The sequence below is a fragment of the Metapseudomonas boanensis genome (genome assembly GCF_018704125.1).
In the GTDB taxonomy this organism is placed as follows: domain Bacteria; phylum Pseudomonadota; class Gammaproteobacteria; order Pseudomonadales; family Pseudomonadaceae; genus Metapseudomonas; species Metapseudomonas boanensis.
Window position 1 is genome coordinate 114,083 of the sequence record NZ_JAGTIS010000003.1, and the last position, 112,119, is coordinate 226,201.

At 62.7% G+C, this 112,119-nt stretch carries 107 protein-coding genes, 2 tRNA genes and 2 pseudogenes (2 of these 111 only partly in view); 56 read left to right on the forward strand and 55 right to left on the reverse strand.

What is annotated here, in order from left to right:
* On the forward strand, positions 1-193 hold the final stretch of the coding sequence (locus J7302_RS08030; RefSeq protein ID WP_251701959.1) for a LasR-specific antiactivator QslA. 386 nt of this gene lie to the left of the window's left edge; only the last 193 of its 579 coding nucleotides appear in the window; its start codon lies beyond the left edge, outside the window; the stop codon is at positions 191-193.
* Positions 194-244: 51 nt separating this feature from the next.
* Here J7302_RS08030 and J7302_RS08035 read toward each other — a convergent pair whose 3' ends face one another.
* The 6 genes from J7302_RS08035 to lysA form a co-directional block, all read right to left on the reverse strand.
* Entirely contained in the window at positions 245-1,996 is a 1,752-nt protein-coding gene (locus tag J7302_RS08035; RefSeq protein ID WP_215372739.1) for a SulP family inorganic anion transporter, read from the reverse strand.
* Between the two features lie 42 nt (positions 1,997-2,038).
* Complete coding sequence (locus tag J7302_RS08040) at positions 2,039-2,902, reverse strand: MBL fold metallo-hydrolase (protein WP_215372740.1); 864 nt, start codon at positions 2,900-2,902, stop codon at positions 2,039-2,041.
* A 441-nt stretch (positions 2,903-3,343) separates the two neighbouring features.
* Positions 3,344-3,766, reverse strand: a complete 423-nt coding sequence (locus J7302_RS08045) for a hypothetical protein (RefSeq protein WP_215373001.1) — start codon at positions 3,764-3,766, stop codon at positions 3,344-3,346.
* A gap of 159 nt (positions 3,767-3,925) precedes the next feature.
* Positions 3,926-4,330, reverse strand: a complete 405-nt coding sequence (locus tag J7302_RS08050; protein WP_215372741.1) for a VOC family protein — start codon at positions 4,328-4,330, stop codon at positions 3,926-3,928.
* Between the two features lie 82 nt (positions 4,331-4,412).
* Positions 4,413-5,519: a cell division protein ZapE gene (gene zapE, locus J7302_RS08055; RefSeq protein ID WP_215372742.1), complete on the reverse strand. Its 1,107-nt coding sequence runs from the start codon at positions 5,517-5,519 to the stop codon at positions 4,413-4,415.
* A gap of 213 nt (positions 5,520-5,732) precedes the next feature.
* Positions 5,733-6,971, reverse strand: a complete 1,239-nt coding sequence (gene lysA, locus J7302_RS08060; RefSeq protein WP_215372743.1) for a diaminopimelate decarboxylase — start codon at positions 6,969-6,971, stop codon at positions 5,733-5,735.
* A gap of 117 nt (positions 6,972-7,088) precedes the next feature.
* Here lysA and J7302_RS08065 point away from each other — a divergent pair, with 117 nt between their 5' ends.
* The 4 genes from J7302_RS08065 to J7302_RS08080 all read left to right on the forward strand — a co-directional run bounded on the left by J7302_RS08065 (position 7,089) and on the right by J7302_RS08080 (position 12,110).
* On the forward strand, positions 7,089-8,015 hold the full coding sequence (locus tag J7302_RS08065; RefSeq protein WP_215372744.1) for a LysR family transcriptional regulator: 927 nt from the start codon (positions 7,089-7,091) through the stop codon (positions 8,013-8,015).
* Positions 8,016-8,104: 89 nt separating this feature from the next.
* Positions 8,105-9,601: a MocR-like pyridoxine biosynthesis transcription factor PdxR gene (gene pdxR / locus J7302_RS08070; protein WP_215372745.1), complete on the forward strand. Its 1,497-nt coding sequence runs from the start codon at positions 8,105-8,107 to the stop codon at positions 9,599-9,601.
* Between the two features lie 117 nt (positions 9,602-9,718).
* Positions 9,719-10,792 (forward strand): sugar phosphate isomerase/epimerase family protein, encoded by a 1,074-nt coding sequence (locus tag J7302_RS08075; RefSeq protein WP_215372746.1) that lies wholly within the window; start codon positions 9,719-9,721, stop codon positions 10,790-10,792.
* 52 nt (positions 10,793-10,844) lie between these two features.
* A complete protein-coding gene (locus tag J7302_RS08080) occupies positions 10,845-12,110 on the forward strand; it encodes an MFS transporter (RefSeq protein ID WP_215372747.1) in 1,266 nt (421 codons plus the stop codon).
* A 187-nt stretch (positions 12,111-12,297) separates the two neighbouring features.
* Here J7302_RS08080 and pbpG read toward each other — a convergent pair whose 3' ends face one another.
* The 4 genes from pbpG to J7302_RS08100 form a co-directional block, all read right to left on the reverse strand.
* Complete coding sequence (gene pbpG, locus J7302_RS08085) at positions 12,298-13,245, reverse strand: D-alanyl-D-alanine endopeptidase (protein WP_215372748.1); 948 nt, start codon at positions 13,243-13,245, stop codon at positions 12,298-12,300.
* A gap of 262 nt (positions 13,246-13,507) precedes the next feature.
* Positions 13,508-13,897, reverse strand: coding sequence for a DUF488 domain-containing protein (locus J7302_RS08090; protein WP_215372749.1), 390 nt, complete (start codon positions 13,895-13,897; stop codon positions 13,508-13,510).
* A gap of 14 nt (positions 13,898-13,911) precedes the next feature.
* A complete protein-coding gene (locus tag J7302_RS08095; RefSeq protein WP_215372750.1) occupies positions 13,912-14,352 on the reverse strand; it encodes an acyl-CoA thioesterase in 441 nt (146 codons plus the stop codon).
* A gap of 175 nt (positions 14,353-14,527) precedes the next feature.
* Complete coding sequence (locus J7302_RS08100) at positions 14,528-15,007, reverse strand: nuclear transport factor 2 family protein (RefSeq protein WP_215372751.1); 480 nt, start codon at positions 15,005-15,007, stop codon at positions 14,528-14,530.
* A 184-nt stretch (positions 15,008-15,191) separates the two neighbouring features.
* Between J7302_RS08100 and J7302_RS08105 the strand changes: the two genes are divergently transcribed.
* Genes J7302_RS08105 through J7302_RS08125 form a run of 5 tightly spaced genes read left to right on the forward strand, consistent with a single transcriptional unit; the run spans position 15,192 to position 18,808 of the window.
* Entirely contained in the window at positions 15,192-15,617 is a 426-nt protein-coding gene (locus J7302_RS08105) for a nuclear transport factor 2 family protein (protein WP_215372752.1), read from the forward strand.
* A complete protein-coding gene (locus J7302_RS08110; protein ID WP_215372753.1) occupies positions 15,614-16,471 on the forward strand; it encodes an SDR family NAD(P)-dependent oxidoreductase in 858 nt (285 codons plus the stop codon). The genes J7302_RS08105 and J7302_RS08110 overlap by 4 nt, the downstream gene beginning before the upstream one ends.
* Positions 16,468-17,265 (forward strand): SDR family oxidoreductase, encoded by a 798-nt coding sequence (locus J7302_RS08115; RefSeq protein ID WP_215372754.1) that lies wholly within the window; start codon positions 16,468-16,470, stop codon positions 17,263-17,265. The genes J7302_RS08110 and J7302_RS08115 overlap by 4 nt, the downstream gene beginning before the upstream one ends.
* On the forward strand, positions 17,262-18,017 hold the full coding sequence (locus J7302_RS08120; protein WP_215372755.1) for an SDR family NAD(P)-dependent oxidoreductase: 756 nt from the start codon (positions 17,262-17,264) through the stop codon (positions 18,015-18,017). Before J7302_RS08115 ends, J7302_RS08120 begins: the two co-directional genes overlap by 4 nt.
* 14 nt (positions 18,018-18,031) lie before the next feature.
* Positions 18,032-18,808, forward strand: coding sequence for an SDR family NAD(P)-dependent oxidoreductase (locus tag J7302_RS08125; protein ID WP_215372756.1), 777 nt, complete (start codon positions 18,032-18,034; stop codon positions 18,806-18,808).
* Positions 18,809-18,894: 86 nt separating this feature from the next.
* Here J7302_RS08125 and J7302_RS08130 read toward each other — a convergent pair whose 3' ends face one another.
* The 7 genes from J7302_RS08130 to J7302_RS08160 all read right to left on the reverse strand — a co-directional run bounded on the left by J7302_RS08130 (position 18,895) and on the right by J7302_RS08160 (position 24,484).
* A complete protein-coding gene (locus J7302_RS08130) occupies positions 18,895-19,782 on the reverse strand; it encodes a SphA family protein (RefSeq protein ID WP_215372757.1) in 888 nt (295 codons plus the stop codon).
* 74 nt (positions 19,783-19,856) lie between these two features.
* The gene (locus tag J7302_RS08135; RefSeq protein ID WP_215372758.1) at positions 19,857-20,918 is read right to left on the reverse strand and encodes an NADH:ubiquinone reductase (Na(+)-transporting) subunit F; all 1,062 of its coding nucleotides are present in this window, start codon (positions 20,916-20,918) and stop codon (positions 19,857-19,859) included.
* A gap of 10 nt (positions 20,919-20,928) precedes the next feature.
* Positions 20,929-21,288, reverse strand: coding sequence for a phenol hydroxylase subunit P4 (locus J7302_RS08140; RefSeq protein ID WP_215372759.1), 360 nt, complete (start codon positions 21,286-21,288; stop codon positions 20,929-20,931).
* A 58-nt stretch (positions 21,289-21,346) separates the two neighbouring features.
* Entirely contained in the window at positions 21,347-22,873 is a 1,527-nt protein-coding gene (locus J7302_RS08145) for an aromatic/alkene/methane monooxygenase hydroxylase/oxygenase subunit alpha (RefSeq protein ID WP_215372760.1), read from the reverse strand.
* 35 nt (positions 22,874-22,908) lie between these two features.
* On the reverse strand, positions 22,909-23,178 hold the full coding sequence (locus J7302_RS08150) for an MmoB/DmpM family protein (RefSeq protein ID WP_077524328.1): 270 nt from the start codon (positions 23,176-23,178) through the stop codon (positions 22,909-22,911).
* A complete protein-coding gene (locus J7302_RS08155) occupies positions 23,175-24,170 on the reverse strand; it encodes an aromatic/alkene monooxygenase hydroxylase subunit beta (protein ID WP_215372761.1) in 996 nt (331 codons plus the stop codon). Before J7302_RS08155 ends, J7302_RS08150 begins: the two co-directional genes overlap by 4 nt.
* Positions 24,171-24,226: 56 nt before the next feature.
* Positions 24,227-24,484, reverse strand: a complete 258-nt coding sequence (locus J7302_RS08160; protein WP_215372762.1) for a phenol hydroxylase subunit — start codon at positions 24,482-24,484, stop codon at positions 24,227-24,229.
* A 368-nt stretch (positions 24,485-24,852) separates the two neighbouring features.
* Here J7302_RS08160 and J7302_RS08165 point away from each other — a divergent pair, with 368 nt between their 5' ends.
* Positions 24,853-26,538, forward strand: a complete 1,686-nt coding sequence (locus J7302_RS08165; protein WP_215372763.1) for a sigma-54-dependent Fis family transcriptional regulator — start codon at positions 24,853-24,855, stop codon at positions 26,536-26,538.
* A 234-nt stretch (positions 26,539-26,772) separates the two neighbouring features.
* Here J7302_RS08165 and J7302_RS08170 read toward each other — a convergent pair whose 3' ends face one another.
* The 4 genes from J7302_RS08170 to J7302_RS08185 all read right to left on the reverse strand — a co-directional run bounded on the left by J7302_RS08170 (position 26,773) and on the right by J7302_RS08185 (position 31,334).
* The gene (locus J7302_RS08170) at positions 26,773-27,678 is read right to left on the reverse strand and encodes an NAD-dependent epimerase/dehydratase family protein (RefSeq protein WP_215372764.1); all 906 of its coding nucleotides are present in this window, start codon (positions 27,676-27,678) and stop codon (positions 26,773-26,775) included.
* 77 nt (positions 27,679-27,755) lie between these two features.
* On the reverse strand, positions 27,756-28,634 hold the full coding sequence (locus J7302_RS08175; RefSeq protein WP_215372765.1) for an SDR family NAD(P)-dependent oxidoreductase: 879 nt from the start codon (positions 28,632-28,634) through the stop codon (positions 27,756-27,758).
* A gap of 37 nt (positions 28,635-28,671) precedes the next feature.
* Entirely contained in the window at positions 28,672-29,508 is an 837-nt protein-coding gene (locus tag J7302_RS08180) for an SDR family NAD(P)-dependent oxidoreductase (RefSeq protein ID WP_215372766.1), read from the reverse strand.
* A gap of 68 nt (positions 29,509-29,576) precedes the next feature.
* Complete coding sequence (locus J7302_RS08185; protein WP_215372767.1) at positions 29,577-31,334, reverse strand: FAD-binding protein; 1,758 nt, start codon at positions 31,332-31,334, stop codon at positions 29,577-29,579.
* 295 nt (positions 31,335-31,629) lie between these two features.
* On the opposite strand from J7302_RS08185, the gene J7302_RS08190 reads away from it, so the two are divergent.
* The 4 genes from J7302_RS08190 (at position 31,630) to J7302_RS26800 (ending at position 36,127) form a co-directional block, all read left to right on the forward strand.
* Entirely contained in the window at positions 31,630-33,231 is a 1,602-nt protein-coding gene (locus J7302_RS08190) for a DUF1302 domain-containing protein (protein ID WP_251701946.1), read from the forward strand.
* A gap of 29 nt (positions 33,232-33,260) precedes the next feature.
* A complete protein-coding gene (locus tag J7302_RS08195) occupies positions 33,261-34,631 on the forward strand; it encodes a DUF1329 domain-containing protein (RefSeq protein ID WP_215373004.1) in 1,371 nt (456 codons plus the stop codon).
* A gap of 115 nt (positions 34,632-34,746) precedes the next feature.
* Positions 34,747-35,736, forward strand: a complete 990-nt coding sequence (surE, locus tag J7302_RS08200) for a 5'/3'-nucleotidase SurE (protein WP_215373006.1) — start codon at positions 34,747-34,749, stop codon at positions 35,734-35,736.
* A gap of 265 nt (positions 35,737-36,001) precedes the next feature.
* A complete protein-coding gene (locus J7302_RS26800) occupies positions 36,002-36,127 on the forward strand; it encodes a hypothetical protein (protein ID WP_285899533.1) in 126 nt (41 codons plus the stop codon).
* 154 nt (positions 36,128-36,281) lie between these two features.
* Here the strand turns inward: J7302_RS26800 and J7302_RS08210 are convergent, their stop codons facing one another.
* The 5 genes from J7302_RS08210 to J7302_RS08230 form a co-directional block, all read right to left on the reverse strand.
* Positions 36,282-37,493, reverse strand: coding sequence for an NADH:flavin oxidoreductase (locus J7302_RS08210; protein ID WP_215372769.1), 1,212 nt, complete (start codon positions 37,491-37,493; stop codon positions 36,282-36,284).
* Positions 37,490-38,596, reverse strand: a complete 1,107-nt coding sequence (ribB, locus tag J7302_RS08215) for a 3,4-dihydroxy-2-butanone-4-phosphate synthase (protein WP_215372770.1) — start codon at positions 38,594-38,596, stop codon at positions 37,490-37,492. The genes J7302_RS08210 and ribB overlap by 4 nt, the downstream gene beginning before the upstream one ends.
* A gap of 10 nt (positions 38,597-38,606) precedes the next feature.
* Positions 38,607-39,533 (reverse strand): alpha/beta hydrolase, encoded by a 927-nt coding sequence (locus tag J7302_RS08220; protein ID WP_215372771.1) that lies wholly within the window; start codon positions 39,531-39,533, stop codon positions 38,607-38,609.
* A complete protein-coding gene (locus J7302_RS08225) occupies positions 39,523-40,359 on the reverse strand; it encodes an SDR family NAD(P)-dependent oxidoreductase (protein WP_215372772.1) in 837 nt (278 codons plus the stop codon). Before J7302_RS08225 ends, J7302_RS08220 begins: the two co-directional genes overlap by 11 nt.
* An 89-nt stretch (positions 40,360-40,448) precedes the next feature.
* Positions 40,449-41,423: an NADP-dependent oxidoreductase gene (locus tag J7302_RS08230; RefSeq protein ID WP_215372773.1), complete on the reverse strand. Its 975-nt coding sequence runs from the start codon at positions 41,421-41,423 to the stop codon at positions 40,449-40,451.
* 271 nt (positions 41,424-41,694) lie between these two features.
* Here J7302_RS08230 and J7302_RS08235 point away from each other — a divergent pair, with 271 nt between their 5' ends.
* From J7302_RS08235 to J7302_RS08270, 8 genes are all read left to right on the forward strand, one after another.
* On the forward strand, positions 41,695-42,741 hold the full coding sequence (locus J7302_RS08235; protein ID WP_215372774.1) for a Rieske 2Fe-2S domain-containing protein: 1,047 nt from the start codon (positions 41,695-41,697) through the stop codon (positions 42,739-42,741).
* A 113-nt stretch (positions 42,742-42,854) separates the two neighbouring features.
* Entirely contained in the window at positions 42,855-43,985 is a 1,131-nt protein-coding gene (locus tag J7302_RS08240; protein WP_215372775.1) for a helix-turn-helix transcriptional regulator, read from the forward strand.
* Positions 43,986-44,245: 260 nt separating this feature from the next.
* Positions 44,246-44,791 carry an ADP compounds hydrolase NudE gene (gene nudE, locus J7302_RS08245; RefSeq protein WP_215372776.1) on the forward strand — a complete coding sequence of 182 codons (546 nt, stop codon included), beginning with the start codon at positions 44,246-44,248 and terminating at the stop codon, positions 44,789-44,791.
* Between the two features lie 83 nt (positions 44,792-44,874).
* Entirely contained in the window at positions 44,875-45,048 is a 174-nt protein-coding gene (locus tag J7302_RS08250) for a hypothetical protein (RefSeq protein WP_215372777.1), read from the forward strand.
* A gap of 267 nt (positions 45,049-45,315) precedes the next feature.
* Positions 45,316-46,731 carry a cytochrome c oxidase accessory protein CcoG gene (ccoG, locus tag J7302_RS08255; RefSeq protein WP_215372778.1) on the forward strand — a complete coding sequence of 472 codons (1,416 nt, stop codon included), beginning with the start codon at positions 45,316-45,318 and terminating at the stop codon, positions 46,729-46,731.
* A gap of 80 nt (positions 46,732-46,811) precedes the next feature.
* Complete coding sequence (mapR, locus tag J7302_RS08260) at positions 46,812-48,233, forward strand: GntR family transcriptional regulator MpaR (RefSeq protein WP_215372779.1); 1,422 nt, start codon at positions 46,812-46,814, stop codon at positions 48,231-48,233.
* 308 nt (positions 48,234-48,541) lie between these two features.
* Entirely contained in the window at positions 48,542-48,739 is a 198-nt protein-coding gene (locus J7302_RS08265; RefSeq protein WP_215372780.1) for a hypothetical protein, read from the forward strand.
* 155 nt (positions 48,740-48,894) lie between these two features.
* The gene (locus J7302_RS08270) at positions 48,895-50,367 is read left to right on the forward strand and encodes an inorganic phosphate transporter (protein ID WP_215372781.1); all 1,473 of its coding nucleotides are present in this window, start codon (positions 48,895-48,897) and stop codon (positions 50,365-50,367) included.
* Between the two features lie 198 nt (positions 50,368-50,565).
* Here J7302_RS08270 and J7302_RS08275 read toward each other — a convergent pair whose 3' ends face one another.
* Positions 50,566-52,059, reverse strand: coding sequence for a helicase HerA-like domain-containing protein (locus tag J7302_RS08275; protein WP_215372782.1), 1,494 nt, complete (start codon positions 52,057-52,059; stop codon positions 50,566-50,568).
* A gap of 127 nt (positions 52,060-52,186) precedes the next feature.
* Here J7302_RS08275 and J7302_RS08280 point away from each other — a divergent pair, with 127 nt between their 5' ends.
* Positions 52,187-54,064, forward strand: a complete 1,878-nt coding sequence (locus J7302_RS08280; protein ID WP_215372783.1) for a methyl-accepting chemotaxis protein — start codon at positions 52,187-52,189, stop codon at positions 54,062-54,064.
* 226 nt (positions 54,065-54,290) lie between these two features.
* Here J7302_RS08280 and J7302_RS08285 read toward each other — a convergent pair whose 3' ends face one another.
* The 3 genes from J7302_RS08285 to purU are packed head-to-tail and all read right to left on the reverse strand — an operon-like array spanning position 54,291 to position 55,823.
* Positions 54,291-54,485, reverse strand: coding sequence for a hypothetical protein (locus J7302_RS08285; protein ID WP_215372784.1), 195 nt, complete (start codon positions 54,483-54,485; stop codon positions 54,291-54,293).
* 12 nt (positions 54,486-54,497) lie between these two features.
* A complete protein-coding gene (locus J7302_RS08290; protein WP_215372785.1) occupies positions 54,498-54,923 on the reverse strand; it encodes a CBS domain-containing protein in 426 nt (141 codons plus the stop codon).
* 48 nt (positions 54,924-54,971) lie between these two features.
* Positions 54,972-55,823, reverse strand: coding sequence for a formyltetrahydrofolate deformylase (gene purU / locus J7302_RS08295; protein WP_215372786.1), 852 nt, complete (start codon positions 55,821-55,823; stop codon positions 54,972-54,974).
* A 334-nt stretch (positions 55,824-56,157) separates the two neighbouring features.
* Here purU and mvaT point away from each other — a divergent pair, with 334 nt between their 5' ends.
* Positions 56,158-56,538: a histone-like nucleoid-structuring protein MvaT gene (gene mvaT, locus J7302_RS08300; protein ID WP_215372787.1), complete on the forward strand. Its 381-nt coding sequence runs from the start codon at positions 56,158-56,160 to the stop codon at positions 56,536-56,538.
* 82 nt (positions 56,539-56,620) lie between these two features.
* On the opposite strand, the gene sbcB is transcribed toward mvaT, so the two are convergent.
* A complete protein-coding gene (gene sbcB / locus J7302_RS08305; protein ID WP_215372788.1) occupies positions 56,621-58,051 on the reverse strand; it encodes an exodeoxyribonuclease I in 1,431 nt (476 codons plus the stop codon).
* Between the two features lie 295 nt (positions 58,052-58,346).
* Between sbcB and J7302_RS08310 the strand changes: the two genes are divergently transcribed.
* From J7302_RS08310 to J7302_RS08335, 6 genes are read left to right on the forward strand one after another with little or no spacing between them, the layout of a single operon-like run.
* Entirely contained in the window at positions 58,347-59,087 is a 741-nt protein-coding gene (locus J7302_RS08310) for an RDD family protein (RefSeq protein ID WP_215372789.1), read from the forward strand.
* Positions 59,084-60,064 (forward strand): stage II sporulation protein M, encoded by a 981-nt coding sequence (locus J7302_RS08315; RefSeq protein WP_215372790.1) that lies wholly within the window; start codon positions 59,084-59,086, stop codon positions 60,062-60,064. Before J7302_RS08310 ends, J7302_RS08315 begins: the two co-directional genes overlap by 4 nt.
* Complete coding sequence (locus tag J7302_RS08320; RefSeq protein ID WP_215372791.1) at positions 60,051-61,634, forward strand: DUF4129 domain-containing protein; 1,584 nt, start codon at positions 60,051-60,053, stop codon at positions 61,632-61,634. Before J7302_RS08315 ends, J7302_RS08320 begins: the two co-directional genes overlap by 14 nt.
* Positions 61,631-62,878: a DUF4350 domain-containing protein gene (locus tag J7302_RS08325; protein ID WP_215372792.1), complete on the forward strand. Its 1,248-nt coding sequence runs from the start codon at positions 61,631-61,633 to the stop codon at positions 62,876-62,878. Before J7302_RS08320 ends, J7302_RS08325 begins: the two co-directional genes overlap by 4 nt.
* Positions 62,875-63,903 (forward strand): AAA family ATPase, encoded by a 1,029-nt coding sequence (locus J7302_RS08330; protein ID WP_215372793.1) that lies wholly within the window; start codon positions 62,875-62,877, stop codon positions 63,901-63,903. Before J7302_RS08325 ends, J7302_RS08330 begins: the two co-directional genes overlap by 4 nt.
* On the forward strand, positions 63,900-65,231 hold the full coding sequence (locus J7302_RS08335; protein ID WP_215372794.1) for a DUF58 domain-containing protein: 1,332 nt from the start codon (positions 63,900-63,902) through the stop codon (positions 65,229-65,231). Before J7302_RS08330 ends, J7302_RS08335 begins: the two co-directional genes overlap by 4 nt.
* A 130-nt stretch (positions 65,232-65,361) precedes the next feature.
* Here the strand turns inward: J7302_RS08335 and J7302_RS08340 are convergent, their stop codons facing one another.
* From J7302_RS08340 to J7302_RS08350, 3 genes are all read right to left on the reverse strand, one after another.
* A complete protein-coding gene (locus J7302_RS08340) occupies positions 65,362-65,721 on the reverse strand; it encodes a PilZ domain-containing protein (RefSeq protein WP_215372795.1) in 360 nt (119 codons plus the stop codon).
* Positions 65,722-65,782: 61 nt separating this feature from the next.
* Complete coding sequence (locus J7302_RS08345; protein ID WP_215372796.1) at positions 65,783-66,205, reverse strand: DUF4124 domain-containing protein; 423 nt, start codon at positions 66,203-66,205, stop codon at positions 65,783-65,785.
* Between the two features lie 83 nt (positions 66,206-66,288).
* Positions 66,289-66,663 (reverse strand): tetratricopeptide repeat protein, encoded by a 375-nt coding sequence (locus J7302_RS08350; protein ID WP_215372797.1) that lies wholly within the window; start codon positions 66,661-66,663, stop codon positions 66,289-66,291.
* Positions 66,664-67,269: 606 nt separating this feature from the next.
* Between J7302_RS08350 and pyk the strand changes: the two genes are divergently transcribed.
* The gene (gene pyk / locus J7302_RS08355; protein WP_215372798.1) at positions 67,270-68,721 is read left to right on the forward strand and encodes a pyruvate kinase; all 1,452 of its coding nucleotides are present in this window, start codon (positions 67,270-67,272) and stop codon (positions 68,719-68,721) included.
* A gap of 330 nt (positions 68,722-69,051) precedes the next feature.
* Here pyk and J7302_RS08360 read toward each other — a convergent pair.
* A pseudogene (locus J7302_RS08360) lies at positions 69,052-69,204 on the reverse strand (transposase); the annotation flags it as partial.
* Between the two features lie 177 nt (positions 69,205-69,381).
* Positions 69,382-69,966 (reverse strand): YajG family lipoprotein, encoded by a 585-nt coding sequence (locus J7302_RS08365; protein ID WP_215372799.1) that lies wholly within the window; start codon positions 69,964-69,966, stop codon positions 69,382-69,384.
* A gap of 175 nt (positions 69,967-70,141) precedes the next feature.
* Between J7302_RS08365 and J7302_RS08370 the strand changes: the two genes are divergently transcribed.
* Positions 70,142-70,375, forward strand: a complete 234-nt coding sequence (locus J7302_RS08370; protein WP_215372800.1) for a hypothetical protein — start codon at positions 70,142-70,144, stop codon at positions 70,373-70,375.
* Positions 70,376-70,720: 345 nt separating this feature from the next.
* On the forward strand, positions 70,721-72,238 hold the full coding sequence (gene mqo / locus J7302_RS08375) for a malate dehydrogenase (quinone) (RefSeq protein ID WP_215372801.1): 1,518 nt from the start codon (positions 70,721-70,723) through the stop codon (positions 72,236-72,238).
* A 144-nt stretch (positions 72,239-72,382) separates the two neighbouring features.
* Here mqo and J7302_RS08380 read toward each other — a convergent pair whose 3' ends face one another.
* A complete protein-coding gene (locus J7302_RS08380; RefSeq protein ID WP_215372802.1) occupies positions 72,383-72,670 on the reverse strand; it encodes a PA4642 family protein in 288 nt (95 codons plus the stop codon).
* Between the two features lie 65 nt (positions 72,671-72,735).
* Positions 72,736-73,188: a hypothetical protein gene (locus J7302_RS08385; protein ID WP_215373008.1), complete on the reverse strand. Its 453-nt coding sequence runs from the start codon at positions 73,186-73,188 to the stop codon at positions 72,736-72,738.
* A 162-nt stretch (positions 73,189-73,350) separates the two neighbouring features.
* Between J7302_RS08385 and dauA the strand changes: the two genes are divergently transcribed.
* Positions 73,351-75,105 (forward strand): C4-dicarboxylic acid transporter DauA, encoded by a 1,755-nt coding sequence (gene dauA / locus J7302_RS08390; protein ID WP_215372803.1) that lies wholly within the window; start codon positions 73,351-73,353, stop codon positions 75,103-75,105.
* Here the strand turns inward: dauA and J7302_RS08395 are convergent.
* Entirely contained in the window at positions 75,072-75,545 is a 474-nt protein-coding gene (locus tag J7302_RS08395) for a WbuC family cupin fold metalloprotein (RefSeq protein WP_215372804.1), read from the reverse strand. The genes dauA and J7302_RS08395 overlap by 34 nt on opposite strands.
* A gap of 3 nt (positions 75,546-75,548) precedes the next feature.
* Entirely contained in the window at positions 75,549-76,106 is a 558-nt protein-coding gene (locus tag J7302_RS08400; RefSeq protein ID WP_215372805.1) for a hypoxanthine-guanine phosphoribosyltransferase, read from the reverse strand.
* Positions 76,107-76,381: 275 nt separating this feature from the next.
* Here J7302_RS08400 and upp point away from each other — a divergent pair, with 275 nt between their 5' ends.
* Both upp and J7302_RS08410 read left to right on the forward strand, forming a co-directional pair.
* Positions 76,382-77,020, forward strand: coding sequence for a uracil phosphoribosyltransferase (gene upp / locus J7302_RS08405; protein ID WP_215372806.1), 639 nt, complete (start codon positions 76,382-76,384; stop codon positions 77,018-77,020).
* Positions 77,021-77,023: 3 nt separating this feature from the next.
* The gene (locus tag J7302_RS08410; RefSeq protein ID WP_215372807.1) at positions 77,024-78,301 is read left to right on the forward strand and encodes a uracil-xanthine permease family protein; all 1,278 of its coding nucleotides are present in this window, start codon (positions 77,024-77,026) and stop codon (positions 78,299-78,301) included.
* 99 nt (positions 78,302-78,400) lie between these two features.
* On the opposite strand, the gene J7302_RS08415 is transcribed toward J7302_RS08410, so the two are convergent.
* The 3 genes from J7302_RS08415 to J7302_RS08425 form a co-directional block, all read right to left on the reverse strand.
* The gene (locus tag J7302_RS08415; RefSeq protein ID WP_215372808.1) at positions 78,401-79,765 is read right to left on the reverse strand and encodes a spinster family MFS transporter; all 1,365 of its coding nucleotides are present in this window, start codon (positions 79,763-79,765) and stop codon (positions 78,401-78,403) included.
* A gap of 145 nt (positions 79,766-79,910) precedes the next feature.
* Complete coding sequence (gene hemH / locus J7302_RS08420) at positions 79,911-80,936, reverse strand: ferrochelatase (RefSeq protein ID WP_215372809.1); 1,026 nt, start codon at positions 80,934-80,936, stop codon at positions 79,911-79,913.
* Positions 80,936-81,844: a TIGR01777 family oxidoreductase gene (locus J7302_RS08425; protein ID WP_215372810.1), complete on the reverse strand. Its 909-nt coding sequence runs from the start codon at positions 81,842-81,844 to the stop codon at positions 80,936-80,938. Before J7302_RS08425 ends, hemH begins: the two co-directional genes overlap by 1 nt.
* Positions 81,845-82,041: 197 nt before the next feature.
* Between J7302_RS08425 and J7302_RS08430 the strand changes: the two genes are divergently transcribed.
* The 5 genes from J7302_RS08430 to phrB all read left to right on the forward strand — a co-directional run bounded on the left by J7302_RS08430 (position 82,042) and on the right by phrB (position 86,713).
* Complete coding sequence (locus tag J7302_RS08430; RefSeq protein WP_215372811.1) at positions 82,042-83,025, forward strand: NAD(P)/FAD-dependent oxidoreductase; 984 nt, start codon at positions 82,042-82,044, stop codon at positions 83,023-83,025.
* Between the two features lie 49 nt (positions 83,026-83,074).
* Entirely contained in the window at positions 83,075-83,227 is a 153-nt protein-coding gene (locus J7302_RS08435; protein WP_394359079.1) for a TIGR02450 family Trp-rich protein, read from the forward strand.
* 132 nt (positions 83,228-83,359) lie between these two features.
* The gene (locus J7302_RS08440; protein ID WP_215372812.1) at positions 83,360-84,328 is read left to right on the forward strand and encodes a YbgA family protein; all 969 of its coding nucleotides are present in this window, start codon (positions 83,360-83,362) and stop codon (positions 84,326-84,328) included.
* Between the two features lie 2 nt (positions 84,329-84,330).
* A complete protein-coding gene (locus J7302_RS08445) occupies positions 84,331-85,278 on the forward strand; it encodes a MerR family transcriptional regulator (RefSeq protein WP_215372813.1) in 948 nt (315 codons plus the stop codon).
* Between the two features lie 10 nt (positions 85,279-85,288).
* Entirely contained in the window at positions 85,289-86,713 is a 1,425-nt protein-coding gene (phrB, locus tag J7302_RS08450) for a deoxyribodipyrimidine photo-lyase (protein WP_215372814.1), read from the forward strand.
* Positions 86,714-86,913: 200 nt separating this feature from the next.
* Here the strand turns inward: phrB and J7302_RS08455 are convergent, their stop codons facing one another.
* The 6 genes from J7302_RS08455 to hemA form a co-directional block, all read right to left on the reverse strand.
* Positions 86,914-87,435 carry an acyloxyacyl hydrolase gene (locus J7302_RS08455; protein WP_215372815.1) on the reverse strand — a complete coding sequence of 174 codons (522 nt, stop codon included), beginning with the start codon at positions 87,433-87,435 and terminating at the stop codon, positions 86,914-86,916.
* Between the two features lie 102 nt (positions 87,436-87,537).
* A complete protein-coding gene (murI, locus tag J7302_RS08460) occupies positions 87,538-88,332 on the reverse strand; it encodes a glutamate racemase (protein WP_215372816.1) in 795 nt (264 codons plus the stop codon).
* Positions 88,325-89,080 carry a molybdopterin-synthase adenylyltransferase MoeB gene (locus J7302_RS08465; protein ID WP_215372817.1) on the reverse strand — a complete coding sequence of 252 codons (756 nt, stop codon included), beginning with the start codon at positions 89,078-89,080 and terminating at the stop codon, positions 88,325-88,327. Before J7302_RS08465 ends, murI begins: the two co-directional genes overlap by 8 nt.
* Positions 89,074-89,904 (reverse strand): peptide chain release factor N(5)-glutamine methyltransferase, encoded by an 831-nt coding sequence (gene prmC / locus J7302_RS08470; RefSeq protein ID WP_215372818.1) that lies wholly within the window; start codon positions 89,902-89,904, stop codon positions 89,074-89,076. The genes J7302_RS08465 and prmC overlap by 7 nt, the downstream gene beginning before the upstream one ends.
* 2 nt (positions 89,905-89,906) lie before the next feature.
* Entirely contained in the window at positions 89,907-90,989 is a 1,083-nt protein-coding gene (gene prfA, locus J7302_RS08475) for a peptide chain release factor 1 (RefSeq protein ID WP_215372819.1), read from the reverse strand.
* On the reverse strand, positions 90,986-92,260 hold the full coding sequence (gene hemA, locus J7302_RS08480; protein ID WP_215372820.1) for a glutamyl-tRNA reductase: 1,275 nt from the start codon (positions 92,258-92,260) through the stop codon (positions 90,986-90,988). Before hemA ends, prfA begins: the two co-directional genes overlap by 4 nt.
* Before the next feature lie 185 nt (positions 92,261-92,445).
* On the opposite strand from hemA, the gene J7302_RS08485 reads away from it, so the two are divergent.
* The 9 genes from J7302_RS08485 to ychF all read left to right on the forward strand — a co-directional run bounded on the left by J7302_RS08485 (position 92,446) and on the right by ychF (position 99,456).
* Positions 92,446-94,176 carry a tetratricopeptide repeat protein gene (locus J7302_RS08485; protein ID WP_215372821.1) on the forward strand — a complete coding sequence of 577 codons (1,731 nt, stop codon included), beginning with the start codon at positions 92,446-92,448 and terminating at the stop codon, positions 94,174-94,176.
* 3 nt (positions 94,177-94,179) lie between these two features.
* Positions 94,180-94,797 (forward strand): lipoprotein insertase outer membrane protein LolB, encoded by a 618-nt coding sequence (gene lolB / locus J7302_RS08490; protein ID WP_215372822.1) that lies wholly within the window; start codon positions 94,180-94,182, stop codon positions 94,795-94,797.
* Between the two features lies 1 nt (position 94,798).
* The gene (ispE, locus tag J7302_RS08495) at positions 94,799-95,656 is read left to right on the forward strand and encodes a 4-(cytidine 5'-diphospho)-2-C-methyl-D-erythritol kinase (protein ID WP_215372823.1); all 858 of its coding nucleotides are present in this window, start codon (positions 94,799-94,801) and stop codon (positions 95,654-95,656) included.
* Between the two features lie 26 nt (positions 95,657-95,682).
* A tRNA-Gln gene (locus J7302_RS08500) sits at positions 95,683-95,757 on the forward strand.
* Positions 95,758-95,814: 57 nt separating this feature from the next.
* Positions 95,815-95,889: transfer RNA gene (locus tag J7302_RS08505), tRNA-Gln, on the forward strand.
* A gap of 87 nt (positions 95,890-95,976) precedes the next feature.
* Positions 95,977-96,918, forward strand: coding sequence for a ribose-phosphate pyrophosphokinase (locus J7302_RS08510; protein WP_028629917.1), 942 nt, complete (start codon positions 95,977-95,979; stop codon positions 96,916-96,918).
* Between the two features lie 122 nt (positions 96,919-97,040).
* Positions 97,041-97,643, forward strand: coding sequence for a 50S ribosomal protein L25/general stress protein Ctc (locus J7302_RS08515; protein ID WP_215372824.1), 603 nt, complete (start codon positions 97,041-97,043; stop codon positions 97,641-97,643).
* A 101-nt stretch (positions 97,644-97,744) separates the two neighbouring features.
* Positions 97,745-98,329 carry an aminoacyl-tRNA hydrolase gene (pth, locus tag J7302_RS08520; protein WP_215372825.1) on the forward strand — a complete coding sequence of 195 codons (585 nt, stop codon included), beginning with the start codon at positions 97,745-97,747 and terminating at the stop codon, positions 98,327-98,329.
* Between the two features lie 26 nt (positions 98,330-98,355).
* Positions 98,356-99,456: a redox-regulated ATPase YchF gene (gene ychF, locus J7302_RS08525; RefSeq protein WP_215372826.1), complete on the forward strand. Its 1,101-nt coding sequence runs from the start codon at positions 98,356-98,358 to the stop codon at positions 99,454-99,456.
* 56 nt (positions 99,457-99,512) lie between these two features.
* Here ychF and J7302_RS08530 read toward each other — a convergent pair whose 3' ends face one another.
* Together J7302_RS08530 and J7302_RS08535 are read right to left on the reverse strand one after the other, a co-directional pair.
* A complete protein-coding gene (locus tag J7302_RS08530) occupies positions 99,513-100,340 on the reverse strand; it encodes a mechanosensitive ion channel family protein (RefSeq protein ID WP_215372827.1) in 828 nt (275 codons plus the stop codon).
* 122 nt (positions 100,341-100,462) lie between these two features.
* Positions 100,463-100,942, reverse strand: coding sequence for a YajQ family cyclic di-GMP-binding protein (locus J7302_RS08535; protein WP_215372828.1), 480 nt, complete (start codon positions 100,940-100,942; stop codon positions 100,463-100,465).
* Between the two features lie 218 nt (positions 100,943-101,160).
* Here J7302_RS08535 and J7302_RS08540 point away from each other — a divergent pair.
* The 4 genes and pseudogenes from J7302_RS08540 to J7302_RS08555 form a co-directional block, all read left to right on the forward strand.
* Positions 101,161-102,129, forward strand: a pseudogene (locus J7302_RS08540) (response regulator); the annotation flags it as partial.
* Entirely contained in the window at positions 102,126-103,037 is a 912-nt protein-coding gene (locus J7302_RS08545; protein WP_215372830.1) for a putative 2-dehydropantoate 2-reductase, read from the forward strand. The pseudogene J7302_RS08540 and the gene J7302_RS08545, both read left to right, overlap by 4 nt.
* A gap of 43 nt (positions 103,038-103,080) precedes the next feature.
* On the forward strand, positions 103,081-105,099 hold the full coding sequence (locus tag J7302_RS08550; RefSeq protein WP_251701950.1) for a sensor histidine kinase: 2,019 nt from the start codon (positions 103,081-103,083) through the stop codon (positions 105,097-105,099).
* 1 nt (position 105,100) lies between these two features.
* The gene (locus J7302_RS08555; protein WP_215372831.1) at positions 105,101-105,676 is read left to right on the forward strand and encodes a cob(I)yrinic acid a,c-diamide adenosyltransferase; all 576 of its coding nucleotides are present in this window, start codon (positions 105,101-105,103) and stop codon (positions 105,674-105,676) included.
* Between the two features lie 213 nt (positions 105,677-105,889).
* On the opposite strand, the gene J7302_RS08560 is transcribed toward J7302_RS08555, so the two are convergent.
* The 4 genes from J7302_RS08560 to secA all read right to left on the reverse strand — a co-directional run bounded on the left by J7302_RS08560 (position 105,890) and on the right by secA (position 111,660).
* Positions 105,890-106,837 carry a Nudix family hydrolase gene (locus J7302_RS08560; RefSeq protein WP_215372832.1) on the reverse strand — a complete coding sequence of 316 codons (948 nt, stop codon included), beginning with the start codon at positions 106,835-106,837 and terminating at the stop codon, positions 105,890-105,892.
* The gene (locus J7302_RS08565; protein ID WP_215372833.1) at positions 106,834-107,472 is read right to left on the reverse strand and encodes a glutathione S-transferase family protein; all 639 of its coding nucleotides are present in this window, start codon (positions 107,470-107,472) and stop codon (positions 106,834-106,836) included. The genes J7302_RS08560 and J7302_RS08565 overlap by 4 nt, the downstream gene beginning before the upstream one ends.
* A 114-nt stretch (positions 107,473-107,586) precedes the next feature.
* Positions 107,587-108,804, reverse strand: coding sequence for a bifunctional glutamate N-acetyltransferase/amino-acid acetyltransferase ArgJ (gene argJ, locus J7302_RS08570; RefSeq protein ID WP_215372834.1), 1,218 nt, complete (start codon positions 108,802-108,804; stop codon positions 107,587-107,589).
* Between the two features lie 120 nt (positions 108,805-108,924).
* Complete coding sequence (secA, locus tag J7302_RS08575; RefSeq protein WP_215372835.1) at positions 108,925-111,660, reverse strand: preprotein translocase subunit SecA; 2,736 nt, start codon at positions 111,658-111,660, stop codon at positions 108,925-108,927.
* A gap of 292 nt (positions 111,661-111,952) precedes the next feature.
* Here secA and J7302_RS08580 point away from each other — a divergent pair, with 292 nt between their 5' ends.
* Positions 111,953-112,119, forward strand: the 5' end (the start) of a protein-coding gene (locus tag J7302_RS08580) for a DUF721 domain-containing protein (RefSeq protein WP_215372836.1). Its footprint extends 289 nt past the window's final position; only the first 167 of its 456 coding nucleotides appear in the window; it begins with the start codon at positions 111,953-111,955; the stop codon falls past the right edge of the window.

Consider the following 112,119-nt stretch of genomic DNA (forward strand, 5'->3'; position numbering starts at 1 on the left):
GCGAGGCATGAGCGCTGCCGAGACATGCCTGAAGCAGGCAAAGTCCTCGCCCTGGGCAAGCTTCATGTATCTGCGCGACCGAGTTCCGGCGGGCCGACCGCGCAATGCATTCGAAGCAGGCTTCCTGATCCGGATGTACCAACGCATGCAGCGGTTGGAAGGGCTTCTTCGGAGCACCGGAAAAGATCGCTGAGGGCGATGCCCGGCAGGTCTGATGAACTCAGACCTGCCGGGCTTGATGGCGTCACTGGCGGGCCTGCAACGCCCCCTGCAAGGTCCTTGTGGCAATCGCCGGGTCCAGGGTGCGCAAGGCGTCGAACTGGCTGACAAACACTTGCCCACCAAAGCGCTCCAGGAAATCGGAGCGCCTTAGCTGGTCCATCACCGGGCCCTTCACCTCAGACAGATGCAGCTGCACCCCCGCGGCATCCAGCCGTTCGACGATGGCGTACAGCGAGTCCAGCGCGCTGGCGTCGATCAGGTTGACGCCAGAACACATCAGCACCAGGTGACGCACCTGCGGCCGCGTGGCGACCAGCTCCCCGACACGCTCCTCGAGATAGCGGGCATTGGGGAAATAAAGGCTTTCATCGACCCGCAGCGAGAGCACGCTCGGGCTCTCCACCACTTCGAAGCGGGCGACGTTGCGGAAATGCTCGCTCCCCGGCAACTGACCGACAACGGCCATGTGCGGACGGCTGGTACGCCAGAGGAAAAGCAGCAACGAAATCCCGACGCCGAGCAGGATGCCTGCCTCCACGCCGATCAGCAGCACGCCCGCCATCGTAGCCGCCTGGGCCGCGCCATCCTGGCGAGAATAGCGCCAGGTATGGCGCAGCGACTTGAAATCGACCAGGCTCAACACCGCAACGATGATGGTCGCCGCCAGCACAGCCTGTGGCAGGTTGTGCAGCAGCGGGGTGAACAGCAGCACGCTGAGCGCGATACCGGCGGCAGTAAATACGCCTGCCATGGGAGTTTGCGCACCGGCATCGAAGTTGACCACCGAGCGGGCGAAGCCGCCAGTGACCGGGAACCCGCCACTGAAGGCTGCAGCGAGATTCCCCGCACCCAGGCCCATCAATTCGTTGTCCGGATCGATGCGCTGGCGACGCTTTGCCGCCAGTGTCTGCGCAACGGATACGGACTCGACAAACCCCACCAGGCTGATCAATAACGCCGCCGGCAGCAGCTGCAGGGCCAGATCGAGGTCCAACGTAGGCAATGCGAGCCCCAGTAGCCCCCGGGGAACAGTGCCCACCACCTTGACCCCGCCTTCCTCCAGACCGAATACCGTGACCGTGGCAATCGACGCGATGATCGCCAGCACCGGCCCGGCCTTGGCCAGGTTGCCGGCAAGACATGCGCTGACGCCACGGTGCTCGAGCAATGGTCTTAGCCGACTCCGGGCCCACCACAACCAGAGCAGGCTGCAGGTCCCAATCGCCAGCGTGGTCAGATGGACTCCCGGCAGGTTGTGCACCAGCGCCGGCAGCAATTCCAGCAGGGTATCGCCGGAGGCGGAGATGCCAAGGATGTGCTTGAGCTGCCCCACGGCGATCAGGATGCCGGAGGCACTGATGAAGCCGGAGATCACCGGATGGCTGAGAAAGTTGGCGATAAAGCCCAGCCGCAGCAGAGCCATCCCCGCCAGGATCAACCCGGACAGCGCCGCCAACAGCATGGCCGCACCGATGTACCCGGGACTACCTGCCGGGAACAGTGAATCGAGCGCGGCAGCAGTCATCAACGACACCACTGCCACCGGCCCCACCGCCAAAGTCCGGCTGGAGCCGAATAGCGCGTAGGCGATCAATGGCAAAATGCTGGCATACAGGCCGGTCACCGGCGGGAGCCCTGCCAGCATGGCGTAGGCCAGGCTCTGTGGTACCAGCATCAGGGTAACGATCAACGCCGCCAGTCCGTCCTGCGCAGCGATTGCACGGTCGTAACGACGGCCCCAGTCCAGGCTGGGGAACCAGCGGCGCAGCTTCATTGGGTCGATCTCGCAACAATGGCGATCGGCAAGGCCAGCACTTCAGAGCACATCGAGCGGGATCTTCAGGTAACGGACGCCGTTATCCTCGGCAGGCGGTAACTGTCCCGCCCGCATGTTCACCTGAACCGAAGGCAGGATCAGCGCCGGCATGTCGAGGGTGGCATCACGGGCGTTTCTCATCGCCACGAAGGCGTCCTCGCTGACGCCCTGGTGCGCATGGACATTGTGCTCACGCTGCTCGGCCACCGTGGTTTCGAAGCGATAGTCATCGCGCCCTGGGGCCTTGTAGTCATGGCACATGAACAGGCGTGTATCGTCCGGCAACTCGAACAACCGATGGATAGAGTGGAACATCGCCCGCGCATCGCCGCCGGGGAAATCGCAGCGGGCCGTGCCATAGTCCGGCATGAATAGCGTGTCACCGACGAAGGCTGCATCACCGATGACGTAGGTCATGCACGCCGGGGTGTGGCCGGGCGTATGGATGGCACGTGATTCGACGGTGCCAACCTGGAAGCGGTCGCCATCCTTGAACAGCCGATCGAACTGCCGACCGTCGGTGGCGAACTCGGTGCCGGCGTTGAACAGCTTGCCGAAGGTGTCCTGGACCACCGTGATCAGCTCGCCGATGGCCAGCTGGCCTCCTAGTTCGCGCTGGAGATAGGGCGCAGCGGAAAGGTGGTCGGCGTGGACGTGGGTTTCCAGCAGCCAGTCGACGGTCAGGCGCTGCTCACGCACATAGGCGACCAGGCGATTCGCACTCTCGAACGAGGTCCGCCCCGCAGCCGGGTCGTAATCGAGCACCGAATCGATGATGGCACAGCGTTGGGTCGCTGGGTCGCTGACGACATAGCTGTAGGTGCTGGTGGCAGGATCGAAGAAAGCTTCGACGCGCGGTTGCATGGTAGAACTCCTCTTGAGCGATACCCCTAGGGGTATATGCGGAGAAGATCGTACTAAATTTTTTGATCTATGCTTAGCACGTTTTTACATATTACTGAGCCCGCTGTGACTGCTCTTGGATTGAGCAAACTAAGCTCTTGATAATTAAAGCATCGGCGAGGAATACCGCCCGACAGAACGCCAGGAGCGGGCACCAGAGACCAGGGAGAGGCGGCACAGCCGTCTCGGACCTTCCGCCATCCGGGGCGAAGGACTGGACGACGCCGTACCACGTATGCCAAGCGGCAAAGAAGCTGCCCCCAGAAGTCGCTGGCGAACAGCGTGCTCAGCTCAACCGGCCGTACGTCAGCGTCTGGGACTCTAGCCCGGTAGCATGGGTTGAGCGCAGCGATACCTATCAATCGCGACGATGAGCATCGCTGCACTCAACCTGCGAACGCGTCAATCGAAGGCTTCGTCATCACGAATGAGGACACAGGCGCGGCCGTTGTCGTCCTCATGGCAGTCGTACAGGTAGTACATCTCGACGGTCCCGCTCGCGGTCATCACCGCCACGTAGTCGCCGGGTTCGGGCAGGAAGAACGCCTTGGACGCGGGTTGGGCCTCGCACTCGATCAGCGCGCTGAAGAACAACGCCGGGTCGCTGTCGTCGAAGTAGTCGTCGCGTTGCTGCTCGCTCCAGTCCGCCGGGGCCTGGAAAGGGCCGGTGAACAGCACTCGGGCATCGCCCAGGTCTTCTTCCTCGGCGTCCGGATCATTGTCGTCTGGACGGTAGAAAGTGCAGTCCAGGGCATCGGCATGGCCGAGGACGGCTTGCCGGGCAGCAAGGCGCTTATCCGGGTCGAGCCCTGCGGCCTGGCAGATCTGGACCCAGTTTTCGTCTTGGCGTGGGGGCACGGGGTGTTCCTTGTGGGGAGGCAGGGTGCCTAGTGTCCGGCAGGCGCGCCCAGGGCGCAATCGGTCGCTGGTTCCGGCGAGTCGCCTGCGGATGGCAAAAGAAGAATGCCAGGCGGGTCGCCCCGGTCAATCATGCTCGCCGCCGCACCACATGCCTTCCAGTTTGAGGCCATCGGGGTCGAGGAAGTACACGGCGTAGTAGTCCTCGTAGTACTCCCCGGCGGGGTCGACGATGGTCACGCCGTTCTGCTCGAGGAATATCTGCAGGGCATCTACGTCCTTGCGGCTGCGTAGGAAGAATGCGTAGTGATGGAAGCCGACGTCGCCGATGCGGTATTTGTGCTTTCTGCCCTTGGCATCGGCAGCGAAGATCCAGAAGCGGGTCTTTGCAGTCTTCCAGCCGATGGCGTTCTCGTACTCGTTGGAAATCTCCAGGCCGAGGAACTCGAACAGCCGGCCGTAGAACTCTTTGGAGCGCTGGAAATCGCTGACGGAGATCACGAGGTGGTCGGTGTCCAGAACCCTGCTCATGGGGGGACTCCTGCTGCGTGGGTGTTCAGCAGGTATAGACCCTGGCTGGGGTGATTGTGCTACTGCGGTGCCCCGCTCGGCATCAGAACCGCTGCATCTGCATCTCCTGCAGGCGGCTCAAGGTGCGGCGGAAGGGAAAGCCCAGGTAGCCCTCGGTATAAAGCTCATCCAGCGGCACAGCTGCTTCCAGGTAGAGCGGTACGCGGCGGTCGTAGCACTCATCCACCAGGGCGATGAAACGGCGCACGCTGTCGTCGTGGACCGACAGCCCAGGCAATTGCCGGTCACCGGCTACCACGCGCTCCACGCCATCCTCGGTGCCGCGGGCGATGCGCGCCTCGCGCTGCTGGCCGCTAAGGTTGGGCACCTCGCTCAGCAGCAGTGCCGGGAAGCGGTCGCACAGGGCGATGAAATCGAGAGCGGCAAGCGGCTGCTCGCAGAGATCAGCAAAGCGGAGCCAGGCCGCTGCCTCGCAGCGACGCACGACTGGAACAGGACGACGACCGAGCTCGATGGGCTCGGTGGAAACGCCCTGCCCGGCCGCCAGGCGTTCGAACGCCTCATGCAACGCGCTGGGCTGGTCAGGTTGCGCCACCCAGTAACGCGGATGGGCAACCCCCGGGTGCTGGCGATGGTCCTGCCCCCCGTCCACGTCCACCACCTGCATGTGCCGCTCGATGGCGGCGATGGCCGGGAGGAAGCGCTCACGGTTGAAGCCATCGGCATAGAGCTGCTGCGGTGGCTGGTTGGAGGTAGCAACCAGCACCACGCCTTCCTCGAACATCAGTTGCAGGAGGCGACCAAGGAGCATGGCGTCGCCGATATCGCTGACGAAAAGCTCGTCGAAGCACAGCACCCGCACCTGCTCGCCCAACTCGCGGGCCAGAGCGTGTAGCGGGTCGGGCGTACCGGTGAGCTGGAACAGCCGCTGGTGCACCCAGCGCATGAAGTGATGGAAATGTTGACGCCGAGACGGCACCCGCAGGCTCTGGTGGAAGCGGTCCATCAACCAGGTCTTGCCGCGCCCTACCGGGCCCCAGAGATAAACGCCGGTCACTGGCCCGGAACAGTGAAGAGCCTCATGGCAGGCATGCAGCCATTGAACGGCATTGTGCTGGGCGGTGTCCGACTGGAAGCCGCCTTGCTCGAGGGCTTGCTGATAGGCAGCGAGGGGGGAGTCGTAATTCATGGCGCGGCATTGTGCGGGTTGGGTCAGAGGAAGCAAGGGGGCCGGTTACTGTGGGAGCGAGGGAGCGCCTAACTCTTGCTCGCGAATGGGACCTTTTCGCGAGCAAGCTCGCTCCTACAAGACCGTCGATTGCTCGCAACCGCTAACGCAGACATAGCCCATTCATTCGCTCCCACAAGGTGGAAATCCAGCGGCTGGATTTCCACCCGGGGCTTAGAACTGCTCCAGCGCCAGCAGGTCGGCCAGGGGCTGGCGGCGGCGGATCAGTCGGGCTTCGTCGCCATCGACCAACACTTCCGGCAGCAGCGGACGGCTGTTGTAGTTGGACGACATGGATGCGCCATAGGCCCCGGTGTCGTGGATCAGCAGTAGGTCACCGACCTGGGCCGCCGGCAGTGCGCGCGGGGCCACCAGGCCGCCGTCGTGCTGGGTGAAGACGTCGCCGGATTCGCACAGCGGGCCAGCCACGACGGTTGGGCGCTGCGGGGCGGTGACCGGGTTGCCGGCATCGTCCAGCAGGGTCATGTCGTGGAAGCTGCCGTACATGGACGGACGCATCAGGTCGTTGAAGCCGGCATCCACCATGATGAAGTGGTTGTTGCCGACATCCTTGGTCGCACGCACCTCACTCAGCAGGCAGCCGGACTCGGCCACCAGGAAGCGTCCGGGCTCGATCTCCAGGCGCACCGGGTGGCGCAGCAGCCCTTCGATTTCGCGGCGGGCCTGGTTCCACAGGTCGGCATAGCGCTTGATATCGACCGAGGCATCCCCCTCGCGATAAGGGATCGACAGGCCACCGCCCGCGGAGATCGCCTCCAGGTCGCAGCCAAGATCACGCACCGCGCCGACCATGGCGCCGCACACCTGTTCCAGGTGGCTGTAGTCCACCCCGGAGCCGATGTGCATGTGCAGGCCCACCAGAACCAGGCCGTAGTCGCGGATCACCGCCAGGGCAGCGTCCAGCTGGCTGTGCCAGATACCGTGCTTGCTGTTCTCGCCGCCGGTGTTGGTCTTCTGGCTGTGGCCATGGCCGAAGCCGGGGTTGATGCGCAGCCATACGCGATGGCCGGGGCTTTGCTGGCCGAGCTGGGTGAGCATGTCGATGGAGCCGACGTTGACTTCGATGCCCAGCTCAACAGCGCGCTTGAGGGTCGCGCGGTCAAGCAGGTCGCAAGTCAGCACCACACCGGCCGGCTCGCCCTTGGGCGAATAGCCCGCAAGCAGTGCACGCTCGATCTCGCCGAGGGACACTGCATCCACCTGCACGCCCTCTTCACGCATCAGACGCAGGATGCTCAGGTTGGAGCAGGCCTTCTGGGCGAAGCGGATCACGTCGAAACCTTGCAGCTGGGCGATGCGCTCGCGAATCACCTGGGCGTCGTAGCACCACAGCGGGGTGCCGTGTTCACGGGCGAGGCTGGCAAGGGTCGAAGCGGGGATATTCGGGCGCATGGAGGACTCCTGATTCAGATGCCGCCATGATGGCAAGCCGACTTGATTCAGAAAAATACCAATTTATTCATACTCGATTCATTATTGATATGGCATAGACCCACTCTGGAGATAGCCGTGGAGCTTTCCATTCGCCATATTGAGGTGTTTCGCGCAGTGATGACCGCTGGCAGCGTCACCGGTGCCGCGCGCCTGCTGCTCACCTCGCAGCCCACGGTCAGCCGTGAACTGGGGCGTTTCGAGCACCTGCTGGGGTTTCGCCTGTTCGACCGCGAGGGTGGTCGCCTCACGCCTACCGCCCAGGGCCTGCAATTGTTCGATGAGGTGCAACGCTCCTACGCCGGGCTGGAACGCATCGTCGGCGCGGCCCAGGCGATTCGCCAGTACGAGCAGGGGCAGCTGTCCATCACCGGTTTGCCGGTGTTCGCCCAGACCTTGCTGCCGGGCTTCTGCCAGGCGCTACTGGCCCGTCATTCCGGCGTCCGGCTGAGCATCAGCGCCCAGGAGTCGCCCCTGCTGGAAGAATCCCTGAGTGGCCAGCGCCATGACCTTGGCTTGTCGGAGACCGACCTGCTGCCACGTGGCACCCGTGGCAGCACACTGCTGGCCGCCGATATGGTCTGCGTACTGCCCGAGGGGCACAGGCTGCTGGGCAAGACGGAACTGGCATTGGAGGACTTCCATGGCGAGCCGTTCATCAGCCTCTCCGGGCTGGACATCTACCGGCAGAGCCTGGATGCACACTTCCTCACCGCCGGCATCGAGCGCCGCCTGGTCGTGGAAACCAGCACCGCCGCTTCCGTCTGCGCCATGGTGCGCCAGGGCCTGGGCCTGGCCATCGTCAACCCGTTGAGCGCGCTGGATGAGGCCGGTCGGGGCCTGCAGATGCGCCGGCTGCGCACCTCGATTCCATTCCGCGTGCAGTTGATCCGCCCGGAGCACCGGCCCTCCTCCGCGCTGGTGGATACCGCAGAGCAAGTGCTTCATGAGCAGGCGCAGGGCATCCTCCAGACGCTGGAAACACGGCTCGGCCGGACCGGCTGAAGCACGCCACCTTCCGAGGCCCGGTTGGCGCACAATAGGCGGCCGGGCCGACGCCCAGACAGAGTTCGACATATTGAGGCAGGTACAGAATGAAATCCCCCGGTGGCATCCTGCTGACAGGTATCGAGCTGGACCGCGCCAGCGCTGTTCCCCTCTACCGTCAACTCTACCTGCAAGTGCGCAAGCAGATCCTCGCTGGGCGCTTGCCGGGCGGCACGCGTCTACCCTCCACCCGCACCCTGTGCAAGGACCTGGAGCTGTCGCGCATCACCATCCTCAACGCCTTCGACCAGTTGACCGCCGAAGGCTTCCTGGCGCCACGCACCGGCGCCGGCACCTATGTCGGCGATGAATGGGAGCGCCGTGACGCTGCCGCCGACGCCCCGCGCAAGCCGCCGCGCCTATCGAGCCTGAGCCAGTCCGTGCACTCGCTGCGCAGCGAGCATTTCAGCGGCGTGTCCTACGCCACTTGGGCGCCCGAGTGCCCGACTTCCTTCCTGCCCAGCCACCCGGCCTACGATGCCTTTCCGCTGCCCGTCTGGAAGCGCCTGATGAACCGTCACCTGCGCCAGCCGACCAAGGCGCTGCTTGGCTACGGCGAGCTGAAGGGATTGCAGCGCCTGCGCGAGGCGATCGTCGAATACGTGTTCGACGCCCGCGGCATCGAGTGCAGCGTGGATCAGGTAGTGATCGCCTCCGGCGCCCAGCAGGCCTTCAACCTGCTCGGCATGCTGCTGCTCGACCCGCAGGACGGCGTGTGGATGGAAGACCCCGGCCACATCGCCGCGCGCATCGCCTTCCAGGCCCAGGGCTGCCGCCTGGTACCGCTGCGCATCGACGACCAGGGCCTGGACGTGCAGCAGGGCCTGCGTGAATGCCCTGACGCTCGCCTGGCCTTCACCACACCCTCGCGCCAGCATCCGCTGGGCATCACCATGAGCTACGCCCGCCGGCAGGAGCTGATCGAGTGGGCCGGCCGTGGTCACGGCTGGATAGTCGAAGACGACTGCGACAGCGAATTCCGCTACGTCGGCCGGCCGCTGCCGGCACTGTTCGCCATGGACCAGTGGCAGAAGGTCATCTACGTCGGCACCTTCAGCAAGGTGCTCTACCCGTCCCTGCGGCTGGGCTATGTGATCCTCCCTGAGGCGCTGGTCGAACCTTTCTGCGCCATCCGCGCGGTGATGGATCGCAGCCCCTCCACCCTGCACCAGGCGACCACCGCCGACTTCATGATCGAAGGCCACTTCCTCGGCCACATCCGCCGCATGCGCGCGCTCTACCAGGCCCGCCAGGCTCGCCTGCTGGAACAACTGCAGCGCCGCCTGGACGGCTTCATGAAGGTCAACCCGGTGGAGGCCGGCCTGCACCTGATCGGCTGGCTGGATGACAACCTGGACGACGACGCACTCGCCCAGGGCCTGGCCCGACAGGAGATCTACACCTATGGCCTCGGCGACTACTGCCTCAAGCGCTACCTGCCACCAGGGCTGTTGATCGGTTTTGCCGGCACCCCCGAGAACCAGGCCGGCGAGAAGGTCGAGGCTCTGGCACGGGCCCTGGAAAAGCTCGGGCACCGCCTTTAGCCAACGGCGCCCAAAGTGGTCATAACAACTAAAAAATAATGGCTATATCGATAGCGCCATTCCGGAGAGATAAAGGCAGCGCCGGCCAATCCGGCACCTTTTTCAGGAATGACAAGAATGAACGCTATCCAAGCCCGCTTTGCGACCCTGCTGAGCCATAACGCCAGCAGCGAAGCCCCGCCACCGCTGCTGACGCCCCCCCTGGCCAGTCGACTCCTCGAACGCCTCGACGGCCTGCGCCTGTTCGCCCATGGCTACCCGCTGCTGACCAACCTCACCCAGGGTCGGGTCAAGCCTGAAGACATGCTGGACTTCGCCTACCGCCACGAATTGCAGGGCCTGAGCCTGCACCTCCTGGACGGCGAAGAGAACAGCCTGTCGCAGATGGCGCCGACCCAGCTCCAGGCCTTCGCAGACAAGGCCAGCACCCTGGGCCTGGACGTCCACCTGGAGATCAGCAGCACCCGCCGTGAGGACGTCGACCAGGTCGTCGCCATCGCCCGGGCCATCGGCACTCGCAACATCCGCGTCTACTCGCGCTACGAAGGCCACCTGTCGCGGGTCATGGCGCTGATCGAGGCCGACCTCCAGTACCTCAGCCAGTTGGCTGACCAGCACGACCTGTACTTCGACTTCGAACAGCACGAGGAACTCAAGAGTTTCGAGATCGCCCAATTGCTGCGCCAGATCGGCAACCCGCGGCTTAACGCGCTGTTTGACTTCGGCAACATGATCAATGCCTGCGAGCAGCCGCTGCCGGCCCTGCAAGCCCTGGCCCCATACATCCGCCAGGTGCACCTCAAGGGCGTGCGCATCGTTCCCGAGCAGAACGGTTTCGGTCACTACGGCGTGTTGCACGGCAGCCTTGAAGACGACCTGCCCGGCGCGCGGATGCTCTTCGAGCTGCTGATGCTCGGCGAGCAGGCGCCGCAGGTGATCGCCTTCATTCTGGAGCAGGAAAACCACTACATCGCCCCGTCGTTTCGCCAGTCGGACGAAGCCGAAGATCCCTTCATCCCCTACCGGGAGATGAGCGAAACCGGGCTGCCGCCAGGCTACACCGCCGACCGCATGATGGCCGACGAACACCGCTGGGCGAACAACCAGATCCGTCATGTGCGCGGGCTGCTCACCGAGCTGCGCGTGCTGGCCGAACTCATCCTGGCCGAAGCCGGCCAAACCCGCGCCTGACCCGCTCTTGGCGGCAGGCGGCATCTCAACCTGGAAACTGTGGAGAACAACAATGACAGCACAGGCTAAGGCCAAGTGGCTCCGCTTCCTGGTCCTCGTCCTTGGCGGCGGGACCATCTACAAGCTGGCTAACCTCAAAGACGCCTTCTACGTGCCCATGCAGGAATACATGGGCCTGACGCATACCGAGATCGGTACCCTGCTCAGCGCCAACGCCATCATCGCCACCGCACTGTTCGTGGTCGGCGGCTTCCTGGCGGACCGCTTCGACACCCGCAAGTTGATTCCACTGGGCCTGATCGGCACCGGCGCCCTTGGCCTGTATCTGGCTACCTTTCCCGGCTACAGCCAGCTGCTGATCGTCTTCAGCCTGTTCGCCATCTGCGCCGATTGCATCTACTGGCCTGCGCTGCTCAAGGCCATTCGCAACCTGGGCGACGATAACGAGCAAGGGCGGATGTTTGGCTTCCTCGAAGGCGGCCGTGGCGTAGTCGATACCCTGGTGGCCTTCTCCGCCTTGGGTGTGTTCGTCGCCATGGGCTCCGGCGAGGCCGGCCTGAAGTCGGCCATCCTGTTCTACTCGGCGATCGACATCGGCGCCGGCCTGCTCACCCTGTTCCTGCTCAAGGAAACCAAGAAAGGCGCAGCCAGCACTGAAACGATCGGCCTCGCCGGCCTGCTGGAAGCCGTGCGCGTGCCGGGCATCTGGCTGGTGAGCCTCAACGTGTTCATGGTCTACATCGTCTACTGCGGCCTGACCTACTTCATCCCGTACCTGAAGGACATGTACCACTTGCCGGTAGCCCTGGTGGGTGCCTACGGGATCATCAACCAGTACTTCCTCAAGGTTCTGGGCGGCCCGGCCGGCGGTTTCATGGCGGACAAGGCCCTCAAGAGCCCGAGCCGCTACCTGAAGTGGGCGTTCCTGGCGCTGCTGCCGCTGATGGCGGTGATCCTGACGATTCCCAAAGGCGAGAGCTTCATCTTCGCCGGCATGGCCGCCACCCTGTCGTTCGCGCTGATCATCTTCACCATGCGTGGCGTGTTCTGGGCGCCCATGAGCGAAGTGGGGATTCCCTCGCGCATCACCGGCTCGGCCTTCGGCATCGGCTGCCTGATCGGCTATGCCCCGGGCATGTTCGCCTACGTGATCTACGGCGCCATCCTCGACCACTTCCCGGGCGAGCAGGGCTACACCTATGTGTTCAGCCTGATGAGCGTGCTGGCGGTGATCGGCTTCATGGTTTCCAGCTTGCTGCACCGGGCGGTGCAGAAGCGTGCAGACAGCCTGCCGGGCGAGGCCGTACCGCAAGCATGATGCGGATCATCGGTCCAAGTGCGTGAAATGAAGAAGCCAGCCGTAACGGCTGGCTTCTTTCCTTTGTGGTTTCCCTGTGGGGGCGAATTCATTCGCCAAGCAGACCGTAGGTCTGCCCTCCAGAGTCCAAGCAGCGTCAGACATCCCTCATCCCCGCCCAAGGGGAAAGGGCGTCAAAGGCTCGCCATTACTGCTTGACGTTGGCCTGGACGGTCCGCAGGTCCTGGCCCTGGTCCTTCTGCTTGCGATAGGACACGGCCGATGCAGGCGCCGCGCCACTCTTGCCGGTTTCCATCCAACGGCGCATGCGGGTCGCATCAGCCATATGGGTATACCTGCCGTAGGCATCCAGCAACACCAGCGCCATCTGCCGCTGGTCCATACGGGTGAGCATCACCAGGCAATGGCCAGCCGCATTCGTGAAGCCGGTCTTGGTCATCTGGATGCTCCAGTCCGGCTTGCGCACCAGACCGTTGGTATTGCGAAAACCGAGGGTGTAGCGCGGCTTGACGAAGGTGACCGTCTTGCTCTCGGTGGTACTGAGCTGGGTCATCAGCGGGTAATTACGGGTTTCCTTCAGCAGAACCACCAGGTCGTTGGCCGTCGATACGTTCAGCGGCGACAGGCCAGTGGGCTCGACATAACGGGTGTTCTTCATGCCCAGCGCCCGGGCCTTTGCGTTCATGGCAGCGATGAACGCCGAGTAGCCACCCGGGTAGTTGTGGGCAAGGGTGGAGGTAGCGCGGTTCTCGGACGACATCAGGGCGATATGCAGAAGTTCGCGACGGCTGAGCTGGCTGCCCAGGCGTACTCGCGAGTAGATGCCGCGCATTTCCCTGTTGTCGCGGATGGTCACGGTCAGCACCTCGTCCAGAGGCTGTTTCGCCGACAGGACCACCACGGCGACCATCAATTTGGTCACCGAAGCAATGGGCATCACCCGGTTTGCATTGCGCGCATAGACCACCTGGCCGCTGCTGAGGTCTACCAAGGCGGCACTGCGTGAGGACAGCTGCAGTTTCGCCGGGTCACGGACCGGCTGGGTTGGCTCTGCGGCCTGGCCCGGGACACCTGCCAACAGGAACAGGCACGAACCCAGCGTGAACAATCTGGCGATCGAACTTCGAATTTTCACGATTCACCCAAAGAAAAAGGGAAAAAAAGGACACCGCCGAATGAGACAAGTATAGGAACGAAGGTACAGAAAACCCTGCGCCTTCGGTCGGCGGGGCGCGATTTTGCGCTAATGGCTGTAGGACTTCCAGACGCGAACGACATGAAAGTTCAAGCGAAGGCCAGACGGAGCGGCCTTCGCGCATCAACCAGGACTTTTTCCGTGCGGGAGGGGACGAGCAGGGTCGCCGACGAAACCCCGCAGAGACCAGACGAGCGGTGGCTCAATCGCGCATCACGGCGCCGCGTTCGGCCAGCAATTCGCGCAGGAGGGAGCGGTGGCAGCGCTTCTCGTCTTCACAGTAACAACCCACGGCGAAGTGAGTGCCATGGGACAGTGCCGCCAGCAAATCGAGTACTCGAGATGTATCAGCAGCGGACATTTCAGCGCGGTAGTGCCTGGCAAAGCGCGCCCAGTCCTCTTCACTGGTGGCGGACTTGCCCTCGGCCATCAGTTCGGCGCTGGGCGCCAGTTGGGGCAGCCAGGTGTCGTAGTAATCGCGGCTGGCGAATTCGGCCTTGGGGACGCCACGCGGGGGTCTGCGTACCGTGCCGATGCGCAAGCCCTCATCAGCGCCTCGTGGCGACCCGAGCTGAACGATACTGATGCTCATGTCGGCCCTCTCCCTCATCGGCTGCTACTGGGCAGCTCGCGAAAATCGTCGGTCCGGTCCAGAGCCTGGAGCGCCTCCAGCAGCTTGGCGGTGGGCTTGACCAGTTTGCGCTGCTCCAGGTCGAACCAGCCAACCGTGGATGTCACCCGCGCAGCCAGGATGCCTTGGCGGAAAAACTCGTTGCGCAGCAGCATCCGACTGCCATCCGGCGAGAGGCCGGCGGCACTCATGGTGATATCCAGGTCGTCTAGCAGGTGGCACTCGCGGAAGTACTCGAGTTCGTCCTTCATCACCACCGGGCCGAGGCGCAGACGGCGGAATTCGGACATGGGGAATCCGCAATCGGCGAAATACATCATGCGGACGTCGGCTGATTTGTCCAGGTAGGCGGTATTGCGCATATGGGAGTTGAAGTCCATGTCACCCCAGCCGGCGGTAAGGGTCTTCTGGTACATGAGCGGTCTCCGGAACAGTGCAGGAAAGTGAGGCATTCACTGTAGGACCGCTATGCCCACTGAGACACTGACGCAACTGCCAACCTTGCTAGCGATCGCGCCATGTCCCTTGCCCATTGGCCGCCAGCAAGCCTGCGCAGGCCGCGACGTGCCGGGTGGATCAGCAGGCCTGAACTCAGCCTGGCACGCCGAACCAGCTGGAGATCAGCTTGAACTGCTGCGGAATCGGCGCGGTCACCGTCTCGAACACGCGCCGATAGCCGGTCGCGATAATCTGCCAGGCGCCGTCACGCTTGACGTATTCGTCCTGGTAGAGGGCCGTGCCATGCACCATCCAGCTGTTTTCGACATCGATCACGTGATCCTCCAGGTACCAGGTGCCGCGGGCCCGGTCGGGCGCGACCAGTTCGATCTCCGGATGGTGGCCGTGGTGCTTGGACAACAGCGTGGGCCGGTCCATCAGCTCGCGCAGGCCGGCGACGAAGCCCTCGCGGCCGGAGAAGCTGTATTTGCCGCTGTCCAGCGCGGTGGTCACGTCCTCGGCCAGGCAGGTGGCGAACAGCGCCCAGTCGTGGCAATCCAGTGCGCGGAAGTAGCGGTACTTCAGTTGCCGGATCTGCTCGATCTCGAGGTAGGTATCAACTGCGTCGGCCATCAGTGGTGCTCCGGTTGGGGGATGCCGCAGATTAGGAGGCTGCCACCGTCGACTCATCGTCCAAGGGGACTAATGACCCAGCGTCCAGCCCGGCATTAGTCCAATCGGCCGATGCCGCGCGGCGCCACCGATGCGAGTTTCTCCGCACCTGCAACCGCGCAGGATGGATAAGGAGGCTCACAGCATGTCCGAGGCATCGCACAAGCAAGCGCTCTACGAACTCGTCTGTCGCTATGCACAGGCGGTGGATCAACGTGACTGGGCGGCATTGGCCCGCCTGTTCACCCCCGATGCAGTCCTCAAGGGGCCGGGTTTCAGCTTCAATGGCGTGGCAGCCATCGTTGACGGCATGAATGGCCTGGGCCATTACAGCGTCACCCAGCACCATGTGCATAACCACCTGGCCGAGGTGGAGGAACTGGAGGCCAGCGCCGAGACCTACTGCGTCGCCAATCACCTGTATGACGCCGATGGCGTGACCCGCAAGCTCGACTGGGGGATTCGCTACCGCGACCGATTCGTCTGTATCGACGGACTCTGGCACATCACCCAGCGCGAACTGCTGCTGGACTGGAGCCAGGACCTGCCCTTGCAGGGAGCGGCGCAATGACGCCGCCGCTCAAGGGCAAGACAGCCCTTATCACCGGTGGCACCGGCGCATTGGCCAAGGCCTGTGCGCTGGCCCTGGTCAAGGACGGCGCCAGCGTGGTACTGGCGGCACGTCGCGCCGACGCACTGGCCAAGGCCCGCACCGAACTGCTCCAGCAAGTTCCCGATGCCCAGGTCGAGTGCCATGCTGGCGACGCCTGCCAGGAAGCCGGCCTGCAAGGCGCGCTGGACTTGGCTTACGGCCTGCAGCAGCGCCTCGACATCCTTATTCCCACCGTCGGTGGCGCCGGCTTCCGACCGCTGTTGCAGCATGACGCGACCAGTTTCACCGCCGACCTGCACCTGAACCTGGTCAGCGCCTTCCTCGCCATCCGTCACGGCGCCCCGCTGATGGCCAGGAACGGCGGCGGCTCCATCGTCTGCATATCGTCCACCGCTGCGCAGATGACCTTTCGCTGGCTGTCGTCCTACTGCACCGCCAAGGCCGCCCTGGAAAGCCTGGTACGCAGCGCGGCGGAAGAACTGGCCAGCGCCGGCATCCGCGTCAACTCGGTGCGTCCCGGCCTCTTCCAAAGCGAGGCCACCACGGATCTGTTCGGCAACGCCGAGCTCAGCCAGGCGTTCCTCGAGCAGGTGCCACTGGGACGCCTCGGCAAGCCCGGGGACATTGCTGGCGCGGTGCGCTACCTGGCCGGCCCGGAGTCGGGCTGGACCACTGGCCAGAGTCTGGCCATCGACGGCGGCAATGAACTGCGCCGCAACCCCCAACTGGATCACGTGATCTCGGCCATCTTCGGCGAAGACGCCCTGCGCGCTGCCCTGGCCGGAGAGGAAACCTCGAGGAGCCCTGCATGAAACGCGTTCAAGACAAGGTCGTACTGATCACTGGCGCCGCCAGCGGCGTCGGCAAGGCCGATGCGCTGCTGCTGGCCGCCGAAGGCGCCCGCGTGGTGCTTGGCGACATCGACCGCAAGGCCGGCCAGGCCCTGGCCACCGAGATCGGCGCCAACGCCCTGTTCGTCGAACTCGACGTCGCTGAAGAAGAGCACTGGCAGCGGGCTATCGACCAGACCCTGGCGCAGTTCGGCCGGCTCGACGTACTGGTCAACAACGCCGCCATCTGCCCGCTCGGGACCATCGAGCAGACCAGCCTGCAACAATGGCGCAGCGTGCTGCGGGTGAATGCTGACGGCTACTTCCTCGGCTGCAAGTACGCCATCGAGGCGATGAAGCAGAACGAGCACGGTGGTTCGATCATCATGATGTCCTCGGTCGCTGCCCTCGGTGGCCTGGCGCCCATGTGCTCCTACAGCAGTTCCAAGGGCGCAGTCACCGCCCTCACCCGCAACGTGGCGATCCACTGCAAGAACAGCGGCTATCGCATCCGCTGTAATTCGATCCACCCCGACGGTATCTGGACGCCGATGACCCAGGCCCTGGTGCCGGACCTCGACCCGGCGGCCCTCGGCATCGGTGACAACCCGATGGCGCGCATGTGCATGCCCGAGGACGTTGCCAACATGGTGCTGTTCCTGGCCTCGGACGAGTCGCGCTTCATCAATGGTGCCGAACTGCGCATCGACAACGCGCAAATGATCTCCGGCATCGCGGCCGGCACTCCCACTCAATTCAAGAGCGAACAACAATGAGCATGCTGCAAGGAAAAGTGGCCCTGGTGACTGGCGGTGGCCAGGGCGTTGGTCAAGGCATCGCCTATTCGCTGGCGGCCGAAGGCGCCAAGGTCGCCGTCGCGGGCCGCACCCTCGCCACCCTCGAAGAAACCTGTGCGGAAATCCGTCGTCGCGGTGGCACCGCCCTGGCGGTCGAGTGCGACGTGATGAGCCAGACGGATATCGACCGCTGTGTCGCCCAGGTGGTGGAGGCCTTCGGCGGCCTGAACATCCTGGTCAACAACGCCCATATCGTGCCGCTGGGCAGCATCCTCGATGTCACCGACGAAACCTTCATGAAGGGCATCGACTCAGGTCCGATGGCCACGCTGCGCCTGATGCGTACCTGCTACCCGCACCTCAAGGGCGACGGCGCGGTAATCAATCTGGCCTCTTCTGCCGCCGTGCGCTGGGACGCCTCGGGCTACGGCCATTACGCCGCCACCAAGGAGGCGATCCGCTCCCTCAGCCGGGCTGCTGCCTGCGAATGGGGCGTGGATGGCATCCGCGTCAACGTCATCGCCCCCCACGCCCTCTCGCCCGGCCTGCGCGGTTGGATCGAGGGCAACCCGGAGGAGGCACAAGCCTTCTTCAGCAGCATTCCGCTACGCCGCGTTGGCGACTGTGAACACGACATCGGCCGCACCGTGGCCTTCCTGGTCAGCGACAACGCCCGCTACCTGACCGGCGCCACCATCCCGCTGGATGGCGGCCAGGCCTATTGGGGTTAATCAAGGAGAGAGTCATGCAACGTTTGGCAAACAAGGTCGCCATCATCACCGGCGGCGCGCGCGGCATGGGCGCGCAAACCTCGCGACTGTTCGTCGAGGAAGGTGCAACCGTGGTCATCGCCGACCTGCTGGAAAGCGAAGGCCAGGCCCTGGCCGCGGAGCTGGGCGACAAGGTCAGCTTCCGTCGCCTGGATGTGAGTAACGCAGAAGACTGGCAGCGCCTGGTCAGCGAGACCGTAGAGCGCCATGGCCGTATCGACGTGCTGGTGAACAACGCCGCCGTCCTGGTGTTCGGCGCTATCGAACAGCTGTCCAAGGCTGACTTCGAGCGCGCGCTGTCGATCAACCTCACCGGCACCTTCCTCGGCATTCATACCGTGGCGCCCTTCATGCGCGAGCAAGGCGCCGGCTCCATCGTCAATATCTCGTCCGTCGATGGCCTGCGCGGGGTGAATGCCCTGGCGGCCTACGTGTCGAGCAAGTGGGGCGTGCGCGGGCTGACCAAGGTCGCGGCGCTGGAACTGGGCCCACATGGCGTGCGGGTCAACTCGGTGCATCCGGGTGGCGTGGATACCGTGATGTCCAACCCCACCGGTGCCTCGCGCGATGAGCTGGCCCCGCAGTACCGCACCGTGCCGCTGCAGCGCATCGGCGCACCGGAAGAGATCGCCCGCGCCACGCTGTTCCTCGCCAGCGACGAAGCCAGCTACTGCAACGGCAGCGAGCTGTCGGTCGACGGCGGCGTAGCGGCCGGTTCCTACTACCCGGGCCTGCCGGGCTCGCCGATCTGAGTCGAACCATCTAGCCCGGCGTGGGTGGGCCGAAGCGGGAAACCGCCCGGCCCACCCTGCGCTGCGCGATGGCCTGAGCGGGTGCGCTAGAAGGGCACCGTCAACTTCAACCAGTACGCATCGCCCTCGGCACGGTTACGCACCTCAGTTTCCTGTTCCCATTTGGCGGTGAGGAACCAGCCGTCCTTGTTGCTGTACATGATCGAGGGGCCGATGGAGAAGGCGCGCCCCTTGTTGTCGTCGATCCGGTCGCCGTTCTGGCGGTCGTCGGTGGTCTGACGGTAGTAGTAGCCGCCCACGCCCAATACCCAGCCGTTGCCCAGCCCCCAACCCACGGCGTAGTCGAAGTGGAATTCCTGGCCGGAGCGGTAGTCGGTGGCGGGGTTTTCCTGATTGAAGTCGTACATCAGCTTGACGCTGGCATTGAGGCCGGCGGGGTCGACGTGGGAGATGGCCAGCACCGGCTCCACCGTCCAGTAGTTGCGCCCAAGATTGGCCAGGTCGCCGCGGTCGTACTCCCCTGAGGGGGCGATGAAGTCCAGGGCGAAGATGCTGTGCAGCTTGTCGCTGTGGTGAAAACCTAGCGCCGGGCCGAAGATGATGTCGCCCAGACCCTTCTTGTGCTCGGACTGGCCGTTCACTTCCACCTTCAGGTCAACGAATGGAAACAGTGCCGCGAAGGCCAGGTTGCCGCCGAACAGCTGCTGCTCGCTCACCCAGATCAGACGTGGCGCGATGACGTTGGCGCGAACGCGGAAGTCCACCGGCAGGCTGCGGCCGTCATTGCCGCGCAGGGTGTCGGCTTCGTAGTGAGTGGAGAACACCTGGCCGTAGAAACCGGGTGGCGGCATGGCGCCGGACATGTAGTTCTCGGCCCCCATGGGATAGGTGGAGCCGCCGCCTTCGGTGGCGTGGGCGACAGGGCTCAGGGTGGCGAGGATGCAGCAGGACAGGACACGCAGATTGGTGCTCATCGGCAATACCTTGTTGTTTTTATGGGCGTGAGCCGCCGTCCGCGCCATCGGCGCGGAGCAGCGGGCAGAACGGGTCAGATGCGCTTGAAGAGGGCTGAGCGGGTGCTCTCGTCGGCGCCATCGGCGGCGGTGAGGAATCGCTCCATGAAGATGTCGCGCTCGAACAGCCGGCCCTGCATCAGGGCGGTGATGGCAGCGTCGATCATCGGCGGCGGTCCACAGAGGTACGCCTTGCTACCGGCGAAGCGACCGTCGAAGTGCTGCTTGGCGGCGTCATGCACGTAGCCACGGAAACCCGTCCATTCGGAGTCGTCAGCGGCCTGGCTGAGTGACGGCACGTAGGTGAAGTTCTCGTGCTGCTCGGCCAGGCGCTCGAAGAGTTCGCGGTTGTACAGTTCGGCGCGGGTGCGGGCGCCCTGGAACAGGGTCATGCGTCGTGTGTCGCCCTGCTCCAGCAGGTCGAGAATCATCGACTGCGGACTGGACAGCCCCGAGCCACCGGCGATGAAGATCAGGTCCCCCGGCTGCGATCCGCGCACGAAGAACTGCCCATAAGGGCCGGACAGTTCCAGGGCATCCCCCACCTTCAGCTCGTTGTGGATAAAACCGGTGGCCTGGCCGCCTTCCACCAGGCGCACGTGTAGCTCCACTTCATCGGCCCGGCTCGGCGGGTTGGCCAGGGAGAAGGCGCGGGTGCCGTCGATGCCGGGAATCTGCAGGTTGATGTACTGCCCCGCCTGGAACTCCATGGGCCGGTCCAGCTTCAGGCGCAGGCCCTTGATGGTCGGAGAGAGGTCGTCGACGGCGACCACTTCGGCGCGATAGTCCTGCACCGCATGGCCGGCGAAGTCGGGGTCGACGTCGATGTCGGCCTCGATCACCAGGTCGCTCTGCGGGATGGCACAGCAGGCCAGCACCTTGCCCTCGTCACGCTCCATGTCCATCAGGGCGAAGGGCGAGGCGGCGCCGACGTCCACCTCCCCTTCCAGCACCTGCAGCTTGCAGGTGGCGCAGGTTCCGTGGCCGCAGGCGAAGGGCAGCCAGACGCCCTGGCGCAGGGCAGCCTGGAGGATGGTCTGGCCTTCTTCGACTTCGATCTGCTCGCCGGTGGGTTCGATAGTGACCTGGTAGCTCATGGCGATTTCCTCAGTTGAAGCTGCCGTTGAGGCCATCCAGGCCGGGGGTGGACAGGTGCAGCAGGCTCTTGTGGCCGATGCCGTTGGCGGCGAGGCCGGCCATGGGGTCAGGCTGGAAATCGCCATCGTCAAGGCGCCAGCGAGCCTGGCTGAAATCCACCTTCGCGGCATCCGGGTGCGCGGCTATCGATGGTTTCACGACCTGCTCGATGAAGTCGCCGAAGGGCATGTCCGGCGGCAGCGGCAGGGTGAAGGGCGCGCAGAACATCAGGTGGCGTTCCCAGCAGAGGTACACCAGTTGCAGGCCGTTGAAGTTTTCCTGGCGGTCCAGGGATTGCGCCTGGTAGGCGCCGATGGCAGTCACGGGCATGACGCTGTCCTTCTTGTAATTGGGGTGAAAGGCGGGCGCGTGACGCCCGCCGCAGGATTCAGCCGGCCTTGGCGAGGTCGGCGGGCTTGTCGCCCTGCCACTCACGCCAGCGCTGGTGCTCGGGCGAGTCCTGGTAGTCGAAGTTGTCCTGGCCGAACGCGATGTTGTAGTAGTCGCGCACCACGCTCTCGACGTCGCCGCCACCGCAGTTGCCCTGGAGAATCTGGTGCACCGGCAGCCAGGCCTGGACATACTTCTCCGGTTCAAACTGGAAGATGTCGCAGCAGCCATCGGAGCAGAAATGGAAGCGCTCGCCGCCGTGCATCACACTGCGGTGGCTCAAGGTGGTGTCGGCATCCGGTTCGGTGAACGACAGCGGGATCTGGCAGACCTGGCAGAGCATCGGCAGCGCATTGTTGTAGAAGCGCTCGCCCCGGGCCTGCATCCCCCGCCAGTGCTCGTAGCGCGGGCGGTAGATGCGGTCGAAAGTGTCCGGGTACTTGGCCGAGAGCCAGTCCAGTTCTTCGTCGGTGGGCATCCAGGTGTGGAAGTTGGTGGCCTGGCTGTACTGGTAGAAGATCGACCAGGCCTGGTGGCTGATGTGCTCCTTGCCGATGGCGGTCTGCTCGACGTACTTCGGCGGACGGATGCCATAGCGCTCCAGGTCCTTGAACAGCGCGCCACCGGCCTGCTCGTAGTACACCTCCCAGGCCTCGGCCCAGGACATGACCTTATTCGGCAGCATGTAGTCCATCATCATCCCCACCAGGGTCAGCAGGCGGTAACCGCGCCAGAACCACTTGTCGATCCAGCGCTGGATGATCGGCACGTTGTCCTCGTGCTGCTCCAGCAGGAACTTGATCACCTCCAGGCCGAGCGTCATGTGCCGCGCCTCGTCGGACTGCGCCGAGAAACCGAAGGTGACGGTGGCCATGTCGCCGTTGTAGGCGGCGCCGGACATGAAGGGCACGAACAAGAGGTTAGTCAGCACGTACTCGAAGCTGAAGGAAATCGCCGTGAGGAACTCGAAGGGGCCGGCGGTCCGTGCGTCCTCGAAGAAGGACTTGGGCACCGAGAGGAACCACACCCGGTCGTGCATGTGGGCGAAGTCATGCAGGCCGTTGAAGTGCTTGTTGTAGTGGCTCATGGCGTGGATCTGAGTCTGCACGTGGCGCAGTTCATCAATGGCCTGCATCTGGCAGGCCACTCGCGCCCCGGCCCCGCCGAAGTGCCGGCCGACTCGGGCAAAGCCCTGGTAGGCCTGGTACTCCAGCGGCGTCACGCCGCAGAGGAACAGCTTCAGCGCATTGACGTAGCGCGCGTCGGACAGGTTGGTATGGCCGTTGTTCTGGGCGAAGGCGTCGAAGATGGCGTAGAGCTTCTTCTCCTTCTCGGCCTGGTATTTCCAGTAGGCATCCATGGTCAGGCGGAAGGGGTCCTCCCACTTGTCCCAGTCGGTGATCTTGATGCCCTCGAAGCGCTCAAAGGGGTAGATGTCGTCCTTGCTCTGGTAGCTTGGCTCCCAGGCCAGGTCGCGGGTCAGGCAGCGGTACTTGTCTTTCTGGTTCAGGCGTTTGGCGGCCATGGTGGCTCTCCCGATTCTTGTCGTTATGCGCGGGTTCAGTTCCAGTGCAGGGCGAAGCGGTCTTCGTCTTCCTCGACGTTGCCGCCGAGGGTGATGACGTCGATGAGCATTTCCTGCACGTCCCACTCGCGGCCGAGCTTCTCCTCCACCGTGGCGCGATTGATCTCCAGGCGCTGTTCGGCCTGGACGCGGATCATGGCCGGCTGGTGCTGGATCTCGGCGTGGGGGTTGTCCTGAACAATGGCCTCGACGATGTAACGGGCGTTGTCGTTGTCCTGGAAGGCGATGTAGACGAGGGAAGTCATTGTGCGGCTCCTGCAAGGCCGAGTTTCTTCAGGCGGGCGGCGAACTCGCCGGCCACGGTATCGAGGGCATCGCGGCCGGGGCCGATCGCCGCCAGCGGCGCCAGGGCCTCCAGGGCGCGGGCCTGCCAGTGGTCGACCCAGCCTTCCACGAGCTGGCGGTTATCAATGCTCTCGGTCACCACGGTCTTGACCATGGCATCGACCCAACGCTGGGTCTCGGCGAACCACAGGCGCATGAACTCGGTGAGCATCCCCACCTGGCCGGCGCCCTGGGCGCAGAGCTGGTCGTCGAACTTGAGGAACATCAGCGGGTACAGCAGGCCGTCGCTGACCAGGTTCTGCGCCAGGGTCAGCTCGAACCAGTCGCGGACCACCAGGCTGTCTTCGACGTAGCGGCGCAGGCCCTGCCAGGCCGGCTCTTCCAGCCACTGGCACTTGGCCTCGGCGAGCAGGTCGGTGCCGCCGTCATCGAGCATCAGGCCGATACGCGAGAGGTACTGGGCGATGCCGAGGCGGTCCATGGCCTGGAACATGTGCATCTGGGTCAGGCTGGTGCCGTAGCCGTCGGCGGCGATGCCGCTGTTGTTCATGTTGGCGCCGAGCTCCGCGTGGCGCAGGGGCAGCAGCAGATGGGCGATCTGCTCGCGACTGGTGGCGTCGAGGCCGGCCAGCAGGTTGCGCTTCTCGCAGAAGGCGTAATCGTGCTCGGCGTTCTCCTGCATCTTGGCGCGGGTCTGCACGTAGGCGCCGTAGTAGTACTGGCGCGGATCGCTGACGGCATACCAGTCGGCCATGCGCACGGCGGTGCGGGTGGCGTCGTTGAGCAGCTTGTCCGGCTGCCACAGCGGGCGGTAGTGGAAGTTGGTGGCGGCCTCGATGTCGAAGCTGGCCTCTTGGTACCGGCTGGCAGGCTTGTCGCCGAAACGCCGACGGGTGTGGCTGAAAGTCTGGCGGATCGGCTCGGCCGTCGCCGTCTTGATCTCGATACTCATGCAGGGCGTCCTGTACTTGTTGTTGTCGGGGGAGCGACGCGCTCAGGGCTTGGCCGCTAGGCGGACTGGCCACGCACCTCGCCGTAGCGCCATTTCTCCATGTCGGCATCGACGGCTTCGGCCATCGCCGTGTCCATGTGCTGGACCCGGTTCTGCTCGCAGAAGCTGGCGAAGGCCGCGCGAGGCAAGACCAGCTCGACGAAGAGGTCCGGGTAGCCGATGGCGAAGTCGAACTCGACGAAAATGGCGCCGGGCTCGCTGCGCACCCGGACATAGCGAGGCAATTGTTCGAAACTGGGCAGTAGTGAGTTCATGCAAGGCGACTCCGTGAACGGGTACAGCACCCAGAGCAACGCCTGTGCCAGCGCTGCCAGGCCGCCGAGAAATTAATTACAAGCTACTGTTTTAATTGATTTTCTATAGAAATCACCGACGCTCTAAGGCCTTCTGGCGCAGCATTCAGAGCCGGTCCTTTTTAACCATTTGCTCAATCCATCGAGGCGCTTTGAGCAAATCGACAATTGGCGCCGACGGTTGACTTTTGCATGGCTTTCAGGCCGCTTAGAAAAAGAACGCGACCCGCCTTTGCGTGTATGGGTCGCCTCGGCAAGCCTCCAGAACCGCATGACCTGAGCGGCGGTTTACCGTCTCCCCGCACAATAAAAATCAGGGGTGCAATGCCATGAATGTGGAATACAAGGCGTCGGAACACAGCCCGACGCTGAAGGACCTGACCGACCGGGTCCGCTTTCTCGGAACCGAAGGGAAGATCTGGCTGGATGAACAACGCATGCTTCTGCTGCAGGCGTCGGCCATGGGATCCTTTCGGCGGGAACTGGTGGAAATGCTCGGTGTGGAACGCGCCAAGGGGCTCTTCCTGCGCCTTGGCTATCAGTCCGGCCTGAAGGACGCCGAGTTGGCCCGCAAACTGAGACCGGGTGCCGATGCAGTGGAAATGTTCCTGACCGGACCTCAATTGCACTCGCTCAAAGGGATGGTCAAAGTGCAGCCATTGGAGATGAATATCGACATCGAAAATGGTCGCTTCTACGCCGACCTGGAGTGGCAGAACTCCTACGAGGTGGAGAACTGCCAATCCGAGCAACTGACCTTCGATCAGCCCGTGTGCTGGACACTCCTGGGCTACGCCATCAGCTACTCGTCGTTCTTCCTGGGGCGCCAGGTGTTGTACAAGGAAGTCAGCTGCCGAGGCTGTGGCGACGACCGTTGTCGCATCATCGGCAAACCCGTGGAGGAATGGGAGGACGCCGAGGAGTTCCTGCGCTACTTCCAGAACGATCCCATCATCGAAGAACTCCAGGCCCTGCAGGTGCAGGTGGCGAACCTGCGCCTGCGGCTTCAGCAGGATGTCGGCCAGTACTACGGCATTGGCCGGGCACCGCGCTACCGCAAGGCCTGCACCCTGATCGACAAGGCAGCGCCAGGCAAGGCCTCAGTGCTGCTGTTGGGCGAGACCGGCGTCGGCAAGGAAGTCATGGCGCGCAGCCTGCACCTGCGCAGCGAGCGAGCCGGTGGTCCCTTCGTCGCATTGAACTGCGCCGCCATCCCGCCGGACCTGATCGAGGCCGAGCTGTTCGGCGTGGAGCGCGGCGCCTACACCGGCGCCCAGCAGTCACGCATGGGCCGCTTCGAGCGTGCGAACGGAGGCACCCTGTTCCTTGATGAAGTCGTCGAGCTGACCCCGAGGGCCCAGGCCAGTCTGCTGCGTGTCCTGCAGGAAGAAGAGCTCGAACGCGTAGGCGACTCGCAAACCCGAAAGGTTGATGTCCGCGTGGTCGCGGCCACCCACGAGGACCTGGCCAAAGCGGTCAAGGAAGGGCGTTTCCGAGCTGACCTCTACTATCGACTGAACGTTTACCCGGTATTCATTCCCTCACTTCGCGAACGCAAGGAGGACATCCCACTGCTGGTGGAGCACTTTTTGACGCGGCTACACGCCAGCTACGGCAAAAACACTCTGGGCCTCTCCGATCGCGCACTCGAGGCCTGCATGCGCTACGACTGGCCAGGCAATATCCGTGAGCTCGAAAACCTGATCGAACGCGGCGTGATCATCACCGACAACAACCAGAGCATCAGTGCCGATGCTCTGTTTCCGCACCTGTCGCAAGAGGCGCACAGCATTGGTCTGTCCAGTGAAGGTGCCCTGGTCGATCACGCACCTACCGATGAGCCGGACTGGGTGGAACGACTCATCGACAGCGGGATCAGCCTGGATGCGGTCGAGGAAGCCCTGATGCAGGGCGCCATGAAGCGCGCTCAGCAGAACGTATCGGAAGCAGCAAGGCTGCTGGGAATGACCCGCCCTGCCCTCTCCTATCGGCTGAAGAAGCTGCCACAAACCTAGGCTTCTCCCGGAGGGAGAAAGGGCAGTCCGCAAGAACCCCGGGGCCCAGAGCAACTCCTGCGGGCGCGAGTTCATTCGCCGAGCAGGCCGCCCCTCCAAACTCCGAGCAGTCTCGGGCCACCCTCTCCCCTGTCCTCTCCCGCAAGCGGGTGAGGGGGCCGATCCATGCAATGGGGTGCTACTGCTGAGGGGCGAATTCTTTCGCCAAGCAGGCCGCAGGCCTGCCTCGGTACCTCACCCCCGATACTGCGCCACCACTTCATTCACCGCGCGCTGGATGTCATTGCGCACATATCCCAGTAGCGCAGTCTCGGCAGCATCCGGCTCGTAGCTGACGGTATTGCCGCGCCCGGTGTAGAGCGCCATATCCGGCAGCAGCGGGTGCTCCTGATCCAGCGACGGGACCTCGGCGTCGTTGCCGGCAGCACGCAGGAACGCCTGGAAGTACTCTGCATAGCTGAGGTTCTCGTCGCCCACCAGGTACGCCTTGCCCGACTCGCCATGCAGCAGTGCGCCGAGGATCGCCTGAGACAGCGAACGGGTAGAGATGAAGTTGCTGCCACCTGCCGGACCATAGAACGGCAGCGGCGCGAACTTGCCCTCTGCGTAACGGGTATAGGCCTCGAACATCTCGACTTTCAAGCCCGGTACCGCGCCAACCACGAAGGGCGCATTGACGCTGCACACCTTGAAGTCCGAACCAGAAAGCGAGCGCACGCCCTGATCTGACAGGTGCCGCGAGCGGACGTACGGAATGCTGTCGATCAGCTCCGGCGCCACCTGGGGGTAGAAGCTGCCTACCAGCACTGCTTGCTTGATGCCTGCGCTGCGGGCCAGTTCGAACAAACGCGGGATGGCTTCGACGTTGGCGCGCTGCCAGTGGGCATCAAGATCTCCCCCTTGCGGGGCATGGCGGATATCGCTGCCAGCAGCGAATACCAGGGCGTCGTAACCCGCCAGGTCGTCGCGGCTGAAGGTGCCGGCGACATAGTCGCCCTGCAGTTGCTTGAGCTCGGCCAAGGCGCTGCCGCCAGCAGCCGGTTTGCGTCCGGCAATGGTGACGTCGTGCCCATGGTCTTTGAGGTAAAGCGCGGCATGGCCGCCGATCAGGCCGGTTCCGCCAATCACAAGAATCTTCATCGCGTAGTCACTCCTGCTGGGGCCTGGGTTCAGGCCCCTGGGTTGAGGCACCGGGGCATGGCCCGGTAACGGATCGATCAGATAACGCGCGCGGGATGCTGCGGATGCGGTGCTCCGAGCATCTCGCGGTAGGACGGCGGCTGGCGGCCCTCGGCTTCGGTGATGCCATAGCCCTGTGCCACTTCGGCGGTGATCAGGGTCTGGCCGGACAGTGCCTGTAGGTTCGGGTCGTTGAGCAGCGCATGGATGACCCGGCCATTGAACTCGGGAGTCTCCGCCATGGCCATGAAGGCTTCGTACTGGTCGGCCCGCTCCGCGCCGGCAATTGCCGTGCGCTCGGTGCGCTGCGGGCCTAGCCAGAGAGAGAGAGCAGCCACGCCGGTACCTTCCAGGTCGACGGCCATGTCCGCTGCGAACTTGTCACAACCGGACTTCTGCGCGCCGTACGCCGGACCGTGCATGTAGCACCCGGCACCGAAGGAAGACACAAAACTGATCAGCCCGTGGCCATTTCGCACCAGCAAAGGCGCTGCGTAGTAGCTGGCGACATAGGCCGAACGCAAGCCGACGTCGAGGATGTCCACCAGCTCCAACGGCTTCTCCCAGAAGGGGCCCGGGTCGATCAGGTTCTCGTGGAGAAAGGCAGCATTGTTCACCAGGAGATCAAGGCGACCCTGCTCGCGCTCGACGCGCTCGAAGAGCTCACGAACCTGCTCGTCATCGCGGTGGTCACAGGGCACGGCAATGCCCTTGCCGCCAGCACGGGTTACGGCTTCTGCGGTTTCTGCCAGGCTGCCGGGCAAAGGTTGGCCGCGCAGTTGGCTAGAGCTCTGGGTGGCAGAGCGGCCACTCAGGTAGACGGTCATGCCCGCCGCGCCAAGGGCGATGGCAATACCCTTGCCGACGCCACGGCTTGCGCCGGTGACCACAGCGACTTTGGTGTTATTCGCGTTCATCTGGGATTCCTTGTTGCGTTCAACGATGGCTGGAGGCCTAGAAGTTGAAGCCGTTGCCCGTGATCACCGGGACGTTGGTCCAGGTGCCTTTGGGGTCGCGGTACCAGCCGGCCGCGGCCAAAGCGCCGCCATCCACATGCAGGGTTGTGCCGGTGACCCAGCCCGACAGCGGGCTGGCGAGGAACAGCGCGGCACCGGCCATGTCTTCCGGCTGGCCGAAGCGTCCCAGCGGAATCCAGTTCGGCATCTGCGTCTGATGTTCTGGGGCGATCATCAGCGACATGGGCAGTTGCGGGGTTTCGGTGGACTCGGGGGCGATCTGGTTAACGCGAATGCCTACCGGCCCCAGCTCCAGCGCCAGGCTCTTGGTGAAACCGCCGATGGCAGCCTTGAAAGCCGCGTAGACGCTGCAGTTCGGAATGCCGCGAAAGGCCTCAATGGACGACAGGCTGATGATGCTGCCTCCCGGCCCCTGGCGACGCAGCAACGGCAGCATGGCGCGGGTCACACGGAAAACATGCTGCAGGTTGACCGCGTAGAGCCGATCCATGTCGTCGTCGCTGTAGGCATCGAAAGGCTTGGCGATCATCAGCGAATCGCCGACGTTGTTGATCAGCACATCGAGCCCACCGAAGCGTTCCTCCACCTGTTCGGCGAGAGCCACCACCTGGCCCTTCTGGGTGACGTCCACTTCCACCACCAGGGATTCGTTGCCGCAGGTGGCCAGCCAGTCGCGGACTGCCGCGGCCCTTTCGGCATCGACCTCGGCCACGGCCAGCCGAGCCCCAGCACGGGCGAAGGCCTCGACCATGGCCCGCCCAATGCCCACGCCACCGCCGGTGACCAGGACTGTCTTGCCCGCAAAATCGATCATTTCGTCATCCTCTTGTTCTTGTGGGAGCGAATTCATTCGCGAAGGGCCGCAACGCGGCCCCCCGAGTTTCAGAGCGACAGGCCGTTGGCCTGCTTGGCGATTGAATTCACCCCTACGCCCTCGGTACCGGCAGCGTGGATGTGCTCAGCCGCACGGAAGCCGAAGACCATGGCCGGACCGATGGTCGAGCCGGCGCCCGGATAGGTACGCCCCATCATCGAAGCTGCGGTGTTGCCGATGGCGTAGAGTCCGGCGATGGGGGTGTTGTCGTCACGCAGGACGCGGGCATGCACGTCGGTAAGCAGGCCGCCCTTGGTGCCGATGTCCCCGGCGTCGATCTTCACGGCGTAGAAAGGCGCTTTCACCAGCGGTGCCAGGCAGGGGTTGGGCTGCACGGTCGGGTCGCCGTAGTAGCGGTCGAACAGCGAATCGCCCTTCTTGAAATCCTGGTCCTTGCCCGCCTCGGCCATGGAGTTGAAGCGGTCGAGGGTACGCAGCAGTCCGGAAGCATCGATGCCAATCTTCGAAGCCAGTTCACCGAGGCTGTCAGCCTTGTGGAAATAGCTGTGCAGATGTTTGGGCAAGCGGCTGTCGGGCATGGCGTAGCCGGGCAGCAAAGCACCGCAGGGGTACTTGCGGCGGAAGTCGGCATCGAATATCAACCAGCACGGCACGCTGGTGGCGCCCTCGCGGTTGTTCTCGTACATGGCGTAGACGATGTCGGTGTAAGGTGCCGCTTCGTTGACGAAACGCTGACCCGCCGAGTTCACCATGATGCAGCCGGGCAGCGCGCGCTCGACGAACAACGGGCGTTGCTTCTCTTCACCCTCGACATGGGTGGTTGGCGCCCACCAACTGTGGTCCATCAGTGCCGTGGTGGCACCTAGGGCCTGGCCGGCGCGGATGGCATCACCGGTGTTGTAGGGCGGCGTCGCACTCCAGTCGCTGCGCGAGGGTTGCGGATGGTACTGCGCACGCATGACCTGGTTACGCTCGAAGCCTCCAGCGCCCAGTACCACGCCACGCCGGGTCTGGACACGCAAGATACAGCCATCGTGCACCAGTTCGGCGCCGACGACGCGGCCGTTTTCCTCGATCAGTCGCTCCAGTCGACAATTCAGCGTGAGCGGCACCTGGCGGTCGGTCAACGAGCAGCGTAGTGCGGCGATGAGGGCATTACCCAAGGTGAGAAAACGATCGCGCCGGGAGTGCAGACGCCAGCCAAGGTCGCGCCAGTAGCGCCAGATCACCTTGAGGGTCAGGCCAACCCAGCCGGGGCCACGGCAGAGCAGGACCCGCGCCTCCTTCATGGTCATTGTCATGCGGCCCATCATCAGCGTGGCGGGTGACGGCTCGCGCAGGCGCTGGAAGTCCTCGCCCAACTCTCGGGCATCGAACGGCAAAGGGTCCATGGAGCGGTAGCCGGGTTTGCCGCCGTCCACTTCCGGGTAGTAGTCGGAATAGGCCTCCTGTGCCTCGAAGCGTACGCGGGAGTGCTGTTCGAGATACTCGATCGCCCGGTGGCCATGCTCGACATAGGCTTCGATACGGCCGTCGTCGATCTCGCCATGGGTAACGGCGCGGATGTAGCGGATGGCCTCCTCGGCCGAATCCTGGCCGCCCACTGCGGCAATGCGGTGGTTGCAGGGAACCCATATTCCGCCACCGGAAATCGCGGAGGTACCACCGAAACGGTCGCTCTTCTCCACCACCAGCGTCTGCAATCCGAGGTCGTGGGCTCGCAGCGCCGCGGTCATCGCACCGGCTCCTGAACCCACCACCAGTACGTCACAGCTTTGATCCCATTTCGGGCTATTCGCGCTCATCGGGCTGCTCCCTTGTTGTTGTTCGTGGTGCGCAATCAGCCCGGATTCTCAGTGCGCCCCCGACACGCAACATCGTCCGATGGGACTACGCGAGACGGGACAAACCGACCGTTCAGCCCGATCGGAGAGCAAGTGCTGGCGGGTAGTCTTTTTGGACGATGTTGTGCCTCGGCAGCGACCACATAGTCACTCCGCCACACTCAACTCCAATTTGGGCCTGGCGAACCGAGCTGTGCCCAGCCGTGCCGAGAGCAACATGATGACAACAACAACAAGAAGCCAAACCCGTAATCCCTTGCAGTTTGCGATTCGCGTTGCCCTGCTTGGCCTGGCCACTGGCTGCGCCGGCCACAGCCAGGCAATGTCGTTCCAGCCCAACGAAGACCTCAAGGTCGACTGGAACACTACCCTGACCTACGGCCTCGCCTGGCGTACCGAATCTCGCGATCACGCGCTGTCCAACGGTTTCCCGAACCCGGTCATCGCCAACATCGACGACGGTAACAACGCCTTCGACAAGGGCAGCCTGATCACCAACCGGGCCAGCTTCCTGACCGAAATGAACCTGAACTGGCAACAGGACTTCGGCCTGTTCATGCGTGCCAGTGGTTTCTACGACGACGTCTACAACCGCAGCAACGACAACGGCACCGGCACATCCAACTGCTTCGCCGGCGGTCGTTGCTCACAGCCAAACCACTTCCCCCACGGCACCATCGACCAGCACGGCAAGGATCTGCGACTGCTCGACTCCTATGTCTATGGCGCCTGGGACCTGGGAGGTCACAACCTGAACCTGCGCGTGGGCGATCAGGTGGTGAGCTGGGGCGAGAGCCTGTTCATCGGCAACGGTATTTCCGGCGGCCAGAGCCCGGTAGATGCCACCAAGGCAAACACGCCAGGCGTGGAGCTGAAGGAGCTGTTCCTGCCGGTAGGCCAGGTGTATGGCCAGATCGACCTGACCGACAGCCTGAGCTTCCAGGCTTATTACCAGTATGAATGGGAGAAGACCGAGATCGACGGAGTCGGCAGCTTCTTCTCCGTCACCGACCAGATGGATGAAGGCGGCTTCACCGATGCCTTCGGTATCACTCGCCGGCTGTCGGACGACGAGCCAAGCGACAGCGGCCAATACGGCGTAGCCCTGAACTACGTGGCCGAGTCGCTGAACAACACCGAGTTCGGCCTCTACTACCTGCGTTTCCACGACAAGGCGCCGCAGATGGACTTCCTCAGCGGCTGGAACACTGCCAACTACCAGGTCCGCTACTTCGACGACATCGACCTCTACGGCGCCAGTTTCTCCACCGTACTCGGCGACACTAACGTCAGCGGTGAAATCAGTTACCGCGACGGCCAGCCAGTACTCGCTGATACCGGTCTGGTACCACATCCGGTGCGTGCCGAAACCATGCAGGCGCAAGTGTCCTTCGTCCACGCCTTCGGCACCCTGCCGATCGCCGACAACACCACGCTGATCGGTGAGGTGGGTTACAACGAGGTCCTCGACAACGACCGCGCGCCGAGCTTCACCGCCTTCGTTCCGGATGGGGCCGGCGGCTTCTTTCCGATGACCACGGCGAACACCGACGAGCTCTACTTCGACAAGAGCTCCTGGGGCTACACCCTCAACCTCCAGCTCGAATACCTGAACATCTTCAACGGCTGGGACCTCACTGTTCCGCTGATTTTCAGCCAGAACCTGGGTGGCGACTCTTCCCTGCCGGGCACCTTCGGCATGGGTGAAGGCGACCATCGCTTAGGGCTCGGCACCACCTGGCGTTACCTCAACAACCTGACTCTGGAGGCCCGCTACAACGCATTCCTCGGCGATGCCGGAGATACCCCATTCGCTGACCGCGACAACGTCGGCATCAACGTCAAGTACAGCTTCTGATCCACTGCCGCAGGAGAATCAAGATGCACATGAACAACAAGACCCCACTCCTCGCCGGCGTTCTCGCCGCAGCCATCGTCAGTGCCCCGGTCATGGCGAAGGTCAGCCCGGAAGAGGCCAAACGCCTGGGTAACGACCTCACCCCCATGGGGGCGGAAAAGGCCGGCAACGCCGACGGCAGTATCCCTGCGTGGAGCGGCAAATGGCTCGGCGCGCCGCCCCACCTGAACTACGGTGGCAGCGGCAGCCAATACCCCGATCCTTATGCCGATGAAAAGCCGCTATTCGTCATCACTGCGCAGAACATGGCGCAGTATGCCGATAAGCTTTCGGACGGCCAAAAGGCCCTGTTCCAGCGCTACAAAGACAGCTTCAAGATCCCGGTATATCCGAGCCATCGTGACTTCCGTTACTCCGACCGGGTCCAGCAGCGCACCCTCGCCAACGCCCTGAGCGCCGAGCTGGTCAGCGGCGGCAACGGTGTGGTCAACGCCATCGGCGCCTCGCCCTTCCCGATTCCGAAGGACGGCTATGAGCTGATGTGGAACCTCAACCTGCCGTCCCGCGCCTGGAAGGAAGACGCCATCTACACCATGGCGCTGACCCTGGCCAACGGCAGCCGCTCGCTGGAGTCCATGGACTACAAGATCCTCTCCGTGTGGGACTCCCCCAAGGAAACGGTGGAAAGTTTCGGCGGCCAGCAGGCCTTCGCACTGGTCCAGACCCTGGAGCCGACCCGCAAGAAAGGCGAGATCATCCTGGCCCACACCTTTACCGACCCGCTCAGCTCGCCATCCCAGGCCTGGCAGTACCTCCCGGGCAACCGCCGGGTGCGTCGTGCGCCGACCGTGGCCTATGACACGCCCTTCGGTGCCGGTGGCTTCCGCGTGATGGACGAGGACCGCCTGTTCAACGGTGCTCCGGACCGCTACGAGTGGAAACTGTTGGGCAAGAAGGAGATGTACATCCCGTACAACAACTACAAGCTCGACGACCCCAACCTGAAACTCGACGACCTGCTGGCCACCAACGGCCACATCAACCCTGAGTTCATGCGTTATGAGCCCCACCGCGTCTGGGTGCTGGAAGCCACGCTCAAGCCCGGCAAGCGCCATATCTACGGCAAGCGCGTGCTCTTCATCGACGAGGACTCCTGGATCGCCGTACTGGCCGACAACTACGACGGCAAAGGCCAACTCTGGCGCAGCAACATGCAGACCACGGCCTACGCCTATGACATGGAAGGCTTCCAGGCACGCGTCGCGGTCTTCCACGACCTGATCGCCGGCTCCTACCTGACCGACCGCCTGCTCAATGGCAAGCCGCCGGCCAAGCTCAACAGCAGCGATTACGACGCCGACTACTTCACGGTTGCCAACCTCCGCAAGTTGGGTCGCTAAGCGCCCAACCTCAGCGAGGCCTTCGGGCCTCGCTTTGTTGTGTCCCCAGAAAACCACCTTCGTTCAGCCAGCAGTCGACTTAGGTTCCCTTTTCTCCACAGAGGAAACGACGATGATGCATACGCTGTTGAAATCCGCTATCGGTCTTGCCGCCCTGTCACTCTCGCTCCAGGCCAGCGCCTTGAACATCCTGCTCACCAATGACGACGGTTGCCGTGCGCCGGGAATCGATGCCGTCTACCAGGCTTTGGTCGCTGCCGGCCACCAAGTAACCCTGGTCGGCCCGCAGAACGACAGCAGCGGTATCGGCGCTGCCAGTGTGGTCAATCCGGGGCAGGCCCTGGCCGTGACCCAATTGGCCCAGGGCAAATACTGCGTTGGCGCCCCAACCGGCTATACCCCGCCAGCAGGCAAGAACTCGGCTATTGGCACGCCGGTGGATGCCGTGAACGTCGGCCTCGACCTGCTGCTGAAAGACAATCGTCCGGACCTGGTGGTGTCAGGCACCAACTTCGGCGACAACGTAGGCCCGCTGACACAGATGTCCGGCACCGTCAACGCGGCAGTCCGCGCAATGTTCAAGGGTGTGCCGGCGGTAGCCGTGTCCACCGGCATCGACCTGCATCTGATCAGCCAGGACCCGCAAGCTGGCTATCTGAAAACCCTCAACGCCATGGACGATACTGCGCGCTTCGCCGCCAAGGTCATCGAACGCGCCGCCGCCATCGGCGCCGAGGCACGCCGCGTCTGCGATACAAGTGGTGGCAAGGCCAAGGCCCAATGCGCGACCAATGTGCTCGGACTGCCCGGCACCACCGGTCTGAACATCAACTACCCAGCATTGGAAGCGGGCCAGGTGACGGGCGTCGCCTTCGCGCCCATCGGTGACTGGGGCAATGTTGCCTTCGCCCCACAGCAGGGCGCTGACGGCGTGATTCGAGTCAATCTCGTACCCCCGCCCACGCCCACCGATGAGCAGATGCAGGCCGACGCCTACCAGTTATCCCTGGGCAACGCAGTGATCACCGTAATCGACGGCAACATGACCGCCTCGCCGCTGCTGCAAGCCCAGGCCAAGCTGATCCTGGGCGACCTGACGCCCTGATTCGCGCTCAATGAAAAGCCCCCGCTGCCGTGAGGTAGCGGGGGCTTTTTCATGGTTCATCGCGGAATCTGGGGGAGATGCGAGTTGACAGCCGGATAGCCGGTACTCTCTCTGTAGGAGGCTGCTTGCTGGCGAACATGCGCCATTCGCCATTCGCCAGCAAGCTGGCTCCTACAAGGTTTCGCGCGCCTTCGATGTGTCACTCCGCCCAACAAGTCCGCCAAGGAGGTGTTGCTGGCTGACACCCGCCCCTACCGCCGTGCAGATGCTGGCCGACGCCTATCAGCTGTCATTGGGCAACGCAGTGATTACCGTGATCGACGGCAACATGACCGCCTCGCCGCTGCTGCAAGCCCAGGCCAAGCTGATCCTGGGCAACCTGACGCCCTGATTCGCGCTCAATGAAAAGCCCCCCGCTGCCGTGAGGTAGCGGGGGCTTTTTCATTTACGTGGAAGACGCGCGCAGAGCCTGTGGGTGCGAATGAATTCGCCCCCACAAAGAACAGCCGAATCGCGGATGCAAGCCGCTCATCAGATGGCCTTGGTCAGGCGAACGCATTCGGCTGGTTCAAGGTGCAACGGATGCCGCCTGGCAGGGCCATGCTGGCCACGCACTGGTTGCAGTGGGTACACGGGCTTTTCCAGCCCTCTCCCTGTTCGCGGACTCGCTGCAACAAATGCGAATCATTGAGCAGGGCACGGCCCATGGCGATGAAGTCGAAACCCTCGGCCATGGCCTGCCCCATGCTCTGCCCCGTGGCGACGCCGCCGAGGTAGACCAGCGGCATGTTCACCGCGCGGCGCATCTGGCGGGCCAGTTCGAGGAAATACATTTCCTCGTACGGCATTGACGGGAAGCTCGCACCACCGAACCATTTCATCGCGGTGCGCTGCCACGGGTTCTTTTCCAGCGGCACCATGTACTTCAGCGGACTTTCGCCGCGGAACAGGAACATCGAGGTACGACTGACCAGCCCCCCGCTCATGACAATGGCGTTCAGCCCCCCCTGCTCCAGCAACTGCGCAGCCTTGCAGGACTCTTCTATTTCCAGGCCGCCCTCCAGACCATCGCTGAGGTTGAGCTTGGCCAGCACCGGGAAATCCTTGCCGACTGCCGCGCGCACCGCCGCCAGCACCTGCAGCGGGAAGCGCATGCGATTCTCCAGGCAACCGCCGTAGGCATCGCGGCGTTTGTTCAAGAGCGGGGAAATGAACTGGCTGAGCAGGTAGCCGTGGCCCATGTGGATCTCGATGGCATCGAACCCCGCATCACGCACGAAGGCTGCGGCGGCAGCGTACTCAGCCACCGTTCGGGCGATATCAGAGCTGTCCATGGCGCCGCCGATGGGTACGCCGGAGAACACGCCGTACTGGTTGATGCAGGCACTGGGGCCTCGCGGTCGCGGGATATTGAGTGGTTTATTGCGGCTGAAATAGCCACAGTGGGCCAGTTGCGCGGAAACCGCGCCACCTTCGGCATGCACGGCGGAGGCCAGCCGCTGCAATTGCGGAAATACACCGCTGTGCATCCACATCTGGTCGGGGAAAGTCAGGCCGTCGGGCGACACGCCGCAATAGGCCACGGTAGTCAGGCCAACACCGCCGTGCGCCATGCCGGCATGATGGTTGACCAGATCGTCACCCGGAACGCCACCGGGGCACATGCCCTCGAAGGTCGCAGTCTTGATGACGCGGTTGCGCAGGGTCAGGCCAGCCAATTTCGCCGGGCTCAACAGCCTGTCCAGTTCATTGCTCATGCTTGCTCCTGCGATTCGAAGGGGACGAACTCGGCGACTTCCAGCTCGAAGCCGGAAACAGCCTTGTGACTTACAGGGAAACTCATCAGGCGCATCTTGCGCACGCCAACGTCACGAAGGATCTGCGCGCCAATGCCCAATGTACGCTGTGGAAATATCGGCGGACGCGGCTTCTGCCCGGCCTGTTGCTGCAACTGTTCGATGACCGCGGCGGGCGTTTCCTGCTGCGCCAGCAGCACTATCACGCCAGCCCCCTCCTTGGCCACCCGAGCCAGGGAGCGCTCGAGGTTCCACTGCTGGCCACCTTCCGGATGACTATGCAGGACATCGCGCAACGTCTCCACGGCTTGCACACGGACCAGGGCCGGGCGATCGCGGCGCACCTCTCCTCGCACCAGCGCCAGGTGCAGCTGGCCCTGGTAATCGTCCAGGTAAGTAAAGACTCTGAACTCACCATGGCGGGTCTGGAGCGGGTATTCGCCGGAGCGACGAATGGTGCCTTCATGGAGAATACGGTAGTGGATCAGATCAGCCACGCTGCCGATGCGCAGGCCGTGTCGTTCGGCAAAGCCACGCAAGGCGGCGCCACGCGCCGGCTCGCCGTCCTCATCGAGGATGCCGACGAGCACCGCAGCTGGCATCAGGCCAGCGAGGCGCGCCAGGTCGCAGCCGGCCTCGACATGCCCGGCACGCTGCATGACGCCGCCGGGCTGAGCGCGCAGCGGAAACACGTGACCGGGTTGGACCAGGTCCACCGCCGTGCTGGCCGGGTCCACGGCCACCGCAATGGTGCGCGCCCGGTCCGCCGCCGAGATGCCGGTAGACACCCCGGTGCGCGCCTCGATGGAGAGAGTGAAGCCCATACCATGCCGGGCCCGCGAGTTGGGCACCATCAACTCCAGGCCAAGGGCCTTGCAGCGCTCGTCGGTAAGCGTCAGGCAGATCAGCCCGCGCGCCTCGCGAGCCATGAAGTTGATCGCGGCGGCATCGGCATGGCCGGCGGCGATCACCAGTGAACCTTCACCATCGCCGTCGTCGTCAGTGATCACGACCATTTCGCCACGGGCCATGGACTCGATCAGGTACTGCGGATTGTCGAGCATGGTCGGTTCCTCAGTTCAACGCCGCGCGTAGGTCGGCGGCGGCGGATTCGAGCGCTTGCTGCGCCTGCTGGACGAATGCGGCCATGCTGATGAAACCGTGGATCATGCCATCGCAGCGCTGCAGCCGGGTCGCTACGCCCGCCTCGCGCAAACGCTGGGCGAAGGCCTCGCCCTCGTCGCGTAGCGGGTCATACTCGGCGCTGAGCAGAGTGGTGGGTGGCTGCCCTTCCAGGTCTTCGGCGCGCAGGGGCGAAGCCAGCGCCTCGTCAGCTTGTTCGGCGCGGCTCAGGTACTGGCGCCAGAACCACTGCATCATCTCGCGGGTAAGGAAGTAGCCCTCGGCGAACTCGCGGTGGGAGGCGCTATCGCAACGCGCATCTGCAGCGGGATAGAACAGGCATTGGTAGGCCACACGTGGCCCCTTGCGGGTTGCCGCCAGGCGACTCACGGCAATAGCCAGGTTGGCCCCGGCGCTGTCACCGGCCAAGGCCAGGCGGCTGGCATCGAAGCCAAGCTCGCCGGCACGCTCGACCAGGTCGCAGGTGGCGCGGTAGCAGTCGTGCGGGGCTGCCGGGAACTTGCTCTCCGGCGCCAGTCGGTAAGCCACCGACACCACCACAGCGCCGGACAGCCGAGCCAGGCTGCGGCAGAGATTGTCATGGGTATCGAGGTTGCCGATGACAAAGCCGCCGCCATGGAAGAACACCAGCAGCGGCAGGGTGTTGCTGTCCTCGGGTCGATAAAGGCGCGCATCCAGCTCGCCCTCGGCCCCTGCCACCTTGAGGTTGCGCACCTCGAACAGGCGCTCACCTGGCATCGGCGGCATGAGGTTGTCGGAGAACTGGCGGTACTGCATCGGATCAAGCTGGTTGAAGTCCGGCTGCGGCAAGCCGCTGAACTGTTGCAGGACAGCGGCGATCTGCGGATCAAGCGCCATGGGGCTCTCCTTCTACATCGACCATCTGGAAGACTGGATTGGTTTCTTCGAGGATGCTGGCCAGGCGCTGTTCCAGGGCCGGCTTGAAACTCTTGTGCGGCAGCAGCCAGAAGCGGCCTTCGGCCACTCCGGCGAATACCAGTTGTGCCAGCTCGCGCGGCGCCATGCCTTGGCGGATCGTGCTGTCGAGCAGCGAGTCAAGTTGGCGGGCGGCTTCACCAGCCGCGCGATTGGAGGCCATGATGTCGCTGGCCACGGGGCCTGGGCAGAGCACGGAAACCGAGACCGGCGCCTGCAGCATTGCCAGCTCGTAATGCAGGGTTTCCGAGAGCGCGACCACCGCCTGCTTGGTCACCGTATAAGGCGCCATCATCGGGCTGCTGATTAGCCCGGCGAGCGAGGCGGTATTGACGATATGAGCCGGACGCCCCTGCCTGAGCAGCAACGGCACGAAACTGCGAACGCCATTGATGACGCCGCGCAGGTTGATGTCGAGCATGCGCTGCCATTGCGCCGCGGTGATCTCCCAGCTGAATCCGGTCTGCATCACGCCAGCATTGTTGAACAGCAGGTCGACGCCGTCGAAACGCTGCTGCGCCAGCGCAAGCAGGCTTTCTACCTGCTCCGGATCGCCGACGTCGGCCACCAGCGTGGCGACCTCCGCGCCCTGGGCAGCCAACTCTTCCGCCAGCGCGGTCAGTCGTTGCCCGTCGATATCGCTGAGCACCAGGCGCAGGCCCAGTGCCGCTGCTTCTTCCGCCAAGCCTTTGCCGATGCCACCTGCCGCGCCGGTAATCACCGCCACCTGGCCTTGTTCAATAACCATCATGGACTCCCGTTCTTGTTCTATTTGGGCCAGTAGAGCCCTTCCACCGGAGCCAGCCATCGTCCGCTTGGACGAGGGCGCGAGCCCGCTCAATCGGCGACCAGCAGCACCTGCTTGGTCCGTGCACGCCCCTGTTGCAGTCGCTCATGAGCAGTTGCCACGTCGGCCAGGGGCAGCACTTCAAGCCGCGGCGCACGCACGCGCCCAGCCGCGAGCAGGGCCGCGATTCGCTCCAGGGATTCACCGCTGGGCATGCGACTGTAGGCCACTGCGGTACGCAGGCCGCGCTGGGCGGCTTTGGCGTGGTCAGGCCCGGAATCGCCGGGCGTCAGGGTGAGAATCGCCACGAGCATGCCGCCATCGCGCAGCAGGTCGAGGGCGTCAGGCAGGCTGCCGCCACCAATGCAGTCGAGCACCAGGTCGACGCCTTCCGGCGCCCAATGGCACAGGGTCGGTGCTATTGCGCCTGCACGGTAGTCGATTGCGCACTCGGCGCCGAGGGCCTGCACATGCAGCAGGTTGCCCTGACTGCAGGTGGCAGCGATACGCGCGCCGGCACAGCGAGCGAACTGGATGGCAAAGCCGCCCACGGCACTGCCGCCACCATGGACCAGAACCTTCATGCCCGGGCGCAGGGCTCCTTCGTCAAACAACCCCGCCCAGGCTGCCAGGGCTGGTGTGGGCACAGCGGCTGCGGCGGCGAAGTCGAGATTTTCCGGCATCCTCACCATCGAGGCACGAGAGACGCAGGCGTATTCGGCATAGGAACCCCACTTACCGGCACCGACATCGCTCTGGGCGAAGACCCGAGTCCCCAGGGGCAGGTCTTCCACGCCCTGCCCCACCGCTGCCACGGTGCCTGCCAGATCGAAACCGAGGACAAACGGGAATCGGTATTCGAGGAAGCCACCCAGCAATCCCTCCCGGCATTTCCAGTCCGCCGGATTGACCCCGGCGCAGACCACCCGCACCAACACTTCACCCGGTCCGGGTTGTGGACGTTCCACCTCGGCCAATTGCAAAACCTCGGCCCCGCCGATGCGTTCGATGACCACTGCGCGCATTGCTTTCTCCGATGGATCAACTGGGTCGCACGCCGCAGGACGCGGCAAGGATGAACAGGCGGAATGGCGGGGCTGCAATTGAGCCCAGCGCCTGTGATCACATCTGTTCTTGTTCTGCCGGGCAGTAAAGCGAGCTGTCGGCTGGCAGCCATCGTCCGATCAGACGATGCCGACAAATGCTGGGACCGCAGAATCCATCAAGTGCAAAAAGCTGCCTCGGTCCGCCTAAGCCGGCCGCAGCTATCACGGACCCCGAGCGGAGAACAAGAACATGAGTACCCTGCACCGAATCGAAGCCAAACAGTTGGAAGCGCGCTACGCGCGTGGCTGGCACTGCCTCGGCCTGACCGCACAGTACCGTGACGGCAAGGCCCACCGCCTGGACGTCTTCGGTACCCGCCTGGTGGCGTTCGCCGGGGAGGACGGGCAAATCCGTATCCTCGATGGCTACTGCCCGCACATGGGTGCCGACCTCAGCGAAGGCTGCGTCGAGGGAGACGCCGTGCGTTGCCCGTTCCACGACTGGCGTTGGCGCGGCGATGGCGTGTGTGACGACATCCCCTATGCCAAGCGCATTCCGCCGCGGGCGAAGATCAAATCCTGGCCAGTGTTGGAACAGAACAATCTGCTCTTCGTCTGGAACGATCCGGAAGGCAATCCGCCGATTGCCGAGCAGGCTATCCCTCGCATCGACGCTTGCTTCAACGACGAATGGGCCGAGTGGGAAGTGGCCGAGCTGAAGATCGACACCAATTGCCGCGAGCTGATCGACAACGTGGCCGACATGGCGCACTTCGACTCAGTCCACGGCACCGAGCTGACGCACTTCAGCAACAAGTTCGATAAGCACCTGGCAATCCAGTACATGCGCGGCAGCAGCGCTCGCCTATCCGGCGAGAGCCAGCTGACGACCGTCGCCACGTATTACGGCCCGGCCTACCAGATCACCGAAATGACCGGTGCGATGGATGGCGTGCCGATCCACTCCATCCTGCTCAACTGCCATGTGCCCATCGACCTGAACAGCTTCACCCTGCGCTATGGCGTGCTGGTGAAGAAAGTCCCGGGACTCACCGACGAGCAGAACCGCGCCATGGCCCAGGCCTACGTGAAACAGGCCCAGGATGCGTTCTACGAGGACGTGGCGATCTGGCACACCAAGACCCGCGTCGACAACCCGCTGCTCTGCGACGGCGACGGCCCGGTCTATCAGCTGCGCAAGTGGTACGATCAGTTCTATACCGACATCGCCGATCTGAGCACCGCAACAGCCGAACCTCGTTCTTTCGTGGTTCTGGACGTCACAGAGACCGCTTAAGCCCGTCCTAGAGCCAGTCGTCTGTCGATCATCGGCAGACGATTGTGCTTGTAGTGAAGGCCTATTTCTCTGTATGAAGCGTTCTATACATAAAAATAAAAAATGGTTCAGACATGGCACAGATACTCACGCTCGACGAGTTCAGCGGAATGCTCCGCAACCTCTATCAGGGGCCGCTGGAAGACATTCCCTGGACAACTTTCCTGGATCAACTGAAAAACTGTCTTTCATCCAAGTACGCCACTTTTATTCTGCGCCCACCCAGCCAACACGTGGATGGTCTGAGCATCTCCACCGCCGGCTCGTCCGCAGAGGTAACGGCCTCCTATAACCAGCATTTCTATAGCCTGGACCCGTTCGTCGGCCTGCCCAACCGGCAGGTGATCACCCTGGCCGAGTTCGTCTCGGACAAAGACTGGTTGAATTCAGAGTTCTACAAGAGCTTCATGGAGCCGGTGGATGTGTTCCACATCCTCGGGGCGGACATCAACACCAGCGATGGCGCGCAGTGCCGCATCCGCATTTCCCGCGGCCAGGACGCGCCCCCCTTCGATCAACATGACAAGGATCTGCTGACCCTGTTGCTGCCTCATCTTGAACAGGCAGTGGTGCTGCACATGCACCTCAACCGGGTCGAAAGCGAGCGGAACCTCTACGCCGGCGCGGTCGATCAGTTGGCGGTGGGCACCATCATCCTCGACCAGGACGGCAAGGTCCTGCAGAAGAATCGCCTGGCCGAACATCTGCTGGACGAAAAGGACGGCATCAAGCTGGTCAACGAAAGCCTGCAGGTTGGCACTGCACGCGACAGCCAGGTGTTCCGCCAACTGGTCAAGCAGGCACTGCTCTCGCAGAAAAGCACTAACCCCTCGGTGGTCGAGGCCATGCGTGTGCAACGCCCGTCAGGGCGCGCGGACCTCGGCATCATCGTCCGCTCGGTACCGCCCAGCGCCTGGAGCGAGGGCAAGCAATGCCCATCGGTGGTCATTTTCATCAGCGACCCCGAGCTGGAGTCCAGCGCCCCACAGGAGATCGTCAAGGCGCTGTTCGACCTCACGCCTGCCGAAGCCCAACTGGCGATGCTGCTGGCCAACGGTCTGACCCTGGATGAAGCGTCGGATGCCCTGGGCATCAGCCGCAACACCGCTCGCGCGCACCTGCGCTCGACCTTCTCCAAGACCGGCGTGACCCGACAAACCATGTTGGTACGGTTGATCCTGCGCAGCGTGGCGACACTGGGGTGATCCAGCCCACTCCTCCGCCCCTCTCCCTGGAGAGGGGCGGGATAACGCGCGCGTGATGGAAATGATTTAGCCGGCCAGTCTGGCATGGAATCGAGCGGGCGATCGACTCAGCACGAACCAATTCCCGTCGCCCCTCTGGAGCGACCGGCGTGCAAAGGGCCGGGAGCGGGAATGCCCCTAGTCCATCCAGACGATGCCTACCAGCCCTGCGCGCGCGACTCTCTGACGGGTCAAGCGCCACCTCCGCCGGGAGCCCCGCCATGCGCAGCCTGCCCACCATCCTCAAGACCGAACTGCTGGCCGAAAGCGGCTGGTTCCAGATCGAAGCCCTGCACCTGGAGTTCAGCAACGGCCAGCAGCGCGTCTACGAGCGCCTGCGTGGATCGGGCTATCAGTCGGTAATGGTGGTGGCTCTGCCCGACCCGCACCACGTGCTGCTAGTCCGCGAATACGCCGTAGGTGTCGAACAACGAGTCCTGGGCTTGCCCAAAGGTGGCGTAGAGGCTGACGAAAGCCCGGAACAGGCCGCCAACCGTGAACTCATGGAAGAGGTCGGTCTGCGCGCCGGCCGCCTGCGCGAATTGGGCCTGCTGACCCTGGCGCCTGGCCACCTGTGCCACAGCTGCCGCGTGGTGCTGGCCGAGGACCTGCAACCCTGCACAGCCCTTGGCGACGAGCCTGAACCGCTGGAGGTCATGCGTGTGCCGCTGGCGCGGGTTCCGGCCCTGGTTGCCTCGGGGGAGTTGCACGAGGCACGCGCCATCGCTGCGCTGTTCATGGCGCTCAGCAATAAAAGCGGCATCTAGTCCGTTTGGACGAGGCGGTTTGCCGAGGGCCTTCCTAGTCTTGCCCACATAACAACGTGTCCCTCCCGTGTAGAGGAAAGACCATGAAAACAAAAAAGAAGCTGTGCTTCACTCTCCTCGTCTGCGCTTTTGTGGCGGCCTATGCCGCCATGATGATGCGCCCATTGCCGCCGCCGCTGGCCGCCACCAATTATTGCCAGCCGGCCTATCCCGCCTGCTACATCCCTGTACCGACCATCGCCACGCTGCTGCCCTAGCCCTGGCTTCGTTCGGGGACAAGCAAGCCCTGCTCGGTCCTGGCTCTCTGCATTGCCGCTGCGCTGGTCATTCAGCCCAGCGGCCCGCGACCTGATGCCGCGCTACCTGGATGTTTTCCTGCTCCAGGGGGCCTATCCACGCGCCCTGTGCCTCGGCAACCGCTTACTGCTCATCTGATATGGTTTTTACCGACCGATCTGAATCTGTTTTACCTATCAGGCCCTTCCTATAGTCCGCCTCGCCTCAACAGCCTGATAGGCAACATCATGAGCGAGAGAATCCCGGCGAAGGTCTTGGAGATCACTCCAAACCTGTCCCCCGCCGCCAGCAAGCCCCTTTCTGCCTCCAACGGCCCCATCCACACCCGCCAGTTCAGTGGCTTCTTCCGAGATCTGCGCCGTATCGGCGCGGGCCTGCTGTGCCTGCTGTTCTTCGGTACGCTCTGGCTCGACTGGGATGGCCGCCAAGCGGTCCTCTGGAGTCTTGAGGACAGCAAGTTCTATATATTCGGCGCCACCTTCTGGCCGCAGGACTTCATCCTGCTGTCAGGGCTGCTGATCATCTGCGCCTTCGGCCTGTTCTTCATCACGGTGTTCGCCGGCCGCGTGTGGTGCGGCTACACCTGCCCCCAGAGTGTCTGGACCTGGATGTTCATGTGGTGCGAACAGGTGACGGAGGGAGACCGCAACCAGCGCATCAAACTGGCTGACGCTCCATGGAATGGACGCAAGCTGCTGCGTCGCACCGCCAAGCATGGCCTCTGGCTGCTGATCAGCCTGGCCACCGCGATCACCTTCGTCGGCTACTTCACCCCGGTGCGTGAACTGGTGATCGACTTGGCCGACCTGCAGATCGGCGGTACCTCGCTGTTCTGGGTGGTGTTCTTCACCGGCGCCACCTACCTGAATGCCGGTTGGCTGCGCGAACAGGTCTGCATTCATATGTGCCCCTACGCGCGCTTCCAGAGTGTGATGTTCGACAAGGACACGCTGATTGTCTCCTACGACGCCGCTCGCGGTGAGTCGAGGGGGCCACGCCGCAAGGATGCTGACCACAAGGCTCAAGGCCTGGGTGACTGTATCGACTGCCAGATGTGTGTGCAGGTCTGTCCTACGGGCATCGACATCCGTGACGGCCTGCAAATCGCATGCATCGGCTGTGCGGCCTGCGTGGATGCCTGCGATTCGATCATGGACCGCATGGGCTACGATCGGGGCCTGGTGGGCTACACCTCGGAGCGGGCACTCGAGGGTGGGCACACGCGCCTGCTACGCCCACGCTTGCTGGGCTATGCCGGCGCCCTGTTGCTGATGATCGTCGCCCTGGTCTGGCTGGGGGCCAACCGCTCCGAGCTGTCGCTGGACGTGATCAAGGACCGTGGCATGTTCCGCGAGAACGCAGCCGGTGAAATCGAGAACATCTATAACCTGAAGCTGATCAACAAGACTCAGCAGTCCCGGCGTTATCGCCTGGAGCTGGCCGAGCCCGACGACTTCCGCCTGCAAGGCCCGCAGGAGCTGGAGCTGAGTGCAGGCGAAATCCTCTCGTTACCGGTATCCGTAGCGCTGACCGCTGATGAAGGACCGGCAGGCCCCCGCTCCATCCGCTTCATCATGCGTAGCCTCGACCTGCCGGCTGCCGAAGCCAGCGCCACCAGCACCTTCGTCAGCCCGAGGCGCTGATGGGCCGGAGCGATGGCGGGCTCAGGCCGCAGCGCTTAGAGTGGGCAACCTCAGCCGAAGCTCAGCTGGTCCAGGAAAAGATGAAGCGCTACGAAAAATTCGCCGATGAAATCGCCGGGCTCATCAGCAGCGGCGTGCTTGCACCAGGGCAGAAAGTGCCCTCGGTGCGGCATGCCAGTCGCACCTACGGAGTCAGTGCCTCGACGGTATTCCAGGCCTATTACCTGCTGGAGAGTCGCGGGTTGATCCTGGCCCGCGCACGCTCTGGCTACTTCGTCTGCGAGCATGTGCACCGGCCGCTGCCAGAACCGGAGGCTGGCCCCCGTGAAGCCGCCACTACCGAAGTGGATGTCAGCGAACTGGTGTTCTCGGTACTGAGCTCCATCAAGGACCCGGACACCGTGCCCTTCGGCTCGGCCTTCCCCAGCCCGGAACTGTTCCCGTTGCCGCGCCTGGCACGGTCCATGGCTCACGCAGTTCGTGACATGGACCCGCGCTCGACGGTAGCTGACATGACGCCAGGCAACCATGCTCTGCGCCGACAGATCGCCTTGCGTTACATGGTCGGTGGCCTGCCGCTGGCCATTGAGGAGCTGGTGATCTGCAATGGCGCGCTGGAAGCCCTGAACCTCTGCCTGCAGGTCGTCACCCAACCCGGCGACCTGGTGGCGATCGAGGCCCCTGCTTTCTATGCCAGCCTGCAGGTTCTCGAACGCCTGAAACTGAAAGCCGTGGAAATTCCCGTGCACCCACGCGACGGGATCGACCTGCAAGTCCTGGCGGACAGTCTCGAGCGCCTGCCGATCAAGGCCTGCTGGTTCATGAGCAATTTCCAGAACCCCCTGGGCGCCAGCCTGAGCGAAGACCACAAGCGCCAGCTTGCTGCCCTGCTGGCCCGCCATCAGGTGCCGATGATCGAAGACGACGTCTACGCCGAGCTCTACTTCGGCTCCCAGGCGCCCAAACCAGTAAAAGCCTTCGACCAGGAGGGGCTGGTGATGCACTGCAGCTCCTTCTCCAAGAGCCTGGCGCCGGGCTACCGCGTAGGTTGGGTAGCCGGCGGACGATTTGCCGGGCAGATCGAGCGGCTCAAGCTGATGACCAGTATCTCCGCCTCGGTACCCGCTCAGGCAGCCATCGCTGACTACCTGCAGCACGGCGGCTATGATCGCCATCTGCGCAAGCTGCGCTTCGCCCTGGAAAGCCAGCGCAACGCCATGCTCGCGGCAGTGGCACGGTATTTCCCCGAGGAAACCGGGGCGAGCCGCCCAGAGGGTGGCTATTTCCTTTGGTTGGAGTTTCCCCGGCATGTGGATGCCCTGCGCCTGTTCCAGCTTGCGCTTGCCCAAGGCATCAGCATCGCGCCAGGCCCGATCTTCTCCGCTACCCGCAGCTTCAGCCACTGCGCCCGCCTCAACTACGGCCACCCCTGGAGTGGCCGAAGCGAACAAGCAATGGAAACCCTCGGACGGATCATCAGGTCTTTACCTGGAAACTTCTGAGCACCGTCCGGATCTTTTCTTTTGCACTTGCAGGACTTCCAGTAATGGAGGTTTTAACTTTGCTTGTTATACTTGCCGACGTTGTAGCTGGGCTGTTTCGTGAAATTGACTTCGAAGCCCATGGTCGATGCAACGTCGCTCATCCGGCGCTTTGAGTGGCATACGCAAGTTGCATGGCCTGATTAACGGATAATCAGAGGATCGCACTGACGGTCCCGCCCAAGCCCCCGGCACGAGAGGGCTTCAAGCCCCCGCGATAACCGGAAACGCCTTCAAGACCATTGCTAGATATAGAGACGGATAACCACGTGACGAAAGACGAACTGCGCGCGGAACTCGAGCGCCAGGCGCAACGTTACAAGGACGTATACGGCGGTGAAATCACCACCTATGCCGCACAACGGGATCCTGAGCGTAAAGCCTGGCGCAAGAAACCCAGCTTCCTCGATCAAGTTTTTGAAAAAGAACTGGAGAAGATCGAGAAGGAGCTCAAGCAAGACCCCTGACAATTTGCCGCATTTGGCGGGACAAGGCTCTGTTTCGTATAGATTTGCGAAAACTCCAGTTCAGGGTGAGGGAATCCGGTCGACGCCTGGGAGTGGGCGGCGACCGGTTTTCTGGCATAATCGCCGCCCCTTCATGAACCAGTCACAGAAACTTCATGTTCGATCTCTTCAGTGGGCTTGATGCCTGGGTAGCTCTCAGTCTGGTGCTGGCCTTGGCATTCGTCCTGACCTTCGAATTCATCAATGGTTTCCATGACACCGCAAATGCGGTAGCCACGGTTATCTATACCAAAGCCATGTCGCCCTACCGGGCGGTGATCCTCTCGGGGATCTTCAACTTCCTCGGTGTATTGCTGGGCGGCGTCGGCGTGGCCTACGCCATCGTCCACCTGCTGCCGGTAGAGCTGCTGATCAACGTCAACACAGGACACGGCTTGGCCATGGTGTTCTCCATGCTCACGGCGGCCATCGCCTGGAACCTGGGGACCTGGTATTTCGGCATTCCTGCCTCCAGCTCGCACACGCTGATCGGTTCGATCCTGGGCGTTGGCCTTGCCAACACCGTCATCACTGGCCTGCCGCTTGGCGAAGGCGTGAACTGGGGGAAGGCGATCGATATCGGCCTCTCGCTGATCTTCTCCCCTGCTGCCGGCTTCCTGGTCGCGGCGCTGGTATTGCTCAGCCTGAAGTGGATGTATCCGCTGTCGAAGATGCACAAGACACCGGAAACCCGCAAAGAGCTGGATGAGAAGAAGCACCCGCCGTTCTGGAACCGCCTGGTCCTGGTGCTCTCCGCCATGGCCGTGAGCTTCGTGCATGGCTCCAACGACGGCCAGAAAGGCATCGGTCTGATCATGCTGGTACTGATCGGCATCGTGCCGGCGAAGTTCGTCCTGGACCTCAATAGCACCACCTACCAGATCGAGCGCACCCGTGACGCGGCAACCCACTTGAGCCAGTTCTACGAGCGCCACACCGACACCCTTGGCGAGATGCTGGCCCTGGGCAAGAGCAACGGCAGTGAAATGCCCAAGCTCTATCGCTGTGATCCGAAGCAGACCGAACAGACCATCGCCGCACTGCTGCGTGAGCTGAATGGCGTCGCCAGCTACAAGGACCTCAGCGAGGAGAGCCGTGTAGAAGTTCGCCGCTACCTGCTCTGCCTGGACGATACAGCCAAGAAGGTGGGCAAACTCTCCGACCTGCCAGCTCGCGAGAAAGCCGACCTTGAAAAACTTCGCAAGGATCTGACCGCCACCACCGAGTACGCTCCCTTCTGGGTCATCCTCGCCGTGGCCCTGGCCCTGGGCATCGGCACCATGGTGGGTTGGAAGCGCGTTGTACGCACCGTCGGCGAGAAGATCGGCAAGCACGGCATGACCTATGCCCAAGGCATGAGTGCCCAGATCACCGCTGCCTGCGCCATCGGCATGGCCAACATCTACAGCTTGCCTGTCTCCACGACGCATGTCCTGTCTTCGGGCGTTGCCGGCACCATGGTTGCCAACAAGAGCGGTCTGCAGGGAGGCACGGTACGCACCATCCTGATGGCCTGGGTGCTGACCCTGCCGACGACGATCCTGCTGTCTGCTGTGCTGTTCTGGCTGGCAACGACAGTGATTGTCTGATCCGGACGGTATGGAATAAGGGCGCCTGCAGGCGCCCTTATTCATTGGAAGGCGTCTGCAGAGTGCATTCATGTGTACCAGAGCAGGATCCCTGTGGGTGCGAGCCCATTTGCAAAGCAGGTCGCTGGACTGCCTCTCGATCCCAAACTGGCCGCAGGCTTACCCCCCCCTCGCACAGAAGGGGAAGGCGCACAACGCTCAGCGACGCTTGCTGCCCCCCAGCAACGAGCCCATCAAGCCACGAACCAATTGCCGGCCGATCTGATTGGCCGCTTGGCGCACCGCCGTTTTCATCACCTGACTGGCAAGACTACCCAGCAACTCACCTGCCACATCGCCCAACCCGCCCTGTTGCGTTGCCGGCTTGCCCTTGTCCTGGCCCGGCGCATCCGGAACCTCGCGCGTCGCCCGCTGGGTGAGCATCTCGTAGGCCGATTCCCGATCAATCGCCCTGTCATAACGTCCCGCCTGTGGTGAGCTGCGTACCAGAGCAGCGCGCTCGGCCTCGTTCAGCGGCCCGATGCGTGATTGTGGCGGCGCGATGGCCACGCGCTGGACCATGCCCGGCGTCCCCTTCTCTTCCAGCGTGCCAACCAGAGCCTCACCGATGCCGAGTTCAGTCAGGACCGCCAAGGTGTCGAAAGTCGGGTTGGGGCGGAAGCCGTCTGCCACTGCGCGCAGGGACTTCTGCTCCTTGGTGGTGAACGCGCGCAGGCCGTGCTGGATGCGCAGACCCAACTGCGCCAGGACGTCATCCGGCAGGTCGCTGGGAGACTGGGTGACGAAATACACGCCAACACCCTTGGAGCGGATCAAGCGGACGACCTGTTCGAGTCGATCCTGCAAAGCCTTGGGTGTGTTGGCGAACAGCAAGTGTGCCTCATCGAAGAACAACGCCAGCACGGGCTTGTCCGCATCCCCCCGCTCCGGCAGTTGCTCGAAGAGCTCGGCCAGCAGCCAGAGCAGGAAGGTGGCGTAGACCTTCGGCGCCTCGTGAACCAGTCGGCTCGCATCGAGCAGGTGGATCCGCCCACGACCATCGGCATTTGGCTGGAGGATGTCCTCCAGCTGCAGGGCCGGTTCGCCGAACAACGCCTCGGCCCCCTGCTGCTCCAGTGTCGCCAGGCGCCGCAGCAAGGCTTGTGCGGAAGCGCCAGCGAACAGCGCACGGTCCTCACCCAGCACTTCGGGATTGTCCTTGAGGTGATTGAGTAGCGCCTTCAGGTCCTTCAGGTCGAGCAGCAGCAGGCCCTCACGGTCAGCCACCTGGAAAGCCGCGTAGAGTGCCGCCTGCTGGCTGTCGGTCAACTCCAGCAGGTTACCCAGCAACAGCGGCCCCATTTCACTGAGAGTGGTGCGCAAAGGATGGCCGGATACTCCGGCAACGTCCCACAGGGTCACTGGATAAGCCTGCGGTTGATGGCCAAGCCAAGGCATCGTGGCGATACGCTCGGCCACCTTGCCCTGGGGATGGCCGACAGCGCCGAGGCCACACAAGTCGCCCTTGATGTCCGCGGCAAAGACCGCCACGCCGGCATCGCTGAACAATTCGGCCAGACGCTGCAAAGTGACTGTCTTGCCGGTGCCTGTGGCTCCCGCGATCAGTCCATGGCGATTGGCCAGGCGCAAGGCCTGGAAAACGGCTTGCCCCTGGGGATCAGCGCCAAGAATCAGGGAATTTTTCTCAGGCATTGTGCCTCACCTCGGATTAAAGCTTTCGAATGACGGTGCCGACATATAAACCGACGTTTCTTCTCAGTTTTTTATGCACTGAAGTGCCATGAAGACTGGTGCCTGACCTTAACGGACGCAAGCAAACATGATCAAAAACCTCAGGTTCAGCCACAAGATTCTGCTCGCTGCCTCGTTGGTGGTGATTGCAGCATTCTCGCTGTTCACGCTGTACAACGATTATTTGCAAAGGAATGCGCTCCGAGACGATTTGGAAAACGACTTGCGTGACATAGGTGATGTCACAGCAAGCAACATTCAGGGCTGGCTCTCCGGCCGAATCGTGCTGGTAGAAAGCCTGGCGGAATCAATCGCTGCCGACTCTCAACCAGATGCCATCACCCGCCTACTGGAGCGCAAGGCTCTGAAATCTGCGCTTGTCTCCACATTCATCGGTACCGAGGATGGCCAGTTCATCATCAGCCCGGACGCCAAGATGCCCGAGGGTTACGATCCTCGCGTCCGGCCCTGGTACAAGGATGCGAAAAATGCTGGCGGTGCCACTCTGACCGAACCTTACGTGGATGCATCCACCAACCAGCTGATCATGTCCATCGCCACACCCGTGCCTTCCATCGGCGTCGTCGGCGGCGACCTGAGCCTGGAGAACATGGTTCAGATCATCAACTCGCTGGACTTCGACGGCATGGGTTATGCCTTCCTGGTCAGCGCCGACGGCACGATCCTGGTCCATCCGAGCAAGGACCTGGTGATGAAGAAGCTGCGTGACATCTATCCGAAGAACACACCAGCCATCAGTGCCGACTTCAGCGAGGTCGAGGCTGAAGACGGTACGCGTATCCTGACCTTCGCCCCGATCAAGGGACTGCCCTCGGTGAACTGGTACGTTGGCCTCTCGGTAGACAAAGCCAAAGCCTACTCCATGCTCGACGAATTCCGCGCCTCGGCGGTGTTCGCCACCATGATCGCTGTGATCATCATCATGCTCCTGCTAGGCATGCTGATGCGCGTGCTGATGCAACCACTGCACGCCATGGGTCGCGCCATGCACGACATTGCCGAAGGCGAAGGTGACCTGACCATGCGCCTGGCGGTGCATTCCAAGGACGAGTTCGGCACGTTGGCCAACGCCTTCAACCGTTTCGTCGAGCGTATCCACGGCTCGATCCGTGAGGTGTCCTCGGCCACAAGCCAGGTCAACGAGGTTGCCAAGCTGGTACTCAACGCCTCCAACTCCTCGATGAGCAACTCCGACGAACAATCCAACCGCACCAACAGCGTCGCGGCGGCGATCAATGAACTGGGCGCCGCCGCCCAGGAGATCGCCCGTAACGCCGCCGACGCCTCACACCAGGCGTCCTCCGCACGCACCTTGGCCGAGGATGGCCGGCAGGTGGTGGAGCGCACCATCGCTGCGATGAACGAACTGTCCGGCAAGATCCGCGCCTCCTGCGGCAACATCGAAACGCTGAACAGCAAGACGGTGAACATCGGGCAGATCCTCGAAGTGATCAAGGGCATTTCCGAGCAGACCAACCTGCTGGCGCTCAACGCTGCCATCGAGGCGGCGCGGGCCGGCGAGGCCGGGCGTGGCTTTGCCGTGGTGGCAGACGAAGTACGCAACCTGGCGCACCGCACCCAGGAGTCGGCGCAGGAAATCCAGCAGATGATCGAAGAGCTGCAGGTGGGCGCACGCGAAGCGGTGACCACCATGACCGAGAGCCAGCGCTACAGCGAGCAGAGCGTGGAAATTGCCAACCAGGCTGGCGAGCGCCTGGGCAGCGTGACCCAGCGCATCGGTGAGATCGACGGCATGAACCAGTCGGTGGCCACCGCCACCGAGGAGCAGACCGCCGTGGTCGACTCGCTGAACATGGATATCACCGAGATCAACACCCTCAACCAGGACGGCGTGGAGAACCTGCAAGCGACCCTGCGCGCCTGCGGCGACCTGGAGCGTCAGGCCACGCGCCTACAACAGCTGGTGGGCAGCTTCCGGATCTGAGGCCCCGTTGCGAAGCCAAGGGGCGGGGGAGACCAACCACCCCCCGATCAGCTCCCTCTTCCCCGCCTGGGAGAGGGAGCTGATCGGGGGGGATACTGAGCCCTGCTCAATGCTCCTGAACAGACCTGTGGCCTGCCCGGCCAATGAATTCGCCCCGACAGGGTTTGCTACGGGGCGAGACAAAGTCCGACCAAACTTCCCACTTAAATAAAGAAAGGGCGCCTGATCAGCGCCCTTTTTCCTTCTCTACCCTCTTGGACTCATCCGGCACCTTCTCCTGCAACTGCCGCCAAAGCTCCTCGGCTCCGGGGAAGTCGGTACCGTCTTCGCTGCTCAATGCCTCCGGGTCGTAACGTCGCGCGCAACCCTCACCAACGACAGGTGGCGGCCTGGACGTGGCTCGCTCGCGTGGGTCTGACATTCAGCCATCTCCTCAGACTTCGGGCGGTTGGCCCTTCTCGTGCTGGGCGAACTCTTTCACCGCCCGCAATACATCACGGCGACTGATCTGCCCAATCAAGACCCCGCTTTCGACCACGGGGAACTGCCTGACGCTTGCACGCAGAAAACGCTGACAAGCCTCTATGATGTCGGCATCAGGCGAAATGGTCTCCAGCTGGGTAGACATGTAGCTGCTGACGTTTCCGCCAATCTCCTCGTAGTAGGCACCCGAGAGGATTCCGCGCAAGCAGTCGTTGTCGCTGAACATTCCGATCAGGTGCCCCTGAGAATCAACGACCGGAGCCCCGGATATCCGATGCTCGATCAGTCGTTCGATCGCCAGGAACAGGTCAGTATCGGACCTGAAGGTCACCAGGTGACGGGTCATGTAGTCGCGCACCTTGATGGACTTGAGCATGGATGAACTCCTCTGCCGCAGTACCGTTCCAGGTGCGCGCCTAAGGCCTCAGTCGAACACGACAGTCTTGTTGTCGTGAACCAGCACCCGGTCCTCCAAGTGATAGCGTAGCCCACGGGACAGCACCATCTTCTCCACATCCTTGCCGAAGCGGACCATATCTTCGACGCTGTCGCGGTGGGTGACCCGCACGACATCCTGCTCGATGATCGGGCCGGCATCCAGTTCCTCGGTCACATAGTGGCAGGTCGCGCCGATCAGCTTCACACCCCGCAGCGAGGCCTGGTGGTAAGGCTTGGCGCCCACGAAGGACGGCAGGAAGCTGTGATGGATATTGATGACCTGATGCGCATATCGCTGGCAGAGTTCCGGCGGCAGGATCTGCATGTAGCGAGCGAGCACCACGGTATCTGCGCGATGGGACTCCACAAGGCGGGAGACTTCGTCGAATGCCGGCTGCTTGTCCTTCGCGTCGACCGGTACATGGAAATAAGGGATGCCGTGCCACTCCACCATGCTGCGCAGGTCATCGTGGTTGGCAATCACACAGGGGATTTCGCAATCCAGTTCACCGCTGTGCCAGCGGTGCAGCAGGTCTGCGAGGCAATGAGACTCGCGACTGGCCATCAGGATCACCCGCTTCTTCACCTCCGAGTCCGTGACCCGCCAATCCATCGAGAACTCGCGTGCAATCGGTGCGAACGCCTGACGAAAACCGTCCAGGTCGAAAGGCAGGGAGTCGGCACGAATTTCATGCCGCATGAAGAACCAACCGCTCTGATTGTCCGAGTGGTGGCTGGCCTCGGTGATCCAACCGTTATAGGTAGCCAGGAAGTTGCTGACCTTGGCTACGATGCCAACGCCGTCCGGACAGGCAATCACCAGACGAAATGTGCGCATGGGGGAACACTCCAGAGACTTCGCAAAGGTCGCCATTCTAGCCACAGTAGGAGAAAACTTCAGTAACCCCTTGTCTCAGGCGAAGTCTGATGGGCTGATGGGCTGATTGAAGAATTCCCCTCGATGAAATAAGGCATAGCCGCGCGCAGGAACTAGGCAGCCTGCTGGACAGGAATTATCTGCAGAGCCTTTCGATTGCTTATATGAACTACTTCCAAACAAATAACGCTCACAAAACTTTTCACGCTTGTTTACTTGCTGTTAATCGCTGTCTATTATTGGAGTCACTCGCCCATCTTAAGTCATCACACGATTCAAAATAAGGGACGCCGACATGTCGCTGATCAACGAATACCGCGCAACTGAAGAAGCCATCAAGGAACTCCAGGAGCGCCTGAAAAGCCTGTCGCAAGACGACAAGCTGAAGAAGGAACTGGAGTTTGAAGGCAAACTGCGCACCCTGATGGGTGAATATCAGAAGTCCCTGCGCGACGTGATCGCCCTCCTGGATCCGGAGGCCCGCCTCAGCAAGGCTCCCCGCGCCAGCAAGGCCGCGGCTACCACCAGCAAGCGTGCGCGCAAGGTGAAGCAGTACAAGAACCCGAACACCGGCGAAGTGATCGAGACCAAAGGCGGCAACCACAAGACGCTGAAAGAGTGGAAAGCCAAGTGGGGCGCCGATACCGTTGAAGGCTGGGCCACCATCCTGGGCTAAGCCTCACGCGACAAAAAACGCCAGCTCGATGCTGGCGTTTTTTTACCTACGATTAATCCCACCAAAGTTGTGGGCTTTCCCTTTACAAGTGATAACGCAGACGCAGCTCAGCGGCGTACCGCTGCCACTCCAGCAATACCGCCTGATGCTTATCGTCGGACTTGGCCAGCAACTCGTCCAACGCCCGGGTGAATCCTGCCAGAGTATTTGGCGCCCCGAACTCCGGGCTGTTCAAGCGCATCCGACAAAATTCGAACCAGCGTCCGCGCTCATCGTCCGACAAAGTTTCAGGAAAGTTTCTGGCGCGGTAACGGAACAGCAATTCAGGCAGGCGCGGATCATCGAACGGCCAATTGTCGCGTCCCAGGCTCAGAGGCTCAGCGCGACGCACTTGCTCACACAAACGGCGGTCACGGTCTCCCAGAAAACCGTCGTACAACTGCTGTTCAGGGTCATCAACTACTGCGAACCCTTCTTCGGCATACAGCTCGGCCAGTTTCGCCTGCCAGGCGGCTGTGGCTTCGGCAATTTGCCGTGCTCGTCCGAGGCAAAGTTCCAGATCGATCCCGAGGCGTTCACGATCGGCGTCACGCAGCACCGCCATCGGCGCCACCACTGGACACTTGTTGATATGCAGGAGTTTGAGCGGTACCGGCAACTCACCTTCGGCGAGCTCTTCACGTCGCGTGTACAAACGAGTGCGCAACGACTGTGCGTCCAGTCCCAGCAGAGGCGAAGGATCGGCCTGCAGATCGCAGACGATCAGGGCATTGCGATTGCGCGGATGCCAAGCCAAGGGCAGGGCCACAGACAGGTAATGGCGCGCTGCGGAGAACCGTCCGGAGATATGCACCAGCGGCTGCAACAGGCGAATCTGCTCCTGCACCTTGTGCTTACTGCGCAGTTGGTAGAGGTAGTCGAACAGCTTGGGTTGACGCGCTTTAAGGAGCCTCGCCAGCGCAATGGTCGCACGAACATCCGACAAGGCATCGTGCGCCTGGCCATGATCGATACCGTTAGCCTCCGTCAATCGCTCCAGCTTGAGACTGACGCGCCCCTCCTCCTGCGGCCACTGTATGCCCTCGGGTCGCAGTGCGTAGGCTGTGCGAACCAGATCGATCAGGTCCCATCGGCTGTTGCCACCTTGCCACTCGCGCGCATAGGGATCGTAGAAGTTGCGATAGAGGCTGTAGCGCGTGACCTCATCGTCGAAGCGCAGGCTGTTATACCCGGCGCCACAGGTGCCCGGCTGTGACAGTTCGGCATGGACGAGACGCATGAACTCAGCTTCTTCCAGCCCCTTGGCGGCGAGCGTTGCGGGCAGGATTCCGGTTACCAGGCAGGCCCCCGGATGCGGCAGGATGTCATCGCTGGGACGGCAGTAGATATTCAGCGGTTCGCCGATCTCTTTGAGCGACTCGTCCGTGCGGATACCCGCGACCTGCAGCGGCCTGTCACTGCGAGGGTTGATCCCGGTGGTTTCGTAGTCGTACCAGAAGATGCTGGATGTCACGGCTGCCCCCTTGTTCGTGAGGGCGGCAGTCTAGCATTAGCCCCCACCACTACAGCTGCGCCGATGTCTAGGCTGGCCAGGATGCATCCGGCGGCCCTGCAGCAATCGTCTCGGCTTGCTGCAGAAATTGGTCGACGCCTAGAATCGCCGGCGCGGACGATCTTGAGACAAGGAAACCTGATGACCGGCCAATCCCGCCAAGCGCCGCACAAGCAGCGCACGAACAGCCCCTTCAGCCAGTTGCCTGGACCCTGGGCCCCGGCTAGCATCGCTCTTTAATCCAAGCAGCCAAGCGATGCCAACCGCCTTGTCCAGCCCCCGCCCTGCCGTGCGCTCACCCCAGGCCCCGCCGCTGGACACCTGTTACCGGGTGGAAACGCCCGAAGGCATCGATCTCGTCTTACGCCCCGCCGGCTTGCTGCCGCGGGCCCTGGCCTACAGCATCGACCTGCTGATCCGTGGCGCAATCCTGCTGTTGATGTTCATCGTATTAGCCGTGCTCGGCCAGTTTGGCTTCGGGCTGGGCCTGATCCTGATGTTCCTGCTCAACTGGTGGTATATGGTCCTGTTCGAGGTACTCAACCAGGGGCGCTCGCCGGGCAAGCAGGTCATGGGCTTGCGTGTCGTGCATGATGACGGCACGCCGATTGGCTGGGCGGCCTCGCTGATCCGCAACCTGCTGCGCTTTGTCGATATCCTCCCGCTTGGCTATATGCTGGGAATCCTCAGTTGCCTGCTGCATCCGGCCTTCAAACGCCTAGGCGACATCGCCGCTGGCAGCCTGGTGATCTATCGGGACGAAAAGCCGGTGCGCCCTGCCCTTCCGGACGTCCCTCCCGAGCAAGCGCCCTTTCCACTCACTCTGGCCGAGCAACGCGCCATGCTGAGCTTTGCCGAGCGCCAGGGCACGCTTTCCGCTGCGCGTCGCACGGAGCTTGCTTCCATTCTCGCGATACCACTGGACGCCCCTCCAGAGCAGGCGGAAGCTCACATCAATGGCATCGCCCGTGGCCTGTTGGGGCCTGCATCGACATGAAACAAAGCTTGTTCGAGAAACGCCACCAGGCTGACTGGGAAGCCTTCTCCAAATTGCTGGGAAACCTGGAGCGCAGCAAGGCGGACACACGAGCGTGCGAGACCTTCGCGGGCGACTACAGGCGCCTCTGCCAGCACCTGGCCCTGGCTCAGGAGCGTGGCTACAGCAGCCATCTGATTGCGCAGTTGCAGCAACTGGCGATGCGTGGTCACCAACAGTTCTATCGCCACCGCAGCCACCTTGGCGGACGCCTGCTGGACTTCATCCTCGGAGGCTTCCCGCGGCTGGTTCGGAGCCAGTGGCGCAGCATCGCCGCGGCAAGCCTGCTCTTCTATGGCAGCCTGCTATTAATGGGTGTCCTGGTGCATGCCTATCCCGACCTGGTCTACAGCATGATGGACCCGGAGCAGGTTTCGTCCATGGAATCCATGTACGACCCGGATGCCCGCCGCATCGGTCCCATGAGTGAGCGCGACTCTGGCGATGACTGGATGATGTTCGGCCACTACATCATGAATAACATCGGTATCGCCTTTCAGACCTATGCCAGCGGCCTGCTTTTCGGCCTTGGTAGCCTGTTCTTCCTGCTCTTCAATGGGCTGACCATCGGCGCAGTCGCGGGCCACCTGACCCAGGTCGGCTATGGCGAGACCTTCTGGTCTTTCGTCATCGGCCACGGTGCTTTCGAACTCACCGCCATCAGCTTCGCCGGTGCCGCTGGCCTGCAATTGGGCTGGGCCCTGCTCGCCCCCGGAAGAATGCCTCGCAGCGAGTCCTTGCGGCTGGCCGCCGCGCGCAGCGTGCAATTGATCGCGGGAGTCATCCTGCTGCTATTGATTGCCGCCTTCGTCGAGGCCTACTGGTCGTCCATCAACCACGTATCCCCCCAGTTCAAGTACGGGGTCGGTGCAGGACTCTGGACTCTGGTCGCCCTTTATTTCGGCCTGGCAGGCAGGAGGGCGCATGCGCCTGACTGACGCCAGCGTGGCCATCCGCCCTCGCACTGCGTGGGAGGCCATGGACCTTGGCGTACTGCTCGCAAGACGTCATGCCGGACTCCTGATGGCCAGCTGGGCGCTGGTCACCCTGCCGGTATTCCTGCTGCTGAGCGCACTGTTCTGGGATTATCCGGGCTTGGCAATCCTGCTGTTCTGGCTCGGCAAGCCAGCCTATGAGCGGCTGCCGCTGTTCATCCTTTCGCGCGCCCTGTTCGGCGACACGCCCAGCCTCGGCGAGGCGCTACGCGCCTATCCCCGCCTGCTGCGCCCGCAACTGGTTGCCAGCCTCACCTGGCGCCGGTTCAGTCCGACCCGCAGCTTCGACCTGCCCGTTATCCAGCTGGAGAGGCTTGCCGGCCAGACGCGCAGCCAGCGGCTGGTCGTCCTCGGTCAACGGGACGCCGGCGGCGCAACCTGGCTGACCGTGATCGGGATGCATCTGGAACTGGCGCTCTGGCTGGGCCTGATCACGCTCTTCTACCTCATGCTGCCGCAGCAAATGACCATCGAGTGGAACTGGGACAAGGTGCTGGAGGCAGCCTCAGGCGAGTGGCTGTGGCTAGAGCACCTGTCCAACAGCCTGTATGCCCTGGTGCTGATCATCTGGGAACCGGTCTACGTAGCCTGCGGCTTCACCCTCTACCTGAACCGCCGCACTGCCCTGGAAGCCTGGGACATCGAGCTGGAATTCCGCCGCCTTCGTCAGCGCCTCACCGGCGCCGCCTATGCCCTGCTACTAGCTCTGGGACTGGGCATCGCACATGCGCCGCAACCGGCGCAGGCTCAGGAAAACATCGGCGTATGCCCGGCGCCCCCGGCCTACCTCAATGGCCCCGAGACCGAGCGTCTCAGCCAGCAGGCCCTGGATAGCGCGAGCGCCCGCGAGGACATCAAGACACTGCTCGATTCACCGCCGTTTCAGAATCGGGAAACCGTCACCCGTTGGCGTCTCGGGAATGCCGCGCCAGAAACACCAGCCGACGGCAGCAATCTGGAAGGCTGGGCGTCGCTGCTTCGCGACCTGTTCAAACTGGCCGAGTACTGGCGAAGCCAGGAGATGCTGACACTGGCGCTCAAAGCGCTGCTCTGGGGCCTGGTGTTCAGCCTGATCGCCCTGTTCCTGTGGCGCTATCGTGATTGGTTGAACACCTTCGCCGGCCGCTTAGGCTTGCCGCAGCGACACCAACAGGCGCAGCCCCCAGTCCTGTTCGGGCTGGAACTGGCGCCGGAAAGCCTGCCCGAAGATGTCGCCAGCGAAGCCGAGCGACTCTGGTCAGAACAGCCGCGAGAAGCACTTGGCCTGCTCTATCGAGCGCTGCTCAGTCGATTGCTGCATGACTTTCGCCTGCCGTTGAAGGCATCACACACCGAGGGCGAGGTCCTGCAGATGGTGATAGCGCTGGACAACCTCGAACTGGAGCAGTTCAGCCAGGCCGTGACGCGCCACTGGCAGAACCTCGCCTATGGCCACCAGCTACCTCCGGGCGAGCTTCGCCAAGGCTTGTGCGACGGCTGGCGGCATCTCTTCGCCAAGGGCTCCACGGCATGAACCGCACGGTGCGTTTTCTATTCGGCGCAGGTCTGTTCCTCTTGCTCGGTATCCTGGCCATTCAGCTAGCCGGCCACCTGCATCCCTACCAGGAAACCGTGGAGCACGGCCCCTCGCCCGAAGTAATGGGCAACCCCTATCTGGCCGCCGAACACTTCCTGCGCAAACAAGGCCTGACCGTCAACCGGGCCGATGGCCTGGAAGTGCTGGACCAACTGCCGAGCACCGGCCAGACCATGCTGTTGCTCGGCAGCCGTAACCACATGACACCGCGCCAGTCTCAGCGCCTGCTGGCCTGGGTCAGCAAAGGCGGCCACCTGGTGTTCATTGCCGAGCGGCTATACGACGAAGACGAACAGAAAAGCGGCGACCTGCTGCTGGACAGCCTGGGCATCCAGCAATTCGAGGTAGATGCACTGGAAGAACAGGAGAGCGAGTCGCAAGGTCAGGCATCGGGTGGCGAGGCGACCAACGAAGAGCCTGCTGCGCGAAGCAGCGACGACCAACAAGCCCCTGCCGACGCCAACGAGGACCCGTTCCCCGAACTGACCAAACTCTACCTGGAGAACGAGCAAGCACCGGCCTTCGTCAGCTTCGATACCGACTTCCACCTCTTCGATAGTCAGAATCGAGCCCATGCCTGGGCAAACAGCGCCAAGGCGACGCACATGCTCCAACTCAATCAGGGAGACGGCCTGATTACGGTACTGACCGATGGCTGGATCTGGCAGAACCAGGACATCGCCCAGTACGACAACGCCTGGCTGCTCTGGTACCTCGGCCAGGACAGCCAAGTCACACTACTCTATCGCGCTGAGCGCGACAGCCTGGCCAAACTGCTCGGTGAACACTTCCCCGAAGCCCTGATGGCGTTGCTGCTGCTTATCCTCCTTGGCCTGTGGCACGTTGCTCCGCGCCAAGGCCCCCTGCAGACGCCCGCCAGCCGTGCTCGCCGGCAGTTGGAGGAACACCTGCGCGGCGCTGCTGACTTCATGCTCCGCCGAGCGGGGCAGGCCAGTCTGCTGCAATCCCTGCAACGCGATATCCAGCGTCGGGCCCGACGTCGCCACCCCGGCTTCGAACGCCTGGCCGTAGCCGAGCAATGGCAGGTCTTGGGCCGCCTGACACGCCTGCCACCCGGCGCCATCAGCCAGGCCATGCGCCCGCTGCCGCAACAACGCCTCAATGCCACCGAATTCACCCGCCAGGTCGCCCACCTGCAAACCCTCAGGAATGCCCTATGAGCGAACAGATTTCCGACCCGTCGCAGCTCGAAACAACCGCCCCCGCTGCAGCACCTTCCGCCTCGACCCAGCGCCAGCGTGCGAGCCAGCTGGCCCAGGCGTTGCGCCATGAGTTGCAGAAGGCCCTGGTCGGGCAGGCCACCGTCATCGACGATGTCCTTACCGCGCTGCTGGCGGGCGGGCATGTGCTGGTGGAGGGCGTTCCTGGACTCGGCAAGACGCTGCTTGTCCGGGCATTGGCTCGGTGCTTTGCAGGCGAGTTCTCACGCATCCAGTTCACTCCCGACCTGATGCCCAGCGACGTGACTGGCCATGCCGTGTACGACATGCAGAGTGAGCAGTTCAAGCTGCGCAAGGGCCCGGTATTCACCAACCTGCTGCTGGCCGACGAGATCAACCGCGCCCCGGCCAAGACCCAGGCTGCGCTGCTGGAAGTGATGCAGGAACGCCAGGTCACCCTGGAAGGCCGTGCCCTGCCGGTGCCGCAACCGTTCCTGGTCATGGCCACCCAGAACCCCATCGAGCAGGAAGGCACCTACCCCCTGCCGGAAGCTGAGCTCGACCGTTTCATGCTCAAGCTACGCATGGACTACCCGGCGGCCGACGAAGAACTCAACCTGGTCCGCCAGGTCACCCGCTCCGCACGGGCCGACATGCTCGACGTGGCGCCGCTGCGGACCCTGCTGCAAGCCAAGGATGTGCTCGCCCTGCAGAAGATCGCCAGCGAGCTGCCGATCGACGACCAGGTACTCGACTTCGCCGTGCGTCTGGCCCGAGCGACTCGCAGCTGGCCAGGGCTTGCCATCGGTGCCGGGCCACGGGCCTCCATCGCTCTGGTGCGCGGCGGTCGTGCCCGGGCTCTGCTACGCGGCGGCGATTTCGTCTTGCCGGATGACATCAAGGGATGCGCCCTGGCTGTCCTGCGCCATCGTGTACGTTTGTCTCCGGAGCTGGACATTGAGGGACTTTCGGTGGATCAGGTCCTGCAGCAGCTCATCGACCAGGTGCCGGCCCCCCGTCTATGAGACCGTCCCGCGCAATGCTCGCGCTGATGGCCACCCTGCTCGGTCTGGCCTTGCTACTCGGCGCCCTGCCGCCGCTGGGCATTGCCCTGCCCGCGGAGCTTCCGGCCATCTGGTGGGGACTGCTCTGCGCACTGCTGTTGCTGGCCTGCATCGACGCACTGTGGCTCCGTCATCAGCCCTCTCCACGCCTGGAACGTCTGTTACCTGGCAATCTGCCGCTGGCACGTTGGAGTGAAGTGCGCCTGACAGTCCATCACGGCTATCCACGCCCCTTGCATTTGCAACTGTTCGACCAGGTTCCAGAGGACATGGCGTTCGACGCCCTGCCCCAGCGCATCGAGCTCCACCCCGGCACGCAAACAGAGCTGAGCTACCGTGTGCGCCCGCTCAAGCGTGGCCACTTCCACCTCCCAGCCTGCGACGTCGAACTTCCCAGCCCCTTGGGGCTCTGGCGCCAGCGTAGGGTCCTGCCCCTGTCCGGAGAAACTCGCGTCTACCCGGATTTCGCTCGGCTGTATGGGGCCCAGCTGAAAGCCGTGGACGATTGGCTCAGCCAGCTAGGGGTACGTCAACGCCCACGCCGTGGCCTGGGCATGGAGTTTCACCAGCTCCGCGAATTCCGCGACGGCGATACCCTGCGCCAGATCGACTGGAAGGCCACCGCACGCAAGCGCACACCCATCGCCCGCGAATACCAGGACGAACGCGACCAGCAGATTGTCTTTCTGCTGGACTGCGGGCGCCGCATGCGCAGCCAGGATGGCGACCTGTCTCACTTTGACCACGCGCTAAACGCCAGCCTGCTGCTCAGCTATGTAGCACTGCGCCAGGGCGACGCCGTTGGACTCGCCACCTTCGCCGCCGAGCGAGATCGCTTCCTCGCGCCAGTGAAGGGCCCTGCCCAACTGAGCGTGCTACTCAACGGTGTCTATGACCTCGACAGCACTCTGCGCCCAGCGGACTACCGGGCAGCCACCGACACCCTGCTGACCCGCCAACGCCGCCGCGCGCTGGTGGTGTTGATCAGCAATCTGCGGGACGAGGACGATGAGGAGCTGGTCAATGCCGTCAAACGCCTGGGGCGCCAGCATCGCCTGCTCGTCGTGAGCCTGCGCGAGGAAATCCTCGACAGCTTGCGGCAGGCTCCAGTGCGAGGCTTTGAGGATGCACTCGCCTATTGCGGGACGGTGGACTATCTGAATGCCCGTGCCGGCCTGCATGAGCGGCTGGCGGCGCATGGTGTGCCAGTACTGGACGCTCGTCCGAGCGAGCTGGGGCCAGAGCTGGTGAGTCGCTATCTGGCCTGGAAGAAGGCGGGAGCGCTTTAAGGGATAGCGCCCTGGCTTCAGCTGATCGCCAAGCCAGGAACAAGGCTCGAAAGGCACCACCGCCCCACCCCACTTTCCGATCCGGCGTGAGCCCCCAATGCAGCCGAAGTTGATCTTTTTTCAGACAGACTTATGCCGAGGCGGCCAAGGGACGAAAGCTGAAATAGAAGCGCAAGGCATCGATCAGATCGGCATATTCTCCCGGGGGTGCCACGAGCGAGAACCCTGAATCGAAGTGCCCGGGGTTCACGTCTTCGCGACACCACTGGCAGGTGGCGCAAAAATCGATGAAGTGCAATTGCCCATCCTGCCCCGGGATTTTCAGGCGCATCTCGAACCGCCCTCCCACCAGCATCGGCAACTGGCTGATCAGCATCAGTCCGTCCATCGAGACGTTGCCAATGTAGCCCATGGGCTTGTCGGTGATGCGATTGAACACCTTCAGGTAATAGGGCAACTGATGGCGTTCGATACGGCGCTTAGCAGGCATGATATCAAATCGCTATTAATGGTCATTCAGTATGAACCCGTCACCGCCATAAAACCAAGCGCTAGCGGCAATCGCGGTTCAGGGCCTCCGCCAGACTTCGGCGAAACATCTCGATCTGTTCATCACTGTAGTACTGACGCTCACCACGCTCATCCACCCGGAAAAAGGAGCCACCACGATCCAGTTGCTCCTTCTGCGAGCGCAGGTTCTCACATGCCTTCTGGCGCTTCTCACGGGCATCTGCCACACGACTGGCGACCTGAGCCTGCTCATCCCTGCGGGCATCGTAGTAACGCGCTGCGCGCTCTTCCCGCTCGCGCGTGGCGGCATCGCGCTCAACCACTTGCGGCCTGACTTGCACAGGGGCGGCGCCGGCCTGCGGACGCTCGCTGAAATGCACCCGGCCCTCAGCGTCGGTCCAGCGATAGATTTCCGCCGCAGCCAGAGAGGGAATCAGCAGAACGTACAGCAGGGTATAGCGCATTCCTGTCCTCCTTGAACAAGGCTTGAGCTTAGTCCCGGAGAAAATCGACTCAAGCCAACCACGACCGACGGTCCGCAAGGAAGTCAATGAGCCGCGGGGTGCGCCCTGGCCGCACCGCTACCCCTCAGGAGACCACGTTGCTGCAGCGTCTCCAGACGTGCCCTCGCCCTATAGGCGTACTCGCTCGCCGGGTAACGCGCGATGATGAAATGGTAGGTCTGCGCTGCGTCGACGAACAGACTCTGACGCTCCAGGCATTGCCCACGTAACAGGGAAATCTCCGGCTGCAAATACTGCCGAGAGCGGCTCTTTCGCTCGGCCTTGGAAAGCTCAAGCATCACATCCTCGCAGTCCCCGTCTTCATAGGCGCGGTAGGCATTGTTCAAGTGGTGGTCGAGCGACCAGCGGGTGCAGCCGGCCATGCTGGCAAGCATCGCCAGCAGGATCAGGGTTCGCATGGTTGATTCCTCCGTCGGCCGGTGTATCGGCCATCGAAGCGGTTTCTACAGGGCCGATGTCCAGTACTGAGACAAAAAGCATAACCTCCATTCGGTCGTGCCGTCCGCTTGCCCGGGCCGAGCCTCGACACAGCTAGACTGCCCCCGTCTCCAAGCCGCGGAGGAGATGCCTTGCCGTCCACCCCACCCTGCTCGTCATCAGCCTTCTGCTGGGCGCTTGCTCACCTACAGCGCCATTGCCATTCGCGATGCCAAGAGCGCCGAGGCCGAGGAGCTATACCTGCTGGCCCTGTCGAAAATCACGTCCAGCCGGATACACCGGAGAAGGCCTTATACCAGCTCGGCCTCATGTACTCGGCACCCGACACCCCCCAGGCCGATCGAGACAAGGCGATTGCCTACCTGCGTCGCCTGCTGGTGCAGTTCCCCTCTGGTGACCGGCCAGCAAAAGTCCTCCCGCCATCTGGATCAGGCGCTCAACCAGAACCGAACTTGAGGGGCCCGTGTGCGGTGCCTGAAACAATTCAGCAGGTAGTGAAAAGACTCCATGACTACAGTTTTTCCAGGGTGTAGCCTCGGGCTCAGCTTGGAAAATGGAGTCGTCGCATGCCCTTCCGCCGTACCAAAATCGTCGCCACCCTCGGCCCGGCCAGCAACTCCCCGGAGGTTCTGGAACAACTGATCCTCGCGGGTTTGAACGTGGCCCGCCTCAACTTCTCCCACGGCAGCCCGGAAGAACACAAGGCGCGCGCGCGCCTGGTTCGCGAGCTGGCGGCCAAGCACGGTCGTTTCGTTGCCCTGCTCGGCGACCTTCAAGGACCGAAGATCCGCATCGCCAAGTTCGCCAACAAACGAATCGAACTCAAGGAAGGCGACAGCTTCCGTTTCTCCGTCACCCACCCGCGTGACGCCGGCAATCAGGAAGTGGTGGGTATCGACTACCCCGACCTGGTGAGGGACTGCGGCGTAGGTGATGAACTGCTGCTGGATGACGGCCGCGTGGTAATGCGCGTTGAAAGCAGCAGCGCCGATGAACTGCAATGCCGCGTGCTGATCGGCGGCCCGCTGTCAGACCACAAGGGCATCAACCGCCGTGGCGGCGGCCTGACTGCGCCGGCCCTGACCGCCAAGGACAAAGCCGACATCAAGCTGGCTGCCGAGATGGAACTGGACTACCTGGCCGTTTCCTTCCCCCGCGACGCCGCCGACATGGAACTGGCTCGCCGCCTGCGCGACGAGGCTGGTGGCAAGGCATGGCTGGTAGCGAAGATCGAGCGCGCCGAAGCCGTAGCCGACGACGAGGCACTGGACGGCCTGATCCGCGCCAGTGATGCGGTAATGGTCGCGCGCGGCGACCTCGGCGTGGAGATCGGTGACGCCGAGCTGGTAGGCATCCAGAAGAAGATCATTCTGCACGCACGCCGCTACAACAAAGCCGTGATCACCGCGACCCAGATGATGGAGTCGATGATCCACAGCCCAATGCCGACCCGCGCGGAAGTCTCCGACGTGGCCAACGCCGTGCTCGATTACACCGACGCCGTCATGCTGTCCGCAGAAAGCGCCGCAGGCGAATACCCGGTGGAAGCGGTGCAAGCCATGGCGCGCATCTGCCAGGGTGCCGAGAAGCACCCCGACACCCGCCGCTCCAGCCACCGCATCGGCAACACCTTCAACCGCTGCGACGAGAGCATCGCCTTGGCGTCCATGTACACCGCCAACCACTTCCCGGGCATCAAGGCGATCATCTGCCTGACCGAAAGCGGCTACACCCCGCTGATCATGTCGCGAATCCGTTCCTCGGTACCGATCTACGCCTACTCGCCGCACCGCGAGACCCAGGCCCGCGTGGCGCTGTTCCGCGGCGTCGAGACCGTCCCCTTCGATGCGGCCGCACTGCCACCGGAGAAAGTCAGCCAGATGGCCGTCGACGAACTCCTGCAGCGCGGCGTCGTGACCAAGGGCGACTGGGTGATCCTGACCAAGGGTGATAGCTACACCACCCAGGGCGGCACCAACACCATGAAGATCCTCCATGTCGGGGACCTGCTGGTCTGATACGGTCTGGAACGAAAGCTATGGTCACCCCCGTTTTTGCAGTACTGACCAGCGATGGGTGTTTGGCTTGCCTAGATCTATCCGGCGTCCGTAGGGGGCTTGCCCCGCGCCACGATGAGAGTCGCGCCTGACGACCCTGAAAAAGCCGGCGACTTCGAAAGCCGATTTTTGTGCCAGGTTCTTCGTCAGGCCGATGGGCCGTTCACGTCATCGGTTGTTCAGCTATCGCAAAACCTGGATGGGTGATTCGTGGTGCCGCAACAACAGCGAGGTCAGGCGGCGCAGCCGTCTGATCTCGCTTCATAACAGGTGTGCTTCGCGGCGATGGCACAGGTGCTGCCGATACTCCCGCGCGCATTGCACCCGCAATCGGCGCAAGTTCTTCTCCCCGCGCTTGCTGATGCCCAGCAGGTTGACTCGGCCACCAGTGCTGTATTGCCTCGGGACCAGGCCGACTGACGCAGCGAAGTTGCGACTGCAGCCTTACTGGGCCTGCAGGTGAAGCTGCGCTTGCCCAGGTCGATACCGATCAACGCTGCGTCATTCATGACGATGGTCTCCAGAAAGAAAACACCCTGCGAAAGGCTAGCCTTCGCAGGGTGTCGGGAATGACCATCTGATCAAGCCTGGCACGGCCGGGCTCTTGGGGCACGGGATAACTCACTGGACCAGAAGTTGGCCAATGGTCGGGTCCTTGAAGGCGCGGGTCAGGGCATCGCTCAGGACATCGCTCACCAGCTTGGTGTTGGTCTCCTGGTTCGGAGCGGTGCCGAATCGCTGGTTCAGCGAGGCGCCATAGCGGCCGCTGTAGCGACGGGTGCTGTTCTGCACGTCGACGCGGAAGGTAGCACTGATAGTCGCCTCAGTTACGTAGACCCCCTCCTTCGGCGACTGATACTTGAGGTCAGCGAGGGTCAGGGTCAGTTGCGGCGCGTTATAGGCGTTCGGCGATGGGGTGAAGCCGAGCAGGCGAACCGCAGCCTCCGCTTCAGCTTGCAGACGCGGCAGGATGTCCTTGCCCTGTACGGAGATGGCGCTGGTTTCCGCGTAGATGCCGCCACGCGTCCCGAGTACCGGAGATGGACGGCCATCAGCCACCCGCACAACCACCGGCTGCCCCTGACCTACCGGAGTGAGCGGGCCAGTGAGCTTGGGTTGTGGGCTGAGTTGTTGCGGACTGAGGGCACAGCCGACCAGGGTCAGGCTAAAAGCGGCCAGCAGGCCGAGCAACGCACGTTTCAGCATGCTTGATCTCTCCAGGAGTGAAGACAAAACGGCCGGCAGTATAACCACCCCGGCACCGTACTGACAGAGCGCCAGCACTCATGAACGTTCAGACAAGCTCACTGTTGGAGGGTTCCTGTAATGGGCCTGTAATGGCCATATGAGATAAAAGCCGGAGCCACCCAGGAAGAGCCCCATGATCGCCCTCTGGTCCTTGTTCGCCCCTCGCCGCCAACTCCACTGCTTTGCCCTCCTGGACGACGCCGGCATCTGCCGCGAGCTGCGCCAGTCCAACGAGGCTCCAGCAGGCGGCCACTGGGTGCAGGTCGACGGCATTTGCCTCTCCTGGCTGGACCGACCACTCCCCCCTGGCGCCCTGGTCGCACCAGTCGTCGGACAGCCTGAGCGCCGCCGGGCGTTGGCAGCCTGACCGATGGACGAATAAAAGTCACACCAGTCGCCCTATTCCCCTGATTTCATCGTTATAATCGCCCCCCGATTATAAGGTCGTCTCCTGATCGGGCCTCGCAATACCGCTCCCCGCGCCAGCTGGGGCATCCGCACAGTCCCACAGAGAGCCGTCCACTTTTCGCGCTGCCATTTGCTGGCGAGCCGCGCCCTTCCGCCCGAAATGCAAACGCTTTTGCATGGACGCTTGCGTAACGAACGCAGAAGGAAGTGGCCTGCCCGAGGTAGCCGATCCTTTTGAGGTTCACGTCTCCAAAAGAGCGTGAGATGACGGTATTTCACTACTTCACAAGAGAGTGGCGAGCAAATGGCGCAAAACGATTACGAAGCGGTGGACGTGTTGCTGGTCGGGGCCGGCATCATGAGCGCGACACTGGCGGTCCTGCTGAAGGAGCTCGATCCCGGTATCAAGCTGGAAATCGCCGAACTCCGGGAGTCAGGGGCCATCGAGAGCTCCAACCCCTGGAACAACGCAGGCACCGGCCACGCTGGCCTCTGCGAGCTGAACTATACGCCTCAGGCGGCTGATGGCTCCATCGACATCAAAAAAGCCGTCAACATCAATGCGCAATTCGAGGTTTCCAAGCAGTTCTGGGCCTACATGAGTGGCAAAAGCGCGTTCGGTTCGCCCAAGAACTTCATCAATGCTGTTCCGCACCTGAGCTTTGTGCGTGGCGACAAGGACACTGCATTCCTGAAGAAGCGCTTCGAGCTGCTCCGCCAGCACCATGCCTTCAGCGAAATGGAGTACACCGAAGATCGCACCACGATGGCCAAATGGGCGCCGCTGATGATGAAAGGCCGTGATTCGGCCGAGAAGATCGCGGCGACTCGCGCCATGAACGGCACTGACGTCAACTTTGGCGCGGTCACCACTCAGTTGCTGCAGTATCTCTCCAGCCTGTCGGATACTCGCGTCAGCTATTTCCAGAAGGTCACCAACCTCTCCCGTAGCGACAAGGGTTGGACCGTCAGCATCAAGAACACCCAGACCGGCGCCAACCGAGAAGTCTCCGCACGCTTCGTCTTCCTCGGTGCCGGCGGCGGCGCACTGCCTCTACTGCAGCTCTCCGGTATTCCGGAAGGCAAAGGCTTCGGCGGCTTCCCGGTCAGCGGCCAGTGGCTGCGTTGCGACAACCCGGAAGTGGTCAAGCAGCACCAGGCCAAGGTCTACAGCCAAGCCGAGGTCGGCGCTCCGCCGATGTCCGTGCCACACCTGGATACCCGCGTGGTGGATGGCAAGAAGTCCCTGCTGTTCGGACCTTACGCTGGCTTCACCACCAAGTTCCTCAAGCACGGCTCCTTCCTCGACCTGCCGCTCTCGGTTCGCCCAAGCAACCTCGGCCCGATGCTGGCCGTGGCCCGCGACAACCTGGACCTGACCCGTTACCTGATCAAGGAAGTGATGCAGTCCCAGGAACAGCGCCTGGACGCCCTGCGTAAGTTCTATCCGGAACTGAGCCCAGCAGACTGGCGCCTGGAAGTGGCTGGCCAGCGTGTTCAGATCATCAAGAAGGATGGCAAGAAAGGTGGTGTCCTGCAGTTCGGTACCGAGTTGGTATCCGCCGAGGATGGCAGCATAGCGGCCCTGCTCGGCGCCTCGCCAGGTGCTTCGGTCACGGTTTCCATCATGCTCAACCTCATCGAGCGCTGCTTCGTTGAGCAGGCTCGCACCGAGCAGTGGACGGCCAAGCTGAAGGAAATCTTCCCGGCCCGCGAGAAGGCACTGGAAAGCGATGCTGCCCTGTATCGCGAGATCAGCGCCCGCTCTGACGAGCGACTGGGCCTGACCAGCGTCGACAAGGCTGCCCAGAGCATCGCCTGAAGCGTTGCTTGCCGCTGAATGAAAAACCGCCCTTCGGGGCGGTTTTTTTATGGGCATGGCGCACAGGTCGCTCCGACATCCGCCCCATGGGCACAGGAAATGAATAAGCCCGCTGAAGAGCGGGCTTATTCATACGGAGATCGATCAGCCGCGAGCAGCCTTGATCACTTCGATATAAGGCTCAGCCATACGCTGGTCCTGGATCAGGGCGATGAAATCGTTGCCCTTTTCATCCTTGGCATTAAGGTCATAGCCCGCTTCGACGAAGAAGCCGACGAAACGTTCGAAGTCATCGACGCGCAGACCGCGGTAGGCCTTGATCAGCTTGTGCAGGGACGGCGGCGTGGAATCGGCCGGCTCGACTGCGAGGAACAGTTTGATCGAGTCATCGGTGATTTCTTCACCAATCACCTGCTTCTTGTCTTTACGCATCGCTCACATCTCTCTACAGGGCCAGGATCGTGGGGCGGGCAGTTTACCCCCGCCCGGCCCCAGCCTCAACGCACGCGCACCGCGCCGCTGTGCAAGTCGGCCCAAACGTGGCCATTGGCATAGCTGAGGAACTGACAATAGACCGGGCCGTGGCGCAGCAGGTCAACCACAGCGCTGAACTGCGCCAGCGGATAGTTGAGGCTGAGTATCCGGCTAGCGGGATCGTAACTGGGCTTTTTCAGGCTCTTGCCCTCACCGTCGAACTGGATCAGCACCAACCCCACATCGGCGCCCTTGCTCAGGGGCTTGCCCTTCAGGCGAATGACCGTGGGCGAAGTGATCGGGATCGGCTGCTGGTTGGATTGGCGCTGGCTACCGAGCAGCACGGAGTATTCGGTGATCTGGATGAGTTGCTGCTGCTCGGGAGCCTCCTGGCGCAGCGAGAGGTCATCCGGCGGGAGGAACTGAATATGCATGGGCGCGTTTTCGGCGGCGCTGAGCGGCAGGCTCAGCAGCATGGCGAAGGCGGCGCCAACACGTAAAGGCGAGTACATCGAAAGCTCCAACGGCGTGGGTGCGCAGCACTCTAGCACGGGCCTGCGCGGCGCTGGCATTCGACTCAGGCCAACGCATGCCGTCCACCCAAAGCCCTATACTCACGCAGTTGCCAAGGAGTGACCATGTCCCTGTACCTGCCCCCCTTGTTCGCAGCGCTGCGCCATACGCTGCGCGAAGGCTACTCCCTTGGCGCCCTGCGTGGCGACCTGGCGGCGGGCCTCACGGTCGGCATCATCGCCATTCCGCTGGCGATGGCGCTGGCAATTGCTGTCGGCGTGCCGCCCCAGCATGGCCTTTACACCGTGCTGGTAGCCGCGCCGCTGATCGCCCTCACAGGCGGCTCGCGCTTCAACATCTCCGGCCCCACGGCGGCCTTCGTGGTCATCCTTCTGCCCATCACCCAGCAGTTCGGTGTCGGCGGATTGCTGCTCTGCACCCTGATGGCCGGCGTGATCCTCATCGCCATGGGACTGGCGAAAATGGGCAAGCTGATCCAATTCATTCCCTACCCCGTGACGCTGGGCTTTACCGCCGGCATCGGCATCGTCATCGCCACCCTGCAGGTCAAGGACCTGTTCGGCCTAAACCTGGCCCATCCGCCGCAAAACTATGTGGAGCAATTGCAGCTGCTGGCCAATGCCCTGCCCACCGCCCACCTGGGCGATACCCTGGTCGCACTGGTGTGCCTGGCCATCCTGATCGTCTGGCCGCGCTTTGTACCCAAGGTGCCAGGCCACCTGGTAGCGCTAGCGGCAGGCGCTCTGCTCGGCTTGTTGCTGGAAGGCATGAACATCCCCGTTGCCACCCTCGGCGAGCGCTTCAGTTATGAGCTGAACGGCGTCAGCCACCCCGGTATCCCCCCCTTCCTTCCTGACTTCGCCTGGCCCTGGCAACTCCCGGGGCCGGACGATCAACCGCTACAACTATCGTTCGAGCTGTTCCGCCAGCTACTGGCACCAGCCTTCGCCGTTGCGATGCTTGGCGCAATCGAGTCGCTGCTTTGCGCCGTGGTGGCCGACGGCATGGCCGGTACCCGCCACGACCCCAACGCCGAACTGCTCGGCCAGGGCATCGGCAACCTCGTGGCGCCGCTGTTCGGCGGCATTACCGCCACCGCCGCCATCGCCCGCAGCGCGGCCAACGTGCGCGCTGGCGCATTCTCGCCGATGGCGGCGATCATTCACGCTGGTGTGGTACTTCTGGCCATGCTGCTGCTCGCGCCGCTGTTCAGCTACCTGCCGATGGCGGCGCTGGCGGCCTTGTTGTTGATGGTGGCCTGGAACATGAGTGAAGCCCGTCACGTCGCGCATACACTGCGCATTGCACCGCGCAACGATGTGTTTGTGCTGCTGGCCTGTCTGGTGCTGACAGTGTTGTTCGACATGGTGCTGGCGGTGGGCATCGGCCTCTTGCTGGCTGCCGGGCTGTTCATCAAGCGGATGAGTGACCTGACCGACACCGCGCCAATTCCCAAGCACTTCCACGAAGCGCTGCGCGAACTGCCCGAGCAGGTGCTGGCCTATGCCATTCGTGGCCCGTTGTTCTTCGGGGCAGCGGAGAAAGCACTCAGCGTGCTGCGTCGATTCAATCCGGAGGTAAAGGTGGTGATCGTCGAGATGAGCGCCGTGCCGCTGCTCGACATGACGGCGCTGGCCGCCCTGGAAAACCTGCTGCACGACTACCACCGCCAGGGCGTCGGTCTGGTCCTGGTCGGTACCTCGCCGCGGGTGCGGCTGAAACTGCGCCGTGCCGGCGTGCATCGGGAGACTGGCCGGCTGGCCTATGTGCAAACCCTGGAGCAAGCGCAGGTCAAAGCCCTGCGCTGGCTTGAACCAAACGAGGCTCAGGCGAACAACGAGCACATCCAGGCCAGGTAATCGACTGCACCGGGGTCGCCTTCGCGCGGCGCCCAGTTGGCCTGTTCGCCGTCCCCCAGGGGGCGATAGGGGCCGGCCTTGCACTCGAACAGCAAGCTGTCCGGCTCCAGCACCACCAGCGCATGGAACAATCCCGGCGGCAGGTCTACGCCCACGCAATCGCCTCCAGCCACCAATTCGCGCTGCTCCAGCACGGCGCCCTGCTCGTCGAAGATCAGTAGACCCAGGCGCCCCTTGAGCACCAGCAGGCATTCCGCCTTGTCAGCGGACAGGTGGCGATGCGGCGGGATATAGGTACCCGGTTGCAGCCCCACCGCCAGGCGATGGCAAGGCTCGTCCATCTCGTGGAAGTTGTGATGCTGACGCTTGCGCGGGCTTGCCGCGGCCTTTTCAGCCAGTTCACTGAACAGGCCCTGGTCGAGGTAGCGCGGCGCGGCCATGCCTCAGAGCCCCTTGACCGCAAAAATGCCGGCCGCGTTGCGCCAATAGCCCTTGTAGTCCATGCCGTAGCCGAAGATGTAGCGGTCCACGCAATCCAGACCGACGTAATCAGCCTTGAGGTCCGGACGTGCCTTGCGGTTGTGGGTCTTGTCGATCAGTACAGCCGTGTGCACATGGGCGGCACCGGCGTGCTTGCAGAAGTCGATGATGGCAGCCAGGGTGTGCCCTTCGTCGAGGATGTCGTCGATGATCAGCACGTCGCGATCGATGAAGGAGATTTCCGGCTTGGCCTTCCAGAACAGCTCGCCGCCGCTGGTTTCATTGCGGTAGCGGGTAGCGTGCAGGTAGGACAGCTCCAGCGGGAAGTTCAGCTTGGGCAGCAACTTGCCGGCGAAGATCAGGCCGCCGTTCATCACGCAGAACACCACCGGGTTACGCTCGGCCAGCTCACCGTTGATGGTCTCAGCCACCTGGGTAATGGCCGCTTCGACCTGGGCTTCGGTATACAGGCAGTCGGCTTCGGCCATCACCTGGCGGATGTGTGCGAGATCGGCGGACATGGCAATTCCTCTGGGTCTGGCGAGGAAAAATGCTGCACTTTCCTCGGAAACTTGAACGGGGCGTCAAGATAAAAGCTGGCAAAGGTACTCATCGACCTGTCCTCCCGCAAGCCTTGACGGACGAGCGTAGACCATACTGCTTTTGCACTGCCGGCAGATCGGTACTTGGAAGCCACAGGCCAGAGGGTGCGACCCGCCAGTCATTTCTGCACGGTGTGTAGTCAATTGATTAAGCTAACGCAATTTTTTTGCCAGCCCGCCGGAGAATACGCCCCATGCCCATCCGAGAGATCCGCCATCCGCTGATCCGCCACAAACTCGGCCTGATGCGCCGCGCCGATATCAGCACCAAGAACTTCCGCGAACTGGCACAGGAAGTCGGCGCCCTGCTGACCTATGAAGCGACCAACGACCTGCCCCTGGAAAACTACGAAATCCAGGGCTGGGCGGGGCCGGTCCAGGTCGAGAAGATCGCTGGCAAGAAGATCACCGTCGTGCCGATCCTGCGCGCCGGCATCGGCATGCTCGACGGCGTGCTCAGCCTGATCCCCGGTGCGAAAGTCAGCGCGGTGGGCGTCGCCCGCAACGAAGAAACCCTCGAAGCGCACACGTACCTGGAAAAGCTGGCCCCGGAAATCGATGAGCGCCTGGCGCTGATCATCGATCCGATGCTGGCCACCGGCGGATCGATGGTCGCCACCATCGATCTACTCAAGCGCGCCGGCTGCAAGGAAATCCGCGCCATGGTGCTGGTGGCAGCGCCCGAAGGCATCAAGGTGGTCAACGACGCCCACCCGGACGTGATGATCTTCACCGCCTCCATCGACCAGAAACTCAATGACCACGGCTACATCATTCCGGGCTTGGGCGATGCTGGAGACAAGATATTCGGCACCAAGCAGAAGGAAAACTGATCGATGAGCGACGAATTCAACGACCCGCTCTGGCGCCAAGTGCTATCTGGCGCCCAGATGCTCTTCGTCGCCTTCGGCGCTTTGGTGCTGATGCCGCTGATTACCGGACTCGATCCCAACGTCGCGCTGTTCACCGCCGGCATCGGCACCTTGCTGTTCCAGTTGGTTACCGGGCGCCAGGTGCCGGTGTTCCTGGCCTCCAGCTTCGCCTTCATCACTCCGATCATCCTCGCCAAGGGCCAGTTCGGTCTGGCCGCGACCATGGGCGGTGTGGTGGCAGCCGGCTTCGTATACACCTTCCTCGGCCTGGCCGTGAAGATCAAAGGCACCGGTTTCATCGACCGCCTGCTACCGCCAGTGGTGATCGGCCCGGTGATCATCTCCATCGGCCTGGCCATGGCCCCCATCGCCGCCAACATGGCCATGGGCAAGGCCGGTGACGGCACCGAGCTGATCCCTTACGGCACCGCCATGTGGATCTCCATGCCGGCGTTGCTCACGACCCTGATTGTCGCCGTATTCGGCAAGGGCATCTTCCGCCTGGTGCCGATCATCTCCGGCGTACTGGTGGGTTTTGCCCTGTCGTTCTGGTTCGGCGTGGTGGATACCGCCAAGATCGCCGCAGCCCCGTGGCTCGCTCTGCCCAACTTCGTCGCGCCGGAGTTCAACTGGCAGGCCATTCTGTTCATCGTGCCAGTGGCGCTGGCTCCGGCCATCGAGCACATCGGTGGGGTGATCGCTGTCGGCAGCGTGACCGGTCGTGACTACCTGAAGAAACCCGGTCTGCATCGCACCCTGCTTGGCGACGGCCTGGCCACTTCGGCTGCGGGCCTGTTCGGCGGCCCACCGAACACCACCTACGCCGAAGTGACCGGCGCGGTCATGCTGACCAGGAACTACAACCCGAAGATCATGACCTGGGCGGCAGCATTCGCCATCGGCCTGGCCTTCATTGGCAAGTTCGGCGCCATTCTGCAGAGTATTCCGGTACCGGTGATGGGCGGCATCCTATGCTTGCTGTTCGGCTCCATCGCCGCCGTGGGCATGAACACCATGATCCGCCACAAGATCGACCTGGCCGAAGCCCGCAACCTGGTAATCGTCTCCGTGACCCTGGTATTCGGCATCGGCGGCATGCTGGTGGGCAGCGGCACTGGCCAGGACGATTTCGGCCTGAAGGGCATCGCCCTGTGTGCCATCGTGGCCATCGCTCTCAACCTGTTGCTACCGGGGCATGACACCTGGAAGCAGAACTACAAGGACGATGTGCCACACTTCTGATCCGGTTCCAAAAGAACGCTCCGCAATCGCGGGGCGTTCTTTTGGTTTTGCAGGATGGATTGAGCGCAGCGATACCCATCCTGCGATCTCGACGCCAACCTACGAGGGTTGGGCCTGGCCCATCAATGGTTCTTCCGAAGTAGTAACGCCCCACTGCTGCAGACGCTGCAGACTCTCGCGATAAGGCTTGAGCCCTGCCCACAGCAACGCCACCGAACTGATCACCGCCACGGACGTGACGATAAGCAGGGAATAGCGCAGTGCCGCATCGTCACCGAACACATAGTCAGTGAACAGCGCGACCGCCGTCGGACCAAGACCGAGGCCGATCAGGGTGATGATGAAAAGATAGATGGCCGAGGCCTGACCCCTCATCGAGTTGGGCATGATTTCCTGGATAGCCGCAGGCGCCACGCCGAAGGGCATGCTCAGGCAGAACACCGTAGGCGCCATCAGCACCATCGCCCAGGTGGCATCGTTGAGCAGCGGGAACAGCACCACCAGAGGCAGGGCACCAATCGCGGCGATGAGGCCGACGCGCATGTTGGCATCGCGGCGTCCGCGCTTGGCCATCCAGTCCGCCAAGCGCCCACCGAAGACGATGCCCAGGCAGCCGAACACTGCCACCAGGCTGCCGTAGACCACGCCCACCTGACCGGCTTCCCAGCCATGGGTGCGGATGAAGAAGGTCGGGATCCAGGCCGCACTGCCGTAGCCGGCGAACGACAGGCCGGCAAAACCGAAGTTGTGGCACAGCACGGTGCGCCGGTTGCTGCGCAAGTAACGGCCAACCTCCACCAGCGGCACGGCCACACCTGCGCCGATACCTCGCCGCCTGGGCTCGTTGACCGCCAGCATCAGCAGAGTGAAGAGCAGGCCGGCGGCCCCCAGGGCCAGGAATATCAGCTGCCAGGGCCGTACGTGGCCAAGCAGCGGCAATACCACATCGCCCTGGGCCGAGGCGAACTTGATCACTAGCCCGCCCAGCAGGAAAGCGATACCGGAACCCAGATACACGCCCATGGAGTAGACGCTGATCGCTGTGGCACGCCGCTCCTGAGGAAAGCTGTCGGCAATCAGCGAATACGCCGCAGGTGACAACGCTGCCTCGCCCACGCCAACACCGATTCGACAGAGGAGGAACTGCCAGTACAGACGCGCCATGCCACAGGCGGCGGTGGCGGCGCTCCAGAACAGCACACCGATGGCGATCAGGCCACGCCGGCTGCGGGTATCGGCCATGCGCCCGAGCGGGATGCCGCAAACGGTGTAGAACAACGCGAAGGACAGGCCCATCAGCAGGCTCATCTGCGTATCGCTGATGACCAGATCACGGCGGATGGGCTCGACCAGCAGGTTGAGGATCTGCCTGTCGATGAAGGACAGCACGTACGCCACCATGAGGATGGCGACTGTGGTCCAGGCACTCAGGCTGGAGGGGTAGCCGTTATTCTTGTTCTGCACTGGCATCTCCTCGGCGCCGCTTGCGGGACGCACGACGGTGGAAGGTGAGGCCAGCTTAGGTGCAGAACTGAAGTCAGGGGTACCGTCACTCCGCCTTATTGGCGAGGCGAATGCAAAGGCTGCCCCCTGACTGATGTGGGCCCGATCAGAGCAGTCGGGAAGCGCGCGCGGAAATTGCCGCCAATGCAGAGGCCCACTGCGGCTGGGCATTCAGGCAGGGCACCAGTACCAACTCCTGGCCACCGGCGGCGATGAACTGCTCGCGCCCGCGGTCACCGATCTCCTCAAGGGTCTCGATACAGTCGGCGACGAAGGCCGGGCACATCACCAGCAGCTTCTTCACGCCTCTCTTGGCCAGCTCGTCGAGGCGGGTCTCGGTGTAGGGCTCGATCCACTTGGCGCGACCAAGGCGAGACTGGAACGATACTGACCACTGATCCGGCCGCAGCCCGGCGCGCTTGGCGAAGCCCTCGCTGGTCTTGTAGCACTGCGCGCGGTAGCAGTTGGCGAGAATCTGGCCTTGCGCCCGCTGGCAGCAATCTGCCCCCTTCAGGCAGTGGGAGCCAGTCGGGTCGGTCTTGTGCAGGTGACGCTCAGGCAGGCCGTGATAGCTCATTAGCAGATGGTCAAAGCCTTGGTCCAGATACGGTTTGGCACTGGCCGCCAGGGCATCGAGGTAGTCCGGCTGGTCGTAGAACGGGTCGACCAGGTTGACCTGCAATTTCAGGTCATGGGCGCGCAATACCCTCCGCGCCTCCTCGATTGCCGTAGTGGTGGTGCTGTCGGCGAACTGGGGGTAGAGCGGCGCCAGGGTCACACGCTTGACACCCTGCTTGGCCAGGCTGAGTAATTCGGACTCTATGGATGGCTGGCCGTAGCGCATCGCCAGTGCCACTGGCCCATGCGGCCAGTATTCGCGCACCGCGTCCTGCAGTTGGCGACTGATCACGATCAGCGGCGAGCCTTCCGGCCACCAGATGGAGGCATAGGCATGGGCCGACTGGGCCGGGCGCTTGATCAGGATCAGCGACACCAGCAGGCGGCGCAGTGGCCAGGGCAGGTCCACCACGTAGGGGTCCATCAGGAACTGGTCGAGGTAAGCGCGAACATCCTCCGCCGAAGTGGAAGCAGGTGAACCGAGGTTGACCAGCAGCAGTGCATGATCAGTCATCAAACATCCTTAGGCTTCAGCACATCGCCGAGTGCCGTGTCCAGGTCGGTAAACGCAAAAGTGAAACCCGCCGCTTGCAGGCGAGCCGGCATGGCCCGCTGCCCACCCAATAGCAGGCCGGACAGCTCGCCCAGCAACAGGCGCAAAATGAAAGCCGGGGCCGGCATGAATGCCGGCCGCGCCAGCGCCCGGCCCAGGCTGCTGGCGAAGTCGCGACTGCGCACCGGCCGCGGCGCGCAGGCATTATAGGGACCGCGAGCGTCTTCTCGCCGCAAGAGAAAATCGATCAGGGCGATTTCATCCTGCAAATGAATCCATGGAATCCACTGGCGCCCGCTGCCAACCGGACCGCCCAACCCCAACTTGAACAGCGGCAACATACGTTTCAGGAAACCTCCATCAGGCGCCAGCACCAGTCCGGTGCGCACGAGTACCACACGGATGCCCAGTGCCTCGGCACGTTGCGCAGTCTCCTCCCAGGCGATGCAAAGCTGGCTTGCAAAATCGTCCGTCACGGACGGCGACTCCTCCGTCAACTCGCGCTCGCCACCATCGCCGTACCAGCCCACTGCCGAGCCGGAAAGCAGCACACTCGGCTTCTGCGTGCGCCCCGCCAGCCATTCCAGCAATTGCTCGGTCAGAGTGATGCGGCTGGCCCAGAGCTGCGCCTTGCGCTTGTGAGTCCAGGGTCGGTCGGCGATGGGTTCGCCGGCCAGGTTCACCACCGCGTCCAGCGGGTCGTCGCCGTAGTCCCTGAACTGGCCAATGCCGCGCACGCTCCTTCCGCACAGGCTGGCAACACTCTGCGGACGCCTGCTGAGCACCGTCAGCTCATACCCCTCGGCGAGCCAACGACGACAGAGCGCGCGGCCAATCAGACCAGTACCGCCGGTCAGCAATATGTGCATGGCATCTTCCTCGCATGGCGCTAACTGCACTTATCGCCCTAGTCTGGTTTATGACGTTGTGACGTGCCTTTTTCATGTGCACCCGCCGTCAGAATTTCAGACGACCGCGATTGGAACCGATCAACCTATACAATTCAACATTCTTGTACAGGTATTGTCTAAAGCGTAGCCTGTAATCATAGGTAACGAGGTAGACCATGAGTGCACCCATCGCCATCATCGGTACCGGTATTGCCGGACTCTCCGCCGCCCAGGCGCTCCACGCTGCCGGGCAGCATGTAGAACTCTTCGACAAGAGTCGAGGCAGCGGCGGTCGCATGTCCAGCAAGCGCAGCGACGCCGGCTCCCTGGATCTTGGCGCGCAATATTTCACGGCCCGCGACCGCCGCTTCGCCGAAATGGTCAAGCAGTGGCGGGATCGCGGCTGGGTCGCCGAATGGTCGCCCAGTCTCTACAACTTTGCCGCCGGCCAACTGCTGCCCTCCCCTGACGAACAGATCCGCTGGGTCGGCTCGCCACGGATGAGTGCCATCACCCGAGCCATGCTCGGGGCGCTTCCGGTCAGCTTCGCCTGCCGCATCACCGAGGTCTTCCATGGCGAACGCCACTGGGGGCTGCAGGATGCGGAAGGCCTCAGCCATGGCCCCTTCAGCCATGTGATCGTCGCCACTCCGGCACCGCAGGCCACGGCATTGCTCGCTGCGGCACCCAAGCTTGCCGGTGCAGCTGCCAGCGTCGCCATGGAGCCGGTCTGGGCCGTCGCCCTGGGCTTCGACACGCCGCTGGACACGCGCGTCGAGGGCTGCTTCGTGCAGGACAACCCGCTCGATTGGGTCGCACGCAACCGCTCCAAGCCCGGCCGCGAAGCGGGCCTCGACACCTGGGTCCTGCATGCAAGCAATGCCTGGAGCAAACAGCACCTGGACCTGCCGAAAGAAGTGGTCATCGAACACCTCCACGGCGCCTTCGCTGAAATGATCGGCTGCGCCGTGCCCGCCCCCAGCTTCAGCCTGGCGCACCGATGGCTCTATGCGCGGCCAAGTCAGGCCCACCAATGGGGCGCGCTGGCCGATGCCGACCTCGGGCTCTACGCTTGTGGCGACTGGTGCCTGTCAGGCCGCGTGGAAGGTGCCTGGCTCAGCGGCCAGGAAGCAGCTCGCCGGCTGCTTGAACACCTGTGAGCACGCTGCACATCAATCCCAACAAGCTTCTCCCCCCAAATGGACGGCCGTGAGGTCGTCCAACCGTGAAACACACTTTCTGGTCACTGAACTGGTCCGCGATGAGCTCGACAACGTGCTATTCGTGGAAATCGAAGCGGTGCTCACCAAGCGCGTCCAGCGCCTGGATTGGCATGACCTGAGCGACGCCGAACGCTGGTAACCCGGCTGGCGCTGAACACCAAAAACCAATACAAAGCCTGTACAAAACTTTTATCTGTACAGATCACGACCTATGATTTAAAAATCTGTACATGAAATTAATTCTGTACAAGTTACGTTCAAGGACAGTGCCATGACGACCGCGTTCAGCCTTCCGCAGCGTCCCAAACTCGGCATCAGCGCCTGCCTCCTCGGCGACCCGGTGCGTTACAACGGTGGTCACAAGGAATCGCGCCTGTGCAGCCGCGACCTCGCCCAGCACTTCGATTTCGTCCCGGTATGCCCGGAGGTCGCCATCGGCCTCGGCACCCCGCGCGAGCCCATTCGCCTGATCGGTGACCCCAGCGCACCACGCGCGGTGGGCACGCTGAAGCGCGAACGGGATGTCACCAAGGCGCTCGCCGAGTTCGGCGAACATATGGCCGGTGAGCTGCACGGCATCAGCGGCTACATCTTCATGCACCGCTCGCCTTCCTGTGGCCTGGAACGGGTCAAAGTCTACCGCGAGAACGGCCACACCGCCGAGGGCGGCGCCCGCGGCATCTACGCCGGAGCCTTCTGTGCGCGGCACCCCGATCTGCCGGTGGAAGAAGACGGCCGACTCATGGACCCGGTCCTGCGAGAAAACTTCCTCACTCGCGTCTTCGCCTACGCGCAATGGCAAGTATTTTGCTCCAACGGGTTGACGCGCCGCGCGATCATCGAATTCCACTCGCGCTACAAGTACCAGGTCCTTGCCAATGATCCGGAGCAATACAAGGCACTTGGCCGCCTGCTTGCCAGCATCGGCCAGCACGATCCGGAGGAAGTCGGCCCCCGTTATTTCTCAGGCCTGATGGCGGCGCTGAAAAAATGCGCCACCCGGCGCACCCACAGCAATGTCCTCCAACACCTGACTGGCTACCTGAAGCGGCACCTCAGTCCCCAGGAAAAAGCCGAAATCCAGCGCCTGATCGACCAGTACCGAACCGGCATCGTCCCGCTGGTGGTGCCCATGACCCTGCTCAAGCATCACTTCAGTAGCCACCCGGACGAGTACATCACGCAGCAGGCCTACCTGCAGCCGCACCCGGAAGAACTCAGCCTGCGCAATGCCATCTAGCCATGGACGAGACTCCCGATATCCCGACCGAACTTGAGTACCAGGCCGCCCTCGCCAGGGGCTTGCTGCCGATTCGTGAAGTGGCGCGCCGCACCGGGGTCAACCCGGTCACCCTGCGTGCCTGGGAAAGGCGTTACGGACTGATCGTACCGTTGCGCACCAGCAAGGGTCACCGGCTGTATGCCGAAGACGAAGTCGCGCGTATCCAGCTGATCCTCACCTGGCTCAATCGCGGCGTCGCGGTGGGCCAGGTCAAGGGGCTGCTGAAGGCCAAACGGCCGACGATCGAAGCTGAATCCGAGCCGGACTCGCTCTGGGACAATCAGCGTCGCCAGTTGCTGAATGCCATCGGCGCGCTCTCCGAGCGTCAGCTGGATGAGCGTTTCAACAGCGCCATGGCGCTCTACCCACCCCGCACGCTTTATCGTCAGCTGCTCCAACCGCTGCTCGCAGAGCTGGAACTGCGCTGGCGATGCCAGTTCGGCGCGCAGGTGGAGCGCGTCTTCCTCTACTCCTGGCTGCGTAGCAGACTGGGCACCCGGCTCTACCACAACAACCGCCAATGCACCGGCGCGCCACTCCTGTTGATCAACTTCTCCGAGCTGCCCATGGAGCCGGGCCTCTGGCTCACCGCCTGGCTCGCCAGCAGCGGCGATTGTCCGGTGGAAGTATTCGACTGGCCGGTGCCACCGGCTGAGCTGGCCCTGGCGATTGCGCGCATCGAGCCACGCGCCTTGCTGCTCTATTCGAGCCAGACGCTGAGCGCTGACGGGTTGCCGCGTCTACTCAACAACTCCACCTGCCCGATCCTGCTGGCTGGGCCAGCGGCCGCCATCCATCGCGAGATCGTTCAGGCCCAGAACAACGACAAGCTCCCCCCCACCTGCCCCGACGATCCTCTGGCCGCGGTGGAAGCACTGGCCGAGCTCGGCCTGCTGCACAATCGATAAGGACCGCCCCATGCGCCAACTCATGTGGTTCCGCAGCGACCTGCGCACCCAGGACAACACCGCTCTGAATGCGGCACTGGACGCCGGTCCGACCCTTGCGCTCTACCTGATCACACCCGGTCAGTGGCAGGCCCATGACGATGCCCCGAGCAAGGTGGACTTCTGGCTGCGCAACCTCGCCGAACTGTCCACAGCCTTGCGTGCGCTCAACGTGCCGCTGTTGATCCGCCGGGCCGATCACTGGGCCGAGGCACCGCGCGCGCTGGCCGAGCTGAGCCATGAGCAGCGCATCGCAGCCGTGCACGTCAACGAGGAGTACGGCATCCACGAAGTCCGTCGCGACCGATTGGTGGCCGCACGCCTGGCCGACGAAGGCATCACCCTGCACAGCCATCTCGACCAGTTATTCTTCAAGCCCGGCAGCGTGCTGACCCGTAGCGGTGGCTACTTCCAGGTCTACAGCCAGTTCCGCAAGGTCTGCTACGAGCGCCTGCATACGGCCATACCCCGTTGCCTGCCTACGCCCAAGGCCCAGGCCGATATGGATATCCCGAGCGACCCTGTACCTGAGCGGGTTGAAAGGTTCGCCACACCGCTCGAGTCTCTGCGCAACCTCTGGCCGGCCGGAGAACGGGTCGCCCGAGACCGCCTGGAAGCCTTCGCCGAAGAGCAGCTTTGGCAGTACCAGGGTCAACGCGACTTTCCGGCGCAGCCCGGCACCAGCCAACTGTCGCCCTACCTCGCGGCCGGCGTGCTTTCGCCACGCCAATGTCTGCACGCGGCGTTGCAGGCCAATCGCGGCGAGTTCGACAGCGGCAACCCCGGCGCTGTCACCTGGATCAACGAGCTGCTCTGGCGGGAGTTCTACAAACACATACTGATGGGCTATCCGCGCGTATCGCGTCACCGGGCCTTCCGCCAGGAAACCGAAGCCCTGCCCTGGCGCCACGCGCCAGAGGATCTGAACGCCTGGCAGCAAGGACGCACCGGCATCCCGCTGGTGGACGCGGCCATGCGCCAACTCCTCGCCACCGGCTGGATGCACAACCGCTTGCGCATGGTCGTGGCGATGTTCCTGACCAAGAACCTGCTGATCGACTGGCGAGAGGGCGAGCGCTGGTTCATGCGCCACCTGATCGACGGAGACCTCGCCGCGAACAACGGCGGCTGGCAATGGAGCGCCTCGACCGGCACAGACGCCGCGCCCTATTTCCGCATTTTCAACCCCATCAGCCAGTCGGAGAAGTTCGACCCGGAAGGCCGATTCATCCGTCACTGGGTCCCCGAACTGGCGCATCTCGACAAGCGCGATATCCACAACCCGGCCCGCCTGGGCGGCTTGTTCAGCGTGCAGGGCTATCCATTGCCGATCGTGGATCTCCAAAAGAGCCGCGAACGAGCGCTGTCGGCCTTCAAGCAGTTGGCGGAGGTCTGACACGAGCGACTTCCTGTGCTGCGTTCTACTGCGAGCAACAGCGTCAGCGGAGTTTTTTAAATCCTTTCGGAGCGGGGTGGGGTCGAGGGATTGCAGGCAGGCCCGCGACCGGCTTGGCGAGTGAACTCGCCCCCCCCCCGCGGGCTTTTCTCATAAAAAAACCGGGCAGATCGCCCGGTCTTCCTTTGCGCAGTTTCGCCTCAGAACGACAGGCGATAGTGCAGCGAATACGTCTCTATCCCATCGTTCGGCTGCTTGATGCCGGCGTTGGAGTAGTGCATGGCGCGCAGGCCCAGTTCTTGGTTGTTAAAACGCAGGCCGGCGCCAATGCGATCTTCGAACTGGAAGGAAGTGCCGATGTCATGATCATCCAGCTCGGTGCTGGAAAACAGGGCTACGCCAATACCCGCCTCGACATAGGGACGTATGGTTTCCCCGGCAAACTCGTAAACGAACATTGGTGTGAAAGAAATACTGTGGCTGCCGGCCGACTCGCCACCCTCCCAGTAGGTGTAGGCAGCATCCCAATATCCACCCACGTGCCCCACGTCGCTCTGGAACCATTTGCTGGAGAAGTCGAACTGCGTGCCCAAACGGTAAACCGTGTTGGAGCTGGAATCACCCGTCTGGCCAATATCGAGGGAAACCCCAGCGGCTTGAACGTTAGCAAGGTACCCCATGGAAAGTGCCGCAGCCGCGGCTAAGCAGATCATCTTCTTCATGAAAACAGTCCTTATTCTGGAAGTGCTGACAAAAAGCGGTAATACCTGTCAGCAATTATAGGTAGCTTTTTAATAGTGGAAATAAGCTACCGGAGATTTCCATCAGCAAGGAAACCGCTTTACGTCAGCCTGCTCGCCCCACAACACTGGCAGGATTTCCTGCATCGCGAGCGGATCCCCACTCGACCAGAATCGACAAGGCCTGGCATCGCCGTCGGCTAGCAGATTCCGCGCTTCCAGCAGCCTTTGTAGCTGACGAGCTACCGCCGCCCCGGTGTCGACCAGGCTAACAGAGGCGGGCACCATTTCACGCAGCAGCGGCCGAAGGAAGGGGTAGTGGGTGCAGCCGAGGATCAACGTATCGCAGCCCTCGACCAGCAGCGGCTCGACGTATTGGTCAAGCAGTGTTCGCGTCTGGCCCCCGACCAGGTCGCCTGCCTCGATCCGTTCGACCAACCCCGGACACGGCTGGGTAATCACCCGCACATCGCTGGCGAACCGGTCAAGCAAGGCCGCGAACTTGGCGCTCCTCAATGTGCCTGTCGTGGCGAGGACGCCGACGACACCGCTGCGGGTAGCGGCCGCAGCGGGCTTGACGGCCGGCTCCATACCCACGATCGGCAGCTGTGGATAACACTCACGCAGGTCCGCCACCGCTGCGGCGGTGGCGGTATTACAGGCCAGCACCAGGGCCTTGGCGCCTTGGTCGATGAGGAATTCGGCAATGCAATGGCTGCGCTCGCGAATGAACTCGGCGCTCTTCTCACCGTAAGGCACATGGCCGCTATCGGCCACATAAAGCAAGGACTCGTTCGGCAACAGTTCGCGTATCTCGCGCAGAACCGAGAGCCCGCCGACGCCCGAGTCGAATACCCCGATTGCTGCCGCGTCAGGCATGCCGCGCTCCGCAGACCTCACAGCCCGGATCGCGCTTGACCCGTAACTCACGGAAGCGGGTACCCAACGCATCGATTAGCAACAAGCGACCCACCAGCGGTTCGCCGAAACCGGCCAGCAGCTTGAGTGCTTCCAGCGCCTGCAGGCTACCCACCAACCCCACCAAAGGCCCCACTACACCGGCTTCGCTGCAGGTCAGCTCAGCCTCGCTGCCGTGTCCGTAGAGGCAGTGGTAGCAAGGGCTGTCCTCGCGGCGGGGATCGAAGACCGAAAGCTGGCCTTCCAGGCGGATGGCAGCACCCGACACCAGCGGCTTTCCAGCTGCGACGCAGGCGACATTGACCGCTTCACGTGTGGCGAAGTTGTCGGTGCAATCCAGCACCAGGTCGACAGCGCCCACGGCGGCGGCCAGGGCGTCCTCGTCCAGCGCGCGGGTATGCGGCACCAGGCGGACTTCCGGGTTCATCGCCGTCAGACGCGCCATAGCCGATTCGACCTTGCTGCGCCCCAGGCTCAGGTTGTCGTGGATGATCTGCCGTTGCAGGTTGGTCAGGTCAACGCTATCGAAATCGGCCAGGTGCAGTTCACCCACACCGGCAGCGGCCAAGTAGAGGGCGACAGGGGAACCCAACCCGCCGAGTCCGACGATCAGGACTCGCGCCGCTTTGAGGCGCAATTGCCCGTCGACGTCAATTTGCGGCAGCAGGATCTGCCGGCTGTACCTCAGGAGTTCCTGGTCGCTCAGCATGGCCATTGTCCAAGGGAAATACGTTCGTGGCCGCCAAGATCGCACCGGCTTTCCACCTGATGGAAACCTTGCCGGACCAGCAGATCACGCACGGCAGCAGCCTGGTCGAAGCCGTGTTCGAGCATCAGCCAGCTGCCAGGCTGCAGGTGCTGCGGCGCTTCGCGGATGATCTGGCGGATATCGTCCAGACCGTCGCAGCCTGCAACCAGCGCACTGGAGGGTTCGAAACGCACGTCGCCTTTGACGAGGTGCGGATCCTTCGCGGCGATATAGGGTGGATTGCTGACGATCAGATTAAAGCGCTGCTCACCCAACGCAGAGAACCAATGACTCTCCGCGAAATGGGCGTTGTCCAGCTGCAGGCGCGAGCGGTTGCGTTCAGCCAGTTCGACGGCCGCCGCCACCCGGTCAACGCCGGTAACGCTCCAGCCCGGACGCTCACAGGCCAAGGCAAGCGCGATGGCGCCAGTGCCGGTCCCCAGGTCCAGCACCTGCGCCGGGGTGGCCGGGATCAGTGCCAGAGCGGTCTCCACCAGCAGTTCGGTATCAGGACGGGGAATCAGGGTATGCGGCGCCACTTCCAGGTCCAGGCTCCAGAAACCCTGGTGGCCGAGGATATAGGCAACCGGTTCGCCGGCACGACGCCGCTGAAGATACCCCGCATAACGCTCTGCGGCCTCGCTGGCCACCACCCGTTCGGGCCAGGTGTGCAGAAAGCTGCGCGGCTTGCCGAGGGCGGCTGCAAGCAGCAGTTCGGCGTCCAGGCGCGGGGTGGGGGAATCCGGCAGTTGGGCGGCGTTGAGCAGGCTGGCGATGATGGTCACGCTCAGTCTCCCAAGGCCGCCAACTGGTCCGCCTGGTACTCGGCGAGCAGTGGCTCGATGACCGCTTCCACACCGCCGGCCAGGACGTCATCCAAAGCGTAGATCGTCAGGTTGATGCGGTGATCGGTGACTCGCCCCTGCGGGTAGTTGTACGTGCGGATGCGCTCGGAACGGTCACCGGAGCCCACCAGCAGCTTGCGGGTCTCGGAGATTTCCTTGTGTGCAGCGGCCTCCTGCTGGTCGTTCAGCTTGGCGGCCAGCCAGGCCATGGCCTTGGCGCGGTTCTTGTGCTGGGAACGCTCTTCCTGGCACTCCACCACTATCCCGGAGGGGAGGTGAGTGATCCGCACAGCGGAGTCGGTCTTGTTAACGTGCTGGCCGCCGGCGCCCGAAGATCGGTAAGTGTCCACGCGCAGGTCGGACGGATTGATCTCAATGGCGGCCTGCTCGTCCGGCTCGGGCAATACGGCCACCGTGCAGGCCGAGGTGTGGATGCGGCCCTGGGATTCGGTTTCCGGCACCCGCTGCACGCGATGTGCGCCAGACTCGAACTTGAGCTTGGCGTAGACGTTATCGCCTTCGACCCGAGCAATCACCTCTTTATAGCCGCCGTGCTCGCCCTCGTTTTCCGAGAGTATCTCGACCCGCCACCCTTGGCGTTCGGCATAGCGCGAATACATGCGGAACAGGTCGCCGGAGAAGATCGCCGCCTCATCACCACCTGTGCCGGCACGGATTTCGAGGAACACGTTGCGACCGTCGTTGGGGTCCTTCGGAAGCAGCATGCGCTGCAGGCGATTTTCCAATTCGATCAGTTGCTCGCGGGCCTGGGCAACTTCTTCTTCGGCCATTTCACGCAGGTCGGGGTCGCTGTCCTTGAGCAGCGCCTGGGCCCCTTCGAGGTCGCTCTGGACCTTGCGGAACTCGCGGAACGCCAGGATCACCGGCTCGACCTCGGCAAACTCCTTGGAATACGCGCGGAACTTGCCCTGGTCACTGATGACTTCGGCATCGCCCAGCAAGGCGGTGAGTTCCTCGTAGCGGTCCTGGAGGAGATCGAGCTTGTTCAGCAGGGAAGCTTTCATTGCGAACGTTTATCCGAGCCCTCGTCGAGGGCAAAGAGTTCCTGGGCCACGCTCAGCGCATCGAAGCGCCCGTCGGCGGAAAGTTTCTTCAGCTGCACGCTGGGGGCGTGCAGCAGTTTATTGGTCAGACCACGGGCCAACTGAGCCAGGACCTCTTCGGCCGAGCTGCCGTTCTGCAGCAGGCGCAAGGCCTTGGCCAGTTCATCATCACGATGACGCTCGGCCTGCTGGCGATAGGCGCGCAGCACATCCACTGCGGCCAACTCGCGCAGCCGCTGCATGAAGTCATCGACCCCGGCGCCGACCAGTTCTTCAGCGGCCTGGGCCGCGCCCTGGCGGCTCTTCAGGTTTTCCGCGACCACCTCGTGCAGGTCATCCACGGTATAGAGGTAGACGTCGTCCAGCTCACCGACTTCCGGCTCGATATCGCGTGGGACGGCGATGTCCACCATGAAGATCGGCTTGTGCCGGCGCTGCTTCAGTGCGCGCTCGACGGCGCCCTTGCCGAGAATCGGCAACTGGCTCGCGGTGGAGCTGATGACGATGTCGCTGTTGACCAGTTCCTGGGGCATATCGGCCAGCAGCACCGCGTGGGCGCCGAACTCTTCGGCCAGCATGCTGGCGCGTTCCAGTGTCCGGTTGGCGACCACGATGCGCTTGACGCCCTGCTCGTGCAGATGGCGAGCTACGAGGGTGATGGTTTCGCCGGCCCCAATCAGCAACGCCTGGCTGCGGTGCAGGTCGGCAAAGATCTGCTTGGCCAGGCTCACGGCAGCGAACGCCACCGAAACCGGATTCTCGCCGATGGCGGTGTCGGTCCGCACCGTCTTGGCGGTGCTGAAGGTGGCCTGGAACAACCGACCGAGCAGCGGCCCGACCGTACCCGCCTCGCGGGCCACGGCATAGGCGGACTTCATCTGACCGAGGATTTGCGGCTCACCCAGCACCATCGAATCGAGCCCGGCAGCTACGCGCATCATGTGACGTACCGCGTCATCGTCCTGATGAACATAGGCGCAGGCACGCAGCTCTTCGAGGCTTAGATTGTGATAGCCGGCCAGCCAGGCGAGGACTTCGTCAATGCAGGGCTGGTCCTGCTCCAGGTACAACTCGCTGCGGTTGCAGGTGGAGAGAATCGCCGCCTCGCGGCTGGGCGTGACGCGGCACAACTGCTGCAGGGCTTCAACCAGCTGCTCAGGAGTGAAAGCCACGCGTTCGCGGACATCCACCGAGGCGGTCTTATGGTTGATACCTAAAGCAAGAAAGGCCATGCAGGGTCGCTAACTGAATCGGAAGGGCGCGCAATTGTCCTACTTCACTAGAACGAGAACAACTACCGTGGAGAATTGTCGCATCGAACAGGTTTTCAACCACAGCGCACAGGGCCGCGCCCCATGTGCTTGACTCAAGGCTTGTGTCATGATGGCCCCACCGCTGGTAAGTCGCCTCTTCCCTTATGAATAGATCCCTTGCGTTGCTGGCCGCCCTCCTCCTCCTCGGCGGCTGCCAGAACTTGACTCACAAATCTCCAGACGGCACCCCGCCCGTGGAGGATGAGAGCCAAGCCAGTACACCCGCCAAGCCCGAGGTCTACGGCTCCTTCAGCCGTGAAGCCCTGTTCGCCTTGCTTTCAGCGGAATTGGCCGGCCAACGCAACCGTTTCGACATCGCCCTCGGCAACTATGTACAACAGGCCAACGCGACCCAGGACCCAGGCGTGGCCGAGCGAGCCTTCCGCATTGCCGAGTACCTGGGCGCCGAACAGGCCGCCCTGGATACCGCCCTTATCTGGGCCAGGAACGCTCCAGAAAACCTTGATGCCCAGCGCGCGGCTGCTGTGCAGCTGGCACGCGCCGGCCGCTATGACGAGTCCATGGCCTACATGGAGAAGGTGCTGCAAGGCCAGGGCGACACCCATTTCGACTTTCTCGCGCTCTCCGCCGTCGAGACCGATGCTGAAACCCGCAATGGCCTCATGCAGAGCTTCGATCGCCTGCTGGCCAAGTACCCCGACAACAGCCAACTGGTGTTCGGCAAGGCGGTGCTGCTGCAGCAGGACGGCCAGACCGAAGAAGCCCTGACGCTGCTCGAAGGCATTCCTGCCAACGACGAAGAGATCGCCCCCATCCTGCTGCGCGCCCGTCTGCTGCAGAGCCTGGATCGCGGCAAAGAAGCCCTGCCCCTGCTGCAGAAAGGCATCAAGCAACACCCGGACGACAAGCGCCTGCGCCTGACCTATGCCCGCATGCTGGTGGAACAGGACCAGCTCGAGGAGGCCAAGTCCGAGTTCTCCTCCCTGGTACAGCAATTTCCCGATGACGACGACTTGCGCTACTCGCTGGCCCTCGTCTGCATGGAAGCGGAAGCCTGGGAAGAAGCACAGATCTACCTGGAAGAACTGGTCGAGCGAGGCAGCCACGTCGACGCCGCCCACTTCAATCTCGGTCAGGCCTACGAGAAACAAGGCAACAACGAAAGTGCGCTGATCGAGTACGCCCTGGTCGGCCCTGGCAACGAATACCTGCCGGCACAGGTGCGTCAGGTCGAGATTCTCCTGCAGAGCGGCCGCGCCAACGAAGTCGAGAACCGCCTGACCAAGGCACGTGAAGCCCAGCCCGACTACGCCATTCAGCTTTACCTGATCGAGGCCGAGAGCCTATCCAAGCGCCAGCAGCCCGAGCGTGCCTGGAACGTCATCCAGCAAGCACTGGAGCAGTTCCCGGACGACCTCAACCTGCTTTACACCCGCGCCATGCTGGCCGAGAAGCGCAACGACCTCGCTCAACTGGAAAAGGACCTGCGTTTCATCATCGAGCGCGAGCCGGAAAACGCCATGGCCCTGAACGCCCTCGGCTACACCCTGGCTGACCGCACGACGCGCTATGACGAAGCCAAGAAATTGGTCGAGCAAGCTCACCAGCTCAATCCCAACGATCCTGCGATCCTCGACAGCCTGGGCTGGGTGAACTACCGCATGGGCAACCTGAGCGAGGCCGAGCGCCTGCTGCGCCAAGCCCTCCAGAACTTCCCCGACCACGAAGTGGCTGCCCATCTGGGCGAGGTGCTCTGGGCTCAGGGTAAGCAGATCGAGGCACGAAAGGTCTGGGCCGACGCCCTGGAAAAACAGCCCGACAGCGCCATCCTGCGCGACACCCTTCAACGCCTGACTGGTTCCGGAACCCTCTGACACATGCGTTTACGTACTTTCCTGGCCGCCGGCGCCCTGCTCCTGCTCACCGGCTGCGCCGGCTTCACCTCCCGCGAAACACTCGAAGGCCAGGGCGACCCAGCCAAATGGACTGCCCACAAGACCCAGGTCAGCGCCCTCGACGGTTGGCAGATCAGCGGCAAGGTGGGCATCCGCGCACCGCGCGATTCCGGCAGCGGCACATTGTTCTGGCTGCAACGCCAGGATTACTACGACATTCGCTTGTCCGGCCCCTTAGGGCGAGGCGCCGCCCGCTTGACCGGGCGTCCCGGGGAAATCGTCTTGGAGGTCGCCAACCAGGGCCGCTACCAGGCCGAGTCCCCAGAAGCCCTGTTGCAAGAACAACTTGGCTGGCGCCTGCCGGTGTCCCACCTGCTCTGGTGGGTCCGCGGACTTCCCGCCCCGGATAGCCGCAGCCGCCTGACGCTGGACGGCAGAAGCCGCCTGGCACGCCTTGAGCAGGACGGCTGGCATGTGCAGTACATCAGCTATGTCGAACAGAAAGGCTATTCCCTACCCGATCGCATCAAACTGCAAGGCGAAGACCTGGACATCACCCTCGTGATCAAGGACTGGCAGCCGCGCCAGCTCGGTATCTGACATGCAGGGTGCAACACTCGTCCTGCCGGCACCGGCAAAGCTTAATCTGATGCTCCACATCCTCGGCCGCAGACCCGATGGTTATCACGAACTACAGACGCTCTTCCAGTTCCTCGATCATGGCGACGAATTGGGCTTCGCCCTGCGCCCGGACGGCGAAATCCACCTGCGCACCGAAGTACCCGGCGTCCCACATGACAGCAACCTGATCGTCCGCGCAGCGCGCAAGCTGCAGGCCGAGTCTGGCTGCCAGCTGGGCGCTGACATCTGGCTCGACAAGCGGCTACCCATGGGCGGGGGCATCGGTGGCGGCAGCTCGGACGCGGCAACCACCCTGCTCGGTCTCGACCAGTTGTGGAATCTCGGATGGAGTGAAGACCGCCTGGCCGCTTTGGGGCTTGGCCTCGGCGCGGATGTGCCAGTTTTCGTGCGAGGACGCGCGGCCTTCGCTGAAGGCATCGGCGAACTCCTCACCCCCGTGGAGCTTCCGGAACCCTGGTTTCTCGTCGCCGTACCGCAAGTCTTTGTCAGCACAGCAGAAGTTTTCTCCGATCCTGAGTTGACACGCAATACGCAGCCCATTAAAGTTCGCAGCCTTCTTGAGGGGGGCGGTCGAAATGACTGCCAGCCGGTTGTCGAGAAACGTTACCCAGATGTACGTAACGCGCTGATCTTGTTGAATAATTTCACATCAGCTAGATTAACCGGCACTGGAGCTTGTGTGTTTGGGAGCTTCCCAAACAAGGGCGATGCTGATAAAGTTCGCCGCCAACTTCCGGCCACTCTGCCGAGCTTCGTTGCTCAAGGTCGTAACATTTCGATGTTGCACCGCAAGCTTAACGAGTTGGCCAAGAAGTGAATGCAAGTCATTCGGTTGTACGATACAGGGGCGTCGCCAAGCGGTAAGGCAGCAGGTTTTGATCCTGCCATGCGTTGGTTCGAATCCAGCCGCCCCTGCCATTAACCCTTCAAGGGTTCTGTACGACAGATGTTCTGCAAAGCGTGATCTAAATTTATAGGGGCGTCGCCAAGCGGTAAGGCAGCAGGTTTTGATCCTGCCATGCGTTGGTTCGAATCCAGCCGCCCCTGCCATACACGAAAAAGCTGTTCAAAAAGCCTTGTGCATTTTGAACAGCTTTTTAATTCATCAGGTCCACCCTCAGCCGGCAGGTACTGCGCGTGTCCAAGATGATGGTCTTCACGGGGAACGCCAACCCCGATCTGGCGCGTCGCGTCGTACGTCAACTGCATATTCCCCTCGGCGATGCCTCCGTAGGCAAATTCTCCGACGGCGAAATCAGTGCTGAAATCAACGAGAATGTTCGTGGTAAGGACGTTTTCCTGATTCAGCCGACTTGCGCCCCGACCAACGACAACCTGATGGAACTGGTAGTGATGGCTGACGCCTTCCGCCGTTCCTCGGCCTCCCGTATCACAGCAGTCATCCCCTACTTCGGCTATGCCCGCCAGGATCGCCGCCCGCGCTCCGCTCGTGTGGCCATCAGCGCCAAGGTAGTGGCCGACATGCTGACCGTCGTCGGCATCGACCGTGTTCTCACCGTCGATCTGCACGCTGACCAGATTCAGGGCTTCTTCGATATTCCCGTGGATAACATCTACGGCTCCCCGGTATTGGTGGATGACATCGAAGATCAGCGCTTCGAGAATCTGATGATCGTTTCCCCGGACATTGGCGGCGTCGTTCGCGCCCGCGCCGTGGCGAAATCCCTGGGCGTCGACCTGGCGATCATCGACAAGCGTCGCCCCAAGGCGAACCAGTCCGAAGTCATGCACATCATCGGCGACGTCGAAGGCCGCACCTGCGTGCTGGTCGATGACATGGTCGATACCGCCGGCACCCTCGGCCACGCTGCCAAGGCCCTGAAGGACCATGGCGCTGCCAAGGTCTACGCCTACTGCACCCACCCGGTGCTGTCCGGCCGTGCCATCGAGAACATTGAAAACTCCGTGCTGGACGAACTGGTGGTGACCAACACCATCCCGCTGTCCGCCGCGGCACAAGCCTGTTCGCGTATCCGCCAACTGGATATCGCACCGGTTGTGGCTGAAGCGGTTCGCCGCATCAGTAATGAGGAATCGATCAGCGCGATGTTCCGCTAAGCGGAAATCCCTGAACGAAAGCGCTCCGCGCCGTCGAAATCGATTGAGCGGAGCTTTTTCACCAACCGCCCGGATGCTGGTCGCAAGCATTACGGGCGTTTTGGTTATTTTGGAGAACTGTAATGACTGAATTTGCCCTGAATGCCAACGTGCGTTCCGACCTGGGGAAAGGTGCGAGCCGCCGCCTGCGTCGTAACGAAAATCTGGTTCCTGCTGTCGTATACGGCGGCGAACAAGCTCCGCAATCCGTAAGCCTGCTGGCCAAAGAGCTGGCCAAGCTGCTGGAAAACGAAGCTGCCTTCAGCCACGTAATCGCCCTGAACGTTGCCGGTGCTACCGAAACTGTTCTGATCAAGGCCCTGCAGCGTCACCCGTCCAAAGGCTTCGTCGTACACGCTGACTTCCAGCGCGTCGTTGCTGGCCAGAAACTGACCGCTCACGTACCCCTGCACTTCATCAACGAAGCTACCTCCGTTGGCGTGAAGCAAGGCGGCGGCGAAGTTTCCCACACCATCGCTGAAGTCGAAGTCTCCTGCCTGCCGAAAGATCTGCCGGAGTTCATCGAAGTTGACCTGGCCCAGGTCGAAGTTGGTCAGATCGTTCACCTGTCCGACCTCAAACTGCCGAAAGGTATCGAGCTGGTAGCCCTGGCCCACGGCAACGACCTGGCTGTGGCCAACATCCACGCCTCCCGCGTTGTGAAAGAAGAAGGCGAAGCCGAGTAATCTGGGAATCTGTTTCGGATCTCGCGCGCCAATGCCTTAGCCTTTCGCGCAAAGGATCCGGACCAACTCCTTACTCGACTGCCTGAAGAAGAGCCCCTGTAGTGACTGCCATCCAACTGATCGTTGGCCTGGGTAACCCCGGCCCCGAATACGACCAGACCCGGCATAACGCAGGGGCTCTTTTCGTTGAGCGCCTGGCCGACCGCGAACGCGTCAACCTCAGCCTCGACAAGAAATACTTCGGCCTGGTCGGAAAGTTCTCCCATCAAGGTCGCGACGTTCGTCTGCTGATTCCCACCACGTACATGAACCGCAGCGGCCAATCCGTGGCGGCACTGGCAGGGTTCTTCCGCATCCCCCCCGAAGCCATCCTGGTGGCCCACGACGAACTCGACATGCCCCCCGGCGTCGCCAAGCTCAAGAAGGGCGGCGGCCATGGCGGCCACAACGGGTTGCGTGACATCATCGCCCAGCTCGGCAATCAGAATTCGTTCTACCGCCTGCGGCTTGGCATTGGCCATCCGGGGCACAGCAGCCTGGTCTCCGGCTATGTTCTTGGTCGCGCCCCGCGCGCCGAACAGGAACTACTCGGCACCAGTATCGACTTCGCCCTAGACGTGCTGCCCGAAATGCTCGCCGGTGACTTCACCCGCGCCATGCAGAAGCTGCACAGTCAGAAGGCCTGAACCCACTCCGCGCAGAGGCATACACCATGGGATTCAATTGCGGCATCGTCGGCCTGCCCAACGTCGGCAAGTCCACCCTGTTCAACGCCCTGACCAAATCCGGCATTGCGGCGGAGAACTTCCCCTTCTGCACCATCGAGCCGAACAGCGGTATCGTGCCAATGCCCGATTCGCGCCTGAACGCACTGGCCGAGATCGTAAAGCCCGAGCGCGTAATCCCCACCACCATGGAGTTCGTCGACATCGCCGGCCTGGTGGAAGGCGCCTCCAAGGGCGAAGGTCTGGGCAACCAGTTCCTCGCTAACATCCGTGAAACTGACGCCATCGCCCACGTGGTGCGCTGCTTCGAAGACGAAAACGTCATCCACGTTTCCAACAGCGTCGACCCCAAGCGTGACATCGAGATCATCGACCTCGAGCTGATCTTTGCCGACCTCGACAGCTGCGAGAAGCAACTGCAGCGCGTCACTCGCAACGCCAAAGGTGGCGACAAGGAAGCCCTCGCGCAAAAAGCCCTGCTGGAAAAGCTCATCCCCCACTTCACCGAAGGCAAGCCGGCGCGCTCGCTGCTTAAAACCCTCGGCGACGACGAAAAGCGCCTGGTCCGTGGCTTCCACCTGCTCACCAGCAAGCCGGTGATGTACATCGCCAACGTGGCCGAAGATGGTTTCGAGAACAATCCGCACCTGGACGTAGTGAAAGCCATTGCCGCCGATGAAGGCGCAGTCGTGGTGCCTGTGTGCAACAAGATCGAAGCCGAAATCGCCGAACTCGATGACGGCGAAGAGAAGGACATGTTCCTCGAGTCCCTGGGCCTCGAAGAACCGGGCCTGAACCGCGTGATCCGCGCCGGCTACGAACTGCTCAACCTGCAGACCTACTTCACCGCTGGCGTGAAGGAGGTCCGCGCCTGGACCGTCCGGGTCGGTGCCACAGCCCCGCAGGCTGCCGCTGTGATCCACACCGACTTCGAAAAAGGCTTCATCCGCGCCGAAGTGGTCGCCTACACCGACTTCATCCAGTACAAGGGCGAAGCCGGGGCAAAAGAGGCCGGAAAATGGCGCCTGGAAGGCAAGGAATACATCGTCAAAGATGGGGATGTGATGCACTTCCGCTTCAACGTCTGATCCAAGAAAAAGCCCCGGTTTCCGGGGCTTTTTTGTCTTCGATGTCCCGTAAAACCTCAAGCGCTCTGGACCAGGCGCACGACCCGATGGGGAAAGGGAATGCTGATCCCCGCTTCGTCCATCTGCTCCTTGGCACGCTCGATGAAGTCGAATGTCACCGGCCAGTAATCAGCCGTAGCAACCCAGACCCTCAGAGAAATATTGATAGCACTCTCGCCGAGCCCGGTCACGAAGACCACCGGCTCCGGATGGTTCAGCACCCGCGGGTCCTTGGCGATCTCGAGCAACACTTGACGGGCGCGTTTTATGTCGCAGTCGTAGTCGATACCCAGGTTAATGTCGACTCGCCGCGTCCGTTCGCGCGAGTAGTTGGTGATGTTGCCATTGGAGAGGCTGCCATTGGGCACGATCACCACCTTGTTGTCGGCGGTCTTCAGGGTGGTGTGAAAAATCTGGATGCTATCGACCGTGCCGGCCACACCTTGGCCTTCGATCCAGTCTCCAGCCTTGAACGGGCGGAACAACAGGATCAGCACCCCACCAGCGAAGTTCGCCAGGCTGCCCTGCAATGCCAGGCCGATCGCCAGGCCTGCTGCACCAATAGCTGCCACGAACGAGGTCGTTTCCACGCCGATCATCGAAGCCACGCTGACCAGCAGCAATACCTTGAGGATGATATTGGCCAGGCTACCGATAAACCCTTGCAGGGTCCTGTCGACCCGTCGGGTTTGCATCAGCCTGCCGACGTTGCCGGTGAGCTTGTTTATCAGCCACCAGCCCACCAGGAGGGTAAGCAAGGCCAGCAACAGCTTGCCGCTGTACTCGACCACGATAGGTAGCCAGGCCTCGGAGAGCTTTACCAGCTCGTCAACATTCATATCCATGGTCATGCTCCAAATTCTTTACACGGGGCCAAAAACAAAGCCGCCATGGATCAACCATGGCGGCCAGCGAAACAACCCTCAAATTGCGACTCCAATTGCTCGCGAAAGTTCAAAAATCCTGATCAATCGCGGAAGTTGTTGAACTGCAGCGGCATCCCGAATTCCTTGGCGCGCAGAGCCGCAATGGCTTCCTGCAAGTCATCGCGTTTCTTGCCGGTGATGCGCACCTGTTCGCCCTGGATGGCAGCCTGGACCTTGAGCTTGCTGTCCTTGATCGAAGCAACGATCTTCTTCGCCAGCTCCTTGTCGATGCCTTCCCGAAGAATGACCTCCTGCTTCACGACCTTGCCGGAGGGGTAAGAGTCCTTGATCTCCAGGCACTGAATATCGATCTTGCGCTTGACCAGGCAGAGCTTGAGGATCTCCAGCATCTGCTCGAGCTGGAAATCCGCCTCGGCAGTGAGCGTGACGGTCAGTTCCTTGAACTCGAAACTGCCCTTGCCGCGCAGGTCGTAGCGGCGATCCAGTTCCTTGAGAGCGTTGTCGACCGCATTGGTGACTTCGTGCTTGTCCAGTTCGGACACCACGTCGAACGAGGGCATGGGATTCCTCCAGATAGAAGGCGCGACCTGCATCACGGATAACAGTGCGCCTGGCTTGACGATAAAAAATGCGCACTCATTATAACCGAGCGGCACGCCGTCTTTTCTCCAGCGTCCCAAGCGGCCGGCAACCGCCTGAACGATAGGGAGACAAGGCGATGGATGTCGACTTTGATATCATTTAGCCATAATCGCCCCCGCCACCCTGCCCTTGCGAGCCTGCCATGCCCAACCCTCATCTCAGTATTCTGGTGGTGGACGATGCAAAATTTTCCAGCGCCATTATCGGCCGAACCCTGAGCCAGGCCGGCTATCAGGATGTCCGTTTTGCCAGCAGCGCTGACGAGGCGCTTCGGCTACTGGAGCAGAAACCAGCCAACGTCATCCTCGCCGACTGGCTGATGCCGGAGATCGACGGCCTGGAGTTGACCGCACGGGTCCGCCAACTGGATGAGATGACGGACCACTACAGCTACATCATTCTGCTCACCGGCAAGGAAGGCGACAACGTGCTGTCGGAGGCCTTCGATCGCGGCGTCGACGACTTCATCAGCAAGGCGGCCATGAGCGAACAACTGGTTCCGCGTGTCTATGCCGCCGACCGGCTCTGCAACACACTGCAACGGCTACTGCAAGAGAATCACCGACTCACGCAGAACATTGCCAGCCTGGAACAACGCAATCTCGTGGACGCCCTGACCGGCCTGGGTAACCCGCGCTATCTGCGCCAGAAACTCATCGATAGCCTGCGCCAGGTCGAATCCCGAGGCGGGGCCCTGTGTTACCTGCAGATCGGCCTGCTGGAAACCCCACAGTTGCGTCGGCAATACGGGGACGCGTTCTACAACGAACTGCTTCACGGCGTTGCCCGTCGCTTGCAGCAACTGATCCGCCCGCTCGATGTGCTGACCCGCCTGGACGACAACCACTTCGGCCTGATTACCCTGCTCGATGACCTGCACGAGTGCTCTCCCAGCAGCTTCAAGCGACTGCATGAAGGACTCAATCTCAAGGCATTCAAGACCAGTGAAGGTTTCATCACGCTCAAGGCAGGTATCAGCCTGGTCGGGATGGATACCAAGGCGCTGCCCCTGGACATAGACGAACTGCTGGACAAGGCCGCAGCCCTGCTCCCCGAGTCCTACGCCAGCGGCCGCGTGACAGCCCTGCGTCTTCCGCAACCATGACCTGGCATATCCTAGGTGCCGGCAGCTTGGGCAGCCTCTGGGCTGCTCGTTTGTTCCGCGCGGGAATACCGATCCGCCTGATTCTGCGTAACCAGACCAGGCTTCAGGCCTATTCAGCGGCAGACGGCCTGACGCTGGTCGAGCAAGGCGAGGCGCGGCGTTACCCGATCGCGGCAGAAACTCCCGAAACTCCCGGCCCCATCAGCCGCTTGCTAGTGGCCTGCAAGGCGTATGATGCCGAGCCCGCGGTGCGGCAACTGGCTCATCGTCTGGCGCCCGGAGCTGAGCTGATCCTGCTGCAGAACGGGTTGGGCAGCCAAGACGCCGTGGCTGCATGCGTTCCCCAGGCCCGGTGCATTCTTGCATCCAGCACGGAAGGCGCCTTCCGTGACGGGGACTTCCGCGTGGTATTCGCCGGTCAGGGTTTCACCTGGCTCGGCGACCCGAAACTACCGCAAGCGCCGGCGTGGCTGCCCGACTTGGTGCGCGCCGATATCCCCCACGCCTGGACACCGGATATCCTCTCGCGTCTATGGCGAAAACTCGCGTTGAACTGCGCCATCAACCCACTCACTGTACTGCACGATTGCCGAAACGGGGGTTTGTCCGACCACCCTGCCGTGGTTGCCGCGCTGTGCAGCGAGCTGGCAGAACTGCTTCGTGGCTGTGGCCAACCCGAAACGGCCGCCGGTCTTCATGCAGAGGTCCTGAAGGTTATCCAGGCAACAGCGGCGAACTTCTCCTCCATGCATCAGGATGTTGCCCGCGGGCGGCGCACAGAGATCAGCTTCCTGCTGGGCCATGCCTGTACCGTCGCCACACAACTGCACCTGGAGCTTCCCCGGCTGCAATCCCTTCACGCCCGACTGACGGACTACCTCGGACAGCACGGATTGCCCGTCAACTGACCCCGCGCTACCCTGCCCACAGCCCAGCAGCGGAAAACGCCCCTTGACCATCCTGCGCCAGCGCCTCGAGAACCTGTCGGTCGGACGCAAATTGCTCGCCGCCCTGCTGGTCCTGCTCGCCACAGTGCTCCTCATCGCCAACCTCGCCTTTATCAGCGCCGCTTACTGGATCTCCCAGGAAAGCGTCGCCCCGCAAGGTCTGGTCACGCTCGGTCGCCTGTTTGCCACCTCGGCACTAGGCAGCGAAGCGCTGGCATCGGAGGAAGGCGCCAAGCAACTGCTGGAGCGTCTGGATAGCTACACGCCGCTGCGCGCGGCTGCCCTTTACGACAGCAACGGCCGTTTGCTCGCGCAAATGCAGCGCGGTGAACAACTCGACCTACCACTGCGCTCGACGGACCTTGAAGCTTGGCGTCGACACGAGTTTCGCACCACCCACCTGGCAGAACTGCCGGTCCCGGGCAAAGCCCCAGGCCATCTCCTGCTCGTGGCCTCTAGCGAATTACCCGGGGTTTTCTACACCGGCACCCTGACCGCCAGCCTGGCTATCCTGGCCTGCAGCGTGCTGCTCTGGCTGCTGATTGCCCGGCAGATCCGCCGCATGGTTACCCGGCCGATTCGTCGGCTGGAGGAGCTCTCAAGGCAGGTCACCCGCGAGGAGAACTACTCCCTGCGCGCACCGCGCGGCAACCGGGACGAAATCGGTAGCCTGGCTGATGCCTTCAATACCATGCTCAGCCGGATCGAAGCGCGAGAGCAGCAGCTCAAGCGCGCGCGCGACGACGCCCAAGCCGCATTCGACCAGGCCCGCGAGTTGGCCGAGGAGACCCGCCACTCCAACCGCCGCCTGGAGCTCGAAGTCCAGGTGCGGAGCAAGATCGAGAAGAAGCTCACCGGCTTCCAGAACTACCTCAACAGCATCATCGACTCCATGCCCTCGGCCCTGATCGCCCTGGACGAACAGCTTTACGTCACCCAGTGGAACCAGGAGGCAAGCACTCTGTCCGGCACGCCCATGGACGATGCGCTGAACCAGCCGGTATTTCTTGCCTTCCCATCACTCAAGCCCTTCCTGCCGCAGATCCGGCTGACTGCGGAAAAGCACAAGGTAGAGAAAGTTGAACGGGTCAGTTGGCTGGTCGGGGACGCTGTCCATCATTACGCGCTGACCTTCTACCCGCTGATGGGCGGAACAGGTCGGGGCGTGGTCATCCGTATCGACGACATCACCCAACGCCTATCCATGGAAGAACTGATGGTGCAGTCGGAAAAGATGCTTTCGGTAGGCGGCCTGGCGGCCGGCATGGCCCATGAAATCAACAACCCGCTTGGCGCGATCCTGCACAACGTGCAGAACATCCGCCGCCGCCTGTCCCCCGAGCTGGACCGAAACCAGCAACAGGCCGAGGCGACGGGCATCCAGCTCGAGGCGGTAAACCGTTACCTGGAAGCCCGTGAAGTACCCAAGCTACTTGATGATATCCACCAGGCGGGCGCGCGCGCAGCAAAGATCGTCAGCAACATGCTCGCCTTCAGCCGACGTAGCAACCGGCAATTGGCGCCTTGCCAACTACCGCTGCTGCTCGACCAGGCCCTGGAAATCGCCAGCAACGACTTCGACCTCACCGAAGGCTTCGATTTCAAGGGAATGCGCATCACCCGCGAATTCGACCCACACCTTGGCCCAGTCCCCGGCACCGCCAACGAACTGGAGCAGGTACTACTGAATTTGCTGAAGAACGCTGCCCAGGCCATCCACCAGCGCGAGGATGACGAGGAAGGCCACATCACCCTGCGCACCCGGCTAAACCCACCCTGGGCAGAAATCCAGGTAGAGGATAATGGAGTCGGAATTCCAGAACCCGTGCGCAAGCGCATTTTCGAGCCCTTCTTCACCACCAAGGAAGTGGGTCAAGGCACAGGGCTTGGTCTTTCGGTCTCGTATTTCATCATCACCAATAACCACAAGGGGCAAATGGAAGTGCAGTCCAAGCCAGGCCAGGGCACTTGCTTCACCTTGCGCCTGCCGCTCACGTCCACCCCAGAACAGCCAGGAGCCTGAAATGGGCTATCGCCTCTCGAAGATCTACACCCGCACAGGTGACAAAGGCGAAACAGGCCTGTCCAGCGGCCGTCGCGTTCCCAAGGACCATCCTCGCATCGAAGCCATCGGTGAAATCGACACGCTGAACAGTCAACTCGGCCTGCTCATTGCCGAACTGGTCGAGCAACAGGCAGCCCGCCCAGGCCTGAGCGAGCTGATCGACGTCCTCACACCCTGCCAGCACCGCCTCTTCGATCTGGGTGGCGAACTGGCCATGCCGGAATACCAGGCTTTGGAAGCTGCTGAAGTCGCACGCCTGGAAGCCGCCATCGACCAATGGAACGACGAACTCGGCCCGCTGGAGAACTTCATCCTGCCGGGAGGCTCACGGCTGATCGCCCAGGCCCACATATGCCGCAGCTTCGCCCGCAGCGCCGAGCGCCGCGTGCAGCACTTGAATGCCGAGGAGCCGCTGCGCGAAATCGTCCTGGCCTATCTCAACCGCCTTTCCGACCTCTTATTCGTGGCCGCACGGCTGATCGGCCGACGGCAGAGCGTCAATGAGGTGCTCTGGCAGGCAGCGCCCAAGGCTTAAGCCAGCCCCCCGGTGGTTGGGCTCGCGATCTCGATGAAGGGCACAACACCTGTGGAGGCGAATTTGTCCGCTAAGCAGACCGGAGATCTTCCCTTCAGGCCCAAGCAAACTTCCAACATCCCCCCCTTTTCCCTCTCCCAGCGGGAAAGCGAACGGTCAGGCACGGGCTGCCGCAACCGCTCTCTTTGCGAGTTGGTTCTCGAAATGGACTGGTCAACGATTCTCTGGCCAGAATGCACGAATACCAGCGACGCCTTGGGCGCCGGCCAGCCAGGCGCGCTCAAGGTCTCGAGGACCTACGCCACCGAGCAGGAAAGCCGGCTGGTTGAAACTCCTCAGCAACTCAGTTGCAGCCTGCCACCCCAGCGGCTCCGCCTCGGGGTGAGTGTGAGTGGCCTGCAATGGCGAAAGAGTGACGAAGTCCACGCCCATGGCAGCAGCCAGGTGCAGCTCTTCTGCGCTGTGGCAGGACGCTGCGAGCCAGCGCTCGCTGGGAAACGGACGACCATTGGGCGAGTACTTGTGCAGCTGCTCGGCAGTCAGGTGCCAGCCGGCGGCAGGGAAATCCCCCAGCCATTCCAGCGGGCCCTTCAACATCAGCTGTGCGCGGCCGGCACAAAGGCCCTGTACATCCACGGCCAAGTCCCGATACTGCGCATCGAACATGCGTGGAGCACGCAACTGGACCAGGCGGATGCCCGAAGCCAGGGCCATTTTCAAACCCGACAACAGAGCCTGGGGCTCTAGATCGTCCGGCGTAATCAGGTAACGCTCCGGCAAGCGAGCTGCCGCCAAGATTGGCCTGTTGGCCGCCGGAAATTCGTAGTCGCCCAGCTGGCGCGCGGAAACCCAAGCCAGCGGCTGCCCTTCCGCGCCATGAGGCTCGCCAGTGAAGTCCGAGACCTCCCAGACATCCAGCAAAACCTGCTTGTCCGGGTAATCGTGGTGGACTTGGATCAGCGGGCGTGCGGCAGTCACACATATCCCCAACTCTTCCTTCAGCTCACGGGCAAGAGCAACCTGAACGGCCTCCCCTTCCTCCACCTTGCCCCCCGGGAACTCCCAGAGTCCCCCCTGGTGCTTTTCGTCCGGACGCTTGGCAATCAGCACCCGGCCGTCGACACCACGGATGACCGCAGCTGCCACATGCACGCGTTTCATTCGATGATCTCCGTTTCTTGCAGTGCGGCCTGGTACCAACGCTGGAAGGCAGGCCACTGATAGATGGTTTCGACATAGGCTTCCGCGTCAGCCGGCAAGGCCACTGCATAACTACGCAAACGGCCCGCTACTGGTGCGTAGAAAGCATCGGCGATACTCGCGTGGCCAAACAGGAACGGGCCGTCCTGCCCGAAGCGGGTACGGCATTCCGACCAGATCGCACAGATGCGGCGAATATCTTCGACCACCTCAGCGGGTACTTCGGACAGTGGCTGGTTACGCCGCAAGTCCATCGGCAAATGACTGCGCAAGGCGCTGAAGCCACTATGCATTTCCGCGCAGGCAGAACGCGCAAAAGCCCTGGCGGCTTCTCCACGCGGCCAGAGATGCGCCTCAGGGAAGGTTTCGGCGAGGTACTCGGCAATCGCCAGAGAGTCCCAGATGGTACCGTCGTCGCATTTGAGGACGGGCACCTTGCCAGTGGGCGAATGGCTCAGCAGGCAATGGCGGCTGTCCGGACGATACAGCGGCACCAGGACCTCTTCGTACTCCGCTTCGGTCATCTGGAGGGCCAACCAGGCGCGCAGGGACCAGGATGAGTAGTTCTTGTTGCCGATTACCAGTGTCAGGGGCATTGGGCCCTCCCAGGATCCATCGAGTTAGTCGGTGTGTCGCAGGATCATGGAAGGTGACGGGCCCCGTGGCAAATTCCCGTTTTTCATCCAGGGATGAAAAACGGGAATGCCGGTTTACGAGCGGTATTCGGCGTTGATCTTCACGTACTCATGGGAGAGGTCGGTCGTCCAGATGGTCTCACTGCAGTCGCCACGCCCCAACTCGATGTGGATGGTGATTTCCTCTCGGGCCATCACCGCCGCCCCCTGCTCCTCGGTGTAGGTAGCGGCCCGGCCACCCTGGCTGGCGATGCACACTTCGCCAAGGAACACGTCGATCTTGCTCACGTCCAGGTTCGGCACGCCAGCGTAGCCCACAGCGGCGAGAATGCGGCCCCAGTTCGGGTCAGACGCGAACAGGGCGGTCTTGATCAGCGGTGAGTGCGCCACGGCATAGGCAACGTCCAGGCACTCCTGGTGGTTGGCACCGCCGTTGACCTGCACAGTCACGAACTTGGTGGCACCTTCGCCATCACGCACGATGGCCTGGGCGACCTCCATGAACACCTCGAACACCGCCTGCTTGAGCTTTGCGAACAACTCACCGCTGGCGGCAGTGATTTCCGGTAGGGCAGCCTGGCCGGTGGCGATCAGCATGCAGCAGTCGTTGGTGGAGGTATCGCCGTCGATGGTGATGCGATTGAAGGACTTGTTGGCCGCGTCACGCACCAGGACCTGCAGCACATCGCGCGCCACCTTGGCGTCGGTGGCAATGTAGCCGAGCATGGTGGCCATATTCGGGCGGATCATCCCGGCACCCTTGCTGATGCCGGTAACGGTGATGGTCACCCCGTCGTGCTGGAACTGGCGGCTGGCGCCCTTAGGCTGGGTGTCGGTGGTCATGATGCCCTCGGCGGCCTGCGCCCAGTTGTCCACCTTGAGGTCGGCCAGCGCCGCCGACAGCGCTGCCTCGATCTTCTCGACAGGCAGCGGCTCACCAATCACCCCGGTGGAGAATGGCAGCACCGCACTGTCGGCAATCCCAGCCAGCTCCGCCAGCTTGGCGCAGGCGCGGCGGGCGCGAACCAGGCCGTCTGGGCCTGTTCCGGCATTGGCATTGCCGGTGTTGGTCAGAAGGTAACGCACCTCACCAGCCAGGCGTTCACGGGTGACCAGCACCGGCGCGGCACAGAAGGCGTTGGTGGTGGTCACGCCGGCGATGGTGGAGCCCTCAGCGCAACGCATCACGACCACATCCTTGCGCCCCGGGCGCTTGATGCCAGCAGAAGCAATGCCAAGTTCGAAACCGGGTACCGGGTGCAGGGTAGGCAGAGGGCCAAGACCAACAGCCATGAGAAGCGCTCCTATTGAGGTCATCGGAGGAGCCGGTGCGATGGCGCAGCGGCTACCAGTGTCAGGAAAAACGCCGCGAGCGGCTGGGCCGGTCGCGGCGTGGAGTATTACAGCAGTGCCTTAGCTGATCTGGCCGTGGCAGTGCTTGTATTTCTTGCCCGAGCCGCAGGGGCAGGGTTCATTGCGTCCCACCTTGGGCTCACTGCGCACCGGCGCAGCAGCGACCGCCACATCACCGTCTTCTTCTGCATGCGCAGGCTCCTCCAGCCCAGGGGCTGCGGCGTGCTGGAACTGCATGCGACGGGCAAGTTCTTCGGCCTCGCGACGCAGACGCGCCTCCTCCTCGACCGGATCCTCGCGGCGTACCTGGACGTGGGACAGGACGCGGATGGTGTCGCGCTTGATGGAATCGAGCAGATCCTGGAACAGGGTGAAGGACTCGCGCTTGTACTCCTGCTTCGGGTTCTTCTGCGCATAGCCACGCAGGTGAATGCCATGACGCAGGTGATCCATGGTGGACAGGTGGTCCTTCCACAGGTCGTCGAGTACACGCAGCAGCATCTGCTTCTCGAAGGCACGCAAGGCTTCGGCCCCCGCCAGCTCTTCCTTCTCGTTGTAGGCAGCCAGCAGTTGCTCGAGGATCTTGGCTCGCAAGGTTTCCTCGTACAGCTTGTCGTCTTCGTCCAGCCACTGCTGAATCGGCAGACGCAGGCCGAAATCGCTGGCAAGTGCAGCTTCCAGGCCGGCCACGTCCCACTGTTCAGGCATGGATTGCGGCGGGATGTGCGAGTCAATGGTGCTGTTCAGCACTTCCTCGCGGAACTCGGCAATGGTGTCGCCGATGTCGTCGGAGGCCAGTAGGCTGTTACGCATGTGATAGATCACTTTGCGCTGTTCGTTGGCGACGTCGTCGTATTCGAGAAGCTGCTTACGAATATCGAAGTTGCGCCCTTCGACCTTGCGCTGGGCCTTCTCGATGGCGTTGGTCACCATGCGATGCTCGATAGCTTCACCAGGCTGCATGCCCAGCGCCTTCATGAAGTTCTTCACCCGGTCGGAGGCGAAGATACGCATCAGGTTGTCTTCCAGCGACAGGTAGAAACGGCTGGAGCCCGGGTCACCCTGGCGACCTGCACGACCACGCAACTGGTTGTCGATACGACGGGACTCGTGACGCTCGGAAGCAACCACATGCAGGCCGCCGGCCTCGATCACTTGCTGGTGGCGCTTCTGCCACTCCGCCTTGATCTGGGCAACCTGTTCATCTGTCGGAGCTTCCAGGGCCGCGACTTCTGCTTCCCAGTTACCACCCAGGAGAATGTCGGTACCACGACCCGCCATGTTGGTAGCGATGGTCACGTGGCCCGGGCGTCCCGCCTGAGCAATGATCTCGGCTTCTTTCTCGTGGTACTTCGCGTTGAGCACCTTGTGCTCGATACCGGCCTTGATCAGCAGTTGCGAGACGTACTCGGAGCTCTCGATCGAGGCGGTACCCACCAGCACGGGACGACCGCTGGCCTGGCATTCCTTGATATCGGCAATGATCGCGGCGAACTTCTCTTCCTGGGTCAGGTAGACCAAATCGTTGAAGTCTTTACGTGCGACCGGACGGTGAGTCGGGATGACTACCACGTCCAGACCGTAAATCTGGCGGAACTCGAAGGCTTCGGTATCGGCGGTGCCGGTCATGCCCGAAAGCTTCTTGTAGAGACGGAAGTAGTTCTGGAAAGTCGTCGAAGCCAGCGTCTGGCTCTCGGCCTGGATCGGCAGATGTTCCTTGGCTTCGATCGCCTGGTGCAGGCCTTCAGACAAGCGGCGACCCGGCATGGTACGGCCGGTGTGCTCGTCGATCAGCAGGACCTGCTCGTTCTGCACGATGTATTCCACGTTACGGTGGAACAGGGTGTGAGCTCGCAGCGCAGCGTAGACGTGAGTCAGCAGGCTCAGGTTGTGCGCGGAATAAAGGCTCTCGCCCTCGGCCAGCAGGCCGGCCTGGGTGAGCATGTCCTCAATGAACTGGTGGCCCAGTTCGTTCAACTCGACCTGGCGGGTCTTCTCGTCGACCGAGTAATGACCTTCCTGGGTGACCTTGCCCTCCTCTTCCTCGATGTGCTGCTTGAGGCGCGGGATGAGCAGGTTGATCTGGGTGTAGAGCTTGGAGCTGTCTTCCGCCTGGCCGGAGATGATCAGCGGGGTGCGGGCTTCGTCGATGAGAATCGAGTCGACTTCGTCGATGACCGCAAAGTTCAGCTCGCGCTGGAACTTGTCCTCCAGGCTGAAGGCCATGTTGTCACGCAGGTAGTCGAAGCCGAACTCGTTGTTGGTACCGTAGGTGATGTCAGCAGCATACGCCGCGCGTTTTTCTTCCGGAGGCTGGAAGGGCGTGACCACGCCTACGCTGAGACCAAGGAATTCGTACAGAGGACGCATCCAGTTGGCATCGCGACGCGCCAGGTAGTCGTTGACGGTCACCACGTGCACCCCCTTGCCGGACAGTGCATTGAGGTAGACGGCCAGGGTTGCCACCAGGGTCTTGCCCTCACCGGTACGCATCTCGGCGATCTTGCCCTCGTGCAGGGTCATGCCGCCGATCAGCTGCACGTCGAAGTGGCGCATGCCCATGACACGCTTGCCCGCCTCACGGGCGACCGCAAAGGCCTCGGGGAGCAATTGGTCGAGCGTCTCGCCTTTTGCCAAACGCGCCTTGAACTCTTCGGTCTTGGCACGTAGCTGCTCATCGCTCAGGGCCACCATCCGCTCTTCGAACGCGTTGACGGCCTGGACAGCCTTGGCCATGCGCTTCACTTCGCGCTCGTTCTTGCTTCCAAAGAGTTTCTTCAACAATGGCGCAAACATATAGACAGGATCTTCCACACATTAGGATGGAGGGCGGCCTGGAGTCGCCCGTGCAGCCGTCATGGCTGCTTGCGAAGGGGGCATTCTACCCGGAATCGTTGGCGAGGAAAGCGGGGGGGTCCCCATAGTGTCCGAGGAGTGGCTTGACGTCGCCGTAGGACAGGTTCGTTTCGGACTGCGGCAACCCACCCAGGCGTCGAGAAACGCCACCAGGCCCTGCGGGCTCTGGGCGCAATGCCCAAGTCCCGCTTCTGCTAACATGACGACTCTTACTTTGATCAGGCCTCCTGCCATGTCCTTTCGCCCTTTGCCGGCCCGGTCACCCGCGGCCCTGCTACGCGAGGAAAAGCCGCTGCGGGCCCTGTTCACCGAGGCCCAGCGAATCGACCACCTGCAACAGTTGGTCGCCAGCCAACTGCAACCCGCCGCCCGCGAGCATTGTCACGTGGCCTCCTGGCG

Excerpts from the sequence above, each read along its gene's own strand:
- J7302_RS08035 (WP_215372739.1), bottom strand. The coding sequence starts at position 1,996 with ATGAAGCTGCGCCGCTGGTTCCCCAGCCTGGACTGGGGCCGTCGTTAC.
- J7302_RS08040 (WP_215372740.1), bottom strand. The coding sequence starts at position 2,902 with ATGCAACCGCGCGTCGAAGCTTTCTTCGATCCTGCCACCAGCACCTAC.
- J7302_RS08050 (WP_215372741.1), bottom strand. The coding sequence starts at position 4,330 with ATGAGCAGGGTTCTGGACACCGACCACCTCGTGATCTCCGTCAGCGAT.
- zapE (WP_215372742.1), bottom strand. The coding sequence starts at position 5,519 with ATGAATTACGACTCCCCCCTCGCTGCCTATCAGCAAGCCCTCGAGCAA.
- lysA (WP_215372743.1), bottom strand. The coding sequence starts at position 6,971 with ATGCGCCCGAATATCCCCGCTTCGACCCTTGCCAGCCTCGCCCGTGAA.
- pdxR (WP_215372745.1), top strand. The coding sequence starts at position 8,105 with ATGAAATCCCCCGGTGGCATCCTGCTGACAGGTATCGAGCTGGACCGC.
- J7302_RS08075 (WP_215372746.1), top strand. The coding sequence starts at position 9,719 with ATGAACGCTATCCAAGCCCGCTTTGCGACCCTGCTGAGCCATAACGCC.
- J7302_RS08080 (WP_215372747.1), top strand. The coding sequence starts at position 10,845 with ATGACAGCACAGGCTAAGGCCAAGTGGCTCCGCTTCCTGGTCCTCGTC.
- J7302_RS08090 (WP_215372749.1), bottom strand. The coding sequence starts at position 13,897 with ATGAGCATCAGTATCGTTCAGCTCGGGTCGCCACGAGGCGCTGATGAG.
- J7302_RS08095 (WP_215372750.1), bottom strand. The coding sequence starts at position 14,352 with ATGTACCAGAAGACCCTTACCGCCGGCTGGGGTGACATGGACTTCAAC.
- J7302_RS08100 (WP_215372751.1), bottom strand. The coding sequence starts at position 15,007 with ATGGCCGACGCAGTTGATACCTACCTCGAGATCGAGCAGATCCGGCAA.
- J7302_RS08105 (WP_215372752.1), top strand. The coding sequence starts at position 15,192 with ATGTCCGAGGCATCGCACAAGCAAGCGCTCTACGAACTCGTCTGTCGC.
- J7302_RS08110 (WP_215372753.1), top strand. The coding sequence starts at position 15,614 with ATGACGCCGCCGCTCAAGGGCAAGACAGCCCTTATCACCGGTGGCACC.
- J7302_RS08115 (WP_215372754.1), top strand. The coding sequence starts at position 16,468 with ATGAAACGCGTTCAAGACAAGGTCGTACTGATCACTGGCGCCGCCAGC.
- J7302_RS08120 (WP_215372755.1), top strand. The coding sequence starts at position 17,262 with ATGAGCATGCTGCAAGGAAAAGTGGCCCTGGTGACTGGCGGTGGCCAG.
- J7302_RS08125 (WP_215372756.1), top strand. The coding sequence starts at position 18,032 with ATGCAACGTTTGGCAAACAAGGTCGCCATCATCACCGGCGGCGCGCGC.
- J7302_RS08130 (WP_215372757.1), bottom strand. The coding sequence starts at position 19,782 with ATGAGCACCAATCTGCGTGTCCTGTCCTGCTGCATCCTCGCCACCCTG.
- J7302_RS08135 (WP_215372758.1), bottom strand. The coding sequence starts at position 20,918 with ATGAGCTACCAGGTCACTATCGAACCCACCGGCGAGCAGATCGAAGTC.
- J7302_RS08140 (WP_215372759.1), bottom strand. The coding sequence starts at position 21,288 with ATGCCCGTGACTGCCATCGGCGCCTACCAGGCGCAATCCCTGGACCGC.
- J7302_RS08145 (WP_215372760.1), bottom strand. The coding sequence starts at position 22,873 with ATGGCCGCCAAACGCCTGAACCAGAAAGACAAGTACCGCTGCCTGACC.
- J7302_RS08150 (WP_077524328.1), bottom strand. The coding sequence starts at position 23,178 with ATGACTTCCCTCGTCTACATCGCCTTCCAGGACAACGACAACGCCCGT.
- J7302_RS08155 (WP_215372761.1), bottom strand. The coding sequence starts at position 24,170 with ATGAGTATCGAGATCAAGACGGCGACGGCCGAGCCGATCCGCCAGACT.
- J7302_RS08160 (WP_215372762.1), bottom strand. The coding sequence starts at position 24,484 with ATGAACTCACTACTGCCCAGTTTCGAACAATTGCCTCGCTATGTCCGG.
- J7302_RS08165 (WP_215372763.1), top strand. The coding sequence starts at position 24,853 with ATGAATGTGGAATACAAGGCGTCGGAACACAGCCCGACGCTGAAGGAC.
- J7302_RS08170 (WP_215372764.1), bottom strand. The coding sequence starts at position 27,678 with ATGAAGATTCTTGTGATTGGCGGAACCGGCCTGATCGGCGGCCATGCC.
- J7302_RS08175 (WP_215372765.1), bottom strand. The coding sequence starts at position 28,634 with ATGAACGCGAATAACACCAAAGTCGCTGTGGTCACCGGCGCAAGCCGT.
- J7302_RS08180 (WP_215372766.1), bottom strand. The coding sequence starts at position 29,508 with ATGATCGATTTTGCGGGCAAGACAGTCCTGGTCACCGGCGGTGGCGTG.
- J7302_RS08185 (WP_215372767.1), bottom strand. The coding sequence starts at position 31,334 with ATGAGCGCGAATAGCCCGAAATGGGATCAAAGCTGTGACGTACTGGTG.
- J7302_RS08195 (WP_215373004.1), top strand. The coding sequence starts at position 33,261 with ATGAACAACAAGACCCCACTCCTCGCCGGCGTTCTCGCCGCAGCCATC.
- surE (WP_215373006.1), top strand. The coding sequence starts at position 34,747 with ATGCATACGCTGTTGAAATCCGCTATCGGTCTTGCCGCCCTGTCACTC.
- J7302_RS26800 (WP_285899533.1), top strand. The coding sequence starts at position 36,002 with ATGCTGGCCGACGCCTATCAGCTGTCATTGGGCAACGCAGTGATTACC.
- J7302_RS08210 (WP_215372769.1), bottom strand. The coding sequence starts at position 37,493 with ATGAGCAATGAACTGGACAGGCTGTTGAGCCCGGCGAAATTGGCTGGC.
- ribB (WP_215372770.1), bottom strand. The coding sequence starts at position 38,596 with ATGCTCGACAATCCGCAGTACCTGATCGAGTCCATGGCCCGTGGCGAA.
- J7302_RS08220 (WP_215372771.1), bottom strand. The coding sequence starts at position 39,533 with ATGGCGCTTGATCCGCAGATCGCCGCTGTCCTGCAACAGTTCAGCGGC.
- J7302_RS08225 (WP_215372772.1), bottom strand. The coding sequence starts at position 40,359 with ATGGTTATTGAACAAGGCCAGGTGGCGGTGATTACCGGCGCGGCAGGT.
- J7302_RS08230 (WP_215372773.1), bottom strand. The coding sequence starts at position 41,423 with ATGCGCGCAGTGGTCATCGAACGCATCGGCGGGGCCGAGGTTTTGCAA.
- J7302_RS08235 (WP_215372774.1), top strand. The coding sequence starts at position 41,695 with ATGAGTACCCTGCACCGAATCGAAGCCAAACAGTTGGAAGCGCGCTAC.
- J7302_RS08240 (WP_215372775.1), top strand. The coding sequence starts at position 42,855 with ATGGCACAGATACTCACGCTCGACGAGTTCAGCGGAATGCTCCGCAAC.
- nudE (WP_215372776.1), top strand. The coding sequence starts at position 44,246 with ATGCGCAGCCTGCCCACCATCCTCAAGACCGAACTGCTGGCCGAAAGC.
- J7302_RS08250 (WP_215372777.1), top strand. The coding sequence starts at position 44,875 with ATGAAAACAAAAAAGAAGCTGTGCTTCACTCTCCTCGTCTGCGCTTTT.
- ccoG (WP_215372778.1), top strand. The coding sequence starts at position 45,316 with ATGAGCGAGAGAATCCCGGCGAAGGTCTTGGAGATCACTCCAAACCTG.
- mapR (WP_215372779.1), top strand. The coding sequence starts at position 46,812 with ATGAAGCGCTACGAAAAATTCGCCGATGAAATCGCCGGGCTCATCAGC.
- J7302_RS08270 (WP_215372781.1), top strand. The coding sequence starts at position 48,895 with ATGTTCGATCTCTTCAGTGGGCTTGATGCCTGGGTAGCTCTCAGTCTG.
- J7302_RS08275 (WP_215372782.1), bottom strand. The coding sequence starts at position 52,059 with ATGCCTGAGAAAAATTCCCTGATTCTTGGCGCTGATCCCCAGGGGCAA.
- J7302_RS08280 (WP_215372783.1), top strand. The coding sequence starts at position 52,187 with ATGATCAAAAACCTCAGGTTCAGCCACAAGATTCTGCTCGCTGCCTCG.
- J7302_RS08285 (WP_215372784.1), bottom strand. The coding sequence starts at position 54,485 with ATGTCAGACCCACGCGAGCGAGCCACGTCCAGGCCGCCACCTGTCGTT.
- J7302_RS08290 (WP_215372785.1), bottom strand. The coding sequence starts at position 54,923 with ATGCTCAAGTCCATCAAGGTGCGCGACTACATGACCCGTCACCTGGTG.
- purU (WP_215372786.1), bottom strand. The coding sequence starts at position 55,823 with ATGCGCACATTTCGTCTGGTGATTGCCTGTCCGGACGGCGTTGGCATC.
- mvaT (WP_215372787.1), top strand. The coding sequence starts at position 56,158 with ATGTCGCTGATCAACGAATACCGCGCAACTGAAGAAGCCATCAAGGAA.
- J7302_RS08310 (WP_215372789.1), top strand. The coding sequence starts at position 58,347 with ATGCCAACCGCCTTGTCCAGCCCCCGCCCTGCCGTGCGCTCACCCCAG.
- J7302_RS08315 (WP_215372790.1), top strand. The coding sequence starts at position 59,084 with ATGAAACAAAGCTTGTTCGAGAAACGCCACCAGGCTGACTGGGAAGCC.
- J7302_RS08320 (WP_215372791.1), top strand. The coding sequence starts at position 60,051 with ATGCGCCTGACTGACGCCAGCGTGGCCATCCGCCCTCGCACTGCGTGG.
- J7302_RS08325 (WP_215372792.1), top strand. The coding sequence starts at position 61,631 with ATGAACCGCACGGTGCGTTTTCTATTCGGCGCAGGTCTGTTCCTCTTG.
- J7302_RS08330 (WP_215372793.1), top strand. The coding sequence starts at position 62,875 with ATGAGCGAACAGATTTCCGACCCGTCGCAGCTCGAAACAACCGCCCCC.
- J7302_RS08335 (WP_215372794.1), top strand. The coding sequence starts at position 63,900 with ATGAGACCGTCCCGCGCAATGCTCGCGCTGATGGCCACCCTGCTCGGT.
- J7302_RS08340 (WP_215372795.1), bottom strand. The coding sequence starts at position 65,721 with ATGCCTGCTAAGCGCCGTATCGAACGCCATCAGTTGCCCTATTACCTG.
- J7302_RS08345 (WP_215372796.1), bottom strand. The coding sequence starts at position 66,205 with ATGCGCTATACCCTGCTGTACGTTCTGCTGATTCCCTCTCTGGCTGCG.
- J7302_RS08350 (WP_215372797.1), bottom strand. The coding sequence starts at position 66,663 with ATGCGAACCCTGATCCTGCTGGCGATGCTTGCCAGCATGGCCGGCTGC.
- pyk (WP_215372798.1), top strand. The coding sequence starts at position 67,270 with ATGCCCTTCCGCCGTACCAAAATCGTCGCCACCCTCGGCCCGGCCAGC.
- J7302_RS08365 (WP_215372799.1), bottom strand. The coding sequence starts at position 69,966 with ATGCTGAAACGTGCGTTGCTCGGCCTGCTGGCCGCTTTTAGCCTGACC.
- J7302_RS08370 (WP_215372800.1), top strand. The coding sequence starts at position 70,142 with ATGATCGCCCTCTGGTCCTTGTTCGCCCCTCGCCGCCAACTCCACTGC.
- mqo (WP_215372801.1), top strand. The coding sequence starts at position 70,721 with ATGGCGCAAAACGATTACGAAGCGGTGGACGTGTTGCTGGTCGGGGCC.
- J7302_RS08380 (WP_215372802.1), bottom strand. The coding sequence starts at position 72,670 with ATGCGTAAAGACAAGAAGCAGGTGATTGGTGAAGAAATCACCGATGAC.
- J7302_RS08385 (WP_215373008.1), bottom strand. The coding sequence starts at position 73,188 with ATGCTGCTGAGCCTGCCGCTCAGCGCCGCCGAAAACGCGCCCATGCAT.
- dauA (WP_215372803.1), top strand. The coding sequence starts at position 73,351 with ATGTCCCTGTACCTGCCCCCCTTGTTCGCAGCGCTGCGCCATACGCTG.
- J7302_RS08395 (WP_215372804.1), bottom strand. The coding sequence starts at position 75,545 with ATGGCCGCGCCGCGCTACCTCGACCAGGGCCTGTTCAGTGAACTGGCT.
- J7302_RS08400 (WP_215372805.1), bottom strand. The coding sequence starts at position 76,106 with ATGTCCGCCGATCTCGCACACATCCGCCAGGTGATGGCCGAAGCCGAC.
- upp (WP_215372806.1), top strand. The coding sequence starts at position 76,382 with ATGCCCATCCGAGAGATCCGCCATCCGCTGATCCGCCACAAACTCGGC.
- J7302_RS08410 (WP_215372807.1), top strand. The coding sequence starts at position 77,024 with ATGAGCGACGAATTCAACGACCCGCTCTGGCGCCAAGTGCTATCTGGC.
- hemH (WP_215372809.1), bottom strand. The coding sequence starts at position 80,936 with ATGACTGATCATGCACTGCTGCTGGTCAACCTCGGTTCACCTGCTTCC.
- J7302_RS08425 (WP_215372810.1), bottom strand. The coding sequence starts at position 81,844 with ATGCACATATTGCTGACCGGCGGTACTGGTCTGATTGGCCGCGCGCTC.
- J7302_RS08430 (WP_215372811.1), top strand. The coding sequence starts at position 82,042 with ATGAGTGCACCCATCGCCATCATCGGTACCGGTATTGCCGGACTCTCC.
- J7302_RS08440 (WP_215372812.1), top strand. The coding sequence starts at position 83,360 with ATGACGACCGCGTTCAGCCTTCCGCAGCGTCCCAAACTCGGCATCAGC.
- J7302_RS08445 (WP_215372813.1), top strand. The coding sequence starts at position 84,331 with ATGGACGAGACTCCCGATATCCCGACCGAACTTGAGTACCAGGCCGCC.
- phrB (WP_215372814.1), top strand. The coding sequence starts at position 85,289 with ATGCGCCAACTCATGTGGTTCCGCAGCGACCTGCGCACCCAGGACAAC.
- J7302_RS08455 (WP_215372815.1), bottom strand. The coding sequence starts at position 87,435 with ATGAAGAAGATGATCTGCTTAGCCGCGGCTGCGGCACTTTCCATGGGG.
- murI (WP_215372816.1), bottom strand. The coding sequence starts at position 88,332 with ATGCCTGACGCGGCAGCAATCGGGGTATTCGACTCGGGCGTCGGCGGG.
- J7302_RS08465 (WP_215372817.1), bottom strand. The coding sequence starts at position 89,080 with ATGCTGAGCGACCAGGAACTCCTGAGGTACAGCCGGCAGATCCTGCTG.
- prfA (WP_215372819.1), bottom strand. The coding sequence starts at position 90,989 with ATGAAAGCTTCCCTGCTGAACAAGCTCGATCTCCTCCAGGACCGCTAC.
- hemA (WP_215372820.1), bottom strand. The coding sequence starts at position 92,260 with ATGGCCTTTCTTGCTTTAGGTATCAACCATAAGACCGCCTCGGTGGAT.
- J7302_RS08485 (WP_215372821.1), top strand. The coding sequence starts at position 92,446 with ATGAATAGATCCCTTGCGTTGCTGGCCGCCCTCCTCCTCCTCGGCGGC.
- lolB (WP_215372822.1), top strand. The coding sequence starts at position 94,180 with ATGCGTTTACGTACTTTCCTGGCCGCCGGCGCCCTGCTCCTGCTCACC.
- ispE (WP_215372823.1), top strand. The coding sequence starts at position 94,799 with ATGCAGGGTGCAACACTCGTCCTGCCGGCACCGGCAAAGCTTAATCTG.
- J7302_RS08515 (WP_215372824.1), top strand. The coding sequence starts at position 97,041 with ATGACTGAATTTGCCCTGAATGCCAACGTGCGTTCCGACCTGGGGAAA.
- ychF (WP_215372826.1), top strand. The coding sequence starts at position 98,356 with ATGGGATTCAATTGCGGCATCGTCGGCCTGCCCAACGTCGGCAAGTCC.
- J7302_RS08530 (WP_215372827.1), bottom strand. The coding sequence starts at position 100,340 with ATGGATATGAATGTTGACGAGCTGGTAAAGCTCTCCGAGGCCTGGCTA.
- J7302_RS08535 (WP_215372828.1), bottom strand. The coding sequence starts at position 100,942 with ATGCCCTCGTTCGACGTGGTGTCCGAACTGGACAAGCACGAAGTCACC.
- J7302_RS08545 (WP_215372830.1), top strand. The coding sequence starts at position 102,126 with ATGACCTGGCATATCCTAGGTGCCGGCAGCTTGGGCAGCCTCTGGGCT.
- J7302_RS08555 (WP_215372831.1), top strand. The coding sequence starts at position 105,101 with ATGGGCTATCGCCTCTCGAAGATCTACACCCGCACAGGTGACAAAGGC.
- J7302_RS08560 (WP_215372832.1), bottom strand. The coding sequence starts at position 106,837 with ATGAAACGCGTGCATGTGGCAGCTGCGGTCATCCGTGGTGTCGACGGC.
- J7302_RS08565 (WP_215372833.1), bottom strand. The coding sequence starts at position 107,472 with ATGCCCCTGACACTGGTAATCGGCAACAAGAACTACTCATCCTGGTCC.
- argJ (WP_215372834.1), bottom strand. The coding sequence starts at position 108,804 with ATGGCTGTTGGTCTTGGCCCTCTGCCTACCCTGCACCCGGTACCCGGT.
- secA (WP_215372835.1), bottom strand. The coding sequence starts at position 111,660 with ATGTTTGCGCCATTGTTGAAGAAACTCTTTGGAAGCAAGAACGAGCGC.